At 65.8% G+C, this 114,183-nt stretch carries 108 protein-coding genes (2 of these 108 running past the window's edge); 54 read left to right on the top strand and 54 right to left on the bottom strand.

Annotated elements, in window-relative coordinates:
* Positions 1-326, bottom strand: the 5' portion of a protein-coding gene (locus tag QX070_RS12865; protein WP_315737417.1) for a carbon monoxide dehydrogenase subunit G. Its footprint begins 121 nt before the window's first position; only the first 326 of its 447 coding nucleotides appear in the window; its start codon is at positions 324-326; its stop codon lies off the left edge, out of view.
* Between the two features lie 231 nt (positions 327-557).
* Between QX070_RS12865 and pcaD the strand changes: the two genes are divergently transcribed.
* Positions 558-1,340, top strand: a complete 783-nt coding sequence (gene pcaD, locus QX070_RS12860; protein WP_315737416.1) for a 3-oxoadipate enol-lactonase — start codon at positions 558-560, stop codon at positions 1,338-1,340.
* A gap of 22 nt (positions 1,341-1,362) precedes the next feature.
* Here pcaD and QX070_RS12855 read toward each other — a convergent pair whose 3' ends face one another.
* Entirely contained in the window at positions 1,363-1,908 is a 546-nt protein-coding gene (locus QX070_RS12855) for a hypothetical protein (RefSeq protein WP_315737415.1), read from the bottom strand.
* A gap of 520 nt (positions 1,909-2,428) precedes the next feature.
* Between QX070_RS12855 and QX070_RS12850 the strand changes: the two genes are divergently transcribed.
* From QX070_RS12850 to QX070_RS12815, 8 genes are all read left to right on the top strand, one after another.
* The gene (locus tag QX070_RS12850) at positions 2,429-3,634 is read left to right on the top strand and encodes an HlyD family secretion protein (RefSeq protein ID WP_315737414.1); all 1,206 of its coding nucleotides are present in this window, start codon (positions 2,429-2,431) and stop codon (positions 3,632-3,634) included.
* On the top strand, positions 3,634-5,604 hold the full coding sequence (locus QX070_RS12845; RefSeq protein ID WP_315737413.1) for a glycosyltransferase: 1,971 nt from the start codon (positions 3,634-3,636) through the stop codon (positions 5,602-5,604). The genes QX070_RS12850 and QX070_RS12845 overlap by 1 nt, the downstream gene beginning before the upstream one ends.
* A gap of 43 nt (positions 5,605-5,647) precedes the next feature.
* The gene (locus QX070_RS12840) at positions 5,648-6,727 is read left to right on the top strand and encodes a hypothetical protein (protein ID WP_315737412.1); all 1,080 of its coding nucleotides are present in this window, start codon (positions 5,648-5,650) and stop codon (positions 6,725-6,727) included.
* A 602-nt stretch (positions 6,728-7,329) separates the two neighbouring features.
* Positions 7,330-8,247 carry an ABC transporter permease subunit gene (locus QX070_RS12835; protein WP_315737411.1) on the top strand — a complete coding sequence of 306 codons (918 nt, stop codon included), beginning with the start codon at positions 7,330-7,332 and terminating at the stop codon, positions 8,245-8,247.
* Positions 8,248-8,260: 13 nt separating this feature from the next.
* Positions 8,261-9,589, top strand: a complete 1,329-nt coding sequence (gene livM, locus QX070_RS12830; RefSeq protein ID WP_315737410.1) for a high-affinity branched-chain amino acid ABC transporter permease LivM — start codon at positions 8,261-8,263, stop codon at positions 9,587-9,589.
* Positions 9,586-10,419 (top strand): ABC transporter ATP-binding protein, encoded by an 834-nt coding sequence (locus QX070_RS12825; protein ID WP_315737409.1) that lies wholly within the window; start codon positions 9,586-9,588, stop codon positions 10,417-10,419. The genes livM and QX070_RS12825 overlap by 4 nt, the downstream gene beginning before the upstream one ends.
* Positions 10,416-11,147, top strand: coding sequence for an ABC transporter ATP-binding protein (locus tag QX070_RS12820; protein ID WP_315737408.1), 732 nt, complete (start codon positions 10,416-10,418; stop codon positions 11,145-11,147). Before QX070_RS12825 ends, QX070_RS12820 begins: the two co-directional genes overlap by 4 nt.
* A gap of 158 nt (positions 11,148-11,305) precedes the next feature.
* Entirely contained in the window at positions 11,306-12,424 is a 1,119-nt protein-coding gene (locus tag QX070_RS12815; protein WP_315737407.1) for a branched-chain amino acid ABC transporter substrate-binding protein, read from the top strand.
* A 138-nt stretch (positions 12,425-12,562) separates the two neighbouring features.
* Here the strand turns inward: QX070_RS12815 and QX070_RS12810 are convergent, their stop codons facing one another.
* The gene (locus QX070_RS12810; protein WP_315737406.1) at positions 12,563-12,964 is read right to left on the bottom strand and encodes a response regulator; all 402 of its coding nucleotides are present in this window, start codon (positions 12,962-12,964) and stop codon (positions 12,563-12,565) included.
* A gap of 236 nt (positions 12,965-13,200) precedes the next feature.
* Here QX070_RS12810 and QX070_RS12805 point away from each other — a divergent pair, with 236 nt between their 5' ends.
* Together QX070_RS12805 and QX070_RS12800 are read left to right on the top strand one after the other, a co-directional pair.
* Positions 13,201-15,975: a PAS domain S-box protein gene (locus QX070_RS12805; RefSeq protein ID WP_315737405.1), complete on the top strand. Its 2,775-nt coding sequence runs from the start codon at positions 13,201-13,203 to the stop codon at positions 15,973-15,975.
* A gap of 167 nt (positions 15,976-16,142) precedes the next feature.
* Positions 16,143-17,141 carry a P1 family peptidase gene (locus QX070_RS12800; protein WP_315737404.1) on the top strand — a complete coding sequence of 333 codons (999 nt, stop codon included), beginning with the start codon at positions 16,143-16,145 and terminating at the stop codon, positions 17,139-17,141.
* Positions 17,142-17,143: 2 nt separating this feature from the next.
* Here the strand turns inward: QX070_RS12800 and QX070_RS12795 are convergent, their stop codons facing one another.
* Complete coding sequence (locus QX070_RS12795) at positions 17,144-17,911, bottom strand: EF-hand domain-containing protein (RefSeq protein ID WP_315737403.1); 768 nt, start codon at positions 17,909-17,911, stop codon at positions 17,144-17,146.
* Between the two features lie 226 nt (positions 17,912-18,137).
* Here QX070_RS12795 and rpe point away from each other — a divergent pair, with 226 nt between their 5' ends.
* Genes rpe through QX070_RS12780 form a run of 3 tightly spaced genes read left to right on the top strand, consistent with a single transcriptional unit; the run spans position 18,138 to position 20,214 of the window.
* Positions 18,138-18,839 (top strand): ribulose-phosphate 3-epimerase, encoded by a 702-nt coding sequence (gene rpe / locus QX070_RS12790; protein ID WP_315737402.1) that lies wholly within the window; start codon positions 18,138-18,140, stop codon positions 18,837-18,839.
* A 15-nt stretch (positions 18,840-18,854) separates the two neighbouring features.
* On the top strand, positions 18,855-19,340 hold the full coding sequence (locus QX070_RS12785; protein WP_315737401.1) for an ureidoglycolate lyase: 486 nt from the start codon (positions 18,855-18,857) through the stop codon (positions 19,338-19,340).
* Positions 19,341-19,383: 43 nt separating this feature from the next.
* Positions 19,384-20,214 carry a bifunctional allantoicase/(S)-ureidoglycine aminohydrolase gene (locus QX070_RS12780; RefSeq protein WP_315737400.1) on the top strand — a complete coding sequence of 277 codons (831 nt, stop codon included), beginning with the start codon at positions 19,384-19,386 and terminating at the stop codon, positions 20,212-20,214.
* A 50-nt stretch (positions 20,215-20,264) separates the two neighbouring features.
* Here QX070_RS12780 and QX070_RS12775 read toward each other — a convergent pair whose 3' ends face one another.
* The 5 genes from QX070_RS12775 to QX070_RS12755 all read right to left on the bottom strand — a co-directional run bounded on the left by QX070_RS12775 (position 20,265) and on the right by QX070_RS12755 (position 24,809).
* Positions 20,265-21,722, bottom strand: a complete 1,458-nt coding sequence (locus QX070_RS12775; RefSeq protein ID WP_315737399.1) for a bifunctional serine/threonine-protein kinase/universal stress protein — start codon at positions 21,720-21,722, stop codon at positions 20,265-20,267.
* 3 nt (positions 21,723-21,725) lie between these two features.
* Positions 21,726-22,466: a metallophosphoesterase family protein gene (locus QX070_RS12770; RefSeq protein ID WP_315737398.1), complete on the bottom strand. Its 741-nt coding sequence runs from the start codon at positions 22,464-22,466 to the stop codon at positions 21,726-21,728.
* A gap of 290 nt (positions 22,467-22,756) precedes the next feature.
* Positions 22,757-23,365: a hypothetical protein gene (locus QX070_RS12765; RefSeq protein WP_315737397.1), complete on the bottom strand. Its 609-nt coding sequence runs from the start codon at positions 23,363-23,365 to the stop codon at positions 22,757-22,759.
* Complete coding sequence (locus tag QX070_RS12760) at positions 23,362-24,033, bottom strand: hypothetical protein (protein WP_315737396.1); 672 nt, start codon at positions 24,031-24,033, stop codon at positions 23,362-23,364. The genes QX070_RS12765 and QX070_RS12760 overlap by 4 nt, the downstream gene beginning before the upstream one ends.
* Positions 24,030-24,809 (bottom strand): MotA/TolQ/ExbB proton channel family protein, encoded by a 780-nt coding sequence (locus QX070_RS12755; RefSeq protein ID WP_315737395.1) that lies wholly within the window; start codon positions 24,807-24,809, stop codon positions 24,030-24,032. The genes QX070_RS12760 and QX070_RS12755 overlap by 4 nt, the downstream gene beginning before the upstream one ends.
* Positions 24,810-25,003: 194 nt before the next feature.
* Here QX070_RS12755 and QX070_RS12750 point away from each other — a divergent pair, with 194 nt between their 5' ends.
* Both QX070_RS12750 and QX070_RS12745 read left to right on the top strand, forming a co-directional pair.
* A complete protein-coding gene (locus QX070_RS12750) occupies positions 25,004-26,362 on the top strand; it encodes a histidine kinase (protein ID WP_315737394.1) in 1,359 nt (452 codons plus the stop codon).
* A gap of 10 nt (positions 26,363-26,372) precedes the next feature.
* Positions 26,373-27,020: a response regulator transcription factor gene (locus QX070_RS12745; protein WP_315737393.1), complete on the top strand. Its 648-nt coding sequence runs from the start codon at positions 26,373-26,375 to the stop codon at positions 27,018-27,020.
* 211 nt (positions 27,021-27,231) lie between these two features.
* Here QX070_RS12745 and QX070_RS12740 read toward each other — a convergent pair whose 3' ends face one another.
* Positions 27,232-27,819: a TetR family transcriptional regulator gene (locus tag QX070_RS12740; protein ID WP_315737392.1), complete on the bottom strand. Its 588-nt coding sequence runs from the start codon at positions 27,817-27,819 to the stop codon at positions 27,232-27,234.
* Positions 27,816-27,989, bottom strand: a complete 174-nt coding sequence (locus tag QX070_RS12735) for a hypothetical protein (protein WP_315737391.1) — start codon at positions 27,987-27,989, stop codon at positions 27,816-27,818. Before QX070_RS12735 ends, QX070_RS12740 begins: the two co-directional genes overlap by 4 nt.
* Before the next feature lie 280 nt (positions 27,990-28,269).
* Here QX070_RS12735 and purB point away from each other — a divergent pair, with 280 nt between their 5' ends.
* Complete coding sequence (gene purB, locus QX070_RS12730; protein ID WP_315737390.1) at positions 28,270-29,580, top strand: adenylosuccinate lyase; 1,311 nt, start codon at positions 28,270-28,272, stop codon at positions 29,578-29,580.
* A 12-nt stretch (positions 29,581-29,592) separates the two neighbouring features.
* Here the strand turns inward: purB and QX070_RS12725 are convergent, their stop codons facing one another.
* Complete coding sequence (locus QX070_RS12725; protein ID WP_315737389.1) at positions 29,593-32,028, bottom strand: DUF2235 domain-containing protein; 2,436 nt, start codon at positions 32,026-32,028, stop codon at positions 29,593-29,595.
* Between the two features lie 375 nt (positions 32,029-32,403).
* Here QX070_RS12725 and QX070_RS12720 point away from each other — a divergent pair, with 375 nt between their 5' ends.
* On the top strand, positions 32,404-32,937 hold the full coding sequence (locus tag QX070_RS12720) for a cytochrome b (RefSeq protein WP_315737388.1): 534 nt from the start codon (positions 32,404-32,406) through the stop codon (positions 32,935-32,937).
* Positions 32,938-33,194: 257 nt separating this feature from the next.
* Here the strand turns inward: QX070_RS12720 and ftsH are convergent, their stop codons facing one another.
* Both ftsH and QX070_RS12710 read right to left on the bottom strand, forming a co-directional pair.
* Positions 33,195-35,042, bottom strand: a complete 1,848-nt coding sequence (ftsH, locus tag QX070_RS12715; protein WP_315737387.1) for an ATP-dependent zinc metalloprotease FtsH — start codon at positions 35,040-35,042, stop codon at positions 33,195-33,197.
* A gap of 66 nt (positions 35,043-35,108) precedes the next feature.
* On the bottom strand, positions 35,109-36,062 hold the full coding sequence (locus QX070_RS12710; protein ID WP_315737386.1) for a lipid kinase: 954 nt from the start codon (positions 36,060-36,062) through the stop codon (positions 35,109-35,111).
* Positions 36,063-36,637: 575 nt separating this feature from the next.
* On the opposite strand from QX070_RS12710, the gene QX070_RS12705 reads away from it, so the two are divergent.
* The 6 genes from QX070_RS12705 (at position 36,638) to QX070_RS12680 (ending at position 43,464) form a co-directional block, all read left to right on the top strand.
* Entirely contained in the window at positions 36,638-37,615 is a 978-nt protein-coding gene (locus QX070_RS12705; protein WP_315737385.1) for a TerC family protein, read from the top strand.
* Between the two features lie 28 nt (positions 37,616-37,643).
* On the top strand, positions 37,644-38,597 hold the full coding sequence (locus QX070_RS12700) for an exopolysaccharide biosynthesis protein (protein WP_315737384.1): 954 nt from the start codon (positions 37,644-37,646) through the stop codon (positions 38,595-38,597).
* 242 nt (positions 38,598-38,839) lie between these two features.
* The gene (locus QX070_RS12695) at positions 38,840-40,585 is read left to right on the top strand and encodes a CHAD domain-containing protein (protein WP_315737383.1); all 1,746 of its coding nucleotides are present in this window, start codon (positions 38,840-38,842) and stop codon (positions 40,583-40,585) included.
* Positions 40,586-40,668: 83 nt separating this feature from the next.
* Positions 40,669-40,881: an MJ0042-type zinc finger domain-containing protein gene (locus QX070_RS12690; protein ID WP_315737382.1), complete on the top strand. Its 213-nt coding sequence runs from the start codon at positions 40,669-40,671 to the stop codon at positions 40,879-40,881.
* A 193-nt stretch (positions 40,882-41,074) separates the two neighbouring features.
* Entirely contained in the window at positions 41,075-42,247 is a 1,173-nt protein-coding gene (locus tag QX070_RS12685) for a M20 aminoacylase family protein (RefSeq protein WP_315737381.1), read from the top strand.
* 299 nt (positions 42,248-42,546) lie between these two features.
* Positions 42,547-43,464 carry a DMT family transporter gene (locus QX070_RS12680; RefSeq protein ID WP_315737380.1) on the top strand — a complete coding sequence of 306 codons (918 nt, stop codon included), beginning with the start codon at positions 42,547-42,549 and terminating at the stop codon, positions 43,462-43,464.
* Positions 43,465-43,611: 147 nt separating this feature from the next.
* On the opposite strand, the gene QX070_RS12675 is transcribed toward QX070_RS12680, so the two are convergent.
* Together QX070_RS12675 and QX070_RS12670 are read right to left on the bottom strand one after the other, a co-directional pair.
* Complete coding sequence (locus QX070_RS12675; protein WP_315737379.1) at positions 43,612-44,625, bottom strand: NAD(P)-dependent alcohol dehydrogenase; 1,014 nt, start codon at positions 44,623-44,625, stop codon at positions 43,612-43,614.
* Between the two features lie 191 nt (positions 44,626-44,816).
* Positions 44,817-45,671 carry an HWE histidine kinase domain-containing protein gene (locus QX070_RS12670; RefSeq protein WP_315737378.1) on the bottom strand — a complete coding sequence of 285 codons (855 nt, stop codon included), beginning with the start codon at positions 45,669-45,671 and terminating at the stop codon, positions 44,817-44,819.
* A 446-nt stretch (positions 45,672-46,117) separates the two neighbouring features.
* On the opposite strand from QX070_RS12670, the gene QX070_RS12665 reads away from it, so the two are divergent.
* The 4 genes from QX070_RS12665 (at position 46,118) to QX070_RS12650 (ending at position 48,782) form a co-directional block, all read left to right on the top strand.
* On the top strand, positions 46,118-46,531 hold the full coding sequence (locus tag QX070_RS12665; RefSeq protein WP_315737377.1) for a hypothetical protein: 414 nt from the start codon (positions 46,118-46,120) through the stop codon (positions 46,529-46,531).
* A 166-nt stretch (positions 46,532-46,697) separates the two neighbouring features.
* Positions 46,698-46,883 carry a hypothetical protein gene (locus QX070_RS12660; protein ID WP_315737722.1) on the top strand — a complete coding sequence of 62 codons (186 nt, stop codon included), beginning with the start codon at positions 46,698-46,700 and terminating at the stop codon, positions 46,881-46,883.
* 159 nt (positions 46,884-47,042) lie between these two features.
* Positions 47,043-47,567, top strand: coding sequence for a thermonuclease family protein (locus tag QX070_RS12655; protein WP_409999163.1), 525 nt, complete (start codon positions 47,043-47,045; stop codon positions 47,565-47,567).
* A gap of 117 nt (positions 47,568-47,684) precedes the next feature.
* Entirely contained in the window at positions 47,685-48,782 is a 1,098-nt protein-coding gene (locus tag QX070_RS12650; RefSeq protein ID WP_315737376.1) for a D-alanine--D-alanine ligase family protein, read from the top strand.
* Positions 48,783-48,824: 42 nt separating this feature from the next.
* On the opposite strand, the gene QX070_RS12645 is transcribed toward QX070_RS12650, so the two are convergent.
* From QX070_RS12645 to QX070_RS12600, 10 genes are all read right to left on the bottom strand, one after another.
* Positions 48,825-50,024: an efflux RND transporter periplasmic adaptor subunit gene (locus QX070_RS12645; RefSeq protein ID WP_409999167.1), complete on the bottom strand. Its 1,200-nt coding sequence runs from the start codon at positions 50,022-50,024 to the stop codon at positions 48,825-48,827.
* A gap of 2 nt (positions 50,025-50,026) precedes the next feature.
* Positions 50,027-52,393 (bottom strand): ABC transporter permease, encoded by a 2,367-nt coding sequence (locus QX070_RS12640; protein WP_315737720.1) that lies wholly within the window; start codon positions 52,391-52,393, stop codon positions 50,027-50,029.
* On the bottom strand, positions 52,387-53,148 hold the full coding sequence (locus tag QX070_RS12635) for an ABC transporter ATP-binding protein (RefSeq protein WP_315737374.1): 762 nt from the start codon (positions 53,146-53,148) through the stop codon (positions 52,387-52,389). The genes QX070_RS12640 and QX070_RS12635 overlap by 7 nt, the downstream gene beginning before the upstream one ends.
* Positions 53,149-53,315: 167 nt before the next feature.
* Entirely contained in the window at positions 53,316-53,588 is a 273-nt protein-coding gene (locus tag QX070_RS12630) for a hypothetical protein (protein WP_315737373.1), read from the bottom strand.
* Between the two features lie 303 nt (positions 53,589-53,891).
* Entirely contained in the window at positions 53,892-54,305 is a 414-nt protein-coding gene (locus tag QX070_RS12625; RefSeq protein ID WP_315737372.1) for a GFA family protein, read from the bottom strand.
* Positions 54,306-54,322: 17 nt separating this feature from the next.
* Positions 54,323-54,802 (bottom strand): SRPBCC domain-containing protein, encoded by a 480-nt coding sequence (locus tag QX070_RS12620; RefSeq protein ID WP_315737371.1) that lies wholly within the window; start codon positions 54,800-54,802, stop codon positions 54,323-54,325.
* A complete protein-coding gene (locus QX070_RS12615; RefSeq protein WP_315737370.1) occupies positions 54,799-55,128 on the bottom strand; it encodes a metalloregulator ArsR/SmtB family transcription factor in 330 nt (109 codons plus the stop codon). The genes QX070_RS12620 and QX070_RS12615 overlap by 4 nt, the downstream gene beginning before the upstream one ends.
* 142 nt (positions 55,129-55,270) lie before the next feature.
* A complete protein-coding gene (locus QX070_RS12610) occupies positions 55,271-55,453 on the bottom strand; it encodes a hypothetical protein (protein WP_315737369.1) in 183 nt (60 codons plus the stop codon).
* A 518-nt stretch (positions 55,454-55,971) separates the two neighbouring features.
* Positions 55,972-56,643: a transposase gene (locus QX070_RS12605; RefSeq protein WP_315737368.1), complete on the bottom strand. Its 672-nt coding sequence runs from the start codon at positions 56,641-56,643 to the stop codon at positions 55,972-55,974.
* A gap of 69 nt (positions 56,644-56,712) precedes the next feature.
* The gene (locus QX070_RS12600) at positions 56,713-57,126 is read right to left on the bottom strand and encodes a hypothetical protein (RefSeq protein WP_315737367.1); all 414 of its coding nucleotides are present in this window, start codon (positions 57,124-57,126) and stop codon (positions 56,713-56,715) included.
* A 140-nt stretch (positions 57,127-57,266) separates the two neighbouring features.
* Here QX070_RS12600 and QX070_RS12595 point away from each other — a divergent pair, with 140 nt between their 5' ends.
* The 7 genes from QX070_RS12595 (at position 57,267) to QX070_RS12565 (ending at position 63,866) form a co-directional block, all read left to right on the top strand.
* A complete protein-coding gene (locus tag QX070_RS12595) occupies positions 57,267-57,443 on the top strand; it encodes a helix-turn-helix domain-containing protein (protein ID WP_315737366.1) in 177 nt (58 codons plus the stop codon).
* Between the two features lie 995 nt (positions 57,444-58,438).
* Complete coding sequence (gene murI, locus QX070_RS12590) at positions 58,439-59,236, top strand: glutamate racemase (RefSeq protein WP_315737365.1); 798 nt, start codon at positions 58,439-58,441, stop codon at positions 59,234-59,236.
* A 13-nt stretch (positions 59,237-59,249) separates the two neighbouring features.
* A complete protein-coding gene (locus QX070_RS12585) occupies positions 59,250-60,023 on the top strand; it encodes an HpcH/HpaI aldolase family protein (RefSeq protein ID WP_315737364.1) in 774 nt (257 codons plus the stop codon).
* A gap of 293 nt (positions 60,024-60,316) precedes the next feature.
* A complete protein-coding gene (locus QX070_RS12580; RefSeq protein ID WP_315737363.1) occupies positions 60,317-61,141 on the top strand; it encodes an acyltransferase in 825 nt (274 codons plus the stop codon).
* A gap of 213 nt (positions 61,142-61,354) precedes the next feature.
* Positions 61,355-61,972, top strand: a complete 618-nt coding sequence (gene rpsD, locus QX070_RS12575; protein WP_011925811.1) for a 30S ribosomal protein S4 — start codon at positions 61,355-61,357, stop codon at positions 61,970-61,972.
* A gap of 420 nt (positions 61,973-62,392) precedes the next feature.
* Positions 62,393-62,725 carry a hypothetical protein gene (locus tag QX070_RS12570; protein WP_315737362.1) on the top strand — a complete coding sequence of 111 codons (333 nt, stop codon included), beginning with the start codon at positions 62,393-62,395 and terminating at the stop codon, positions 62,723-62,725.
* 73 nt (positions 62,726-62,798) lie between these two features.
* A complete protein-coding gene (locus QX070_RS12565) occupies positions 62,799-63,866 on the top strand; it encodes a threonine aldolase family protein (RefSeq protein WP_315737361.1) in 1,068 nt (355 codons plus the stop codon).
* Positions 63,867-63,869: 3 nt separating this feature from the next.
* Here the strand turns inward: QX070_RS12565 and QX070_RS12560 are convergent, their stop codons facing one another.
* Together QX070_RS12560 and grxD are read right to left on the bottom strand one after the other, a co-directional pair.
* Positions 63,870-65,090 (bottom strand): serine hydrolase domain-containing protein, encoded by a 1,221-nt coding sequence (locus tag QX070_RS12560; protein WP_315737719.1) that lies wholly within the window; start codon positions 65,088-65,090, stop codon positions 63,870-63,872.
* Between the two features lie 114 nt (positions 65,091-65,204).
* The gene (gene grxD, locus QX070_RS12555) at positions 65,205-65,543 is read right to left on the bottom strand and encodes a Grx4 family monothiol glutaredoxin (RefSeq protein WP_006609190.1); all 339 of its coding nucleotides are present in this window, start codon (positions 65,541-65,543) and stop codon (positions 65,205-65,207) included.
* A 306-nt stretch (positions 65,544-65,849) separates the two neighbouring features.
* Here grxD and egtB point away from each other — a divergent pair, with 306 nt between their 5' ends.
* Together egtB and egtD are read left to right on the top strand one after the other, a co-directional pair.
* A complete protein-coding gene (gene egtB, locus QX070_RS12550; RefSeq protein ID WP_315737360.1) occupies positions 65,850-67,100 on the top strand; it encodes an ergothioneine biosynthesis protein EgtB in 1,251 nt (416 codons plus the stop codon).
* A 54-nt stretch (positions 67,101-67,154) separates the two neighbouring features.
* Positions 67,155-68,126 carry an L-histidine N(alpha)-methyltransferase gene (gene egtD / locus QX070_RS12545; RefSeq protein ID WP_315737359.1) on the top strand — a complete coding sequence of 324 codons (972 nt, stop codon included), beginning with the start codon at positions 67,155-67,157 and terminating at the stop codon, positions 68,124-68,126.
* Here the strand turns inward: egtD and QX070_RS12540 are convergent.
* Both QX070_RS12540 and QX070_RS12535 read right to left on the bottom strand, forming a co-directional pair.
* The gene (locus tag QX070_RS12540; protein ID WP_315737358.1) at positions 68,102-69,304 is read right to left on the bottom strand and encodes a low temperature requirement protein A; all 1,203 of its coding nucleotides are present in this window, start codon (positions 69,302-69,304) and stop codon (positions 68,102-68,104) included. The two genes, egtD and QX070_RS12540, sit on opposite strands and share 25 nt — an antisense overlap.
* A 38-nt stretch (positions 69,305-69,342) precedes the next feature.
* Complete coding sequence (locus tag QX070_RS12535) at positions 69,343-69,582, bottom strand: BolA family transcriptional regulator (RefSeq protein WP_315737357.1); 240 nt, start codon at positions 69,580-69,582, stop codon at positions 69,343-69,345.
* 251 nt (positions 69,583-69,833) lie between these two features.
* Between QX070_RS12535 and QX070_RS12530 the strand changes: the two genes are divergently transcribed.
* Positions 69,834-70,199 (top strand): DUF427 domain-containing protein, encoded by a 366-nt coding sequence (locus QX070_RS12530; protein ID WP_315737356.1) that lies wholly within the window; start codon positions 69,834-69,836, stop codon positions 70,197-70,199.
* An 81-nt stretch (positions 70,200-70,280) separates the two neighbouring features.
* Here QX070_RS12530 and QX070_RS12525 read toward each other — a convergent pair whose 3' ends face one another.
* A complete protein-coding gene (locus QX070_RS12525; RefSeq protein WP_009031962.1) occupies positions 70,281-70,454 on the bottom strand; it encodes a DUF1328 domain-containing protein in 174 nt (57 codons plus the stop codon).
* 432 nt (positions 70,455-70,886) lie between these two features.
* On the opposite strand from QX070_RS12525, the gene QX070_RS12520 reads away from it, so the two are divergent.
* On the top strand, positions 70,887-72,083 hold the full coding sequence (locus tag QX070_RS12520) for an acyltransferase (protein WP_315737355.1): 1,197 nt from the start codon (positions 70,887-70,889) through the stop codon (positions 72,081-72,083).
* 303 nt (positions 72,084-72,386) lie between these two features.
* On the opposite strand, the gene purL is transcribed toward QX070_RS12520, so the two are convergent.
* Entirely contained in the window at positions 72,387-74,594 is a 2,208-nt protein-coding gene (gene purL, locus QX070_RS12515) for a phosphoribosylformylglycinamidine synthase subunit PurL (RefSeq protein WP_315737354.1), read from the bottom strand.
* Between the two features lie 196 nt (positions 74,595-74,790).
* Between purL and QX070_RS12510 the strand changes: the two genes are divergently transcribed.
* Positions 74,791-75,273, top strand: a complete 483-nt coding sequence (locus QX070_RS12510) for a PaaI family thioesterase (protein ID WP_315737353.1) — start codon at positions 74,791-74,793, stop codon at positions 75,271-75,273.
* A gap of 99 nt (positions 75,274-75,372) precedes the next feature.
* Here the strand turns inward: QX070_RS12510 and QX070_RS12505 are convergent, their stop codons facing one another.
* The 5 genes from QX070_RS12505 to purC all read right to left on the bottom strand — a co-directional run bounded on the left by QX070_RS12505 (position 75,373) and on the right by purC (position 79,716).
* Complete coding sequence (locus QX070_RS12505; protein WP_315737718.1) at positions 75,373-76,110, bottom strand: tetratricopeptide repeat protein; 738 nt, start codon at positions 76,108-76,110, stop codon at positions 75,373-75,375.
* Between the two features lie 237 nt (positions 76,111-76,347).
* Complete coding sequence (locus QX070_RS12500) at positions 76,348-77,604, bottom strand: DUF1236 domain-containing protein (RefSeq protein WP_315737717.1); 1,257 nt, start codon at positions 77,602-77,604, stop codon at positions 76,348-76,350.
* 198 nt (positions 77,605-77,802) lie between these two features.
* The gene (purQ, locus tag QX070_RS12495; RefSeq protein ID WP_315737352.1) at positions 77,803-78,504 is read right to left on the bottom strand and encodes a phosphoribosylformylglycinamidine synthase subunit PurQ; all 702 of its coding nucleotides are present in this window, start codon (positions 78,502-78,504) and stop codon (positions 77,803-77,805) included.
* Between the two features lie 188 nt (positions 78,505-78,692).
* Complete coding sequence (gene purS / locus QX070_RS12490; protein WP_315737351.1) at positions 78,693-78,935, bottom strand: phosphoribosylformylglycinamidine synthase subunit PurS; 243 nt, start codon at positions 78,933-78,935, stop codon at positions 78,693-78,695.
* Positions 78,936-78,948: 13 nt separating this feature from the next.
* Positions 78,949-79,716, bottom strand: a complete 768-nt coding sequence (purC, locus tag QX070_RS12485; RefSeq protein WP_208866972.1) for a phosphoribosylaminoimidazolesuccinocarboxamide synthase — start codon at positions 79,714-79,716, stop codon at positions 78,949-78,951.
* Positions 79,717-80,027: 311 nt separating this feature from the next.
* On the opposite strand from purC, the gene QX070_RS12480 reads away from it, so the two are divergent.
* Positions 80,028-80,351 carry a DUF1476 domain-containing protein gene (locus QX070_RS12480; RefSeq protein ID WP_315737350.1) on the top strand — a complete coding sequence of 108 codons (324 nt, stop codon included), beginning with the start codon at positions 80,028-80,030 and terminating at the stop codon, positions 80,349-80,351.
* A gap of 74 nt (positions 80,352-80,425) precedes the next feature.
* On the opposite strand, the gene cynS is transcribed toward QX070_RS12480, so the two are convergent.
* The 7 genes from cynS to QX070_RS12445 all read right to left on the bottom strand — a co-directional run bounded on the left by cynS (position 80,426) and on the right by QX070_RS12445 (position 87,193).
* Positions 80,426-80,914: a cyanase gene (cynS, locus tag QX070_RS12475; RefSeq protein ID WP_315737349.1), complete on the bottom strand. Its 489-nt coding sequence runs from the start codon at positions 80,912-80,914 to the stop codon at positions 80,426-80,428.
* Between the two features lie 50 nt (positions 80,915-80,964).
* Positions 80,965-81,867, bottom strand: coding sequence for an ABC transporter ATP-binding protein (locus QX070_RS12470; RefSeq protein WP_315737348.1), 903 nt, complete (start codon positions 81,865-81,867; stop codon positions 80,965-80,967).
* A 158-nt stretch (positions 81,868-82,025) separates the two neighbouring features.
* On the bottom strand, positions 82,026-82,865 hold the full coding sequence (gene ntrB, locus QX070_RS12465) for a nitrate ABC transporter permease (protein WP_315737347.1): 840 nt from the start codon (positions 82,863-82,865) through the stop codon (positions 82,026-82,028).
* Positions 82,866-83,076: 211 nt separating this feature from the next.
* Positions 83,077-84,462, bottom strand: a complete 1,386-nt coding sequence (locus tag QX070_RS12460) for a CmpA/NrtA family ABC transporter substrate-binding protein (RefSeq protein ID WP_315737346.1) — start codon at positions 84,460-84,462, stop codon at positions 83,077-83,079.
* 106 nt (positions 84,463-84,568) lie between these two features.
* Positions 84,569-85,444, bottom strand: coding sequence for a sulfurtransferase (locus tag QX070_RS12455; RefSeq protein WP_315737345.1), 876 nt, complete (start codon positions 85,442-85,444; stop codon positions 84,569-84,571).
* A 50-nt stretch (positions 85,445-85,494) separates the two neighbouring features.
* Entirely contained in the window at positions 85,495-86,616 is a 1,122-nt protein-coding gene (locus QX070_RS12450; RefSeq protein WP_315737344.1) for an acyl-CoA dehydrogenase family protein, read from the bottom strand.
* A 34-nt stretch (positions 86,617-86,650) separates the two neighbouring features.
* Complete coding sequence (locus tag QX070_RS12445) at positions 86,651-87,193, bottom strand: OsmC family protein (RefSeq protein WP_315737343.1); 543 nt, start codon at positions 87,191-87,193, stop codon at positions 86,651-86,653.
* A gap of 257 nt (positions 87,194-87,450) precedes the next feature.
* Between QX070_RS12445 and QX070_RS12440 the strand changes: the two genes are divergently transcribed.
* Complete coding sequence (locus QX070_RS12440) at positions 87,451-88,131, top strand: TetR/AcrR family transcriptional regulator (protein WP_315737342.1); 681 nt, start codon at positions 87,451-87,453, stop codon at positions 88,129-88,131.
* A 236-nt stretch (positions 88,132-88,367) separates the two neighbouring features.
* Here QX070_RS12440 and QX070_RS12435 read toward each other — a convergent pair whose 3' ends face one another.
* The 4 genes from QX070_RS12435 to QX070_RS12420 all read right to left on the bottom strand — a co-directional run bounded on the left by QX070_RS12435 (position 88,368) and on the right by QX070_RS12420 (position 92,232).
* The gene (locus QX070_RS12435; RefSeq protein ID WP_315737341.1) at positions 88,368-88,583 is read right to left on the bottom strand and encodes a hypothetical protein; all 216 of its coding nucleotides are present in this window, start codon (positions 88,581-88,583) and stop codon (positions 88,368-88,370) included.
* Between the two features lie 39 nt (positions 88,584-88,622).
* Positions 88,623-89,741, bottom strand: a complete 1,119-nt coding sequence (locus tag QX070_RS12430; RefSeq protein WP_315737340.1) for a DUF2336 domain-containing protein — start codon at positions 89,739-89,741, stop codon at positions 88,623-88,625.
* Between the two features lie 207 nt (positions 89,742-89,948).
* A complete protein-coding gene (locus tag QX070_RS12425; protein ID WP_315737339.1) occupies positions 89,949-90,731 on the bottom strand; it encodes a hypothetical protein in 783 nt (260 codons plus the stop codon).
* A gap of 301 nt (positions 90,732-91,032) precedes the next feature.
* Positions 91,033-92,232, bottom strand: a complete 1,200-nt coding sequence (locus QX070_RS12420; protein WP_315737338.1) for a TrmJ/YjtD family RNA methyltransferase — start codon at positions 92,230-92,232, stop codon at positions 91,033-91,035.
* Positions 92,233-92,532: 300 nt separating this feature from the next.
* Between QX070_RS12420 and QX070_RS12415 the strand changes: the two genes are divergently transcribed.
* Together QX070_RS12415 and QX070_RS12410 are read left to right on the top strand one after the other, a co-directional pair.
* Positions 92,533-93,747, top strand: coding sequence for an NADP-dependent isocitrate dehydrogenase (locus QX070_RS12415; protein WP_315737337.1), 1,215 nt, complete (start codon positions 92,533-92,535; stop codon positions 93,745-93,747).
* A 98-nt stretch (positions 93,748-93,845) separates the two neighbouring features.
* Positions 93,846-94,352: a DUF3455 domain-containing protein gene (locus QX070_RS12410; RefSeq protein ID WP_315737336.1), complete on the top strand. Its 507-nt coding sequence runs from the start codon at positions 93,846-93,848 to the stop codon at positions 94,350-94,352.
* A 6-nt stretch (positions 94,353-94,358) separates the two neighbouring features.
* Here the strand turns inward: QX070_RS12410 and QX070_RS12405 are convergent, their stop codons facing one another.
* Together QX070_RS12405 and QX070_RS12400 are read right to left on the bottom strand one after the other, a co-directional pair.
* On the bottom strand, positions 94,359-96,017 hold the full coding sequence (locus QX070_RS12405; protein ID WP_315737335.1) for a copper resistance D family protein: 1,659 nt from the start codon (positions 96,015-96,017) through the stop codon (positions 94,359-94,361).
* Between the two features lie 2 nt (positions 96,018-96,019).
* A complete protein-coding gene (locus QX070_RS12400; RefSeq protein WP_315737334.1) occupies positions 96,020-96,385 on the bottom strand; it encodes a copper resistance protein CopC in 366 nt (121 codons plus the stop codon).
* Between the two features lie 320 nt (positions 96,386-96,705).
* Here QX070_RS12400 and ilvD point away from each other — a divergent pair, with 320 nt between their 5' ends.
* Positions 96,706-98,547 carry a dihydroxy-acid dehydratase gene (gene ilvD, locus QX070_RS12395; RefSeq protein WP_315737333.1) on the top strand — a complete coding sequence of 614 codons (1,842 nt, stop codon included), beginning with the start codon at positions 96,706-96,708 and terminating at the stop codon, positions 98,545-98,547.
* A 216-nt stretch (positions 98,548-98,763) separates the two neighbouring features.
* Positions 98,764-99,729 carry an amidohydrolase family protein gene (locus tag QX070_RS12390; RefSeq protein ID WP_315737332.1) on the top strand — a complete coding sequence of 322 codons (966 nt, stop codon included), beginning with the start codon at positions 98,764-98,766 and terminating at the stop codon, positions 99,727-99,729.
* Positions 99,730-100,012: 283 nt separating this feature from the next.
* Here the strand turns inward: QX070_RS12390 and QX070_RS12385 are convergent, their stop codons facing one another.
* The gene (locus tag QX070_RS12385) at positions 100,013-101,137 is read right to left on the bottom strand and encodes a fatty acid desaturase (protein WP_315737331.1); all 1,125 of its coding nucleotides are present in this window, start codon (positions 101,135-101,137) and stop codon (positions 100,013-100,015) included.
* 301 nt (positions 101,138-101,438) lie between these two features.
* Positions 101,439-102,518 carry an AI-2E family transporter gene (locus QX070_RS12380; RefSeq protein ID WP_315737330.1) on the bottom strand — a complete coding sequence of 360 codons (1,080 nt, stop codon included), beginning with the start codon at positions 102,516-102,518 and terminating at the stop codon, positions 101,439-101,441.
* A 25-nt stretch (positions 102,519-102,543) separates the two neighbouring features.
* Here QX070_RS12380 and QX070_RS12375 point away from each other — a divergent pair, with 25 nt between their 5' ends.
* The 8 genes from QX070_RS12375 to QX070_RS12340 all read left to right on the top strand — a co-directional run bounded on the left by QX070_RS12375 (position 102,544) and on the right by QX070_RS12340 (position 110,845).
* Complete coding sequence (locus QX070_RS12375; protein ID WP_315737329.1) at positions 102,544-102,729, top strand: hypothetical protein; 186 nt, start codon at positions 102,544-102,546, stop codon at positions 102,727-102,729.
* 572 nt (positions 102,730-103,301) lie between these two features.
* Positions 103,302-104,477 carry a transporter substrate-binding domain-containing protein gene (locus QX070_RS12370; protein ID WP_315737328.1) on the top strand — a complete coding sequence of 392 codons (1,176 nt, stop codon included), beginning with the start codon at positions 103,302-103,304 and terminating at the stop codon, positions 104,475-104,477.
* A 14-nt stretch (positions 104,478-104,491) separates the two neighbouring features.
* Positions 104,492-105,115: an ANTAR domain-containing response regulator gene (locus QX070_RS12365; protein ID WP_315737327.1), complete on the top strand. Its 624-nt coding sequence runs from the start codon at positions 104,492-104,494 to the stop codon at positions 105,113-105,115.
* A 240-nt stretch (positions 105,116-105,355) separates the two neighbouring features.
* On the top strand, positions 105,356-106,231 hold the full coding sequence (locus QX070_RS12360; RefSeq protein WP_315737326.1) for a nitrilase family protein: 876 nt from the start codon (positions 105,356-105,358) through the stop codon (positions 106,229-106,231).
* 46 nt (positions 106,232-106,277) lie between these two features.
* Entirely contained in the window at positions 106,278-107,438 is a 1,161-nt protein-coding gene (locus tag QX070_RS12355; RefSeq protein WP_315737325.1) for a substrate-binding protein, read from the top strand.
* A gap of 62 nt (positions 107,439-107,500) precedes the next feature.
* Positions 107,501-108,337, top strand: coding sequence for a branched-chain amino acid ABC transporter permease (locus QX070_RS12350; protein ID WP_315737324.1), 837 nt, complete (start codon positions 107,501-107,503; stop codon positions 108,335-108,337).
* Positions 108,338-108,371: 34 nt separating this feature from the next.
* Positions 108,372-110,147 (top strand): ABC transporter permease subunit, encoded by a 1,776-nt coding sequence (locus tag QX070_RS12345; RefSeq protein ID WP_315737323.1) that lies wholly within the window; start codon positions 108,372-108,374, stop codon positions 110,145-110,147.
* Positions 110,144-110,845 (top strand): ABC transporter ATP-binding protein, encoded by a 702-nt coding sequence (locus tag QX070_RS12340; protein ID WP_315737322.1) that lies wholly within the window; start codon positions 110,144-110,146, stop codon positions 110,843-110,845. The genes QX070_RS12345 and QX070_RS12340 overlap by 4 nt, the downstream gene beginning before the upstream one ends.
* On the opposite strand, the gene QX070_RS12335 is transcribed toward QX070_RS12340, so the two are convergent.
* Positions 110,842-113,964, bottom strand: coding sequence for a CusA/CzcA family heavy metal efflux RND transporter (locus QX070_RS12335; protein WP_315737321.1), 3,123 nt, complete (start codon positions 113,962-113,964; stop codon positions 110,842-110,844). The two genes, QX070_RS12340 and QX070_RS12335, sit on opposite strands and share 4 nt — an antisense overlap.
* 42 nt (positions 113,965-114,006) lie before the next feature.
* Positions 114,007-114,183 carry the 3' portion of an efflux RND transporter periplasmic adaptor subunit gene (locus tag QX070_RS12330; protein WP_409998885.1) on the bottom strand. 1,062 nt of this gene lie beyond the right edge of the window, so 177 of the gene's 1,239 nt are visible here — the last part of the coding sequence; its start codon lies off the right edge, out of view — the gene reads right to left on this strand; it ends in the stop codon at positions 114,007-114,009.

Genomic DNA, 114,183 nt, shown 5'->3' with positions numbered 1-114,183 from the left:
TAGGTCAACAGCGTGCCGCCGTCCTTGTCCGCCAGCGCAACGATCGCACCGCCCTTGGCGAATCCTGCGACGCCGCCCTCACCTTCGCCGGAGATCTTGTAGCCGTTCGGCGGATCGAGATCACTCAAGGTGACCTTGCCCTTGAAGCGCGCGGAGACCGGTCCGACCTTCATCTTGGCGACGGCACGGAAGCCACCGTCCTCGGTCTTTTCCAGTTCCTCGCAGCCGGGAATGCAGGCCTTGAGCACCTCCGGATCGTTCAGCTTGGCCCAGACCTGCTCTCGCGGAGCGGCCAGCTGGACCTCGCCCGTCATCGTCATTGCCATGTGCATCTCCCCCGATTGGCGCGGTTAGAGGCATTCAAGTAAAGCACCGAACGTCCAAAAGGAAGGGCGAGCAGCGACCGGAAGCGTTGCAGAAAAGCCGGAGCACCGCAGCATTCCGGATCTCGCCGCCGTTGAGTTTTGATTGGCAGACGGCGGTGGGGGTGGTTAGTTCGCCATCGAATCTGCACGATTCCTCCGGCGGCGCGGCCGCCTGCGACAAGGATTCCGCCCATGCCGATGATCGATGCCGACGGCTGTCTGTTGAATGTCACCGTCGAGGGCCGCGACGGCGGACCGACCCTGATGCTCTCGAACTCGCTCGGCTCGACGCTGCAGATGTGGGAGCCGCAGATGCGCGCCTTCACGCAGGTGTTCCGCGTGATCCGCTATGACCGGCGCGGTCATGGCAAGTCGCAAGTGCCGTCCGGGCCCTACTCGATCGAGCGATTCGGCCGCGATGCGCTGGCGATTCTCGATGACCTCAACATCGAGAAGATGCACTGGTGCGGCGTGTCGATGGGCGGCATGGTCGGGCAGTGGCTCGCGGCCCACGCTCCTGAACGTGTAGGCAAGCTCGTGCTCGCCAACACCACCTGCTACTACCCCGATCCGGCAATCTGGGACGCCCGCATCAAGGCGGTCGAGGACAGCGGACTCGCTGGAATCGCCGACACGGTCATCGCCGGCTGGCTGACTCAGGAGTTTCGTGATCACAATCCCGACGTTGCCGACCGGATGAAGGCAATGCTCGTGGCCACCCCGGTCGAGGGCTATCTCGCTTGCTGCAAAGCACTGCGGGCGCTGGACCTGCGCGAGGACCTGCCGGCCATCAAAAGCCCAACCCTCGTCGTGGCCGGCCGCTACGACAAGTCGACGCCAATCGCGATGGCGGAAGCGATCCGCAGCCGGATCCCCGGCGCCAGCATGACCATCGTCGATGCCGCGCACATCTCGAATGTCGAAGCGGCGGGCCAGTTCAACGATGCCGTGCTGGGCTTTCTGACCCAGCGCTGACGCACCGCGATGGATCAGGGCGTTACGCCTGCTGCGGCGCCGGCGTCGCCGTGGGCCCCATCTTCGGCGGAGCGGATGCGGAGGACGGCGAGGCTTGCGTCGACGGCTTCTCCACCAGCATGACGATGGCCGTGCCGAGCAGCATCAGGAGTTCCGTGGCATGCAGACGCAGTGCCTGGGGCTCCCCGAATTTGGCGGCCATGATCATGCTGAAGAAGGCGAGCATGCTGCCGAAAGCGAGCCCGATCGACAGCGCCTCGACATAGCCGGCCACCTTTCGCACCCGCGGAACCAGGATCAGGACCAGAAACATCGCGAAGAAGCCTGCGACCGTCAGTCGCGCCAGCGCAAGCAGCCAGGCGGCGCGGACCGTCTCGATGCCCGACAACTGCAGGTAGTCGCTGATGAACAAGGCCACCGCAATATTGGGCCGCGCGAACAGCCCCTGGATCGGCGACACCATGATCTGAAACGCGATGATGGTCCAGGCGGGCACGAAGTAGAGCGCCAGCAGCACACCGTTGACGCAACTGAGCCGCCAATTCCTGATCACGCAATCCTTGATCATGTCACGCCCACCTTTCCATCCCACAAACCGCCCGTCCGGCCGACTTCCAGACGAGCTAACGCGCGGCAAACGCGCCCGGCAATTTAAACCATTCGTTTACCTTAACAGGGTGGCGACGGGCGCGAGAGCCATCAACGGTCACCGTCCAAGAGACCCTGCCGGTGACCTCGCCGATCAGGCCTCGACTTCCCGCGTGACAACGGCCTTCCCGGCCATCAACGCCTCCTCGAACATCTGCATCGCATCCGACATTGCGCGCCCGCTTCGTCTTCAGCACCGCGATGCGGCTGCTCCGCTGAATGATCGCCGTAACCGACGCCTGCATCGGGGTCACGATCGATGCGCCGGCAGTCCGATCGCGTCGATGGCCGCTGCACCGCAATTATGTGCGCCGCGCCATCATTGCTTTTGACTAGCGTCAAAGTAGCTAGACAATGTGATACTATCTTAAGATGAGTGCTGCTGCGTTTCGCACAGCTCGATCGTGATGCGGCAAGCAGCCGCCGAGCGGGAGTACTGCATGAGACTGGCTCGGATCTTCATCGGCATCCTCCTGCTGGCCGGCGGCCTCTACATCCTGGTCGGCGAGCATTTCGCCGGAACTTCAGGCGACGCGACCGTCAATGCCCGGCTTTACGTCGTGCGCGCGCCGATCGAAGGCCGCGTGACGCTGGGGGTGAGCCATATCGGCGTCAGGGTCAACGCCGGGGAACTCATGGCCGAGATCGTCGACGACCGGTTCGACACCACGCGCCTGCTCAATCTCGAGCGCGACCGTGACGAGCAGAAGATCGCGCTCAAGCGGGTTCCGGCGCAGCGTTCGGCGCTCGAGCAAGCGCGGGCCGCCTTCGCGGCCCAGTCGGCCAACTACAAGACCGGCCGCGTCCGCCAGATCGCGGCACGCATCGCCGAGGCCAAGGCGGCGGAGGATGCCGCGGCCGCCCGGCTGAAGCTCGCGGATCTCACCTTCACGCGGGCCAACGAGCTGAAGGAACGCGGGGTCCAGACGGTCGCCGGCCTCGACCAGGCCAGCGCCTCGCTCGATATCGCCAAGCAGGATTTGGAAAGCGCGAAACAGCGCACCAACTATGTCGAGACCGAGCTCGGCTCCGCGCAATCGGGGGTCTTCATCGGCGACTCCTACAACGACGTGCCGTTCTCGATGCAGCGCATTCACGAGCTCGACCTGCGCCTCGCCGAACTTGCCGTGGACGAGCAGCAGATCCAATCCCGCCTGGTCCAATACGAGCAGCAGATCAACGCCGAACGCGTCCGGATCAACCGACTGACCTCGGCGACGCTGAGGGCCCGCGTCCCGGGCATGGCCTGGGATTTCCTCGTCGACGACGGCGAATATGCCCGTCGCGGTCAGGATCTCGCCAAGCTGGTGGACTGCAACAGTCTCGTGGTGACCGCGAGCGTTCCCGAAAGTCTCTACGCCAGCCTGTCGATCGGCGCCCCGGTGCAGTTCCGTCTGTTCGGAGACGACCGGATATTCGATGGGACGGTGACACGTCTCGGCGGCTCGGGCGCCTCGCAACTCTACGCCAATCTCGCCGTCGGCCCGACGCCGCAGCACTTGCAGCGCTTCGACGTCACCGTTGCGGTGCCAGATCTCGCCAAGCAGCCGGATCTGTCCTGCGCCATCGGGCGCACCGGCCGGGTGATCTTCACCAGCGGACCGATCGCGGCATTGCGCGGCTTCGTCGCCCGGTACGGCTACTGATGCCGACGCTGTCACCATTCCTGTCCGCGTTCGCAGTCGTTGCGATCATCGTAGGGCTGCGCGTCCTGGTGTTGCCCCTCCTGGACCCGAAGATATGGTACTGGCGGACCCTGCTCCTCAGCGGCTCGATCCTGCTGGCCTGGCGCTATGTCGCCTGGCGCTTCACCGAGACCCTTGCTCCGCCCGGCCTCACGCCGGATGGGATCCTCAGCTGGGGCTTCGCCATTCTCGAAGCGCTCACCGTTGTTTCGTCGTCCTTCGCCTTCCTGATCCTGACCAGGACCAAGGAGCGGACGACGGAGGCTGATCGCCATGCTGGCTGGTGGCTTCCGAGGCCGCCGCCTCGGGTCGACATCTTCATCACCACCTACAACGAGCAGCTCGAGGTCCTGGAGCGAACCATTGTCGGCGCCAAGGCGATCACCTATGCGGCATTGCGCGTCTTCGTCCTCGACGACGGCAGCCGGGCCTGGCTCCGGGATTACTGCACCGAGCACGGCATCGGCTATGTCGCCCGTACCGACAAGTCGCACGCCAAGGCCGGCAACATCAACAATGCCTTGCGGCTGCGCGCGGCGGATGCGGACCGGCCGGATTTCGTCGCCGTTCTCGACGCCGACTTCGTGCCTCATCTCGACTTCGTCGAGCGGACGCTCGCGTTGTTCCACGATCCGGCTGTCGGCCTCGTACAGACGCCCCAGCACTTCTTCAACCCGGACCCGATCCAGCACAATCTCGGCATCGGCGCGTCCTATCCCGACGAGCAGCGCCACTTCTTCGACAACGTCGAGCCGGCGCGCGACGCCTGGGGCATCGCAATGTGCTGCGGCACCTCCTCGATATTCCGCGTCTACGCCGTAGAGATGATCGGCGGCGTGCCGACCGAGAGCGTCACCGAGGATTTCCTGCTCACGCTGCGCCTGTCCGCGCACGGCTACCAGACCGTCTACCTGAACGAGGCGTTGTCGGAGGGATTGGCGCCGGAAGGCCTTGCGGAATACGTCACGCAGCGCGGCCGCTGGTGCCTCGGCCTCATGCAGATCGTGCGCAACGTCTACAATCCATTCGGCTCCCATGGTCTCGACTTCTTCCACCGGCTCAGCGTGCTCGACTCGCTGCTTTACTGGACGTCGACCTATCCGTTCCGCCTCGCCGCGCTGATCTGTCCACTGCTTTACTGGTGGGGCGGGGTGACCGTGGTGAACGCCTCGATCGCCGACATCATCCGGTATTACGGCCCCTATTATCTCTCGATCATGTACACGCTGAACTGGCTGTCCAAGGGACTGTTCATTCCGATCGTCAACGATGTCTCGCAGATCGTCGCCGCCTGGCCCGTGCTCCGCGCCGCCGCTCTCGGCCTGCTCTCCCCCGGTCCGCACAAATTCTCGGTGACCGCCAAGGGCGGCGATCGCGCCAAGATCATCGTCCAATGGCCGCTGATGCGGCCCTTCCTGATCCTGATGGCGCTGACGATCGGTGGCATGATCGTGTCGCTGACGTCCGATTTTGTCTTCAATACCACGGGGACCGCGGGAGACGGCGTCATCGTCGTGATGTTCTGGACGATCTACAACGTTCTGGTGCTGTCGGTGGCGATCGCCGTGTGCATCGACCGTCCACGCTACAACCGGCCGCAACGCCAGATCGTCGAGCCGATAACCCTGACGGTCGACGGCGAGCCGCAACGCGGCTGGATCGTCAATCTCGGCCCCGGCGGCGCACGCGTCAGCGGTCCGGTCGGCCTTGCGACCGGCGCCATCGGCACGCTCACTTTGCCCCTGATCGGCGATATCCCGACCAAGGTCGCGGCTCCGACGAACGACGGCTACCGGCTCATATTTACGGTGACACCGCAGCAGCGCGCCCAGATCATCGAGCGGCTGCACACCGCGAGCGGAGTGCCCGGCGCCGACAGCGGCGATCTCGGCCGCATGCTGAAAGAACTCGCGCGAGCCGTGGCCGATTGAGGAGAAGACGATGACGAGGCGACGGTGGAGCTTACAGACAGCGGTGTTCCTCGGCGGCACGACACTGATCGTCGTGACGGCGCTGGCCGTTGCCATCCTCTATTCGGCGTCGCTGCAGCGGCGCGGCGAGGAGCTCGCGATCGAGCAGCTGAGGACGCGCGGTGAGCTCAGCGCAAACCTGCTGGCGCGACAGATGTACGGCACGTGGATCGACGTGTCGCGGCTCGCCGCGATCATCGACCCCGCCGACGTCGCCGAGGCGCGCCGACAGATCCAGTTCGTGAGCCAGTTCCAGCCGCGCTATGCCTGGCTCGGCATCGCCGACCCCGGCGGCAAGGTCATCGCGAGCAAGGACCGGATGCTGGAAGGACAAAGCGTCGCCGACCTGCGCTGGTTCCGGCATGGACTCGGGGTGCCGACGGCGGTCGATGATCGCGAACCAGAGACCCTGGGCCGGATGTTGCAGGCCGCTTCGGGACCGGACCGCTTGATCGCCATGTCGGCTCCGCTGATGCACGACGGCGCCCCCGCCGGTGTCATCGGGGCCCAAATCGATTGGAAATGGGTGATCGAATCCGTCGCGGCGCTGGCGTCGCGCGACATCGATCTGGTGTTGCTGTCGCGCGAGAGCATCGTGCTGTTCGGCCCGCCGGATCTCGTCGGCAAGCAACTGACGATCGGCTCGGCGCAGGCCGCAAGCCGCGGGGCCCCGGTCGCGCTCATCGAGCGATGGCCCGACGGCAAGGACTATTTCACCGTCACGTTCCCCACCGTGAAGTACGCCGATCTGCCGAGCTTCGGCTGGTCCCTTCTGATCCGGCAGGACGCCGTTGCCGCGATGCTGCCGACCCGCCAGCTTGTGCGCTCGTTTTGGTTCAACGTTGCCGGTGGCGTGTTCTCGATCCTGGTGCTGCTCAATTTCGCCGCGAAATGGGTGGCGACGCCGATGCGCCGTCTTGCCCAGGCCGCCGAGACCATGGTGAAAGATCCGTTTTCCGGCATGGTGGCTCGGGAAACCCGGTACGATGAGGCGACGCGGCTGCGCGACGCCTTGGTCAGGCTCCAGTCGAAGCTGATGGCAAAAGTGCCTGGTTCGACGGAAGACAGCGGTAGCGGCATATGAGCGGCGCCAGCGACAAGATCAGCTCGATGCGCTCGACGTCCAAGGTCGCGGCCCTCGTCGCTCGCGCCTCCTTCGCCATCATTGGCCTCAGCGGCTAGCCCGAGCGGCGGCGAGAGAATCCGAGCTGAAAGCGAATCCTCCAGTGTCCACGCCAACGAGCGGTCCTGCAGACGCGGGTCCTGGTATTGCTGGCCGGGACGCGGGCTGCCCCTCCGTGTCCCTCATCTTGCCGGTTCGGTCTCCCGGCCGGACTTTGGTGCCCCTGGTTCTCGTCCGCCAGCCTGCTCATGGGGTTCTCGCTTCGCTACCGCGCGCAACCAGTGCGAGAGCACCTCCTTCGGCGGTAGGTGCTGCGTTCCGCGGTGGTCATTTGATGGCGATGGCCGGACCCGAGAAAGGCACGGGAACCGCGCCGTCAAAGGAGGCGGGATAAGCCCGCAATTGTGGCACTGCACGCTGTTGCGGCACCCGGTTCCTAGCTGTTAGTACTGGCCCACGCGTCGCCTTGGGCGCGGGTGCGATCTCCAGGCATACCAGCACCTGCTCTGCAAGGCCCCCGCCGCGTTGCGAACCGATATCGGCAGTCTCACTCACGGCAGTTCATGGATTATTTCGCGCAACAGCTCATCAATGGCCTCGTCCTTGGCTCGATCTACGGCCTGATCGCCATCGGCTACACCATGGTCTATGGCATCGTCGGCATGATCAATTTCGCCCATGGCGACATCTTCATGATCGGCGGCTTCATCGCGCTGATCTCGTTCCTGGTCCTGGTGTCGCTGGGCCTGACTGCGGTTCCGGTAATTCTGCTGATCGTGCTGCTGGTCTCGATGGCCATCACGGCGCTCTATGGCTGGACCGTCGAACGCATCGCCTACCGCCCGCTGCGGCACTCGTTCCGCCTGGCGCCGATGCTGTCCGCCATCGGCATGTCGTTCGTGCTCACCAACTATTCGCAGGTGTCGCAGGGCGCGCGCGTCAAGCCGGTGCCGCCGATCATCACCGGCGGCTATACCCTGCACGAGGGTGCGGGCGGCTTCGTCGTCCAGCTCTCCAACATCCAGATCGTGGTGGTCATCACCACCATCGTTCTGCTCGCGCTGTTCACCTGGCTGGTATCCCGCACCCGGCTCGGGCGCGACATGCGCGCCTGCGAGCAGGACCAGACCATGGCGGCACTGCTCGGCGTCGACGTCGACCGCACCATCTCGATGACCTTCGTGATCGGCGCGGCGCTCGCTGCCGTCGCCGGCATGATGTACCTGCTGTATTACGGTCTGGTCGATTTCTTCATGGGCTTCGTCGCCGGCATCAAGGCGTTCACGGCGGCGGTACTCGGCGGCATCGGCTCGCTGCCGGGCGCGATGCTCGGCGGCCTCGCGATCGGACTGATCGAGACGTTCTGGTCGGCCTATTTTTCCGTGGAGTACAAGGACGTCGCGGCATTCTCGATCCTCATCGTGGTGCTGATTTTCCTGCCGACCGGCCTGCTCGGCCGGCCCGAAGTCGAAAAAGTCTGAAGATGGAGTCCGCGTGAGCGCGTCCCTTCCCGCCTCGTCGAAAGGCTCCGAACCGGTCGGAGCCGCCTTCATCCTCAAGAAGGCCTTTCTCAGTGCGCTGGTCGCTCTCGGTCTGTTCTCCCTGATGGTCGGCGTCCGCACCGAAGCGGGCCAGAGCGGCCAGCTCGTATACTGGACCCGCTTTGGCGACCTCGCCAGCCTGGTTGTGGCGGTGTTCGTCGGCTCGATCGCGGTCGAGCTGCTGCGGCTGTGGCTCGGACCGCGCGGCGGCCTCGGCAGCTTCGTGCCGCCGTCCGTGCAGAGCGGCATGTCGGTAGCCGGCCGCTATCTCGCGCCGGCGCTGCTGATCTTCACCTTCCTGGTGCCGGTGATCTTCTACAATCAGCGCTATATTCTCGACCTCGGCATCCTGGTCCTCACCTACGTCATGCTGGGTTGGGGCCTCAACGTCGTGGTCGGTCTCGCCGGCCTGCTCGACCTCGGCTACGTCGCGTTCTACGCGGTCGGCGCCTATTCCTACGGCCTGCTCTCGACCACCTTCGGCCTGTCGTTCTGGATCTGCCTGCCGCTCGCCGGTATTCTCGCCGCATTCTGGGGCGTGCTGCTTGGCTTTCCGGTGCTGCGGCTACGCGGTGACTACCTCGCCATCGTCACCCTGGCCTTTGGCGAGATCATCCGCCTCGTCCTCATCAACTGGCAGGACGTGACCGGCGGTCCCAACGGCGTCTCCGGGATTCCGCGACCGACGTTGTTCGGCATTCCGCTCACACCGGGCGAAGGCGGCCTTGCATCGATGCTCGGCATCCCGTTCTCGCCGACGCATCGCATCGTGTTTCTGTTCTATCTGATCCTGGCGCTGGCACTCTTGACCAACTGGGTCACCATCCGGCTGCGCCGGCTGCCGATCGGCCGGGCCTGGGAAGCGCTGCGCGAGGACGAGGTCGCCTGCCGCGCGCTCGGCATCAACATCACCACCACCAAGCTGACCGCATTTGCGACCGGCGCGATGTTCGGCGGTTTCGCCGGCGCCTTCTTCGCCACGCGCCAGGGCTTCATCAGCCCGGAATCCTTCACCTTCCAGGAATCGGCGCTGGTACTCGCCATCGTCGTGCTCGGCGGCATGGGGTCGCAGCTCGGCGTGGCGCTGGCGGCGCTCGCCATGATCGGCGGCTTCGAGCTGTTCAGAAGCCTCGAGGGCTACCGCATGCTGGTGTTCGGTCTCGCCATGGTGCTCGTGATGATCTGGCGGCCGCGCGGCATTGTCGGCCATCGCGCGCCAACCGTATTCCTGGAAAAATCCAAGAGCATCTCTTCGGACCTCGTCAAGGAAGGCCACGGATGAGCTCCGCTCCCATTCTCGCACTTGAAAACCTCACCATGCGCTTCGGCGGCATCGTCGCCGTCAATGCGCTGTCGTTCACCGCGCAACGCACGCAGATCACGGCCCTGATCGGCCCCAACGGCGCCGGCAAGACCACCGTGTTCAACTGCATCACCGGCTTCTACAAGCCGACCTCCGGCGTCATCCGCCTGACCCATGATGACGGCGCGCAGTTCGAGATGCAGAAGCTGAAGGACTTCAACATCTCCAAGCAGGCCAAGGTGGCGCGGACGTTCCAGAACATCCGGCTGTTTCCGGGCATGACGGCGCTCGAGAACCTGATGGTCGCGCAGCACAACGCGCTGATGCGCGCGTCCGGCATGACGGTGCTCGGGCTGCTCGGCGTGCCCTCGTGGCGCGCGGCCGAGCGGAACGCGATCGATGCGGCCGTGTTCTGGCTGAAGCGCGTCGGGCTGATCGACCGCGCCGACGACGCGGCCGGCAATCTCGCCTATGGCGACCAGCGCCGGCTGGAGATCGCGCGCGCGATGTGCACCTCGCCGGCCCTGCTCTGCCTCGACGAACCGGCCGCCGGCCTCAACGCGCGCGAGAGTGCGGCCCTCAGCGAGCTGCTGCTGTCGATCCGAGCCGATCACGCCACGTCGATCCTGCTGATCGAGCACGACATGAGCGTCGTGATGGAAATCTCCGACCGGATCGTCGTGATGGACTACGGCGTCAAGATCGCGGAAGGCACGCCGCGCGAGATCAGGGATGATCCCAAGGTCATCGCGGCCTATCTCGGCACCGACGAGGAAGAGGCCGCAGCCGTGATGGAGGCCGAGGCGTGAGCGCGTCCCTCCTCGCAATCCGCAGCCTGCGTGCCTCCTACGGCAAGATCGAAGCGCTCAAGGGCGTCGATCTCGACATCAAGCCCGGCGAGATCGTCGCGCTGATCGGCGCCAACGGCGCCGGCAAGTCGACCCTGATGATGTCGATCTTCGGGCGGCCGCGCGCGAGCTCCGGCAACATCGTCTACGACGGCAACGACATCACACAGGTGCCGACGCATCAGATCGCGCAGCTGCGCATCGCGCAGTCGCCGGAGGGACGCCGCATCTTTCCGCGCATGAGCGTCGCGGAAAACCTGCAGATGGGCGCCGACGCCGGCGAGACGACCGACGCGGAGCGGGCCAGCATGCTGGAGCGGGTATTCGCGCTGTTCCCGCGCCTGAAGGAGCGCATCGACCAGCGCGGCGGCACGCTGTCCGGCGGCGAGCAGCAGATGCTGGCGATCGGGCGCGCGCTGATGAGCCGGCCGCGGCTGCTGCTGCTGGACGAGCCCTCGCTCGGCTTGGCGCCGCTGATCGCTCGCCAGATTTTCGACGCCATTCGGACACTCAACCGCCAAGACGGTCTGACCGTGCTGATCGTTGAGCAGAACGCCAATCACGCGCTGAAGCTCGCCCATCGCGGCTACGTGCTGGTCAACGGCCTGATTACGCTGTCGGGCACCGGCACCGAGCTGCTGCAGCGGCCGGAGATCCGCGCTGCCTATCTGGAGGGCGGCCGCCACTGAGGCGGAGCCCTCAAAATCCGGCCGAAATGACATTAGTCCTTCGTAGGTGTCGTCGAAAATTGCCGGTGACTTCGCCGTAAAATCAGCCACAATGCGCGCGGTCTGCGGCCCGCCGTTCGGGCCGTTCCGTGTCGACCTACCCCCCGCGAGGATTTCTCATGAAACCACTCAAACTCATCGGCTTGGCTCTGGGCGCATCGCTGGCGCTCTCGACCGCTGCTTTCGCCGAAGACATCAACATCGCCGTGGCCGGCCCCATGACCGGCAGTGAATCGGCCTTCGGCCGCCAAATGCAGAACGGCGCCGAGATGGCGGTAGCCGACCTCAATGCTGCCGGCGGCGTGCTCGGCAAAAAGCTCGCACTGCAGGTGGGTGACGATGCCTGCGATCCGAAGCAGGCGCGTTCGGTTGCCGAAAAGCTCGCCGGCTCCGGCATTCCGTTCGTCGCCGGCCATTTCTGCTCGTCGTCGTCGATCCCGGCCTCCGAGGCCTATGCCGACAGCAACGTCCTGCAGATCACGCCCGCGTCGACCAACCCGCTGTTCACCGAGCGCAAGCTGTGGAACGTGGCGCGCGTCTGCGGCCGCGACGACCAGCAGGGTCTCGTCGCCGCCAACTACATCGCGAAGAACTTCAAGGGCAAGAACATCGCGATCCTCAACGACAAGACCACCTACGGCAAGGGTCTCGCCGACGAGACCAAGAAGGCGCTCAACAAGGCCGGCGTCACCGAGAAGATGTTCGAGTCCTACAACAAGGGCGACAAGGACTTCAACGCGATCGTCTCCCGCCTGAAGCGTGACAACATCGATCTCGTCTATGTCGGCGGCTATCATCAGGAAGCCGGCCTCATCCTGCGCCAGATGCGCGACCAGGGTCTCAAGACCATCCTGATGGCGGGCGACGCGATGAACGATAAGGAGTTCGCCTCGATCACCGGCCCGGCCGCGGAAGGCACGCTGTTCACCTTCGGCCCCGAGCCGCGCAACAAGCCGACCGCGAAGGCGATCGTGGACAAGTTCAAGGCCAAGAACATCGATCCCGAGGGCTACACGCTCTACACCTACGCCGCGATCCAGGTCTGGTCGCAGGCGGTGAAGAAGGCCAACACCACTGACGCCAAGAAGGTGATGGACACCATCAAGGCCGGCGAGTGGGACACCGTTCTCGGCAAGCTCGGCTTCGACGCCAAGGGCGACATCAAGCAGATCGACTACGTCGTCTACAAGTGGGACGCCAAGGGCGGCTACGCCGAGCTCGGCGGCAAGGGCTCCTGATAGAACTCCTGATCCGCTTCGATCATCATCAGCAAAATGCAAACGCCCCGGTCCTGGACCGGGGCGTTCTGCTGAGAGCTTGGTTCGTCGTTGAAGCGCCTGCAGGACAGTCGTACGGAGAGTAAGTAACAGGCCGGCTCAGCCGGCACAGGCCGAAAGCGATGGGGCTCCCTTCGCCGCCACTGCCGCACGGGCCGTTTCGACGGCACGCATCAGTTCGGTCGGGCGGAACGGTTTCTGCAGGTAAACGACACGGGTCAGCTCGTCCGACATCGACGCGCCATCGAAGGCGGTCATGCCGGAGACTGCGACCACCGGCACGTCGGGAACCAGCGCGCGCATACTGCTGACCAGATCGAGCCCGTTGGAATCATCGAGATAGATGTCGACGATGACGGCATCGAACGCCTGGTCGCGGAACAACTGCAGTCCGGACGCAGCAGTTCCCGCTTCGACCACGTCGAACTGATTGACGCGCAGCACCATACAGATCATGGCGCGCACATCCTTCTGATCGTCGACCACCAGAATCCGTGGCATCAACTTCTCCAGAATTTTCCGTTGGACAACCTACAACCTAGAAGGAAATCGAACACAACTACCGGTATATTTATCCCATTGGGGTAAAGGTGCAGTTACTTTAACTATCGACTCATTCTACAGAACGTCGCGATCTGGTACCATACAACCTTTATTAGAAAATAGAAACTTTTCGCGCGCCAGTCACCGACTCCTTGTTTTTGCATGTTGGCTCCCGTTGCGCAGGATTCCCGGAGATGCAGAGCATCGAGGATCACCGCGAAGTCCTGCTGTCGACGTCCACCGCGACGCGCCGAGACCAGATCGCAGCACTCGCTGCGGTTGCGATCTCGACCTTGCTGTTTGCCGCCGCCGCTCCCTTTGCCAAGGTGGAGTTGCCGGCGGTGCCTGCGTTCGTCGCGAGCTACCAGTCGGCGCTGGCGCTGAACGATCTCATCACCGCGTTCCTGCTGTTCTCGCAGTTCGTGCTGCTGCGTTCGCGACCGCTGCTGTGGTTGGCCTCGGGTTACCTGTTCACCGCGCCGGCCTCGCTACTGCACACGCTGGTGTTCCCAGGCCTGTATTCTCAGACCGGCCTGCTCGATGCAGGTCCGCAGACCGCAGTCTGGATCTACATGATCTGGCACGGCGCGTTCCCCCTGTTCGTTCTGGCCTATGCGCTGCACGACCGTCGCCGTCCGACGCCCGTTGGGTCGGTTGCGCTGTCGCTCTCGGTCGCCGTGCTCGGCGTGGCGATTGCACTTGCGGCGCTCACCTGGGCGGTGATCGCCCATGATACGGCGCTGCCCGCGCTCGTCCGCGATGACGCTGCCACGCCGGCTTTGAAGGTCGTGGTCGGCGCCATCTGGTGCGTGACATCGGCTGCCCTGCTCGTCCTGGCGCTGCGCAGGCCGCACAGCATTCTCGACCTCTGGGTCATGGTGGTGCTGTGCGCCTGGCTGTTCGACCTCTCGCTCTCCTCGTTGCTCAACGCCGCCCGGTTCGACCTCGGCTACTACACGGGCCGCATCTATGGCTTGCTGGCCGCGAGCTTCGTACTCGGCGTCCTGCTCGCCGACAATGTCAGCCTGCAGGCGAGGCTCACGCGGCTGTTGCAGCAGCAGCGCCGGCAGAGCGAAAGCGAGCGGACACGCTTCATCGCGCGCGAGCGGCTGTTCAGCGCCGTCGTGGAATCCTCCAACGACGCCATCATCACGCTGACCCTGCAAGGCAAGATCACGTCCTGGAATCGCGCCGCCGAACACCTGTTCGGATACGGCGCAGACGAGGCGCTTGGCAACGACATCGGCCTGATCGTGCCCGCCGAACGGCGCAGCGAGGTCGATCGCATCCTGAGCCGGATCGGCGGCGGCGAGAAGATCGAGCATCACGAGACGATCCGCCGCCACAAGGACGGCCGCGAGATCGAAGTATCGCTCGGCGTGTCGCCGATCCTCGACGCGCATGGTTTGGTCATCGGCGCCTCGAAGGTGGCGCGCGACATCACCGAGAGCAAGCGCACCCGAACCGCCCTGACCCGTGAGACCGAGGAGCGCCGCCGCATCTTCGAGACCTCGCAGGACCTGATCCTGGTTGCCAACTCCTACGGACAATTGATGCAGGTCAGCCCGAGCGCGGTGGACGTGCTCGGCTACCGGCCGGAGGAGATGGTCGGCCGCAATGCCAGCGACTTCGTCTATCCGCCCGAGTTCGAGGCGGTCCGTAGCCAGATGCGCGCCTGCCGCCGCGGCCGCGACGTCCACAATTTCGAGGCGCAGCTGTTGCACAAGGAAGGCCGCGGCGTCGTCCTGAACTGGATGGCGAGCTGGTCGGACCCGGTGCAGCGCCACTTCTTCGTCGGCCGCGACCTCACCGAGAAGCGCGCCGCCGAGGCGCAATTCCGCCAGGCGCAGAAGATGGAGGCGGTCGGGCAGCTCACCGGCGGCGTCGCCCACGACTTCAACAACATCCTCACCGTCATCACCGGCAGCATCGGCATTCTTGCCGACGCCGTGTCCGACCGGCCGGAGCTCGCCTCCGTCGCCAAGCTGATCGACGACTCCGCCGACCGCGGCGCGCAGCTCACGCGGCAGTTGCTAGCCTTCGCCCGCAAGCAGCCGCTGCAGCCGACCGATCTCGACATCAATGCGCTGTTGAACGAGACCGCAGCCTTGCTGCGGCCGACGCTCGGCGCGCAGATCGAGATCGAGCGCATCCTCGGCGCCGATCCCTGCACCGCGCTCGCCGATCCGAACCAGCTCGCCACCGCGGTCATCAATCTCGCGCTCAATGCGCGTGATGCAATGCCGCAAGGCGGCAAGCTCATGCTGGAGACCGCGAACGTCACGCTCGACCAAGACTATGCCGACGCCCATAGCGAGGTCATCGTCGGTGACTACGTGATGATCGCCGTCAGCGACACCGGCTGTGGCATTCCGCCGGCCTATCTCGAGAAGGTGTTCGATCCGTTCTTCTCGACCAAGGGCACCGGCAAGGGCACGGGGCTCGGCCTCAGCATGGTATTCGGCTTCGTCAAGCAGTCGGGCGGCCACATCCAGATCTACAGCGAGGTCGGCCACGGCACCTCGATCAAGCTGTATCTGCCGCGCTCGGCGTCCGCTCCGGCGACCAGCGCGGGCTTGCAGGCGCCGGACGCGCGCGGCGGCAATGAGACGATCCTGATCGTGGAGGATGATCTGCTGGTACGCCAGCACGTGATCGCCCAGGTCGGCAGCCTCGGCTACACTACGCTGGCCGCCGCCAATGCCGCCGAGGCGCTCGACGTGCTGGAGCGCCATCCGGAGATCGACCTGCTGTTCACCGACGTCATCATGCCCGGCGCCATGAACGGCCGCCAGCTCGCCGACGCCGCACGGGTGCGGCGGCCGGCGCTGCGGACGTTGTTCACCTCGGGCTACACCGAGAACGCGATCGTTCACCACGGCCGACTCGACGCCGGCGTGCTGCTGCTGCCCAAGCCTTACCGCAAGCCGGAACTGGCCCGCATGATCCGCATTGCGCTGGAGGCGTGAGGCCGTAGCCCGGATGAGCGCAGCGATATCCGGGTTTCACCGAGACAGCGCGTGAGAGCCCGGATATCGCTGCGCTCATCCGGCTACGAGGACGCGCGGGTGTTGCATTGAGCCCTCGCGCCAGCCGCGCTATCCATCCAGCATCATCACCTGCCGCGAGGGCGACCGTGCAAAACCTCCTCACCGACATCGCGGGCGTACGCGTGGGCCATGCCCAGGACGCAGCGCTCGCGTCCGGCGTGACCGCGATCCTGTTCGATCAGCCGGCGGTGGCCGCGATCGACATCCGGGGCGGCGGACCCGGCGTGCGCGAGGATGCGCTGCTCGATCCTGCGAATACGGTGGAGCGGGTTGACGGCATCGCCCTGTCCGGCGGCTCGGCGTTCGGGCTGGAGGCCGCGAGCGGCGTCCAGGCCTGGCTGGCGGAACAGGGCCGCGGCTTTGCCGTGCGCGACGCGCTGATCCCGATCGTCCCCGGCGCGATCGTGTTCGACCTCTTGAACGGTGGCAACAAGGCCTGGGGCCGCTACGCGCCCTATCGCGAGCTCGGCTATGCGGCCGCAGCGGCCGCCGATACCAGCTTCGCGCTCGGCAGCGTCGGTGCCGGGCTCGGGGCCACCACGGCCAACCTGCAGGGCGGGCTCGGCTCGGCGGCGGCGACGACGACAGGTGGGATCAAGGTCGCTGCCATCGCGGTGGTCAATGCCGTCGGCAGCGTCACGGTCGGCGACGGCCCGTGGTTCTGGGCGGCGCCGTACGAGGTCGACGGCGAATTCGGCGGCCGCGGCCTGCCGGCCGCGTTCACGCCGGATATGCTGGCGATGCGCATCAAGGGCGGCCCGGCGGCGTCAGCCTCCGAGAACACGACCATCAGCCTCGTCGTGACCGACGCCGTCTTGACCAAGGCGCAGGCCAAGCGGCTCGCGATGATGGCGCAGACCGGCATGGCGCGCGCGATCTATCCGGTGCATCTGCCGCTCGACGGCGACATCGTGTTCGCGGCGGCGACTTGCGCCAAGCCGATCGAGCCGCTGGTCGAGCTGAGCGAGCTCGGCATGGTCGCGGCCAATGTGCTGGCCCGCGCGATCGCACGCGGCGTCTATCACGCGCGACCGCTGCCGTTCGCCGGCGCGATGCCGTCCTGGCAAGGCCGCTTCGGCGGCTGAGCCTAGGCGCTCACCGCGGTCGTGGAGGACGTCGAGGCCGACAGCATCTTCGACTGCCGCTGGATCAGCTTCTCGATCAGATTGTAGGACGACGTGGCGGCGTTCGAGGCGGTGGTGGCCGCCGGCGTCGTCAGCGTCACCTTGGAGCCGTCAGCATAGGTGATGGTGGTCGTCGTCGAGCCGTCGCTGTTGGTCGACGAGGAGCTCGACGCGCCCGACATTGCCTGCATCAGCGCGTCCGCCCCTGCGCCTGACGAATTGCCGGAGCTGCCAGCCTCCCCGGCTCCAGCACGATGATGATGACCACGGCGGCCGCGCGCGCCCTGCAGCGCCGATGTCAGTTCGTCCATGCTGACATTGCCGTCGCTGTTGCTGTCGAGCTTGCCGAACACCTTGTCGGCATTGGCGAGGTTGGTGCCGCCGGCGCCGAGCGCGGTCTCGAATTCGGACTTTGTGATCTTGCCGTCACCGTCGCCGTCGATCTGCGAGAACAGGTCCTGCAGCGGGCTGGTCGAGGCGTTCGCACCCGATGTGCCGGACTGGCTCTGCGCTGCGAGCAGCGCGTTCATCGTCTCCGGCGCGATCTGCCCCGAACTGATGCTGCCGGAGCTCGACCACGGGCTGAAATTGCCGGAGCTGCTCGAGCTGCCGCCGTTCAGACTGAACACGCCGCCGCCGGCATTGCCCGATTTTCCGGAACCGGACTTCGTCGACCCAAGCGACTGCAGGGCTTCCAGGGCCGATGAGGCGGCCCCCAATGCAAACCACATGGCGAAACTCCGAGGTGGCCGCAATGCGCGGCGAAACAACGTCGGATCTCTCCGTCGCAATCCCCGTGCCAGCGCCAAACCGCTGATATGTCCGGATATTTCGAGATGTTGCGGATGCCCAAACCCGGCAGTTCATGCCGCGCTCGGCAGATTTTTCCCGCTCGCGTTGCCGCAACCGCGCCCGCATGATACGGCGACAATCCCGATCGCACTGGAACAGCCGCCCATGACACAGTCCTTCACGCCGCGCCCGCTCGTCATTGCGCCGTCGATCCTGGCGTCGGATTTCTCCAAGCTCGGCGAGGAGGTGCGCGCCGTCGATGCCGCCGGCGCCGACTGGATCCATCTCGACGTCATGGACGGTCACTTCGTGCCGAACATCTCCTACGGGCCCGACGTCATCAAGGCGCTGCGCCCCCACACGACCAAGATCTTCGACGCGCATCTGATGATCACGCCGTGCGATCCCTATCTCGAAGCCTTCGCCAAGGCCGGCTGCGACCACATCACGGTGCATGCGGAGGCCGGTCCGCACTTGCATCGCTCACTGCAGGCGATCCGTGCGCTCGGCAAGAAGGCCGGCGTCTCGCTCAATCCCTCGACCCCGCTCAGCGTGATCGAATACGTGCTCGACCTCGTCGACCTCGTGCTGATCATGTCGGTCAATCCCGGCTTCGGCGGCCAGGCCTTCATTCCCTCGGCGATCGGCAAGATCCAGGATCTGCGCGCGATGACCGCGGGCCGGCCGATCGATATCGAGGTCGATGGCGGCGTCGGCCGCGACAATGCCGGCGCGCTGGCCGCGGCCGGCGCCAACGCCTTCGTCGCAGGATCTGCGGTGTTCAAGGGCGGCACGACGGAGGCCTACCGCAGCAACATCTCCGCGATCCGCAGCGCCGCCGCGTCGGCGCGCGGCGAAGCGATCTGAGGCACGCGGGGCGGGATGCACACGCTCACGCCGCGGCCGCTGACCAAGGCGGCCTTTGCTGATTTCGGCGACGTCGTCGAGACCGACGGCGGCCAACCCATCGAGATCAACCAGGGCTTCGCCCGCCGCTGCAACGGCCTCGCCGCGATCGACGTGACGTCGGGCGGCGCAGACGTGAACATCAGCCTGTTCGAGGCCAAGCCGCGGCCGCAACCGATCGAGATCAAGCTGATGGAGCGGCATCCGCTCGGCAGCCAGCTGTTCATGCCGCTGCAGGACCGGCCCTGGCTGGTGCTGGTCTGCGACGACCCGCGTGATCCCGCGAGCTACCATGCCTTCACGGCCAGCGGACGCCAGGGCGTCAATTACGCCCGCAACGTCTGGCACCATCCGCTGCTGGTGTTCGATGAGGCCTCGCGCTTCATGGTGGTCGACCGCATCAGCCCCGACAATCTCGAGGAGCTGTGGCTCGAGCAGCCGCTGTTTCTAAGCATCCCCTGAATGGTGGCGCGCGCAGGCTGATCCGTGCGCAGGAGAGACGACGATGGACAAGCCGAACTACTTCGTGCCGCAGGGCGGCCACCCGCCGCAGACCGACCTGCTCACCGGGCGCGCCGTGTTCACTGAAGCTTACGTGGTCATCCCCAAGGGCGTGATGCGCGACATCGTCACCTCGGCGCTGCCGTTCTGGGACAAGACGCGGACCTGGGTGATCGCGCGCCCCCTGTCGGGCTTCTCGGAGACGTTCTCGCAATACATCGTCGAGGTCTCGCCCGGCGGCGGCAGCGCCCAGCCCGAGCCGGATCCGGAGGCCGAGGGCGTGCTGTTCGTGGTCGGCGGCGAGATCCTGCTCACCATCGCCGGCAAAGAGCATCGCCTGGGCAATGGCGGCTACGCCTTCCTGCCGCCGTCCTGCAAATGGACGCTGCACAACGACAGCCGGGCGCCCGCGACCTTCCACTGGATCCGCAAGGCCTATGAGGCCGTCCCCGGCATCCCCGTGCCCGAGGCTTTCGTCACCAACGAGGCGACGATCGCCCCTGCCGCGATGCCGGAGACGCAGGGCCGCTGGGCCACCACGCGCTTCGTCGATCCGCTCGACGTCCGCCACGACATGCACGTCAACATCGTCACCTTCGAGCCCGGCGCCGTGATCCCGTTCCTGGAGACGCATGTGATGGAGCACGGGCTCTATGTGCTCGAGGGCAAGGCGGTCTACAAGCTCAACCGCGACTGGGTCGAGGTCGAGGCCGGCGACTTCATGTGGCTGCGCGCCTTCTGCCCGCAGGCCTGCTACGCCGGCGGCCCCGGCCGCTTCCGCTATCTGCTCTACAAGGACGCCAACCGGCACATGAAGCTGCGACCGTTCAGGTGAGAGGCGCGGTCGCGCAATCGGACCCGGACTTCGATCTCAACTCTAACGTCTCACGTCCCCGACACGACCTTCGCCGGCGCGTCGTCATCCTCCTCATCCACCTCGCGCACCACGTGGCGTGTGCGCACCACCGTGACGGTGCAGCCCGCCTCCGCGGCGACCTTCGCCGAGACGCTGCCGAGCAGTGAGCGCAGTACGGAATCGCGGCGGGCGCCGATGATGATGTGGTCGACCTGGTTGGCCTCGGCGAACTCGATGATGGCGGCGGCCGGATCGACGGCCTCCAGCACGTGCACCGTCAGCCGGCTCGTGTCGAGCTTGAGCGGCGTCGCCCAGTGCTTCAGCGCGACCATGCGGTCGATGTGCTTGTTGTTGCCCTCCTCGTCCAGGGTGCGGTCGATGGTGAGGCGCCCGAGCTTCAGCACGTTGACGCAGGCGAGGCGCGCCGCGGGCAAAGTGGCGAGGATGCGCTGCGCGGTCAGCCGCAGCGCGCCGTTGAGCTCCTCGCCGCCTTCCACGGTGTCGATCGCGACCGCCACGATCGGGCTGGAGGCGATCTGCACCGCGACGTCGGATGATTTCTGTTCCGGCTGCACCAGGCCGCGGTTGAAGCGGCGGCGCCACACCGTGGTGATCGGATCGCGCGTCACCTTCGCCGAACGCGTCGTGAGCTTGACCTGGTCGGGATGGCCGAGATCGAAGGCGAGTTGCGCCGCGGTCGGGTAGCGCCACACCGGCTCGATCTCGAGACAGCGCAGCACGATCTCCTGCAGCCAGGGCGGATAGTCCGGCTTCAATTGCCGCGGCGGATAGGGATCGCGCCAGAGACGCCGGCGCATGCCGCGCAGGGTCTCGCTCTCGCCGAACGGCCGCACGCCGGTGGTGAAGAAATAGAGCAGCACGCCGAGCGAAAAAATGTCGCTGCGCGGATCGCTGCGCGTCCCCATCATGCGCTCGGGCGCCATGTAGGGCGCGGTGCCGTAAGGCAGGCGGAATTCCTCCTGCAACAGATCCGGCAGGTGCCTATGGCAGGACAGGCCGTAGTCGATCAGCACCGCCTCCCCTGACGGCCGGAACATGATGCTCGATGGCTTGATGTCGTGATGGATCACGTGCTGCCGGTGAATGTCGGCGAGCGCCGTCGCGATCTTCGCGACCAGTACCCGCGTCTCCTCGTAAGCCAGTGGCAGCTCGGGCAGTCGCTTGTACAGCGTCTCGCCCGGAATCTGCTCGATCACCACATAGGCCTGGGTGGCGAAATCGCCGGTGCCGAAACAGGCCGGCACGTGCGGTCCCGACAGTTTTGGCAGGATCATCTGCTCCATCTCGAAGCTGACAATCGCGGCGGGGTCCTCGCCCTCGGAGACGCGCGGCACCTTCATCAGGATCGGCCGGTCGATATCCGGACGGGTGACGCTCCACAACGTCGCCATGCCGCCGGAATGCACGCATTCGCCGACCGTGAAGCCGTCGATCACGACGCCCGGCTGAAGCTTTGACCTCGGCATGTTCTATCGCCCCATCGAGAGCCGCTGCGCCAGCCAGGGCGGCAGGCCGTTGTCGCGAATGCGCTGTGCCGCCGCCTCGACGTCATAGGGCACGCGACAATAGGTCAGCTCGCGGGTCTTGGTGTCGAAGGTCACGAACGACGCGGCAGGATCACCGTCGCGCGGCTGGCCGACCGAGCCGACCACGGCCAGCCATTGCCGGCCGCGCAACAGCTGAATGGGCATGTTGGCGGTCGGGGTGAAGCTCGTCATCTTCGCGGTGGCGGACATCGAGTACAGCGCCGGACGGTGGATGTGGCCGCAGAACGTCACCTGCGCCTCGGTCGCGATCATGCTGCGCGCGGCGTCGGCGGACGACTGCACATAGCGCCAGCGCGGCGGGCTCGAGGCCTCCGCATGCACGAACAACCGGTCGTCGTCACCGATGCTCATCGGCAGTTCGGCGAGAAAGCGGCGCTGCTCGGCGCTGAGCCGGCCGCGCGTCCACTCCATCGCCGCCTGCGCCTCGGCATTCATGGTCTCACTCGCGACCGAGACGGCATTGTCATGATTGCCGCGCACCGCCAGCCCGCCACCGGCGACGATCTCCATGACGGTGTCGACCGACCATTCCGGATCGGCGCCATAGCCGACGATGTCGCCGAGACAGATGAGGCGGTCCGCGCCACGCGCACGCGCCGCCTCGAGGCAGGCTGCAAAGGCCTGCCGATTGGCATGGATGTCGGTCAAAATCGCCAGCAGCACCCGTTTCCTCCGGTTCTCAAGCTAGCGGCCGTGGTCGCACGAGACTTGAGGAACATCAAACAAGATAGGCGGAGAGATGCGGAATGTCAGCGTTGCAGGTCCCCTGCGATGCGCCGGTGCGGCTTTCCTTCCCTGGGTAAAGCTGAAGCCCAGGACGTTGCGGTGGTTCGGTCTGGCGACCGCACTCTTGGCCTTGTTGACCTTGAGCTCGAGGCGCCGTGCCAGGAACGTCCCAATGCTCGCCATCACCCGCGCGCTCGCTTCACGCGGGAGGATACGGCTGCAGCCGCCTACTGCTCGTCCTTCGGCGGCATGCGTGGCGGCAGCAGCGGCGTGAACGAGACACCGTCGCCGGCGGTCTTGGCGGCCTTGAACTCGCCGGTGGAGGGATCGCCGCCGGCGGTCTCGATGATCGTCTTCGGAAGAATGTATTCGCGCGCGGCGTCGATGACGCCACCGTCGCCGGTGCCGAAATCGGCGGCGCGGCCGCCCTGCGGATGGCCGGCCGCGATCTGGTCGGCGGCGTGCTGGGCCTTGTCGGCAAGTGTGTCGCTGTAGGGGATACGATAGGCGCGGGGCACGCCGCTCGGACGGTTGTCGTCGTCGAGCGCCTCGACCCACAGATAGACCGTGCCGGGATCGCCCTCGACGGAGTGCGGATCGACGATCCGCACCTGCAGCACCTTGAAGCTCCTCGGCAGCCGGTCGACGCTGGCCCAGCCGAGCAGGCCGCGGGCGCCGACGAAGCTGCCGACATAGAACGCGCTGGTGATGACCACGGCGACCGCCTTGGCCTGCCACGGCAGCCGGGCATAGACCAGCACCAGCAGCAGCAGCGCGCCGATCAGCGCGTAGCACACGGACAGGGTGACGATGACGGTCTGCAGATTGCTCGTCATGGCCTGAGCATCCTGACGCCGGTCTTGGGATCGATATCGGCGCCGTTGCGCCAATTGCTGCGGAACGTCTCCAAGAGCGATTTCGGCCGGCGCTGCACGTCGATCACCTTGCCCTCGGCATTGAGCTTGAAGCGCAGCGCCGTCTTCTCGTCGCCGGAATGGTCGAGCACGACCTTGTCGTCGAAGATCACCTGCGCAGTCGGGTTGAGCTTCTGCACCTTCACGGTGGCCTCGACCGGCGCACCGCTAACGTTCTGGAAATGCGAGATGTTGACGGTGTATTCGCCGGCGACGATGCCTCTGACGGTGACGATCTCCTCGCGGATCGGCGACGGGATCTTCAGACCGTTGACCAGGATGAAATCGTTGGCGCCGCCGCGGTCGTCGCGGTCGAGCGTGAGGAAGCCGGCCTCGCGATGCCGGTACCAGGCGATGTTGCCGACGGGGTCCTGCACGAACAGGTCGAGATCATCCGGGTGATTGTCCGGCCAATCCATCGTGATCAGGAACTCGGCTTTCGAGTCGACCTTACCGTCCTTGGCGTCCGGCGAGATCGCGAGCACCGCGATGAAGAAGAAGAACGCGACGATCTGCAGCGCCTTGAACAGCATCACGCTGAACGGGTCGAACTGCTCCTCGCGCGGATAGAGTCCGAAATCGTCCATCATGCGACCTGCTCCGGCGCGCGATCCATCGCGCGCTCGAGCCGCGGCGTCACCCGCGTCTCCGTCAGCATGACGGCGTCCGAGAACATCCGTCCCGTCGCCGCATCGAGCATGTAGTACTGGATGCGCACCAGAATCGAGCCGACGAGCCCGGCGAGCGTCGTGTACATGGCAATCGCCATGCCGTCGCTCATCAGCCCCATCGACGATTTCATCGCGAGCTTATCGTTGACGTCGAGGCCGGCGATCGGCGCCAGCATGATGATGAAGCCGATGATGGTGCCGAGCAGGCCGAGCTTCATCAGCGTGTCCGAGGCGAAGCCGCCGAAGCCGTTGGAGCCGCGCAAGCGGTCGGCGAGCGTCCGCAGCAGCAGCGTCTGGTCGAGGCGCCCTGCCCCTTGCGTTTGCGCCTTGGTGACGAGGCTGCGGATGTGGTTGGTGACGAGCCCTTTGGGAAGCAACTGCGCATCAGGTTCGAGCGCGCGCGCCGCATCGGGCCCGATCAGCACGGCGCGGCAGCGCCGCGCCGCATCCGCCTCGCGCGCGATCGCTCTGGTGCGCCAGAAGCAATGGCAGCACGTGGCGACGTAGAGCACGGCGATAACGCTGGAGATGTATGTGCGGTCGGAGGCGACCATCAGGTGGAAATAGCCGTAGCGGGCGAGCACCACGGCGGCGAATATCGTGAGGCCGGTGAAGATCATCCAGAGCAGCAGCGGCCCGCGCTCGGCTGCGTCGCGCGCAGGTTCCACTCGTTCGGCACTGCTGACCACGCTCATGCATGAACTCCCGATGCGCGCCGTTTCGTTCGGCGCTTCGCAGAGGAGTTAAGCAGAGCGGCGGAACAGCGTCCAAAGACATCTGCCTCGAGGCTCTCGGGAAAATTTCCCAACCTGCCGCTTGCTGCAGTGCATTTGCTTGGCGGAGCACCATCCCATTGTTACGCTGCGGCAAAAGCCGTGGAGAGGATCGCATGCGTCTCGTGCTCCAGCTCATTGCGCGCCTCGCGCTGATCGTGCTGCTGTGTCTGGCCGCCGCGGCCGTATGGGTCACGGTCGACGCCTATCGCAGCGTCGACCGCGCCACCGCGGCATCGGCCGACCGGGTCTCCCAGGCGTTGGAGGCGCTGTATTGGCGCGAGCTGCTGCTGCGCAGCAACCGGTCGCGGGAGCGGCTGCTGCCGCTGCCCGACTGGCGCACGACCGAGACCATGAAGCTGATCGCGCCCGGCATCTGCGTCCAGCTCAAGCCCGAGGCAGCGTTCGAGAAGCCGCTGTGCGGCCAGAGCAAGGGCCTCGGCGCTGCGCCGCCGCTCTGGTTCTCAGGCGCCGTGGAAGCCATCCTCGGCGATCACGCCGCGGTCGCGCAGCCGATCAGCGCGCGCGCCACCACGGCAGGAACCGTCTCGGCGATCGCCGATCCCGATGCGGCGATCCAGCTCGCCTGGCTGCGCATCCAGGACAGCTTTGGTGTGGCGCTGGCGATGGCGATCGCGATCGGCGTGCTGGCCTCGCTGGCGATCGCGCATGCGCTGGCGCCGGCGCGCAGCATCGTCCAGGCGCTGCAGCGGATGGCCGAGGGCGACCACCGCCCCGCGCTGCCGCGCTTCCGCTCGATGGAGCTCGCGATGATCGGCCGCGCCGTCGGCGAGCTCGGCGACCGGCTGTCCCAGTCCAACGAGCAGCGCGCCGCGCTGACCGAGCGGCTGCTCGACATCCGCGACGAGGAGCGGCGCGCGCTGGCGCGCGAGCTGCACGACGAGTTCGGGCAGAACCTCACGGCGATCCTCGCCTTTGCCTCGACGATCGAGAGCGCCGGCAGCGGCCGCAACGATCAGGTCGCCCAGGATGCACGGATGATTACGCAGTCCGTCAGCCATCTGATGGCGTGCCTGCGCGGCACGCTGAGCCGGCTGCGCCGTCCGCTCACCGAGGAGCTCGGCCTCGCCGCAGGCCTGATCGCGCTGACCGAGAACTATCAGCATGCCGCGCGGCCCGCGATCCGGCTCGACCTCCACGGCGACCTCGCCGACATCCAGGGCCCGGTCGCGGTCACCGCCTATCGGATGGCGCAGGAATGCCTGACCAACGCCCTGCGCCACACCAGTGCGAGCGAGGTGTCGTTGCGGGTCGAGCGCCGTCAGGGTCCAGACAGTGCGCTCGTGATCTCGGTCGAGGACGACGGCGGCGGCGATGCGACCCTGCTGGCGCAATCGAGCGGCTTCGGCCTGACCGGAATCCGCGAGCGCATCGCCGCGGTCGGCGGCTCGCTGTCGATCGGGCCGGCCGCGCGCGGGCTCAGCGTCTCCGCGACAATTCCACTGGCCGCCTGAGACAACCGGGATGCCCGAGCGCATAGGCATTTCGATCCTGCTGGTCGACGACCACCCGGTGGTCCGGCAAGGCTATCGCCGCGTGCTGGAGAGCCAGGACGGGTTTCGAGTCATCGCAGAGGCCGACAGCGCCGCGGCGGCCTATGGCGCGTTCAAGACGCATGCACCCGACGTGGTCGTGCTCGACATCTCGATGAAGGGTGCCAGCGGGCTGGAGGCGATCCGCAACATCCGCGCCCGCGACAACCGCGCCTGCATCCTCGTGTTCTCGATGCATGGCGAGGCGCCGCTGGTGAAGGCGGCGTTCGCCGCTGGCGCGAGCGGCTTCGTCACCAAGAGCAGCGAGCCGTCGGCGCTGGTCCGCGCGATCCGCATGGTCATCAACGGCGAGCGCGCGCTCAGCGACGACGTCGCCCACGTGCTGGCCGCTGACAGTCTCGATCCGCAGCAGACCGTGCTCGACCGGCTCGGCGAGCGTGAGATCGAAATCCTGCGCCAGTTCGCGTCAGGCCTGACCACCGAGCAGATCGCCGCCAACCTGCACCTCAGCGTCAAGACGGTGCAGAACTATCATTATCTGGTGAAGGCCAAGACGGGATTGCAGACGGATGCGCAGCTCGTCCGGCTGGCGGTGACCAGCGGGCTGACGAATCTGTAGGCTGCCGTGGGGTGGGCAACGGCGCTGCCGTGCTGTCGCCGCATGCGAGCCAGCAATGGCGCCGTGCCCACCATCAAACTGATGAGTTCGCTGATCGACGGAGGGCACGGCGCGCGATCTCGGCCCAAGGCGATGTCGTGCAACGCGCCTTTGCCCACCCTACGAGCTGTGTGAACCCGCATGTCGCTGCGCTCATGCGGGCTACGCGCGCCTAGCGCGCCTGAAGTCCACGGAGCAGCAGGGTCAGCACGGCATCGACCCGGGCCTGACAGGTGCACTCGCCCCACTCGTCGGCATGAGCGGGATGGTGAAAACTTCTCGTCGCGTCGAAGATCGCCGCGGCCGCGGTCTTGGGATCAGTGACGTGGAACGTTCCCTGCGCGACCCCCTCCGCGATCATGCCCTCGACCTGGGCGATCAGGTGCTGCTTGTGCGCCTTGACCACCGAGCACGCCTCGCGCGCCAGGGTGAGATAGGTCGCGAACATCTCCGGATCTTCACAGACCCGCTTCTGCTTGGCGCCGAACAGCTCGCGCAGCCAGCGCTCCAGCTTCGCCGGCGCGGGTCCCGGCTCGGCCGCGATCTGCGCCAGCGGCGCGCTGACCCGCTCGAGCCAGCGCCGCGCCACCGCCTCGCGCAGCGACGCCTTGCTGGGAAAGTGACGATAAACGGAGCCGTGGCTGACATCGAGCGCTCTCGCGACGTCGACGACCGTCGCTTTGGCGAGCCCGTAACGGCGCAACACGTCCTCGGTGACTTCGAGGATGCGCTCGGATGTCAGAACCACGGCCTCATTCATGCGTGCACCATATCGGTGTCGGACGTATGCGCCTTGATCTGGATCGTCTCGGCCCGATCGGCGGACGACGGCGCGCGGAATTTGGCGGCCTGGGTCTCCAGGTGACGCGCGACCTGGTGATTCAGCCAGTCCTGAAATTGTGAGTGCAACAATCGCTTTTCAATCTTCATCGAAGCGGTCCTTCGCAGTTGAAACCGCTGAACCCATGGTCAGACAGTGCAAGTTGATCTTCAGCATGACAGCGGCAGAGACATACACCATCGCGCTGACAGATTTCAATATCTGTCAGCGCGATTTTTTCGAGCGGTATCATAATCCACCTCGATCGCACCGGCCGAGCGGAAAGACCGCCGTTTGTGTCGATCCGGCCGCTCTGGTAAAGCGCGGCGTAAAATGCTGGCGCGGACGCCCGGTCCCGCCCACCTTCCCTCCCGCCTCGGAGCGCCGTCGATGATCCCCCGCTATACCCGTCCCGAAATGGCCTCGATCTGGGAGCCGCAGACCCGGTTCAAGATCTGGTTCGAGATCGAGGCGCATGCGGCGGACGCGCTGGCGCAGCTCGGCGTGATCCCGAAGGACGCGGCCAAGACGATCTGGGCCAAGGCCAAGGACGCCACCTTCGACGTCGCCCGCATCGACGAGATCGAGCGCGAGACCAAGCACGACGTCATCGCCTTCCTGACCCATCTCGCCGAGATCGTCGGCCCCGAGGCGCGCTTCGTGCACCAGGGCATGACGTCATCGGACGTGCTCGACACCTGCCTCAACGTCCAGCTCACCCGCGCCGCCGACCTGCTGCTCGCCGATCTCGACCGCGTGCTGGCGGCGCTGAAGACGCGCGCCTTCGAGCACAAGATGACGCCGACCATCGGCCGCTCGCACGGCATCCATGCCGAGCCGGTGACGTTCGGCCTCAAGCTCGCTTATGCCTATGCGGAATTCTCCCGCGCGCGTGAGCGCCTGGTCGCCGCTCGGAAGGAGGTCGCGACCTGCGCGATTTCCGGCGCTGTCGGCACCTTCGCCCAGATCGATCCGCGGGTGGAGGAGCACGTCGCCAAGGCGATGGGCCTGTCGCCCGAGCCGATCTCCACCCAGGTGATTCCGCGTGACCGCCACGCGATGTTCTTTGCCACCCTCGGCGTGATCGCCTCCTCGGTCGAACGCTTTGCGACCGAAGTCCGCCACCTGCAGCGCACCGAGGTGCTGGAAGTCGAGGAATTCTTCTCGGAGGGACAGAAGGGCTCCTCCGCAATGCCGCACAAGCGCAACCCGGTGCTGTCGGAAAACCTCACCGGCCTCGCCCGCATGGTGCGCGCCTATGTGACGCCGGCGATGGAGAACGTCGTGCTCTGGCACGAGCGCGACATCTCGCACTCCTCGGTCGAGCGCATGATCGGTCCCGACGCCACCGTGACGCTCGACTTCGCGCTGGTGCGCCTCGCCGGCCTGGTCGAGAAGCTGCTGGTCTATCCCGCCAACATGGAAAAGAACCTCGACCGCCTCGGCGGCCTCGTGCACTCGCAGCGCGTGCTGATCGCGCTGACCCAGAAGGGGGCGAGCCGCGAGGACTCCTACAAGCTGGTCCAGCGCAACGCGATGCCGGTATGGCGCGGCGAAGGCGACTTCCGCACCCTGCTCAAGGCGGACGCCGAGGTGAAGAAGTATCTCACCGACGCCGAGATCGACGAGCAATTCGACCTCGGCTACCACCTCAAGCACGTCGACACGATCTTCCGGCGCGTGTTCGGCAGCGCCGAGTGACGGCGCGCGCCGTTACAGCTTCTTCAGCGAGACGGCCGCATTGCCCTTGTTGTTGAAATAGAATCGATACAACAACCAAGGAAACAGGATGGAGGTGTCGTTGACGTAGACGAACACCTCCCCATCGCTGCGTGCGGTGAACTCGGCCGTCCAGCGGCTACTGCCGGGTGCTTCGGGTCGGAAGGTGGGGAGATGCTCCTCCAATCCCGTGCTGCCCACCCGTACGATGGGCGCGAACCAGTTCGACCAGATCAGCCGCTTGAACGGCAGGCCCGGTAGCTGCGTCCAGGTCCCGTAACCAAAGCCGGCCGGGGATGCAGGGATGCTGCCGTCGCTCCATCCCTCTCCGACATCGAGCGTGATCTGATACGTCTCGTCCTGCGCCACGCTAAGCGCTGTCGGATAGCAATGGTGGCGCGTCTCGAACAACGGCCGGATACTTCCATTATGCCATGCCCCGATCTCTGTCTCGTTGACCTCGGTCGGCCTCAGTGTTGCCTTGCAGAACAGACCGGCCGTGTTGGCCGCGCCGAACGCCAGCCACCAGAACAGCCAGAACATGATGGCGGTCGGGAAGATCCACGATTTCAGGACGTAGAAACCGGCGATGTACCAGCCCTGGCGTCGCAGCGAATAAACCGTCGCGCGCCAGCCGGTCACCGGCTTGTGCCGGGATGGATCGTTCCAGGCGATGCGTGCGGCGTCGCGGATCGTTCGCTGCAGTGAGGTGCCCCACGCCGTCAAGCCGAGCGCCACGGCTGCCCCGATCAGCAGGAAGCCGGGCGAATCCCGGAACGCTACGAACCAGGGATCGAGAAATCTTGGCAGGAACGCAGCCGCCGCGTTGACCAGGGGATCGCCCACCACACGCAGGGGGTCATAGAGGAAGCGCGGCCGATAGATGACGGCGTACGGGATCGCTGCGACGAACAGCAGCGCGAACATGGTGGCGAAATAGACCACGCGGCGCAGCCAGACCCAGTTCCAGACATCGTCCTGCACCCGCGTCCGCGCGTGCCCGCGATCGAGCGGATGCGGCGCATCGACCGGCGTATCGGTCTCATCCGTGACGCGGTAAGCGGCGGGTACGACCACCGGTGCATAGTGATCGGGACCCGACCCAATGCGTTCGAACACGGTGCGGTGGATGGTCGGCTTCACCGGCGGCAGAGGTGGCTGCGGCAGGCTCGGGTGCAGATCGTCAGCAAGAAGCCCGGTCTGGGCCTTGAACGGCGAATGAAGCAGCCACTTGATGCGACTGACATCGTACCGGAGCGATAGCTTGTAGGGCGGCGCGTCATAGATCTCGCGCAGATTGCGCGGCTTGTAGCGATAATAGGCAGCCAGCCCCTTGCGAGAGTCGTTCAGCGTATCGAGCGGATCGATCTCGGGATCGTAGAGCAGCCTGCGCCGCCCGTCGAGATAGACGAGACCATAGGCCTGGGCGCGGTCGAGCATCCAATCGAGCGTCACATAGGAAAGGCCATCCTGCGGATAGCCGCCGCCGATGTCGGAATGCACGCCGGTAAACCACACCTGGCTGATGCGCTCGCGGTCACGTGGCGGCAGGTCGGTGCGCAGATGCGGCGGCGGGTCGGCGAGTTTCGCAGCTTCGCTGCGCGGATCGTGATCGATGCCGAACAGCCAGTCCTTCTTGTCACTGCGGCCCGGGACGGCATCGTCCCGTCCCCACACATAGCGCTCGTCCCAGATCACCGGGCGGAAGGCGTCACGCTCCTCCTCGATCGCGAGGGCGTGGCAGGCGCGATGGATCTTGGAATTCATGAACTGGTCCGGCATCGACAGCGGCCAGATCCAATAGTCGATGGCGCGCGTCATCTCCTCGATCGGCCCGCCGTAGGCGTCAACGGTGTCCCAAATGCCGACGAAATGCACGCTCTCGACCTCGACTGCTGGCGGAGCCTCGGGCGCAACGCCCTGCAGCCTGCGCAGCAGCTTGATCCCCCCATCGCGCCATTTACGGAGGTCCAGGCCGATCTTGCCGAGATATCTGAGAAGTCCGGTGTTGTAGCGGCGACGATAGCGGCGATAGGCGTCCGCAGCGAAGCGCGCGAGGTCGGCCTCATTGTTGTTGTAAGCGACGAGGCCCTGCCCCGCGATCATCGCCGCCACGATGCGGATCGTGAACGCGCCGCGGCTGAAGCCGAAGCAGTAAATGCGGTCGCCCGGCTTGTAGTTGCGACAGCAGAAGCTGTAGATCGCAATCGCATTCCGCTTCAGGCCGAAGCCGAAGATGCCGCCGAGGGCTGCGAACAGCTTGAAGGAGGACGTGCCGACGCCATCGTCATAGAAGGCGACCTGCCGGCGCGGATCGCGCAGGTCCAGCAGCTGGAACAGGCGCCAGACATTGGTCTTGAACACGGCCTTGGCGCTGTTGCCGGTCCCGTCCGACAACAGCACGATGTTCTTTGCAACAGGATTGGACACGAGGCCCCCCGACCAGAATGCCGGCAGGGAGATTGGTCCGCAATTGCAAGAAAATCAAGGCGCAATCCCTGCGCGAGCCTGCAGGACACCCGCTCAGTTCTCAGCACCGCCCGTCATCCGCAAGGCAACATCGTCGCTTGATCCGATGCAGACATCGAACGGGGGACGGCGTATCGCCCCCCACAGGCCGGTTCGGCGCTTGAGGATCACCGGAGGCGCGACTGACAGAGCGGCACGCATGGAATCACTCAAAAATGATCAGCAGATACCTTTGTGCGGTTGTCCGACATCTCGTCGTCGACCTCTGATCCTTCGACACCGACCAGACGAGCGCCTATGCAGGTCGTCCTGCTCCCCCACCGACGAGACACCCACATGCCGGCGACCTATGATCCTCTGCTGCGACGGATCCATTGGGCAACGGCGCTGCTGTTCATTGCAGCCATGCTGATCGGACTCTATTGCGGCCTGCAGCCGGCTGGGACATCACCGCGGCGCGAGCTGCTGGAAATCCACAAGTCGCTCGGCGTCACGCTGTTTCTGCTCGCCATTCTCCGTCTGATCGTGCGGGCTCGCACGACGGCCCCGGCAGCTCCGGCCGCCTTCGGCCCGATCGTCCGCGCGCTGTCGCAGCTCAATCATTGGACGCTCTATGCGCTGCTTCTGGTCATGCCCGTCACCGGCTACATGTTCTCGTCGGCCGGCGGCTACTCGCTGCGCTACTTCTGGACGTTCAGCTGGCCGCGCCTGTTCGCCGGCGACAAGACGATCGCGCAGGCCGGCGAGATCACGCACGACGCGCTGGCCTATGTGGTCTATCTCGTCGTCGGCCTGCACATCGCCGCCACGCTCTGGCATGAGTTCGTCAAGAAGGACGAGACATTGGCCCGGATGTGGCCGCGACGGTGACCTCGTAGCCCATGAGCGCAGCGACATCCGGGTTCATCGCAGGCAGCGTTGGAGACCCCGGATATCGCTCCGCTCATCCGGGCTACGAGGTCAATGCGCTGCGCCTTCGTAGGGCGGGCAAAGCAGTCGCCGTCAGGCGGCAGCGTGCCCACCGTCGTGCGGCAGAGCAAGCGATCAGATGGTGGGCACGGCGCCTTCACGATCTCGCTCGTAGAATGAGCACGGCTGCGCCTTTGCCCACCCCTACACAGCACCAACTACATCGGCTTCGCCGCCGCAACCAGATCGCCGGCGCGCTGGTCCTGTTTCATCAGCGAGGCCAGCTCGGTCTCGTCGAGCGTCTCCTTGACCAGCAGGCGGCGCGCGGCGCGCTCCAGCACGTCGCGCTTGTCCTGCAGCAGCTTGCGGGTGCGCTCCAACGCTGATGTCACGATCGCCCGCACCTCGGCGTCGATCGCATCCCCTGCGGCCCCGCCATACTCGGCGCTGCGTGAGACGCCGGGCGCCAGGAACGACTGGTTGTCGCGCTCGTAGGCGACCGAGCCCAACTGCTCCGACATGCCGTAGCGCGTCACCATCGAGCGCGCGATGTCGGTAACGCGGCGCAGGTCGTCCGCGGCCCCGGTCGACAGATGGCCGTAGACCACCAGCTCCGCGGCGCGGCCGCCGAGCAGCACCGCCATCTTGTTCTCCAGCTCCTCGCGCGTCATCAGGAAGCGATCTTCGGTCGGACGCTGGATGGTATAGCCGAGCGCGCCGACGCCGCGCGGAATGATCGAGACCTTGTGCACGGGATCGGTGCCCGGCAGACTCATCGCAACGATCGCATGCCCCATCTCGTGATAGGCGACGATCTCGCGCTCCTTCGGGTTGAGCAGCCGGTTGCGCTTCTCCAGGCCGGCGACGATGCGCTCGATGGCGTTGTTGAAGTCGTCGAGCCTGACCTCGTCGCCGCCGCGCCGCGTTGCCAGCAAGGTCGCCTCGTTGACGAGGTTGGCGAGATCGGCGCCGGTGAAGCCGGGCGTCAGCGCGGCCACCTTCTCCGGATCAACGTCGACAGCGAGCTTGGCCTTCTTCAGATGCACCTGCAGGATCTGGATGCGGCCCGGCTTGTCCGGACGATCGACCAGCACCTGGCGGTCGAAGCGGCCGGCGCGCAGCAGCGCCGGATCGAGAATCTCGGGCCGGTTGGTCGCCGCCAGCAGCACCAGACCCGTCGAGGAATCGAAGCCGTCGAGCTCGACCAGCAGCTGGTTGAGCGTCTGCTCCTTCTCGTCATGGCCGCCGGCGAACGGGCCCATGCCGCGGGCGCGGCCGAGCGCATCGAGCTCGTCGATGAAGATGATGGCGGGCGCCTTGGCGCGGGCCTGCTCGAACAGGTCGCGTACGCGCGCCGCACCGACGCCGACGAACATTTCGACGAACTCCGAGCCGGAGATCGAGAAGAACGGCACGCCGGCCTCGCCGGCCACCGCCTTGGCGAGCAGCGTCTTGCCGGTGCCGGGCGGGCCGACCAGCAGCACGCCCTTCGGCATGCGGCCGCCGAGACGGCCATAGGATTTCGGATCCTTCAGGAACGAGACGATCTCGCGCAGCTCGTCCTTGGCCTCGTCGACGCCGGCGACGTCGTCGAAGCGGACGCCGGTGTTGGATTCGACGTAGACCTTGGCCTTGCTCTTGCCGATCTGCATCAGGCCGCCGCCGAGCCCGCCGGCGCCGCCCATCATCCGGCGCGACAGCCAGTACCAGACGCCGAAGAACAGTGCGATCGGCATCACCAGCGAGAGAATGTCGCCGAGGATGTTGCTCTCGACGCGGCCGGTGAACGTCACGTTGGCCTTGCTGAGCTCCTTGGCGAACTCCTGGTCGACGCGCGTCGTCGCGAAGCGCGACTGGCCGCTGGGCAGCGGCTCCTTCAGCGTGCCTTCCAGATAGTTCTCGGAGACGCCGACCTCCTTCACCTTGCCGGCGGACAGGAGATCCTGGAATTGACTGTAGGGAATGACGGCGACCTGGCGATAGCTCGTCCACGCATTGTGGATCATCATCGCGACGAAGATCGCGACGATGGCGTACCAGAGATTGAAGCGGGTCTGCTTGGTCATGGGTCTCTCAATCGGGTGATCAGTCGAAAACGAGCGGCCGCAAGCGGCGGATCAAGCGCCATCGCGTCAGGCGCGATCCTGCCCTCCGGCCTTGGGGACGAATACGGAGACGGCGCGCGGCAGCACGCCGAAGCGCGCCGGCGTGAAGGTGACGAGCTCTCCATCGGCATTGATCGGGCGCGGACGCCGCGTGCGGATCTCGAAGGATGTGTCGCGCGTGGCCCGCACCTCCTGCCACAGCCCGTGGCGGCCCTTGCGGAAGTCATAGGCCATCGCCAACAGCTTCCAGACGCGGCCGATCTCCAGCGAATAGAGATCCAGATGGGAATCGTCGATCTCCGCGCTGTCCTGGACGGCCATGCCGCCACCGTAATAGCGGCCGTTGCCGACCGCGATCTGCAAGGTCTTGACGCGCGCCGCGCCGTCGGACGACACGATCATGGCCCGGAACGGCCGCGCATTGGTCAGCACCTTGAGCGCCGTGATCGCGTAGCCGAGCCGGCCGAACCTCCGCTTGGTCTCCTTGGTCAGTTGCCGCGCGAGCTCGGCGCTCAAGCCGAGGCTTGCGACGTTGAAGAATGGATGACCATTGACCTCGCCGAGATCGATCTGGCGGCGGTGGCCGGCGGCGATCACGTCGACCGCGGCCTCCATGTCATCAGGCAGGCCGAGCGTGCGGGCAAGGTCATTGGCGGTGCCGGCTGGAATAATGCCGAGCGGCAGGCCGGTCCTGACCAGTGCGGGCGCAGCCGCGTTCAGGCTGCCGTCCCCCCCGGCGACGACGACCGCCTCCGCATCGTCGGCATGGGCTTCGATCCACGGCGCCACCTCGCGCGGACTATGCGGCGCCGAGATCACGAGATCATAGCCGGCCGCACTCAGCCGCGACACGGCAGTGCCCGCGGCCTCGCCGCCGGAGCGGCTGCCGCGGTTGATGATCATCAAGAGACGGCGCGTTGCGACGGCCGAGCGCGACGGCGGCGCCTTCGCGATCGATACCTGGTCACCCCCCGTGGTCACGATTGTCTCCCGTATACGAGATGCCCGTGCGCATCAGCGCACCGGTTCCATACCAAGCGACGAGCAGGCGCTCCGGTTCCATCACGATCAGGGCCGCCATCCGAGGGACTCCGGGAGGTTTGAGCGGGGGAGTGATTGTTGGGCTGGTGATGTCTGGGGCGAGAGCCGCAAGGGCTGATAGCAACAAGCGACGCGTGTGGCCGCATCTGGTCAAACTCCTCAGGAGCGCTCCGAAGCGCGCAATACCGCCAGCGGGATCACTGCCAGCGGCATCGGTCATGAAAGAGAGTCCGACATCATAGTCGCATGGACTATCAGAGGGGCCCGGATCTCCGGCCCTCTGGAATTAGTTTGCAGCCGCACGCCCGCAAGACGGCTGCCGCGGCAGCAGACACTCTGTCGCACCTCCACGTTCATCTTGCTGAACGTGGACGCAAGGGGCTGGCTCTTGAAAACCGATCGGGACACACATACGTCCGTTCCCTACCCCTGGTCCGGGCCCCTCTGGTGAAGCTGCCGGTGCGCTCACGATGTCGGACCTGACATCAATTTCACCGGCCTGAAGAGGACCCGTCGTGGAATTCCTGCTCATCGCGTTTGCCGGCAAGCCCGTCTGGATGTGGCTCGCCTTCCTTGCAATCGTGCTCGCCCTCCTCGTCTTCGATCTCGGCGTCCTCCATCGCAAGACGCGCGAGATCTCGGTGCGCGAGAGCCTCGTCATGAGCGCCATCTACATCATGCTCGCCCTGGCCTTCGGCGGCTGGGTATGGTGGCAGCTCGGCGGCGAGGCCGGCACCGCCTATCTCACCGCGTTCACGATCGAGAAGGCGCTGGCGATGGACAACGTCTTCGTCATCGCCATGATCTTCAGCTACTTCTCGATCCCGCGCGCCTATCAGCACCGCGTGCTGTTCTGGGGCATCGTCGGCGTCATCGTGCTGCGCGCGATCATGATCGGCCTTGGCGCCGTGATCGTCGCTCAGGCGAGTTGGGTGCTCTATCTGTTCGCGCTGTTCCTGGTCGCGACCGGCATCAAGATGCTGGTGTTCAAGGACAAGCCGCACGACATCGGCTCCAATCCGGCACTGGCCTGGGTGCGCCGTCGCTTCGACGTCACCGACCGCCTGCACGAGGAGCGTTTCTTCGTTCGCCAGCCGGATGCAAGCGGCAGGCCGACCTGGTTCATGACGCCGCTGTTCCTGGCGCTGATCCTGATCGAGTTCGCCGACGTCGTCTTCGCCGTCGACTCCGTGCCCGCGATCTTCGCGATCTCGACCGACCCGTTCGTGGTCTACACCTCGAACATCTTCGCGATCCTCGGCCTGCGCGCGCTCTATTTCGCGCTTGCCGCGATGGTCGATTGCTTCCAGTATTTGAAGCTGGCGCTGGCGGCAGTGCTGATCTTCATCGGCTCGAAGATCTTCCTTGCCGACCTGCTCGGGCTCGAGAAGTTTCCGCCCGCCCTCTCGCTCGGCATCACCTTCGGTCTGCTCGGCGCGGGTATCGCCTATTCGCTGTGGAAGACGCGGCCTGCCGTCGAGCAGATGAAGTGACGCAGGCCAGAGGACATGAGGTTGCCGCGTGGTGATGAATGATGTCGCATCCAACGATGAGGACTCGTCGGCGCCGCGCCGTCACAACGGGCCAATCAGCCGCCGGCTGCTCGCGATCGCCCGCACGGTGCGGTCCGAGGAGCCGTCCATCGGCGAATTGTTCGACCGGCTGGAGTCGGAAGGTCTCGGCCTGACGTTGCTGCTGCTGACCTTGCCGGCGTTGATCCCATTGCCCGGCCCGTTCGGCATGGTGTTCGGCACCTTGGTGGCTCTCGTCGCACTGCAGATCCTGCTCGGCGCCGAGCGGCTATGGCTGCCCGAGCTGCTGCGCCGCCGGCCGGTGCCGCAGCGGCTGCTGCGCAAGGTGATCCGTGCCGGACTCGATTGGGCGGGCTTTGCCGAGCGCGGCCTGCGTGAGGACCGGCTGGTCTGGCTGACCGGCCGGCCGGCGCGGATGCTGCTCGCGCTGCCCCTGCTGCTGATGGCCGTCACCATCATCCTTCCGATCCCCATGGGCAACGTGATGCCGGCGTTGGCGCTGATCGCCGCCTCGATCGGCTTCATGGCCGGCGACGGGCTCGCAGTCCTGCTGTCGATCCTGATTGCGATGGCCGCGGTCGTGTGGACGGCGGTTCTGCTCTATACGGGTGCCGCGGCCGCCGATTATGCCGCAACTCTCCTGGCACGCTTCGCGGTGCATCTGCGGGCCATGCTGGAGAGCGTCGGTGTCGATCTCGGCTTTGCCGCCGGCGTGACGACCGTGTTTGCGGTCGCAACGGGCATCGCCGCGCTTGCCTTCTGGGTGCAGGCGGTGCGCCACCGGCGCAGCCGGCGCATACCCATCGATCCGACGCAGGATCCGCGCGAATGCTCCCGCGCGCTGGCGCGACGCGGCCGCGGTCTCGTGGCCGCCGCGAGCATTGCGACCACCGCAGCCGCCGTCTTCATCGCCACGCGTTTCATGCTGACCGGCTCGATCTGAGTTCCCGCTGTGGCAGCGCGGCCGCGCCACGGTGCATTGCGCGGCTACGAGGGACATATCTTCGTGAGCGCCCGCCGGCCGCAAGCGCGAGCACTTGTCATTGAAGTAGCAACAAAAAATGCGACCGATAAGCGCAGGCGCGTCGAGCATCGTCAGCCGCCTGCGAGAAATGCCACTGTCCCTTTGTGCCGGCTGCAGCTATACGAGAGATGACTGTCACTAAACGGTTACAGAATCGACACATGCCCGATTCGAACGCAACGGCGTCGATCCACGGCAGTGGCCATGCGGTCGGCCTGCGGGATAGTGGTGACTCGGCGAGCAGCGATCCCGGTGGCGCCGCCGATAGCTTGACTGCACAGCACCTTGCCGATCACGCGGTCACACGGGGGAATGCCGTGGCGCCGGGCGTGGAGGTCGTGACGCCGTCCTTGCCGGATCCCGCGGCCGGCGCCGGCCATGAGATCGAGCTGAAGCTCCTCGTCGCGCCCGATCAACTCGCCGGCTTCAACAACGCACCGGTCGTTACCGCGCATGCGCGCAACAAGGGTTCGCGCAAGCATCTGACATCGGTCTACTACGACACGCCGAAGCGCATGCTGTGGAAGAACGGCTTCACCTTGCGGGTGCGCCAGAGCGGCTCGCGCTTCGTGCAGACCGTGAAAGAGCAGCACAGCGACGACCCGCTCAAGCGCGGAGAGTGGGAGGCCAGCGTCAGCTCGCTGGCGCCCGATCCGGTGCTGGCGGCCGCGCTGCTGCCGGAGGAGCTTCGCTCCGCGCTGGCCGATGCAACGCTCGAGGCGGTGTTCACGGCCGACGTGCATCGTCACGCGCGCATGCTCGACGTGCCCGGCGCGACCATCGAGATCGCGTTCGACAGCGGTGTCATCAAGGCCGGCGAGCACCGTGAGATCGTGAGCGAGATCGAGCTGGAGCTCAAAAGCGGCAACCCCGCCGCCATCTACGAGATCGCGCAGCGCATCGCCGATCACGGACCGATCAGACCTTCGATCCGCAGCAAATCCGCGCGCGGTTTCGACCTCGCAGCCGGAGCAGCGCCGGGGGCCGAAAAGCCGCGCAAGCTGCGCCTCGATCCGGCGGTGTCTCTCGACGAGAGCTTCGCCGTCGTCCTGCGCGGCAGCCTGCGTCATCTGCTGCAGGCAATGCCTGCAGCAGACGACGGACGCGATACGGAAGGCGTGCATCAGTTGCGGGTAGCGCTGCGCCGCCTGCGCGCCGCGTTGCACCTGATGCGGCCGCTCGGGACCTCGGCGACGCTCGACGGTCTCGAGGCGGATGCGCGCTGGCTGGCACAGAGCCTCTCGGCGGCGCGCGACCTCGACGTGTTCCTGAACGATACGCTGCCCGAGATCGCCGAGGCGTGCCCCACGGTTGCAGGCTTCGACTCGCTCCGGTCGCTCGCCGAGCGGCGGCGCGAACTCGCCTATCGCACGCTGCGCATCGCGCTTGCCGAGCGCCGCTGCGCCGCTTTCGTGCTCGGCCTCGGCGAATGGATCGAGACCCGCGGCTGGCGCAACGACGTCTCCCCCGACGATCTCCGACGCCTCGCGGCGCCCGCGATCGATTTCGCCGGGCCCGTCCTGTCGGAGCGCCACCAGAAGGTGCTCAAGCGCGGCCGCCGCTTCAAGAAGCTGCCGGCCGAGCGGCGCCACCGGCTGCGTCTCGCGCTGAAGAAGCTGCGCTACAGCATCGACTTCCTGCTGCCGCTCTACGGCGCGAGCAAATCGGCGAAGAAATATGCCAGGACGCTCGCCGGTTTCCAGGAACAGCTTGGCCACTACAACGACATGGCGGTCACCGCCGGCGTGATCGAGACCCTCGGCACCACCTCCACCGACGCGGCGATCGCGGCCGCCGCGATCACCGGCTGGCAGACGCATGCCATGGCCGGCGTGGAGCAGCCGTTGCGCGAGGCGTGGCGCGCCTTCACCAAGGCGCCGACGCCGTGGCAGGCCGAGGAGGCGTGACGATCGGACGCGATGACGTCGGTTCATGGAGCGCATTGATCCGGTTCAAGGTGTCTGGTCGAGATGTGTGGGAGCGTGATCTCATGAAGATATCCAGCGTGACGTGTCCGCATTGCCGTGCCGCCTACGAGATCGCGGAATCGACATCCGCCGTTGGCGCTGCCGGGCGGTTCGACTGCGGCGTCTGCGGCACGCCGTTGGCAGCGTGGGACGAGCCGAAGCTGCGGGCCTTCCGCCTGGAGGTGCCGCCCGAGCGCAAATACCCCCGCGTGCCCGCCCCCGCCCCGCTCGCCTGAATCCCGTTCCGTAATCCGGAACGCCCGGCATCGTCCGTAGAGGTGACCGCGCATCCGCGCATGGCGCCATGGCCGGCCGCAACTTGCCTCGCTTTTTTGACCGGGTCATAGTCGGTCGTTGCGCGGTGCTGTCGGCTGGCCTGGCCGCATCACTGCAGCGTTCCGATTCACTTCAGCGAGTCATCCGGTCCTCATGCCCATCCTCAACAGCATCGCCGCGCTCTCCGACGAAATGGCCGCCTGGCGCCACGATTTCCACGAACATCCCGAGCTGCTGTACGAAGTCCATCGCACCGCCGGCATCGTCGCCGACCGCTTGCGCGAATTCGGCTGCGACGAGGTCGTGACCGGCATCGGCCGCACCGGCGTGGTCGGCGTGATCCGCGGCCGCAAGTCCGGCTCCGGCAGGACCATCGGCCTGCGCGCCGACATGGATGCGTTGCCGATCGAGGAAACCTCCGGCGTTCCCTATGCCTCGAAGACGCCGGGCCTGATGCATGCCTGCGGCCATGACGGCCACACCGCGATGCTGCTGGGCGCTGCGAAATATCTCGCCGAGACCCGCAATTTCGACGGCACCGCTGTCGTCATCTTCCAGCCGGCCGAGGAAGGCGGCGCCGGCGGCAAGGCAATGGTCGACGACGGCCTGATGACGCGCTGGGGCATCCAGGAGGTCTATGGCATGCACAACATGCCGGGCGTCCCCGAAGGCCATTTCGAAATCTCGCCGGGCGCGATGCTGGCTTCGGCCGATGCGATCCACATCAAGGTCACCGGCAAGGGCGGCCATGGCGGCGCCGGCCCGCACCGGGCCGTCGACAGCATCCTGATCGCCTCGCAGATCGTCAACGCACTGCAGTCGATCGTGGCCCGCAACGTCGATCCGTTGAAGTCCGCGGTGATCTCGATCTGCTCGATCCATGGCGGCACCACCTTCAACGTGATCCCCGAGACCGTCGAGATGCTCGGCACCGTCCGCACGCTCGATCCGGAGATCCGCGACCTCGTCGAGAAGCGCATCGTCGAGGTCACCGAGGCCACCGCCCGTGCCTATGGCGGCTCGGCCGAGGCGATCTACGAGCGCAAATATCCGGTGACGATGAACCACCCGGCCCAGGCCGCCTTCGCCGCCGACGTCGCCCGCGACGTCGCCGGTGACGAGCGCGTCAACGACCGCGCCATTCCCCTGATGGGCGGCGAGGACTTCGCCTTCATGCTGGAGGCCCGCCCCGGCGCGTTCGTGTTCCTCGGCATGGGCCCCGGCAACGAGTGCCACCACCCGGCCTATCGCTTCAACGACAATATCCTCAGCGCCGGCGCATCGTACTGGGTGAAGCTGGTCGAGAAGAGCATGCCGGCGAACTGATCGGAGCGACCGCGCAAGCTCGCAACGGCGTCATTGCGAGGAGCCGTAGGCGACGAAGCAATCCAGGATCTTCATCGGATCGCCAGTCTGGATTGCTTCGCTCCGCTCGCAATGACGGGTGTGGCTGACATCGCCGGCCTCACAGACTCCGTCATCGCGAGCGCCAGCGAAGCGATCCAGGGACGCAATCCACCGATTGGAATGGCTTCGGCTTCCTTCCACGAACAGTTCGCCCCGTATCGAAACATCACGCGCCGCCGCCCGGCTAGGAGAAGCCACTCTCCCGCCCGCGAGGCACCATGCAGAGCCGCTCCGATCTCACGACAGAATTCGCCCTCCTGCTCGTTCTCTCCACCTTGTGGGGCGCCTCCTACACCTTCATCAAGATCGGCGTCGAGACCATCCCGCCGCTGACCCTGATCGCGGCACGCACGCTGATCGCGGGCTTGCTGCTGGCCGCGATCATCCGCAGCAGCGGCCTCGCTTGGCCGCGTGACCGGACGATATGGCGTCGCTTCATGATCCAGGCCGGCCTCAACAGCGTCGTGCCGTTCACGCTGATCGCCTGGGCCGAGCGCACCGTCGAGGCGGGCCTTGCGACGATCCTCAACGCCACCTCGCCGATCTTCACCTTCCTGCTGACCGCGCTGGTGACGCACCACGAGCCCGTCACCCTGCGCAAGCTGGTCGGCGTCGCCGCCGGACTCGCCGGCACCTGCCTCATCGTCGGCACCGAGGCGCTGGGCGGGCTTGGCCGCGAGTTGTGGGCGCAGATTGCGATCGTCGCCGCCACCATCTGCTATGCTGGCGCCGCGATCATGGGAAAGAGCTTCAAGGGGCTCAACCCTATGCTGCCGGCGGCGGGATCGCTGCTGTCTGGCGCCTTGGTCCTGATCCCGCTTGCGCTGGTCGTCGACCATCCGTGGACGCTGGCACCGTCGCTGCGCTCGGTGTTGGCGCTGGCCGCGCTCGCGACCGTCTCGACCGCGGCCGCGATGGTGATCTATTTCCGCCTGGTGCAGACGCTCGGCTCGATCGGCGCCACCGCGCAATCCTATCTGCGCGTGCCGATCGGCGTTGCAATTGCCGTTGCCGGCCTCGGCGAGCGCCTCGCGCCGAGCGCCTGGATCGGGCTCGCCTGCGTCGTCCTTGGTGTGATCGCGATGACGCTGCCCTCGCGCAAGGGGGTGATGGATGGCAGAGAGACGGTCCGCTGACCGCATATCCCGGCAGGGCTCAAAACAAGCGCAACTCACGCCGTCATTGCGAGCGCAGCGAAGCAATCCAGGGCGGCGAGCAAACAAGTCTGGATTGCTTCGTCGCCTTCGGCTCCTCGCAATGACGAGAAAATTGATGCAGCGCCCTTACCCGATCGCGATCGCTACCTTTCCGACATGCGCGCCACTCGCCATGTAATGGAACGCCTCGCGCGCCTCGCCGAACGCAAACACGCGATCGACCACCGGCTTCACCTGATGCAGCGTCAGCGCGTTCGCCAGCGCCTGGAGATCGTCGACCGAGCCGACCGTGACGCCCTGCAGCCGCTGCTGCTGCATCACCATCAACGGCAGCCGCAGCTCCGAGGCCGGCGCTCCGGCGAGCACGCCAATGAAGGCGATGGTGCCACCGATCCGGGTGGCGCGGATCGACTCGTTCAAGGTACCGACGCCGCCGACCTCGACCACGAGATCGACGCCCTGCCCGGTGATCTCGCGCGCCTTCTTGCCCCAGTCCGGCACCTGCTTGTAGTTCAGCGTGACATCGGCGCCGAGCGCCTTCAGCCGCGCGATCTTGGCCTCGCTCGACGACGTCGCGATCACCCGCGCGCCCGCGATTTTCGCGATCAGCAGCGCAAAGATCGAGACGCCGCCGGTGCCTTGCGTCAGCACGGTGTGGCCCGGCCTGATGCCGCCGAGCTTGATCACGGCACTCCAGGCGGTGACGCCGGCGCAGGGCAAGGTCGCGGCCTCGACATCGCTGAGATGCGCGGGCGTCCTGATCAGCGCCTGCACCGGAAAGACACGATACTCGGTCAACGTGCCGTCGACGCCGCCGCCGAGCGCCCCACGCATCTTCGCTTCGCTCGGCTCGCCGCCCGTCCAGCTCTCGAAGAAGCTGCCGACGACACGATCGCCGGCTGCGAACGCCGACACGCCATCGCCGACCGCCTCGACCACGCCTGCGCCGTCGGACAGCGGCACCAGCGGAAATTTCTGCCGTGAGCCGTAGCCGCCCCTCACGGTCAGGAGATCGCGGTAGTTGATGCTCGCTGCCGTCAGCCGCACCAGCACCTCGCCCCTGCCGGGCTGCGGCACGGGCTTGTCGACCAGCGCCAGCGCATCGATTCCGCCGGGCCCCTGCAGCTCGTAGCATTGCATCCGATGTCTCCCGCCCATGCGGCGCTGTCGCTTCGTTCTTCCGCCGGGAATGGTGAAGCGTTTCGTGCCGGCGATCAAGCCGACCGTCGTTCCATGCGACGGACAAACAACGCAAACACGCGCATGCTCCGCGCTGGAGTCCGGAGATCACCGCGACCGCGCGTACCGACCGCCGACACGCCGTCACGCCGTCACATCGCCGCTTCGAACCTGATCCGACAGACCAGACCCTCGTCGCGAAAATCCTGCTCGATGCTGCCGCCGATCGCTGCGAGGCTCGCTCGGATCATGCGCGCGCCAAATCCCTCGCTCCCAGGCGGCTCGATCGCGTGCGGACAGAGCTCGCGCCAGGCCACGGTGCCGCGACCGCCTTCCTGCGCGATCTGGACCTCGAGCCGTCCGCCCTGACCGCGCAGCGCGCCGTATTTGACGGCGTTGGTCGCGAGTTCGTGGAACACCAGCGCGAGATTGCGCACCGCTTCCGGCCCCAACGGCATGTCCGGCCCGTCTACCGTCACGGCGCCGGAGGCGCGATACGGCTGCAGCTCGACGTCGAGCAGCATGCGCAAGGTCATCAGGCGGTGGTCCGACCAGGCGAGACTGTTGGCGCGCGCGACGGCGTCGAGCCGCAGCGCGATCGCCTCCCCTTTGGCGCGATCCTCGCCCGACAGGCTCGATCTGACGATCGCCTGAAACAACGCGAGCTGATTGTTCACGCGATGCCTCAGCTCGCCGAGCAGCAATTCGCGCGCATGCTCGCTGCGCTTCAGCTCCACGAGCGCGCCGCGACAGAGATGCCCGAGCCAGATGATCAGCGCCGCGGTGCTCAGGAATCCAACGAGGTTGATCGCCTCGGCATGATCAGGACGATCGGTGAAGCCGACGAGCACCACGGTGGCGGACAGCCAGGCGGCAAAAATGGCCGCGGGAATGCCGCCGAGCAGCGCTGCGAACACCACCGCCGGGTAGAAGGTCGCGTAGGGCAGCGTCGCGCCGGCATAATCCAGCCCGATCCGGCCCGCGGTCGAAATCGCGACGGCGAGCATGGTGAGCAGAAACGTGGTCGCCGACCATCGTCTGCTCCGAACGATCCAATCTGAGAAACTCCGACCCGCGCGCACGATTGACCCCGAAGGCAAGGTCTATCGCCGGATGCCGACTGGAACAAGCGGAAGGAACTGCCGCCGGGGCGCAAATATTTTAGGAACCTTTGCCGCGCCGTTGCGTTTGGCTACCCCTGTTGCGCCAGACGGAACGCATCATGCCGCGCGGTGGGAGAAGCCGCTCCGCCGCCACGGGCACGCACTCCGCGTCGCGTCTGCGCCAGCACGAATGCCGGACGTTGCACGATGAGCTCGTCGCAGGCTCGCCGACGAACTGAAAAGACAACGGTATCGGAACGCTGCACGCGAAAGAGCTTGTATCCGGCGCTTCTCGCTGCGCTAACCCTAGCGGCTTGCCGCTGAGCGCCGCAGCGTCGATCATCGCGGCCATGACGACGAAATCGCGCGAGAGACTCTACGGTGCCGGCATCCGCATCGCGCAGGAGCAGGCCGCGCGTGCGCGTAAGGAAGCGGATCGTCTGGCCTGCGACGCCTGGAATAAGCGCATGCTCGGCTACAAGGGGCCGGCGCAGCCGTCACCGCTGCTCGGCGATGCGCTCAACGCCGGCTATTACTATCTGGAAGTGCACTGCCTCGGCTGCGACACCAATCAGACCGTCGCGCTCGACATCATCAGGCGCGCCAAGACGACGCCAATCCATGAGCTCGAGCGCTACATGCGCTGCCAGGATTGCTCGCGGCTTCGCGGTCATCCCTACAAGCGCAGCGCGCTGGTGGCGTTGCGCGAAACCAAGATCTCGGCCGCGCATCCGGCCTCGACATGGTGGCCCGGTGAGCGATAGGCGGTCGAATACCCAGCGTCGCGTCCCCTCGGATTCGTGCAGAGGTACTCCGATCAGGCACTGACTGCACCCGCTCGAAAAATACGTGGATACTCGGAACAATCATGACGATCCGTTGTTTCGAAAACTTGCCGGCGCGGCAGGGAAGCGGAACATGTCAGAGTTGATGACTCAGCCGGACAAGCTGCGGGCCGACGCGGCGGAATGCGCCCTCATTCGTGATCTCGCCACCGACCGCGACAAGCGCGAGCTGTTCGCGCGTCTGGCCGAGCATCTGAGCATGCTCGCCGCCGAGGTCGAGCGCGCGGCCCGCGCGCAGGATGGGCGCACAGAGAAAGCGAGCCTTCGCTGAACCGCGAAGCTCCCTGGACGAGCTGCGCGGATTCACGCTCCCCTGCTGTCGCTGCGCTCGCCACACAATCGCGCAACTCCACTTCGCTATAGATCGGGATGATCCGCGATCGATTCGCCCCGCGAGCGATCACGCCCCTCTCAGCGTCAGGTGCCGATCTTGCGACGTTTCCTTCCCTGCCTCGTTCTGCCGCTTCTCCTCGCTTTCCCCGCCGCAGCGGCTGAGCTCGTTGGCCGCGTCAGCATCGTGGATGGCGACACGCTGGACATTCACGGCGAGCGGATTCGCCTGTGGGGCATCGACGCGCCCGAAAGCGCACAGCTCTGCCGCGGCCGCGACCGCAGGCCGTATCGCTGCGGCGCGCTGGCCGCCAACACGCTGGACGCCTTCACGCGCGGCAAGGTTCTGCGCTGCATGCCGGTCGACGGCGATCGCTACGGCCGCATCGTCGCGCGTTGCGCCGCCGGCGCGACGGATGTCGGCCAGTTCATGGTGTCGCGCGGGCTCGCGGTCGAGGAGCCGCAATATTCGCGCGGCGTTTACACCGCCGATCAGCGCGCCGCCCGCCGCGCCGGCCGCGGCATCTGGTCCGGCCGCTTCATCGAGCCGCCGCTCTATCGCGGCTGCATGCATGCCGGCGGGACGACGTCGGTGTGCTCGGACGGAGGGATCGGCTGGCGGTGAGCGCGGCCGCGTGACGGCGTCGCCTTGTCCACCACACCGGCCACAACACCTCAATTGCCACGCGTCGCCCTCTGGCTGTACGGTCGCGCACCGCAAAGACCAGGCTGGATGAGGACGATGACAGAGACAAAGACGCGCGTGGCGATCCTGTTCGGCGGGCGCTCGGCGGAGCACGACGTCTCGCGGGCCTCGGCGGCCAACATCTTCCGCTCCCTCGATGCCGGCCGCTACGCCGTCACGCTGATCGGCATCACCACCGACGGACGCTGGGTGCTCGCCGACGCTGCGAATGACGGCACAGGCGCGGCGCTGACCGTACCGACCGACGGCCCACAGATCGTGCTGCTGCCGGCCGGCCGGGGCCGCGCGCTGGTCATCGGCGACGGCGCCCCGCGCGAGCTTGCCTTCGACGTCGTGTTTCCGGTGCTGCACGGTCCGAACGGCGAGGACGGCACCGTGCAGGGCGCGCTGGAGCTCGCCGATGTCGCCTATGTCGGCGGCCGCGTGATGGGATCGGCGGCGGCGATGGACAAGGACGTCGCCAAGCGCCTGCTCCGCGATGCCGGCCTGCCGATCGTGCCGTTCGTCACCATGACGGAAGCCTCCCCGGTGACCTATGAGGCGGCGGTCGATGCCGTCGGCTCGTCCGAGCTGTTCGTCAAGCCGGCCAATCTCGGCTCCTCCGTCGGCATCTCCAAGGCGCGCAGTGCCGAGGAGTTCGACGCCGCCTGCCGCCTGGCGCTGCGCTTCGACCGCAAGATCCTGATCGAGCGCTGCATCAGCCCGGTGCGCGAGATCGAATGCGCGGTGCTGGAGCATCCCGACGGCAAGGTCGCCGCGTCCGAGCTCGGCGAGATCGTGCCGGCCGACAGCCACGGCTTCTATTCCTACGAGGCCAAATACACCGACGCATCGGGTGCCTCGCTGCACGTCCCGGCACAGGTCGAGCCGGGTCTCGCCGCGCGCATCCGCAAAATGGCGACCGAGGTGTTCGGCGTGCTCTGCTGCGAGAGTCTCGCGCGCGTCGATTTCTTCGTCCGCGGCGAGGAGGTCTACGTCAACGAGGTGAACACCCTGCCGGGCTTCACCAACATCAGCATGTACCCGAAGATGTGGGAGGCCACCGGCCTGCCCCAGCCGGCGCTGATGGACAGTCTGATCGCGCATGCGCTGGCGCGTCATGCGCGGCTCAGGGAGTTGGCGTCGCAGCGCTGACGACGATCGCCGGCCGCTTCTCGGGCCCGACGGCGCCGCAGGTCAGCGCGGCGCGACCTTGACGCCGTCGGCCACCCGGTCGCTAGGATAGATGATCACGACATCGCCGCTGGCGACGCCGTCGGCCACGGCGGCGAACCGGCCTGAGCGCCGAATGAGCCGGACGGTGCGCAACTCGGCGCGCCCATCCTTCAGCGCGAACACCGACCAGTCGTCACCGCGCTTGAACAGCGCGCCGGTCGGAACGATGGTCGCATCCTCCTGCGTGAAGACGACGATCTGCGCATCGAGCTGATAGGCATCGCCGAGCCGCTGCCATTGCTCGGCCGGCGAGACGATGTCGATCAGCACGTTGACCCTCTGCTCCTCGATTCCGAGCGTCGATATCTTGGTGAACGCCGCCGGCTCGACCCGGCGAACCCGCCCAGAGAGTCGGCCGGCGCCGCCCCAGCGATCGATCGTGACATCAGCGCCGGGACGGATCTCGACCGCATCGGTGCTGAGCACGTCGACGACCACTTCGAGATCGTGGGGATCGCCGAGGTCGAGCAATGCCGCACCCGGCTGCACCGTCGTTTCGCTTTCCTGGGTCACCTTCAGCACCAGCCCGCCGACCGGCGCGGTCACGCTCCAACTATCCGCCGGCGCATCGGCATCGGTCTTGCTCCCGTAGCGCACCAGCATCGCCCTGAGCTGGCTGAGCTCGTGCTCGGCGGCATGGTCGACATATTCGGCTGCGCGCAGGTCACGCTCGGCGATCCGCATCGCGAGCTCGGCACGCTCCCGCGCCTGCGCGGTCGCCGCTCCGCTGGCGGCCAGGGCCGTGGTACGCGCCAGATCGGCGCTTGCCTGCGCGCTCTGCGCCTGCGCTCGGGCCACGACCGCCTTGGCCCGCTCGACGTTGGCCTCTGCCGCGCCGAGCAGCTCCTCGGTCTCGCGGCGGGCGCGCGGATCGAGCAGCGGCGCTGGCCCCGGCGTGATGGTGGCAACCACATCGTCCGCCTTGACCTGGTCGCCGGCCTTGAAGCGGATGCGCCCCAGCCTGCCGGCGAGCGGCGCGGCCACGACGTAGCGCTGGCGCACCCGCGTCTTGCCGTCGTCATCGACGGTGGCAACGAACCGCCCCTTGGTCACCATGGCCGTCTCCACCGGAACTGCGCCCGGCATCGCCATCCAGGCGATGACGGCGGCGGCCGCCAGGAACGCTGACACGATGCCGAGGCGGCGCAACACGGGACGCATGCTCATTCCCTGGTCTTGAGGGCCGCGACCAGATCGAGCCGATCGACCCTCCTGCGGACGATGATGGCGCTGATCGCGGCGCTGGCCAAGACCACCGCGGTGGCGATCAGGTAGGTCTGCAGCGCGATCACGCCAGGAATCTGGAAGCTTTCGCTGGAATGCAGGTGCGCGATCAGCGCAATGACGCCGCGCGACAGCAACAGGCCGAGCGGAATCCCGACCGCGATGTCCAGCGCAAACTCGCCGAACAGGATGCCCGCGACCTCGCTGCGGGTGAAGCCGAGCACCCGCAGGCTGGCGAGCTCCCAGGCCCGCTCCTGCAGGCTGATGCGTGCGCTGTTGTAGACCACGCCCACGGTGATGATCGCGGCGAAGCCGGTCAGGATGCCGGCGACGACGAACACGAGGCCCGCGATCTTCTCCATGAACGATGCGATGACATAGGCCTTCATGGTCACCGATTCGATCGCCGGCATGGTCTTGAAGCTCGCACCGAGCGCAGCCAGCGCCGCCGGCTCGACATGGAGGCTCGCCGCCGAGACCGCCGCGCCTTCGCCGGTGAAGCGATTGAGCGTGTCGATATCCATGTAGGACGCCATGCCGACCGCCTCGTCGACGATGGCGCTGACCGGAACGTCGCGCCGCCGGCGACGGCCTTCCATCGCCTCCACCGTGACGATCTGCCCTGCGCTCAGCGCCAGACGCTCCGCAAGGCGCCGGGTCAGCGTGATGCCATCAGGCGCCGCCACGATCGGACGGCGCGCGGAATCGTGCGGCCGGCGCAGTTGGTCCGTCGCGGCCAGCCCGATCACCGAGGTCAGGTAGCTCTGATGCCCGGCGCGCAGGCGCACCGGAACGATGCGCTGACCTTCGACCGCGAGCACGCCGGGCTGGCGCGCCAGATCGCGCAGGACCGCACGGTCGACCGGGTGGACAAAGGTGATCATGGCGTTGCCGCGCTCGACCAGGTTGAACTGCAGCTCGATCATGTCGCCGATCGCATCGCGCCAGAAGATCCCGAGCACCATCATCGGCACCGCGAAGGCGATGCCGATGATGGTGAACAGCGAGCGGAACGGCCGCCCCGCGACGTTGCGCAGCATCATCATCCGCCGCGCGCCGAACGCCCTGCCCGGCACGATGCGCTCGATCCAGGAGCGGCGGAATCCCAGCGGCATCGCGGGCCGCATGGCTTCCGCCGGCGCAAGGCCGACGACCTCCTGAAGCGCCGTGATGACCCCGAACGCGCCGGCCGCGATGCTGATCGCGACGCCGGCCACCGCCGCCCATGGCGCCAGCCGGAATGGCAGCTCGGGCAGACGGAAGAACCCCTGATAGCTCGCAATCATGGCATGGCCAAAGCCGAAGCCGCCGGCGATGCCGAGCGCCGATCCGATCAGCACGATGACCAGCATCAGCTTGAGATAGTGCAAGGTCAGCAGCAGCGTCGGAAAGCCGAGCGCCTTCAGTGCCGCGATCTGCTCGCGCTGCGCGGCGACCAGCCGCCCGAGCGCGCCGTTGAGCAGGAACGTGGCGACGCCGAAGAAGATGATGGGAATGGTGATCGACATCACCTTCTGCTGGTTCAGCTCGTCCTCGAGAAAGCGGTTCGACGGCTGGTCCCGCCGCGCGATCGCGCCGATCGACCCATAGGGCTCGAGCAGCCGGTCGAGCTCCTCGATGACGGGCTTGGGATCGACGCCCGGGGCGAGCGCGATCACGGCGTCGTTGAATGCGCCCTTCATGTCGAAGGCAGCCTCGGCCGCGCTCCGGTCGACCCACAGAATGGCATAGAGGCGGTCGTCGGGAATCGGCAATCCAGGCTTCACCGCGTAGACATATTCCGGCGACAGGGCGATGCCGGAGATCCGGAAGCCCTGCACCCGGCCATTGAGCAGCACGCGGATCTCGCCGCCCGGCCTGACGCCGTTGGCGTCGGCAAACGCCTCGTTGACCGCGGCGCTGCGCGCGGCGCCCGGCTCGGGCGCCGTGCCGCGGCGCAGATGCAACCGCGCCAGGGGCTCGTCGCCGGCATGGGTCAGCGACACCAGGCGGGCCGAGACCGGTTGCGAGACGGCAGGCCAATCGACGATGACCTCGCGCACGATGCGCGGCTCGACCGCGACCACGCCAGGAATGGAATTGAGCCGCGGCACCAGCGCGAGCGGCGCCCGCTTCAGCGTGACGAAGATCTGCGGAAACCGGCCGTCGGCATAGAACTGCTCGCAGCCGCCGCGCAGGGACAAATAGGTCGAGACCGAGCCGACGAACACGGCGACACCAGCCGCCACCAGCAGCGCGATCGTGACCACCTGTCCGCGCATCGCGCCGATGTCGCGCCACAGCTTGCGGTCCAGCAGGCTCACCAGCGCACCTCATCGGCCGAGAGGCGCCGCGCATTGCGCGTCTCGCCGACGATGCGCCCGCCGCCGAGCCGCAGCACGCGATCGGCCATGCCGGCGATCGCCGCATTGTGCGTGATGATGATCGTGGTCGTCCCGAGCTGCGCGTTGGCGCGGGCGATCGCGGCGAGCACGACCTTCCCCGTCTCATAATCCAGCGCGCCGGTCGGCTCGTCGCACAACAGCACGTCGGGCGCCTTGACCATGGCGCGGGCCACCGCGACGCGCTGCTGCTCGCCGCCGGACAGCTGCGAGGGAAAGTGGTCGATCCGCCGCTCGAGGCCGACGAGCTTGAGCACCTCGAGCGGATCGAGCGGCTTGTCGGCGATCTCGGTGACCAGCGCGACGTTCTCGAGGACCGTGAGGCTCGGGATCAGGTTGTAGAACTGAAACACGAAGCCGACATGCTCGCGCCGGTAGCGCGTCAGCTCGGCATCGCCGGCGCCGACCAGTTGATGATCGCGCCACTGCGCCTCGCCCGAGGTCGGGCTGTCCAGCCCGCCGAGAATGTTGAGCAAGGTCGACTTGCCCGATCCCGACGGCCCGAGCAGCACCACGAGCTCGCCTTCGTAGATGTCGAGGTCGACGTCGCGCAGCGCGTGCACCTCGACCTCGCCCATCCGATAGGTCTTCGAGAGCTTGCGGGCGCGGAACACCGGGGTGGCGCCGGACCGATCAGGAGGCGCGGCGGGGCCCCCGTCGTTGGTGACGGCCGAACTCATCGGGCTGCGGCTCCTGCACCAAAGGCCCGCATCGAACGTGCGAGACGTCTCACGCCTGAATCTTCCACATCGGATGACATCCCACCGACCATCGGTCGGTAGCCATCGTCATCCGTTGATGCATGTCAAGCGGGCACATCATCACGTGGCCAACGCGCTGATGTCCACTAAACCGCGGTCGCGATCACATACGCCAGCACGGCTGCGCCGAGGCAGCGCCGCCAGGGATTGACGCCGCGCAGGAGTTCGTCGAACGCCCAGACGAAGAGACCGGCTTTGACGAGACAATCCAGATTGGCGCCTGCCTGACCCGGCGGATGCCAAACCCAGCCCACGAGGCTGCCCACCAGCACGATCCACAGAGCGGGGTTCGGCATCTGGGCGATCGTGATCTCGCCGGTCGCGCGATTTCGGAAGAACCAATTCAGAAATCGCAACATCGTACCGCCAGTGGGGGATGATCTTGCGATCCTAGAGCTCAACTGCAGCCGAGTACAACCCGGTGGCACGGCTCAGGTTCTGGTGAATCGACGACCGATTTTCTAGATCGGCGGCGGGTGCTGGGTCGAGATATCACGATCTCCACGGCTGTCATGCTCCGCGAAAGCGGAGCATCCAGTACTCCGCAGCAGAAGATATTGGACCGAGACGTCACCGCGCACTGGATCGTCGGCCTTCGCGGACGAAGACACGGGCGGTCTACAATGTCGATCGTCAACCCTCCTACGCCCCAACGACCGAACTCACCTGGGCGGCATCTTCTCGAATTTCGGCAGCGCCGGATCGAGGTGATCCCAGGCCTGTCCCGCCGCAGTCCACGACACCAGTTGCGGCTTGTAGCGGCTGGGATCGTCGAGGCTCGCCGGCGGAACGATGAACACATCGGGCATCGCGGGAAATGTCAGGTGAACGTGCGAGCCGCAGGTCGGGCAGAACGCGCGCCGCTTTACGGTGCCGCCGTCGCCGACGCTCTGCCAATGCGACACCTCGCCGTCGACTTTCACCTCCGCCGCGACGAAGGTCAAATGCGATTGATGCCCGGTGCCGCTGTCGCGCTGACATTGCCGGCACTGGCAGTCCAGCATCACGGCCGGCTCGCCCGTGATCTCATAGCGTACCGCGCCGCAGGCGCAGCCGCCGGCATAGGACTGGGTCATACCGTTCTCCTTTGGCATCAGTGCAGCTGTTTCGACGGCGCCTCTTCGCCGGCGATCCGGTCGAGATTGGCGACGACCTTCTTCCAGCCTTCGCTCATCTTGCGATAGGCGGTGTCGTTGGTTGGAATTACGAAGCCGGAATGCACCAGGCGAAGGCGCGTGCCCGTGTCCGCCTTGGAAAGACTGAAGGTGACCACCGTCTCCAGCTTCGCGCCGTAGCCGACATTGCCGGCGTGGCCGCCCTTCCACGCGTAGGACAGCCGCTCGTTCGGCACGACCTCCAGCACCTCGCAATGAATGGTGCCATCCCATTCGCCCGCCGGTGTGGTCTGAAAGGTGAAACGAGTGCCGACGACGGCCTCAAATCCCTTCGGCGCCATCAGCCAGCGGCCGATCAGTTCGCCGCTGGTCAGGGCTCTCCAGATGACCTCGGGCGCATGAGGGAAGGTGTCCTCGACCACAATGGCCTGCGTGTCCGCATTCACGGCTTGGTTCATGGATCGATGTCCTTCAGCAGGTTTCTCAGATTGGCAAAGCGGTCGCGCCAGAACGCGCCGTAATGGCTCATCCAGTCGGCCAGCGGCTCCAGGCCGCGTGGCTCGGCGCGGTAATAGACCTTGCGGCCCTCGGGGCGCTCGCAGACCAGGCCGGCCTGTTTCAAGGATTTCAGATGCTGGGAGATCGCGCCCTGCGTGACGGTGCTGCCGCGGGTGAGTTCGACGACGGTGATCTCGTCGGAATTGACGATGCGCTCGAACACCGCGCGCCGGGTGGGGTCGGCCAAGGCGCGCATGACGGCCGTAACGGTTTCAGCTTCGGTCATGCAGAAACAATAGCAAGCACTAATTCATTAGTCAATACTAATGTTATCGGTTACGTTGATCCCGACGTAGCTGCCCGCCCCCCGCGTTCTGAACAGCGATTCCGGTCTTCAGTGCTGTCACCGAAATTGGGTTTGTGAAGTCTCAGAGGAGGCCGAAAGTGATCGCGATTAAGAAAAACACGAACAGCCCGATGCCGACCAGCTTGAAGATGTAAGCAGCCTCGACATCGCGCCCAAACCACTCGAAGTCTGTCCCCCATAGGACGGTTGCGACGAACCCCAGAACGAGGGTCGTGATCAGTAGCATCACGTAGACGGTGTCCATTGATTGATCATAAAGGCGTTTGTCATTTGAACGTAGGCATTATAGCCCGCGGTAATGCCGTGAGGCACATCTAGAGCGCCCCTCAAATCGCGAACAAAATTTTCGGCCCAGTCTTCCGCAAAGGTTCCCATCGTCAATTTCCTTTGATCGTTCTTTGACCAGCTACTACTGCCGCAGCCATTTCGTGGCCACCGCATAGGACGCAGCCGTCATTATGATCACGAACAGAAGGGCTCCGAATATAGCGAAGTAGTACATTCCGGGACGAGCCGATCGGTTAAATATAGCGCCATTCATCGACCACGTTCCGGATCGAACGGCGCTTATAATTAAGCGTCCAAAATACCAGTCCGTCCAACAAGTCATTCCGAATATGAAGATAGTCAAAGCTACATCAACCATACGCGTGCCCTTTGTTAGCTTGGCGGACCATCTGACACAAACGGATATCGATCATCCACTTTCGGTTACGTTGACAGTGCACAAAACTGCGCAAGCCTCGTTTCAACGTCCCCCGCTCAATCCTCCGCTGCCGGCTTCGGCCCACGTTTGGCCGGCTTGAGCACGCGCCCGGTCATTTTCTCGATGCGGGTGAGGAAGCGGTCGCTGCCGATCGGCCGGCCGATGCTCTCGGCGGCGCGCAGACGCGCGAACAGAGCCTCCTCGTCCTCCGGCGCGCGGGTCAGGAGTTCGGCGATGTCCGGGAACATCGCCTTCACGGGCTCGCGCTCGGTCAGGCCATCGTCGCGCCCGCGCAGATGCGCGCGCGTGCTCGACCAGACCCAGTCCTGGGCGCGCGCCACCAGCCGCGCCCGCACCGGATTGAGACTGACATAGCGCAGCGCCGCCGCCAGATGCGCCTCGTCCATCGCCACCGCGCCGAACCGCCCCTGCCAGAAATGCCCGCTGCGCTTGCGGCGCGCCTGGATGACGCCGGCATAGATGCGATGCACCCGCGACAGCGCCCGGCGCAGGCCGTCGGCATCCGACGGCACCAGGATCAGATGCACGTGGTTCGGCATCAGGCACCACGCCCACACCGCGACGTCAGCCGCCCGGCAATGGGTCGCGAGCAGATCGCGGTACAGCGCGTAGTCGTCGTCGCCGAAGAATGTTCGCGCCCGGCCATTGCCGCGCTGGGTGACGTGGTGCGGCAGACCAGGGACGACGACACGGGCAAGGCGAGCCATGCGCCACCTTGCACGCTCGGACGGCGCATGTCAAATTAAGTGTACTGTCACCGTAACTTGTCACTGAAATTATCGCGTCTCACTTGAGGGGTGCAGTCCAGCACTGTCACCGTAATTCACCAGTCTCACCCGCTTCGCCTCATCGTTGTGAGTCAAGGCGACACACCAGCTTATCTCGTCATCGAAGATGCAGACGTCAAAATCTTGCCAAGGCTCCCGAGCTTTCAGAAACTGAAGCACAGCCGGCGCGGTGGTACGAATCATGGTTTCGTAATTCTCCACATAGACGATCACAGCTTGAACTCCAGAGAACCAACTTTCTTGAAGTTCATCAGCACGCTCCGTTGACTCAATTCTGCAAGCGATCGGAATTGCATCCGAGCGGTCCGAAACGAAATAGCCCTCAGGACGCGCTAGAAGACGCGCACGTATTTGCTTCGCTTCCGTGTCGGGCACTAAAGGCCCCAGATTACTGAAGTCCATGCTAGAAGCCCCCGTTGACAGAATCGAAGTAGATATGCCCTTCGGCACCGGCTCCCTTGGTTATTACGGTGACAGTGCTGGACTGCACCCCTCAAGTGAGACACGATAATCTCAAGTGACAGGCATTCCGAGGATGACCTGTGGCAGCAAGAGGAAAGAACCGTCAATTTCCGACGGCCTACAAACTGAAGGCGATCAAGCGTGTCGAGCGAGGCGAAGGCGTTCTGCCGGTTGCGCGCGAGCTTGGGATATCGCGCAAGATCCTGCATGACTGGATCAAGGCTTGGAAGGCGCAGGGGCCCGACGGATTTCGGTGAGGCCCTTGCAACGCGCCAATGATCCGCGCCAGCGCGCGGCGTCCGGCACGGGCCCAGCCGAGCCCGCGCCGCGACGACCCAGATCATCAACCTCCCGATCATCCAGCCAGGGAACCATGCTCCGCCCGGGGACAGCAAGACGGGATTGCCGGCAGCAAAAATCAGGTTTGCCAAATCGTTACAAGGGGATCACGGTTTCGGCCGGCGGCCTCGAAGATTTTTCTTCTGTTTTTCGGAATCATATGCTATCCTTCGCGCCGTCCCGCCTCACTTGAGGGGCGTTTCGCGATCGTCACGAGCGTTGGGTGCGGGATGCGGTGGGCGTGTCGGGTTGCAGCGTGAGCGATCATGCCGACGAACGATCCGATGCGCACGGCGAAATCGTGTGGTCCTGGCATCCCGGTGCTGATGCCAAGTCCGGTGCGCAAGTTCGACGAGCGCGCGGGCGACGGGGGCAATAAAGCCGATCCCCGGGGAGATCACGTATAAGCCGTAACGCCATCGCGCGGGGAAGGCCGGATGATCCGGCCCGTACCTGTGGTTCCTGCCGCCTGCATTTTTTTCGCAGGCGGGCCATGGGTGCGACCGGCACCCGGCCTTTCCCGCGCCCTCATTCTCGAGAGGGTGATCAGACGAGCAACACTCGGACGCGAAGGCGGGCGCGAGGATGAGATGCTGTGCCTACAAACTCCACTGTCGTCCCGGGCAAGCTGCGGCAACGCGTCAGCGTTGGCGCGGCGCCGACCCGGGACCCATACTCCGCAGCGGTTGTGTGACGCACGCTGGAGCGTCCAGCTCGCACGCCCAACCCCGCCGGTGGTTATGGATCCCGGCGTTCGCCGGGATGACACTGAGATTTTGACAGCCACCGTGGCCCCAATGCGCAGCTTTGAACCTTCGCCACCGCCGCCGGAACACACCCAGACGCCTCATTCCTGCCAAACCCCGCAGAAAAACCGACTGAATCACCCCTCCCATTCCGGTAGACTCGCCACGTGACCCACCGCCCGACGATTCTCGTCTTCGACTCAGGCCTCGGCGGCCTGTCCGTGCTGCGCGAGGTGGTGCGCGCCCGGCCGGACGCGCATTACGTCTATGTCGCCGATGACGCCTTCTTCCCCTACGGCCATCACAGCGAGCAGGCCCTGATCGCCCGCGTGGTGCCGCTGATGGGCGAACTGATCGCCGCGCACCGGCCCGACCTGATCGTGATCGCCTGCAACACCGCCTCGGTGCAGACGCTGGCGCCGCTGCGGGCCGCCTATGCCGTGCCTTTCGTCGGCACCGTGCCGGCAATCAAGCCGGCCTGCGCGCAGTCGCAGACCAGGCGCGTCTCGGTGCTCGGCACCAAGGCCACGGTGGCGCGCGAATACACCCACGCGCTGATCCGCGACTTCGCGCAAGGCTGCACCGTCACATTGGTCGGCTCGCCGGATCTCGCGTCGCTGGCAGAGGCCGCGCTCAGCGGCGCCCAGGTCAGCGATGCGGCCATCGCCGCCGAGATCGCGCCCTGCTTCACCGGCGAGGCCGCCGATCCGGCAGGCCGGACCGACACGGTCGTGCTGGCCTGCACGCATTATCCGCTGCTGCTCGACCGGCTCGAACGCCTCGCGCCCTGGCCGGTCTCCTGGATTGATCCGGCGCCGGCCATCGCGCGCCGCGTCGTGGAGCTGCTGGGCCCAGCATCCGGCCATGCCGACGACGGCGACTCCGCGATGATCTTCACCTCGAACAAGCCACATCAGCTCGGCCGCGCGCTCACGCCCTATTTCGGCGGCCGCGTCCCGGCCTGACGGAGACCGTCCGATGTCCACAGCGCCCCGACCGCTCAACCGCCTCAAGCAGGCCTGGCGCGACAAGCAGCCGACGTTCGGCGCCATCGCCACCATCCCGAGCATCCAGACCGTGCGCATCATGGCGCAGCAGCTCGACTGGATCATCGTCGATCTCGAGCATGGCCCGATCGATCTCTCCACCGCGCATGCGATGATCACCGCCACAGCAGGCACGCCCTGCGTGCCGCTGGTGCGCATTGCCGCCAACGAGCCGCATCTGGCGAAAGCGCCGATGGACCTCGGCGCGCTCGGCATCAACTTCCCGATGATCTCGAGCCGCACTGAGGCCGAGAAGGCAGTGCGCAGCGTGCGCTATCCGCCCCGCGGCGACCGTCTGTGGGGTCCGTTCCACGCCCCCTTTCGCTGGAACGTGTCGATGGCCGAGTACATGGCGACCGCCGACGACGACATGATCTGCATGGTGACGATCGAGCATGTCGAGGCGGTCGAGCGGATCGACGAGATCATGGCAGCGCCCGGCATCGACATCGCGGTCATCGGCCCCGGCGACCTGGCGACCTCGATCAACAAGCGCGGTCAGCTCGATGATCCCGAAGTCAAATCCCTGATCGCGCGCGCCGAGGCCGGCATCCTCAGATCGGGCGTGCCGATCGGCGGCGCCGCGCGCTCGGCCGATCAGGCCAATGCGATGATCGCGCGCGGCTACCTGGCGCTGGCGCTCGGCTTCGACTGGTCCTTGTTCCAGCGCGGCATTGCCGCGAGCTTCGAGGGGATCAAGCGCTAGAGTCGGCGGCCGGCTTGGGCCGGTCCTTCACGTTCCAAACAAAGAACAAGAGTTGGGGGGAACACCATGATGAAAAAGACGATTCTCGGCCTGTCGCCGGCCCTGCCCGGGCTCGGGGTGGTCGACAAGACCAAGCCGCTCGCCTCGCCGGCGCCCTGACGCCCAAACGAGGCGTTTGCTGCACGGCGCCCCGGTGCTAACAGAGGCCCGCCACCGGCCCAGGCCGGGAGCCACCAAGCAACGGCCACGCGAGACGGCCAAGACAGAAACCAGCGGGAGCGATCGATCTCACGATGCGCGGAACAACCAAGCCGATCTCGCTGCACCGCCGTCTGATCATCGATCTGATGCATGCCTCGCGTGACGTGCCGTTCGTGTCGCTGGCGCGTACGATCCATATCGGCCCGCTGCTCGAGGCCCGCGCCGCGGCCGTCCGTCCGCCCGGTTTCGCCGCGATCTTCGTCAAGGCGTTCGCCCTGGTCGCCCGCGACGAGCCGGTGCTGCGCACGCTCTACGTCAAATGGCCCTGGCCCTGCTTCTACGAGCTGCCGCGCAGCGTCGCCACCGTCACCATCGCCCGGGTCGAACATGGTGAGGATTGCGTGCTGCCGCAGCGCATCTCCGGGCCGGAGACCATGACCCTGGCCGAGATCGATGCCGTGATCCGGCAGGGCAAGGAGGCGCCGGTCGAGGACGTCGCCATGTTCCGCAAGATCATGCGGGCGACCCGGCTGCCGTTGCCGCTGCGCCGGTTCGCCTGGTGGGTCGGGCTCGGCTTCGGCCGGCAGCGGGCCAACTGGTTCGGCAATTTCTCCGTGACCAGCGTCGCCGCCTGCGGTGGCGGCCAGCTGCTGGCCCTGAGCCCGGGACCGTTCATCGTCAATTACGACGTCATCCAGCCCGACCATACCCTGGCCATCCTGATCCGCTGGGACCACCGGGTCACCGACGGCGCCATGATGGCCAGGACCGCAATCCGGCTCGAGCAGGTGCTGAACGGGGAGATCGCGGCCGAGCTGAAGGCCGGACCCCCGTGCGGCCGTGGGCCGGCGGAGGCCGTACCCGGATTCCCGGCTGCGCGGCAGAAAATTACCGTTGCGGGAGAGCCGCAGCGGTGATTCGCCGGCAAAAGCGCCGGTTGCGGTTTGACAAGTCGGCAGGTTCTCCCGTAGAACCCGCCTGCTCGCGGGCCGGTTTCGGCCCGCGTTGCGTTTCGCGACCCGTGGCCTTCATCCCTTCATGCTTTGGGGATGGGCCTGTCGGTGGACCGGGCTTCCGGACACACAGGAGGGCGCGTTTCCTCAAACCCTAACTTGATCGAAGAGGACGCGATGACTAAGCGCAGTGAGGCGAAGTACAAGATCGATCGCCGCATGGGCCAGAACATCTGGGGCCGCCCGAAGAGCCCCGTCAACCGCCGCGAATACGGCCCCGGCCAGCACGGCCAGCGCCGCAAGGGCAAGCTCTCGGACTTCGGCGTGCAGCTGCGCGCCAAGCAGAAGCTGAAGGGCTATTACGCCAACATCTCCGAGCGCCAGTTCCACGGCATCTATGTCGAGGCCGGCCGTCTCAAGGGTGACACCGGCGAGAACCTGATCGGCATTCTGGAGCGCCGTCTCGACACCGTCGTTTTCCGCGCCAAGTTCGTCTCGACCATGTTCGCGGCGCGCCAGTTCATCAACCACGGCCACATCAAGGTGAACGGCCGCAAGGTCAACATTGCGAGCTACCAGGTCAAGCCGGGCGACGTGATCGAGGTCAAGGAAGCCTCGAAGCAGCTCGCCGTGGTGCTGGAAGCGACCCAGCTCGCCGAGCGTGACGTGCCCGACTACATCGAGGCCGATCACTCCAAGATGACCGCGAAGTTCATCCGCATCCCCGCGCTGTCGGACGTGCCGTTCGCGGTGCAGATGGAGCCGCATCTGATCGTTGAGTTCTACTCGCGCTGATCTTGACCGGACCGCGGTCCATCTGATAATCCGAAGGCCCTGGCACGCGCCGGGGCCTTTCTTTTTTGGGCTTCTTTTCGGATGGGACGAACCGATTCCCGAATGCCACACCTGCCACGAAATCGCCCCAAGCTGGGCTGACAGCGAATCCGTCCCGTGATTCACTGTCTGCAGTTGTAAAGTAGCGGGGCGTTCGCCATGGAGTTCAACAGGCGCAATATCATCTTCGGTGCGTTGCCGACCGATGCGGTCGGTGCTCCGCCTCTGCCGCCGTTGCGGGCGCCGCCCCTCAGCGCTTCACCGTTACGCGCACGGCCCTCGGGGATCCGTTACCGATTCAATGACGGCCTCTACCCTTCGACGGTCTTCGACATTCTCGAACGCTCCTGCTGGCACGTCCAGTCTGATGCGACAGCCCATGTGATCCGCCATCTCGGCACCGGGCTCACCTTCGCCGACGCGCAGCTTCGCCACGATCCCTACGCGCTCGAGCTCCTGCACTGTTTCGACGATTCCCGCGAACTCGCCGACGAATGGCACACCATGCTGGTCGGCTGGGCCGCGGTGAACATGGGCTGGAACATCCGGCGGCAGCGGCCGGGCGCCGCGCTGCTGCTTTCACCGTCACGGCAGAGCCCGCTCGACTCCTGGGTGTTCGATTGCACCGAGGCGCCGCCGCTGGTGGCCGAGCCGATCGAGACCCGGCCGTTGCGGCGGCCGGACATCTGGCTCAACCCGCCGCGCGCGGCGTAATCGAGGAGGCGTTTTGCGGGGGCGATGCGAGTTGGGTAAGGTCGGGTCGTGATGAGCCGAACGAGGACTGCCGATGTATTACACCCCGCCCCCGCGCGATCCCAAGGCGCCGCCCGTGCGCGTCAATCTGTTGTCGGACACGCAGACCCGCCCGACAGCCGCGATGCGCGAGGCCATCGCGCGCGCCGAGGTCGGCGACGAGCAGATCGGCGACGATCCGACCGTGCATGAATTGTGCGGCCGCGTCGCCGCGCTGCTCGGCAAGGAGGCCGCGGTGCTGATGCCGTCGGGCACGATGTGCAACGTCGCGGCGACCCTGGTGCATTGCCGGCCGGGCGACGAGATCCTCGCGCATGAGACTGCGCACATCATCTCGCGCGAGGGCGGCGCGCATGCGGCGCTCGGCGGTTTCCAGGTGACACAGTTGAAGGGGCCCGACGGCCAGTTCACGCCGGAGACATTCCGCGCCGCGCTGCATCCGCGCTCGCGCTACCAGCCGCCGCAGACCGTCGTCAGCGTCGAGCAGACCGCCAATATCGGCGGCGGCACGATCTGGAAGAAGGCTGATCTCGACGAGATCGTCGAGATCGCCAAGGCGAACGGCATGGCGACGCACATGGACGGCGCGCGGCTGCTCAACGCGACGGTTGCCACCGGCATTCCGGCCGCCGAGATGACCGCGGGCTGGGATTCGGCCTGGATCGATTTCTCCAAGGGGCTGGGCGCGCCGATCGGCGGCGTGCTCGCCGGCAGCGCCGCCTTCATCGACGAGGTGTGGCGCTGGAAGCAGCGGCTCGGCGGGTCGATGCGGCAGGCCGGAATCGTCGCGGCAGCCTGCATCTACGCGCTCGATCACCATGTCGACCGGCTCGCCGAGGACCACGCCAATGCACGGGCGCTGGCGCGCGGGCTGTCGCAGATCCAGGGCGTCGAGGTCCAGGAGCCAGAGACCAATCTCGTGTTCTTCAAGCCCGACGGCTCCAGTGTGCCCGGCGACAAGATGGTGACCGAGCTGCGCAAGCGCGGCGTGCTGCTCGCGATGATGGACGGCCGCATCCGCGCCTGCACCCATCTCGACGTGACCGCAGCCATGATCGAGGAGACCATCGGCCATGTCCGGGAGATCGTGCGCGGAGCATGAGGATCATGGTGCGAGCGCCGCATAGACCAGCCGCCGCACATCGCTCGCGATGCGGCCGCGCTGCGAGGGCGCCTGCATCATGACGATGACGAACAGGTCGTCGGCGGGATCGATGAAGAAGAACGTCCCGCCGACGCCGTCCCAGCCATATTCGCCTGATGGCACCGGAGGCTTCTCCGTGATGCGCACGGAGAAACCCAAGCCGAAGCCGCTGTCGGCGCCGGGAAAATAGAGGTCGTCACGACGAATTCCCGCCCCAACGACATGATCCCGCGTCATGACCGCGACGGTCTCAGGCTTGAGATAATAGCGGCCGTCAAGCTCACCGCCGTTCAGCAGCATCTGAGCGAACCGCGCGTAGTCGGAGATGGTGCTGATCATCCCCGCCCCGCCCGACTCCCAGCGTCTGGGCCGAATGGGATCGTCGATGCCGGCGATCGGACGATCGAACCAGTCGCGCGGCGACGGTTCGGCGACGCGGCTACGCTGGCTCGGGTCGGCGAGGAAGAACGCCGTCTCGCGCATGCCGAGCGGCCCGAGCAGCCGCTCCTGCTCGAACTCATAGAGCGAGCGGCCGGAGACGATTTCGATCACCCGCCCGAGCACGTCGGTCGAGTGGCCGTAGTCCCACACCGTGCCAGGCTGCTCGGCCAGCGGCAGCCTGGCGAGGCGCTCGACGAAGGTGGCGTTGTCGATGTCGCCGTCAAACAGAGGCGCCTTCGCATAGAGCCGGCGCACGGCCGTCTCGCCATAAAAGCCGTAGGTGATGCCGGAGGTATGGCGCAGCAGATCGCGGATGGTGATCGGGCGCGCCACCGGAGCAGCGCCGACCCTCACGTCAGCGAAGGCGGGAATGTAGCTCGCCAGCGCATCATCGAGCTTCAGCCTGCCGTCATCGACCAGCATCATCGCCGCCACCGACGTGACCGGTTTCGACATCGAGTAGATGCGGAAGATCGCATCCTCCGTCATCGGCGCGCGCGTCGCGGGATCGCGAACACCGAAACTCTGCAGCAGGACAGGGCTGTCGTGCTGCTGAATCAGCACGACCGCGCCCGGAATGTTGCCGGCGGAGACTTCGTCGCGGAAATAGGTCGGGACCGCCTCGAGGCGCCGCCGGTCGAGATCGCGCGGCGACTGTGCGCCTGCGCGGGCCAGGCACGGCAGCATGGGCGCCGCGAAGAGTGCGCCGAGCAACGCGCGTCGCGAGACGAGGCCGTCCATGACGCCAGCCCCGCCCGTCAGTCTTGCTCTCGACATCGCACGCTGCCGCGCCGTGCCATCAACGCGGCGCCGACAATCCCGTCAGCGCTGCGTTGGGGGATGTCCGCGGATAGCTCAGGCCGAGGCCGCCGTGCCGACCGGGATGCCCTTGTCGGTGAACAGCTGCTGCAGCTCGCCGCTCTGGAACATCTCGCGGACGATATCGCAGCCACCGACGAACTCGCCCTTCACATAGAGCTGCGGAATCGTCGGCCAGTTCGAGAACGTCTTGATGCCGTTGCGCAGCTCGGCAGATTCGAGAACGTTGAGGCCCTTATAGCCGACGCCGACGTGGTCCAGGATCTGCACGACCTGGCCGGAAAATCCGCACTGCGGAAACTGCGGTGTCCCCTTCATGAACAGGACGACGTCGTTCGACTTCACTTCGTTGTCAATGAATTGCTCAATGCTCATCTTCGCTTCCTCTAGGGCGCCTCAAGGAACGCCTGGGGCTCGGTGCCGCGCGGGTCGCCGCCGGACAGATTTCGTCCAGAGCCGACCGTCACTGTCTTATATGTAGCGCAAACCGTTGTTCAGCCAAAGTAAAATGCCGAGGATCATTCCGCAACACAGTCACCCGGCCGGACCATAGGCTGATGGCAGCAATATTATAGCCGCCACGAGGGTTTCATCCCGTAACCAAGCCCCTATCTAGGACGAACCGCCCAAAAGGAACTTGTTCCGTCGAACATCGTTTTCTCCCGGCAAACGGAGACCCTCGTGACCAGTTCAGCGTCCGCCACGGCCCCGCATCAGATCACCGCTGCGCAACCCCCTGGGCCGGGTCGCCTGGCCGGCAGTCTGATCGAGGCGTATCTCGCGGTCCGGAACGAGACCGAAGCCCGGGCGGCCCCGCTGACCCCGGAAGACCAGGTCATCCAATCGATGCCGGACGCCAGTCCGGCCAAATGGCATCGCGCCCATACCACTTGGTTCTTCGAGCAATTTGTGCTCGGCGCGCACTGCCGAGGATATGCCCCTTTTCACCCCGACTATGCCTTCCTGTTCAACTCCTATTACGTCAGTGCGGGCCCGCGCCACACGCGGGGCGAGCGGGGCCTGATCACCCGCCCGGGGGTGGCCGAGATCACGGCGTACCGCCGGCATGTCGACGCGGCCATGGTCGACTTCCTGGACCAAGCCGATGCCGCGACCTTGGCAGCCGTGGCGCCGCTCGTGGAGGTCGGCCTCAATCACGAGCAGCAGCACCAGGAGCTGATGCTGACCGACATCCTGCATGCGTTCGCGCAGAATCCGACGGCGCCGGCCTACGATCCATCGTGGACATTTCCGTCCCCAACGGACCGGGGCAAGGATTGGGTCCACCTCCCCGAAGGCATCCACACCGTCGGGCACGCCGGCGATGGTTACCATTTCGACAATGAGGGGCCGGCGCATCGGGCGCTCGTCGGGCCGGTCGGGATCGCGCGCAATCTCGTCACCAATGCCGAGTGGCTCGCCTTCATGGATGACGGCGGCTACCGGACCGCCACGCTCTGGCTCATGGACGGCTTCGCTGCCGCCAGCCGCGAGGGCTGGCAGGCTCCCGGTCATTGGTACAAGGTCGAGGGCGAGTGGCGCATCATGACGCTGGGCGGATTGACGACCGTCGATCCTGACGCAGCCGTCTGCCACGTCAGCTACTACGAGGCTGATGCGTTCGCGCGCTGGCGCGGCAAGCACCTACCGACCGAGATGGAATGGGAGGTCGCCGCGCGTGGCAACCAGCTCAACGATGCCTTCGGCACCGTGTGGCAATGGACCCGCAGCGCCTACAGCCCCTATCCCGGCTATCGTGCCATCGAAGGCGCGCTCGGCGAGTACAACGGCAAATTCATGGTCAATCAGCTGGTGCTGCGCGGCTCATCGCTCGCGACGCCGGCAGGCCACAGCCGCGTCACCTATCGCAACTTCTTCTATCCGCATCATCGCTGGCAATTCACCGGGCTCCGGCTCGCCGACTACGCCTGATCAACCCACATTCGCTTCCCGACAGTCGCGCCCGTGCGCGTCCAGGAGAGTATCATGAACGTGCACGTCAACACGTTGTCCAACGCTCACCTTCCCGACGCCGAGACGTCGGCATTCGCGCGCGATGCCGTCGCAGGCCTCGCGCAGCAGCCCAAGCAGCTGTCGCCGAAGTATTTCTATGACGCGGCGGGATCGGATCTGTTCGAGCAGATCACGCGGCTGCCGGAGTACTATCCGACCCGCACCGAGCTCGGCATTCTCAGGGATCGCGGCGCCGAGATCGCTGCGATCATTCCCGATGAGGCGGCCTTGGTCGAGTTCGGCGCCGGCGCCACCACCAAGGTGCGGCTGCTGCTGGAAAGCTGCCGCTTCGCGGCCTACGTGCCGGTCGATATCTCCGGCGAGTTCCTGACCGCACAGGCCGACAGCCTGCGCCGCGACTTCCCGCAGCTCGCCGTGCACCCGGTCGTCGCCGACTTCACGACGGCGTTCAAACTACCTGACGCCATCGAAGGCAAGCCGAAGGTCGGCTTCTTTCCGGGATCGACGATCGGCAATTTCGAGCCGCACGAGGCCTGCCGCTTCCTGCGCTCGGCGCGCGAGATCCTAGGGACCGGCGCGCTGATGATCGTCGGTGTCGACCTGGAGAAGGACGAGCGCGTCCTGCATGCCGCCTACAACGACGCGGCCGGCGTGACCGCGCGCTTCAATCTCAATCTGCTGTTGCGGATGAACCGGGAGCTCGGCGGCAATTTCGACCTGTCCGCCTTCGTCCACCGGGCGATCTACAATCGCGAGCAGCACCGCATCGAGATGCATCTGGTCGCGCGGAAGCCGCAGACTGTACGGCTGCTCGGCACCACCCTCTCGTTCCGCGCCGGTGAGAGCATCCACACCGAGAACAGCTACAAATACAGCATCGAGCGCTTCGGCGCGCTGGCCCGCGGATCCGGCTGGAAAGTCCGGACCGTGTGGACGGATGCGGAGAAGATGTTCTCGGTTCAGGCGCTCGTCGCCGAGGCGTGAGGCTCTGGCTTCGATCGCAGCGACAGCGTCTCCCACAAGGCGACGATCGCCAGCAACGCGCTCGTCAGCGCCGAGAGCACGAGAGGCGACAGTTCGGTCGCGAACCAGCCGAGCCCGATCAGCGCCAGCAGTCCAGCGCCGTGCGACAACTGCAGGAAACCGCGGATGTTGAACTTGAAGAGGATGGTCCCGAGCAGAAACACGAACGGACCGCCGATCGTTGTCGCCGCCGTATTCAGGTCGGCATGCCCGAGCGGGTGCTTCAGGACGATCTCGTCCGACACGGCCGACACGATGATGCCGGCGACGATCGGCATGTGCAAGTAGGTGTAAGCCGAGCGCGCCATCAGCCCGGATTGCGCCGACTGCGAAATCACCTCCGATCCCGCCTCGGCGCCGCGGTTGAAATACACCGCCCACATCGCCACCGTGCCGATGAAGGCGCTGGCGAAGGCGGCAATGTTGGCTCCGGTCCAGTCGAGCTCGGCAAAGGTCGCGCCGGTGACGACGATGGATTCGCCGAGCGCGATGATGATGAACAGCGCACAGCGCTCCGCCATGTGGCCGCCTTCGACCATCCAGTCCTCCACGGTGGATGCACCCAGCCCGGGGACCCAGAAGCGGACGGCCGGCGAAACATATTCCAGGGTGAGCGCCGCCCCCCACAGCCCCATCCGCGCCGGGCCCTCGGCAAGGCCGCCGAGCAGCCAGAGCACGGCGGAGGCACTGAGCCAGGAGAGGATGCGGGCGGCGTTGCGGCGGACGGCAGATCGCTGCGGCGGCGTCGCGGTCAACCAGAACGCGGTCCGGCCGACCTGCATGGCGGCGTAGGCCATCGCGAACCACAGGCCGCGATCGTCGAACGCCCGCGGGATCGACATCGACAGCACGAGGCCCGCCAGCATCAGCGCGAACAAGAGACCTCGGACCAGCGCCTTCTCGGGATCGAGCCAGTTGGTGACCCAGGCGGTGTAGACCCACACCCACCAGACCGCGAGAAACAGGACGGCTGTCTGGGCGGCGCCGAGCGGCGAGAAATGGCCGGTCAGATAGTGCGAGATCTGCGTCACCGCGTAGACGAAGACGAGATCGAAGAACAGCTCGACGAACGTGACCCGGCTGTGCCGGTTCGGCTCAATGACGCGAAACAGCGCACCACGCGGATCGTCCACCGCCATCTCCCCCGGATGCGTGCTGCGCGATCTGCAATGAACGGTCAGCGCTGCTCAGGCACGCCGGTCTGCAGCGCCAGAGCGTGCAGCACGTCACCCATCTGGCCGCGCAGCGATTGATAGACGAGCTGATGCTGCTGCACGCGGGATTTGCCGCGGAACGATTCCGAGATCACCGTCGCGGCGTAATGGTCGCCGTCGCCGGCGAGATCGCGAATCGTCACCTGGGCGTCAGGGATGGCAGACTTGATCATCTGCTCGATATCGTGGGCATCCATGGGCATCCCGGTGCATCTCCTTATGTCAGGCAGGCGCCGCATCCCGTGGACGATGTAGCCCGCAGGGCCCGCGGCTTGGCTGCACTCCCATCAGTGGCCCGCCGAGCACGGCGAATCAAGGCGTTCTCGCGGGACCGTGATGGTGAAATCTAGCGCGAACCGCTTTCGAGGTCACGCGCGGAACCACTATATACCGGGATCAAACGAGATACGTCGGACCGGGTGACGCACCCAAAAGGCTGAATCGTGAGGGCGACATGAAGCTTCCAGGACCGGATCACCCGATCACCATCACCCCCAATCCGAAACGTGTGCGGGTGATCGCCGACGGCGCCGTGATTGCCGACACCACCCGCGCGTTGACGCTGAAGGAAGCGAGCTACCCCGCGGTTCAATACGTGCCGCGGGCCGACGTCGACATGGCGGCCCTGCAGAAGACCGATCGTGTCACCCATTGTCCGTACAAGGGGGATGCGAGCTATTTCAGCGTCGTCGCCAACGGCAAGACATTGGACAATGCGATCTGGAGCTACGAGGCGCCCTTCCCGGCGATGACCGAGATCTCGGGCCACCTGGCGTTCTATCCGGACAAGGTGCGGATCGAGGAGATCGCAGTTGATTGAACTGCGGTGACAGCCCGCCGCGCGGCCGGCGCGAGGCCATACCGGCGCGGCGGTCGTTTCGGTCACTGACCTGATGGCGTGCTACACTCTGAAAATCGTAAGCCCCAGAATCAGGAGCACGAGGAAGATCACCAGGAAGATGTAGAACAGGATCCGCGCAATGTCGGCGGAAGCTGCCGAAATGCCGGTGAAGCCGAGAATACCGGCCACCACCGAGATCACGAAGAACAGCAACGCCCATTTGAGAAGTGTCACGGTATGGTCCTCCGGTTCTGCGCCGTGCCGGCGCGGCGCCTCACTAACGATGCCGCGGGGAACCGGTTCCTTCGGCCATCGATCCCGTCGCCGAGAAGTGCGCAACCCACGGCAGTCCCGCCCGTAACTTCGTAGGTCGTCGGTTCGTAAGGATATCGGGAGCGGAAATCGGCAGAGGGTGTGAGAAACCGGCTTGCGGACCGCGGCACTTGCTGATTTGCAGCACCAACGACAACATCTGGTGGTCCGGCGCCGTCATTCGCTCGCTTGCGGGCGTCTCCAGCGAATGACGGTGCCAGACAGTCACACGATCTCATTGAATCATTCCGGCTCGCGCAGCCTTGGACGGCGTTTGCGTGACGCCCCGCGGCGAAGGGGATGCGAACGTCACATCCGCTGCACGGGCCGGGCAGCAGCGACGCTGGGGGGCATATGGTCATATCGGTTACACAATCGGCGGCGGCCGCAAAGGTCGAGCTTCAGGCCCGCCCGCGCGCCCGGGCGCGCAACGCCGCGCTCGATCACGCCCGGACATTCCTGACGCTGGTGGTGCTGCTCCACCATGCCGTGATTCCCTATACCTATTTCGGGCACACCGATCCGACGTCCTTCCTCGGCTTCGATGCCATCGTGCTGGCCACCGACAGCTTCTTCATGGCCATGTTCTTCTTCCTGTCGGGCCTGTTCGTGTGGTCGGGCCTTGCTCACAAGTCGACGCTGCAATTCCTGCGCGACCGGCTGTTGCGTCTTGGCCTGCCCTTCGCCATCGCGGCCCTGACCGTCATTCCGTTTGCCTATTACGCGATCGAGCTGCGCGCCAATCCCGAAGCCAGCTTCGCTGCCTTCTGGTGGAAGACGGTCACGGTCGGTCCATGGCCGAGCGGGCCGATCTGGTTCATCTGGGTGCTGCTGGCGTTCGACACCTCGGCGGCCCTGCTGTACCGCGTCTCGCCGCGCCTGCTGGATCCGATCAACCGGCTGTCGCAGCGCGCCTTCGAGAATCCGGGCGACTTCTTCTTCGTCTTCCTGCTGATCACTGGCGTGCTCTACATCCCGTCCCGGCTCTATTTCGGCCCGACCTTCTGGTTCGAGGCCGGACCGCTCTCGGTGCAGGCCAGCCGCGTCTTGCTCTACGCCGCCTATTTCTACGTCGGGGCTGGCATCGGCTCGGCCAATTTCGAACGCGGCCTGCTGGCCGCAGAAGGGCAGATGTCGCAGCGCGGACTCGGGGCCTGGATCGTGGTCACGCTCGTGCCCTATGCGCTGCTCTGGGTGCTGATCACGATCAAGCGCCAGGTGCTGGGCAATCCGCCCGTGTTGCCGCAGTGGTACGAGGCGGCCTACGGCTTCTTGTTCGTCATCTTCAGCGCCGCGATCCTGTTCGCGATCCTGTCCTACTTCCTCAACAACCGCCGCTCGGAATTCTCCGTGCTCGATCGCATGCAGGCCGATGCCTATGGCATGTTCCTGGTGCACTATCCGATCGTGCTGTGGATCCAGTACTGGCTGTTCGACCTCAATCTGCCGGCCATTGCCAAGGCGGCGATCGCCTTCGTCGCCACCGTGCTCCTGAGCTGGGGTGCGACGTGGGTGCTGCGGCAGATTCCGGGCGCGAAGAACGTGTTGTAAGGACGATCCTGTCTCCTCCGTCATTGCGAGCAGCGAAGCGACGAAGCAATCCAGACTGCATCCGCCGATGGAATCCTGGATTGCTTCGCTTCGCTCGCAATGACGCCGGGCAAGGCTGCGGCGCTCACGGCAAACTCCCCTGTCGTCCCTGCGAAAGCAGGGACCCATAACCACAGGGCGTCGTTGTTGAAAGAGCTCAACGACCAGCGTGCGTGACAACCGCGGCCGCGGAGTCTGGGTCCCGGATCGGCGCCGCGACGGCGCCTTGCGCCGTCGTGGCTTGTCCGGGACGACAGGGGTGAGTTAGGCGGCCCCGCCCATGTAGCCGGGCAGCCAGCTCTCGAAGCGGGTCTTGAGCGCAGTGACCTCGACCGACGCCTCGCCAGCGATGGCAAGCGCTGTGCCGCCTGTCGTGCCGATGCGCGTGCACGACACGCCGGCGCCGCGCATCTTGGCAAGCACGCGGCCAGCCTCGGTCTCCGGCACCGTCACGAGATAGCGCGCCTGGTCCTCGCCGAACCAATACGCATGCGGCACGATCGACGCAGGCGCGGCCAGCAGCCGCGCGCCGATCCCGGAGGCCATCGCCATCTCGGCGAGCCCCACCAGCAGGCCGCCGTCGGAGAGATCGTGTGCGGCCGTCGCCGTGCCCGCATGGATCATGCCGCGGACGACATCGCCGATGCGCTTCTCGGCGGCGAGATCGACCGGCGGCGGGGCGCCCTCCTCGCGGCCGCAGATGTCGCGCAGGTAGACCGACTGGCCGAGCCAGCCATGGGTCTCGCCGATCAACAGGATCGCCTCGCCCTCGGCCTTGAACGCGATGCTCGCCGATTTGGTGAAATCATCGAGCAGGCCGACGCCTCCGATCGACGGCGTGGGCAGGATCGCGCGGCCATTGGTCTCGTTGTAGAGCGAGACGTTTCCGGAGACGACGGGGAAGTCGAGCGCGCGGCAGGCTTCCGAAATGCCTTTCAGACAGCCGACGAACTGCCCCATGATCTCGGGCCGCTCCGGGTTGCCGAAATTGAGATTGTCGGTGATGGCGAGCGGCCGGCCGCCGACCGCGGTGATGTTGCGCCAGGCCTCCGCGACGGCCTGCTTGCCACCCTCGAACGGGTCGGCCTCGCAATAGCGCGGCGTGACGTCTACGGTGAGCGCAAGCCCCTTCGGGCCATCCTGCACGCGCACCACGGCGGCATCGCCGCCGGGGCGCTGCACGGTGTTGCCGAGGATCACATGGTCGTACTGCTCCCAGATCCAGCGCTTGGAGCACAGATCGGGCGTTGCGACGAGCTTCTCCAACGCCGGGATGATGTCCATCGGCGACTTGACCTCGCGGGCGTGGATCACCGGCAGCGCCGATGAGGCCACATGCGGACGGTCGTACAGCGGCGCCTCGTCACCGAGCTCCTTGATCGGCAGGTCGGCCATGACGTCGCCGCCATGCTTCACCACGAACCGCTTGCTCGGCGTGGTGTAGCCGACCACCGCGAAATCGAGCCCCCATTTGCGGAAGATCGCTTCCGCCTCCTTCTCCTTCTCCGGCTTCAGCACCATGAGCATGCGCTCCTGGCTTTCGGAGAGCATCATCTCGTAGGCGCTCATGCCGATCTCACGGGTCGGCACGGCATCGAGATCGAGATCGACGCCGAGGTCGCCCTTGGCGCCCATCTCGACCGCCGAGCAGGTCAGGCCGGCCGCACCCATGTCCTGGATCGCAATCACGCAGTCCGCGGCCATGATCTCTAGGCACGCCTCCAGCAGCAGCTTCTCGGCGAAGGGGTCGCCGACCTGCACCGTCGGGCGCTTCTCCTCCGAGGAATCGTCGAACTCGGCCGAGGCCATCGAGGCGCCATGAATGCCGTCGCGGCCGGTCTTGGAGCCGAGATAGACGATCGGCATGTTCACGCCGGAGGCCGCCGCATAGAAGATCTTGTCGGCGTCGGCGAGGCCGACCGCCATGGCGTTCACCAGGATGTTGCCGTCATAGCGGGTGTGGAAGCGGGTCTGGCCGCCGACCGTCGGAACGCCGAACGAGTTGCCATAGCCGCCGATACCGGCCACCACCCCGGACACCAGATGCCGGGTCTTGGGATGCTCCGGCGCGCCGAACGACAGCGCGTTCAGGCAGGCGATCGGACGTGCGCCCATGGTGAACACGTCGCGCAGGATGCCGCCGACGCCGGTGGTCGCACCCTGGTACGGCTCGATGTAACTCGGGTGGTTGTGGCTCTCCATCTTGAATACGACGGCCTGGCCGTCGCCGATGTCGATCACGCCGGCATTCTCGCCGGGGCCCTGGATCACCCAGGGCGCCTTGGTCGGCAGTCCCCGCAGATGGATGCGGGACGACTTGTACGAGCAGTGCTCGTTCCACATCGCCGAGAAGATGCCGAGCTCGGTAAAGGTCGGCACCCGCCCGATCAGCTTCAGGATGCGCTCATATTCATCGGGCTTCAGCCCGTGGGCGGCGACGAGCTCGGGGGTGATCTGCGGTTCATTGCGCATGGAGAAATGCCTTTGCCCGTGGGCCGCTGGTCCCTTGAAGCCTGCTTCATAGAAAGATCGCCAGGGCGGGAAAAGGCCTTTTACGGCCCTATTCCGCCCTGTCCAGAGCTTTGGCCCGGACCGCCAGAAGGGATATTTGCAGATTGGCGACCAATCGGATTTAAGACGGTAAATCAACAGTTAAAGGCCCTGACACGTGCACGACCTGTCCCGTTCCGCCTTCGAGAACCGTCCTGGCATCCACATCGCGACCGAAGGCGAGTTCGCCGGTTGGCGGACCTGGATGCGCGACAGCTACGAATCCCACACCGGGCCATTCTGGCACCGGATGGAGGACGATGGCTCGATCCGCTGCGCCTTCCGGGTCGAGAAGAAGCACCTCAATGGCGGCGGCAACGTCCATGGCGGCTGCCTGATGACCTTCGCCGACTACTGCCTGTTCGCCTTCGCCGCGCCGATCATGCAGGGCCCGGGTGTCACGGTCTCGTTCTCGAGCGAATTCCTCGACGCGGCGCGCGAGGGTGAGTTGATCGAGGCCACCGGCGAGGTCACCCGCGCCGGCGCCTCGCTGATCTTCCTGCGCGGCATGCTGCATTCCGGCCCGAGGCCGCTGTTCTCGTTCTCTGGGACCATCAAGCGGGTCAAGCGGCGGACGCCGGAGGCGGCGAACTCGCCGTAGCGGATGATGTCGTAGCCCGGATGAGCGAAGCGATATCCGGGGTCTCACGCGCGCTGTCCGTGAACCCGGATATCGCTTCGCTCACCCGGGCTTCCGGCGTCACCCCGCGAGCTGCTTCTCGGCGAGGGCGATCCACTCGGCCTGCGCCTTGCGCACATGTCGTGGCGCGCGCTTCATCTGGATCAGCAGCTCGGTGAACACGACCTTGGCCTCATCGATCCGGCCGACCAGCTTGAGCAGCGTGCCGTAGCGGACCTTCGCCTCGCTGCCCGGTGCATAGTCCAGCAGCGCCTGGTACTCCTCGATTGCCTCGTCGGTGCGGCCGGCTTCCTGCAAAGCCCGCGCATAGAGCAGATGCGCCTCGGCCGAATTGTAGTCCGGCCAGGCCTTCTGCAGCTCGTCGAGCGTCGCCAGCGCATCCGCGGGGCGGCGGCGCGCGAACTGCGCCTTGGCCTTGCCGAGCGCGAACAGCGGCTCGTGGCCCATCGGCAGGCTCAGGATGTGATCGTAATGCTGCTCGGCCTCGTCATAGCGTCCGACGGCGACGCATTCCTCGGCCAGCGCCGCGCGGTTGGCGATCGTGTCCGTGATCGCGACACGATCGGACAACTCGCGGTAGTACTTCTCCGGGTCGAGCTTGTTGGCGACGCGCTTGCGCGCCTTCTGGACGTCGTGGCTGCCCAGCCATTCCGGCACCAGCTCGACCACGATGTAGGCGAGCGCGCCGATCAAGGGGACCAGCAAAATGATGAACGCCCAGGGCTGCATCCGCCCGGTACGCGAGGCGTGGTAGATCAGCGAGATCTGAAGAAGTATAATGACGAGTGCAACCGGCACGACGGTCCCCACGGCCAATCCCTACACGCCGACGTTGATAGCGTGGCCGAGCGCGGCCGACAATCCCGCATCCGCCGGCTCAATTGACGATGCCGGTTGGACGCATCGGGACAACGGCCGGTTCAAACAGCAGAGCAAGGCTTGTTCAATGGCCGTACGGAAGGCGATCCTGTCGCGCAAAAAGGGCGGAAGCGCGTCGCGCTCCCGCCCTCGAGCCGCCGTCGTATCGCCGCGCCGTTATTGCTGCTGGTCGATGACCTGCACCACCTTCTGATCCCGCGGGTCGACCAGCACGACCTGCTCGCCGATCGCCAGATACTGGTAGTTGGCGAGCTCCGGATTGCTGCGCGCGAGCTCATCGGGCACGCGGCGCAGGCTCAGGCAGCTCGGTCCGGACGAGGTCGATGGCGATGTCGTCGAGCCCACCGTGCCCGTCTCGGTGGCGGCGCGGCGCAGGATCTGGCGCTGATCGTCCGACAGCACGATGCGGGTCGAGCTTACGCCGTAGCCACCGCGGTCATAGCCGCGATCGGCGCGCATGCCGTTTTGCGGGATCACGTCGACGATCTCGCGGCTGCGCGGATCGATGATGGCGATCTCGTCATGCACGACCGTGTACTCGTAGCCGCGATATTGCGGAACGATGGTGACGATCTCCGACGGCAGCGGACGCGGCCGCACGCGCTCCGGCAGGCGCTCGCCGATGTTGATCCGGATGTCGATGTCGGTGCGGGCACGGTCGAAGTCGTGATCACGCTTGAGCTGGTCGACCACGCGGGTCTTCTGCTGCTCGTTGACCGAAACCTGCGTGCTCGAGCGGGTGCTGTTGGTCTGGGTCTGGTTGCTGGCCTGCCCGGTCGCATCCGGCTTGCCCGCGGTGGCGCCGGCCGGACCGGTCTGCTGGTTCTGCTGCGCGGTCGTGCTCTTGCTGTCCGTTGCGCCCGGCTGATTGGCCTGCCTGCTGCGGTCGGTCTGCTTGTCGGCCGCCTGGTCCGACGTGCCGGCCTTGCGCTCGTCCTGGCTCTGCCGGCTCTTGTCGATGCCGCTGCGATCGGCCTCGCGGTCGGACTTGCGGTCGGTTGCACCCGACTTGCTCTCGGCCGCGCGATCCTCGCCCTTGCGCGGTTCGTCGGCGCGTCCCTGCTGTTGCTTCGACTCGGCCTTGCCCTTGCTGTCAGACTGCTTGCTGTCAGCCTGGGACCTGGTCTCGGCGCTGTCCTTGGCATCGTGGTCGCGCTGCGCCGAGGCCGGCCCGCGCTCAGCCTTGCTGTCAGCGCCCTGCTTGGTCTCATGCGCCGAGCGCTCCGAGGCTCGCTCCTGCGCCTGCTCGCGCCCGGTCGAGGACGAAGGTTCGCTGCGGCGCAGATCCTGCGCGCTCTGCTTCGCATCGGACCCGGCGCGTTCCGCCGCGGCAGCGCCGCCGCCCTTCGACTCCGCGCCCGGACGGGCCGCCTCGCGCGGCGAGGCCGCCGCCGGGCCACCCTCGTGCTTCATTTCCGATTGCGCTGACGCGGCATTCGCACCCGCGCCGATCGCGAGAATGATGGCGGCAGTTCCCAGCCAATGTTTCGTCGTCATATAAGAACCTCCTTGGTTCATGCCCCATGGAATCGGGCGGACAACGCAAACAGCCGCCCGGTGTTGCCGGGCGGCGCGAGAAAAAAGCTACGGAACGATTTCGATGAACGGCCTTCAGGCCGCGCGATCGAGATGGGCGACGAGACCGGCAAACAGGCCACGACCGTCGGTGCAGCCCATGATGTCCTCGACGTGATTCTCGGGATGCGGCATCATGCCGAGCACATTCCCGTTCTCGTTGACGATGCCGGCGATGGAATGCGCAGCACCGTTGATGTTGCTGATGTCGCCGACCTCGCCATCGGCCGAGCAGTAGCGATAGAGCACGCGGCCATCGCCATTGAGGCGCTTCAGGGTCTCCTCGTCGGCCGCATAGTTGCCCTCGCCATGGGCGACCGGCACGCGGATCACCTGGCCGGCATTGTAGCCGCGCGTGAACGGCGAGTCGGAGCGCTCGACCCGCAGATGCACGTCCTTGCAGATGAACTTCAGCTTGTCGTTGCGCATCAGCACGCCCGGCAGCAGGCCGGATTCGCACAGGATCTGGAAGCCGTTGCAGACGCCGAGCACAAGACCGCCTTTGGCGGCGTGGTCGCGCACCGCGTCCATGACAGGTGCCCTGGCCGCGATCGCGCCACAGCGCAGATAGTCGCCATAGGAGAAGCCGCCGGGAACGACGACGAGATCGGTGCCCTTCGGCAGCGCCGTCTCGGCGTGCCATACCATCGCCGGCTCATGGCCGGAGATCATGCGCAGCGCGCGCGCCATGTCGCGCTCGCGGTTGATGCCGGGGAAGACGAGAACGGCGGATTTCATGATCTTACGTGCTTGCTCGAGGATCGCTCCCTCGCGGCCACGCGAGAGTGTTTGAGTCTGACGAGAGCTCCAAATTCAACGCTCGCACACCGGCAAGGAGCTCATCGACCGAATGTTCGACAAGGACCAGATCACGCGAGATCTCCAGCAGTCGCTCGTAGATCTCGCGCTCGGTCACGGCCATTGCCCTATCCCAGCAGCTCCACCCGGTAATTCTCGATCACCGTGTTGGCGAGCAGCTTGTCGGCGGCCGCCCTCAGGGCGGCCTCCGCCTTGGCCTTGTCGGCGCCTTCGAGCTCGATGTCGAACACCTTGCCCTGGCGCACGCTCGCGACGCCGTCGACGCCGAGCGATTTGAGGGCGCCCTCGATCGCCTTGCCCTGCGGATCGAGGATGCCGGATTTCAGCGTCACCGTGACACGCGCTTTCACGTCTTGTTCCCTTTTAGCTCTTGACGAGAACCGGACCGGAGCCCACCGGACGCTCGTTCTCCATCAGGATGCCGAGCCGCTTGGCGACCTCGGTATAGGCCTCCAGAAGGCCGCCAAGATCGCGGCGGAAGCGGTCCTTGTCGAGCTTCTCGTTCGACTTGATGTCCCACAGCCGGCAGGAATCGGGGGAAATCTCGTCGGCGACGATGATCCGCATCATCTCGTTCTCGAACAGCCGGCCGCACTCCATCTTGAAGTCGACGAGGCGGATGCCGATGCCGAGGAAGAGCCCGGTCAGGAAGTCGTTGACGCGGATGGCGAGCGCCATGATGTCGTCGATCTCCTGGGGGGTCGCCCAGCCGAACGCGGTGATGTGCTCCTCCGACACCATGGGGTCGTTGAGCTGGTCGTTCTTGTAATAGAATTCGATGATCGAACGCGGCAGCTGGGTGCCTTCCTCGATGCCGAGGCGCTGCGACAGCGAGCCCGCCGCCACATTTCGAACGACGACCTCGAGCGGCACGATCTCGACCTCGCGAATCAACTGCTCGCGCATGTTGAGCCGGCGGATGAAGTGAGTCGGTACCCCGATGTCGTTGAGGTGCTGAAACAGGTACTCCGAGATGCGGTTGTTGAGGACGCCCTTGCCTTCGATCACCTGATGCTTCTTGGCATTGAAGGCGGTGGCGTCGTCCTTGAAGTGCTGGATCAGGGTGCCCGGCTCGGGGCCTTCGTACAGGACCTTGGCCTTGCCTTCATAAATGCGACGCCGACGGCTCATTGGGATGTACCGTGTTTTGTTGAAATCCATGAAATGGTGGGCTCCGGATGACTTTGGACAGGACCACGACGGAGCTGCCGCGAGGGCCCGGATGTTAAGGAAACAGAACGAGAACCGGGCCTGTGGGAAACCTATCTCATTGGTGTCCCGAGCACAATCGATCCGGGCCTCGGGAGCGGAGTTTTACCGCCCTTCCCTGCGGCCTCGTACCCGTTGTATTGGCAAGATGTTCCAATTATTTAGGCGTGCGGCCACCGCCCCGCAACCGCCTGCGCGGTTAACCCTCTTCGGCAACACTGGAAGTTCCGACCATGACCACGTTCGACAAGCGCGAGGACGCCTTCGAGAAGCAATTCGCCCATGACGAGGAATTGAAGTTCAAGGCAGAAGCCCGCCGCAACAAGCTGCTCGGCCTGTGGGCAGCCGAAAAGCTCGGCAAGTCCGGCGCTGACGCCGACGCCTACGCAAAGGAGGTCGTCGCGGCCGATTTCGAGGAAGCGGGCGATGCCGACGTGCTGCGCAAGGTGCTGGGCGACCTCGCCGCCAAGGGCGCGGCCGTCACCGAGGCGGACGTGCGCGCGAAGATGAGCGAGCTGCTGTCGACCGCCGTCGCCCAGGTCAAGGCGGGACAGTAAGAGGCGAATAGCGAATAGGGAGTGGCGAATAGGGATCTCCTGCCCCTATTCGCTACTCGCAATTCGCTACTCGCTTACTCCTCTTTGAATCCATATTCCGGCACGTTGCCGCTGGCGCCGTAATATTTGTACGGCAGGAACTTGCCCGACATCGTGATCTTGACGCGGTCGCCCTTGGCATTGGGCAGGCGCTCCATCACCATGTCGAAATCGATCGCCGACATGATGCCGTCGCCGAATTCCTCCTGGATCAGCTCCTTCCAGGCCGGGCCGTTGATCATCACGAGCTCGTAGAAGCGATAGATCAGCGGATCGGTCGGCGGCATCTGCACGCCCTCGCCGCGCATCGGCGTCTCGTTCAGCATCGCGATCTCGGACTTCGACAGGCCGAACAGCTCGCCCGCATTGGCGGCCTGCGGCTTGGTCAGCTTCATCTGGCCGAGGACGGCGCCGACGATCAGCACCTCGGAATAGCCGCCGATCGTCTCGCAGATGTACTTCCAGCTCCATCCCTTCTCGCGCTTGATGTCGAGCAGCTTCTCGGTGAGGTCGGATCGCTTCATGCTTGGTCTCCCTTGAGAGTCTTCGTTGATGGGTTTCTTCCGGCGGGGCGTCAGCGGGCGATCGCCTGCGGCGCGTCGTTCTCGACCGGGTTGGACGCGACGATCGTCGGCTCGCTGCGCCCGATCTTCACCACCGGCACCTTGCGCGGGTCGTAATCGGGCGTCTCGGCGGTGAAGGTCTTGCTGCGGCTGACCAGGAAGTCGATGATGTGGTTGCGCAGCGCGTAGTACAGCGGATGGCGGTGCAGGTCGCCGCGCAGCCGGTCCTTCGGCAGCGGGTTCTCGACGATCTCCGCCAGCACCGCGCCCGGCCCGTTGGTCATCAGCACGATCTTGTCGGCGAGATAGATCGCCTCATCGACATCGTGGGTGATCATGAACACGGTCTGGCCGGTCTCGACGCAGATGCGCCGCACCTCGTCCTGCAGCGTGCCGCGCGTCAGCGCATCGAGCGCTGAGAACGGCTCGTCCATCAGCATGATCTTCGGCGTGATCGACAGCGCGCGGGCAATGCCGACGCGCTGCTTCATGCCGCCGGACAGCTCCGACGGCCGCTTGTGCTCCGAGCCGGCGAGGCCGACGAGCTCGATATATTTCAGCGCATGCGCCTTGACCTTGGCGCGGTCCCATTTGCGCCACTTCGACGAGACTGCATAGGCGACATTGCCGAGCACCGTCCGCCATGGCAGCAGCGCGTGGCTCTGGAAGATGACGGCGCGGTCGAGGCTCGGCCCCTCGATCGCCTGGCCGTCGACGATGACGGCGCCCTCGCTCGGCACGTCGAGGCCGGCAAGAACATTCAGCACCGTGGTCTTGCCGCAGCCGGAATGGCCGATCACGCAGACGAACTCGCCGCGCGCCATCGCGAGCCAGAGATTCTCGAAGATCGTCGTGCTGCGCGCCCCATCATAGCGCTTGGCGATCCCTTCGATGGAGATGAATTTGTCGGTCATAGGAAGGTCTTTCCGTTCCCTCCCCCCTTGTGGGGGAGGGTCAGGGAGGGGGGTCCCCCACGAAGACTCGCGCGTGGGGCACCCCCACCCCTAACCCCTCCCCGCAAGGGGGAGGGGAACGGAGTTGCGCACCTTGCAGCAGTTCGCCTGATCATGCCCTACTCCGGAAACGTCACGAGCCGCGACACGCGGGCCAGGATCTGATCCAGCACCATACCGACGAGACCGATCAGCAGGATCGCGATGATCACGTTGGTGATCGACAGGTTGTTCCATTCGTTCCAGACGAAGTAGCCGATGCCGGTGCCGCCGACGAGCATCTCGGCGGCGACGATCACGAGCCAGGCGATGCCGATCGAGATCCGCATGCCCGTCAGGATGGTCGGCGCCGCCGCTGGCAGGATGACGGTGAAGGCGCGGCGGAAATTCCCGACCTCGAGGGTGCGGGCGACGTTGATCCACTCCTTGCGCACGCTCGCGACGCCGAAGGCGGTGTTGATCAGCATCGGCCAAACCGAGCAGATGAAGATCACGAAGATCGCCGACAGGCTGGAATCCTTGATGGTGTAGAGCGCGAGCGGCATCCAGGCGAGCGGCGAGATCGGCTTGAGGATCTGGATGAACGGATCGAGCGCCTTGCTCATCAAGGGCGACATGCCGATCAGGAAGCCGAGCGGGATCGCGACCGCGACCGCGATCAGGTAGCCGAGCATGACCCGCCCGAGCGAGAAGGCGAGCTGGATGCCGAGCCCCTTGTCGTTCGGACCGTTGTCGTAGAACGGCCGCCGCAGATGCTCCCACAGCTTGGCGCCGACATCGAGCGGCCCGGGCATCGCCGACTTGCCTTGCGTCGCTGTCATGCCCATCAGCTTGGCGTATTCGGGGCTCATGTTGGCAGCCGTGCCCGTGCTGCGGGTGGCGATATGCCAGGCGCCGAGGAAGACGGCGAGCAGAAAGATCGAGACGACGGCGGCGCGCAGGCGGAGTGAGGCGGTCATGACGTCGCTCCACCCACGCTGTCGTCCCTGCGAACGCAGGGACCCATAACCACCGTCGGCAGTTGGTGGAAACGATTGTCGCTACCGCCCCTGCCCCAAGACAGGTCACGGCGTATGGGTCCCCGCGTTCGCGGGGACGATACCGGTGGTGTGGTTGGCGGCGTGTTCATCACCATGGGTGGGGTCGGCAGCGTCGCCCTCGTCGCCCCCATCACGACGCCTTCTTGATCTTGAAGCTGGCGACGTAGTCGTCCGGCTTGGTCGGGTCGAACGGCTTGCCCATCACCGAGAACGATTTGTAGGAGTCCTTTGGCGGCGAGAGCCCCATCTCGGTCATGACCTTACGGGTGTCGGTGGCGAGATAGATCTGCTCGGCGACCGCCTTGTAGTCGACATCGCCCTTGATCTGGCCCCAGCGCTTCATCTGGGTCAGCATCCACACCGCGAAGGACTGCCACGGGAACGGATCGAAATCGACGCGCTTCGGATCGGTCTTCACCCCGCCGAGGCCGTCGGCATAGGTGCCGGTCAGCACCTGCTCCAGCACCGTCACCGGCGCATTGATGTAGTTGGCCGGCGCGATCGCCTCGGCGATCTGCTTGCGGTTCTCGGCCTTCGACGCATAGGCGGTGGCATCGACGATGGCGCGGGTCAGCGCGGCGAAGCTGTTCGGCGCGGCCGTGATGAACTCGCGGCTCGCCGCGAAGCTGCAGCAGGGGTGACCGTCCCAGATCTCCTTCGAGAGAATATGCAGGAAGCCGACGCCGTCAAAGATCGCACGCTGGCAGATGTTGTCCGGCGCGAGGAAGCCGTCGATGTTGTCGGCGCGCAGGTTCGCGACCATCTCCGGCGGCGGCACCGAGCGCAGTTGCACGTCGGTGTCGGGATCGAGGCCGTGCTCGGCGAGATAATAGCGCAAGAGATAATTGTGCATCGAATAGTCGAACGGAATGGCGAACTTCATGCCCTTCCAGTCCTTCGGGTCGCGCTTGTCCTTGTGCTTCATCGCAAGCACGATGCCCTGCCCGTTGATGTTCTCGATCGCGGGCACGGTAAACGGGATCGGCTGCGCGCCGAGTCCGAGCGAGATCGCGATCGGCATCGGTGCCAGCATATGCGAGGCGTCGTATTCCTTGTTGATGGTCTTGTCACGGATGACGGCCCAGCCCGCCGTCTTCACGACCTCGACGTTCAGGCCGGCCTTGGAATAAAAGCCGAGCGGCGCGGCCATGATGATCGGCGTCGCGCAGGTGATCGGGATGAAGCCGACCTTGAGATCCTTCTTCTCGGGCGCGCCCGCTTCGGCAAAGGCTTCGGTCGCCGTCTTCAGCGGAAAGAATTGTGAGACCGCGGCGAGCGCGGTGGCGGCGCCCACCGACTTCAGGAACGCGCGACGGGTGGCTGCTTCCGGAAACACCGCACGCAGCACGGCTGACGCGACCACGTTCTCGTAACGCTTCTCGGTGGAGTCCGCCACGGGCTCACAGCGCAGCGTCCGCACGGCGTGCTCGTGTTCGGCCGGACTGCGATGCTGGCCGCAGATACAACCGGCATTCACGCTGGCCTCGGCATCGAACGGATCATCGAAAATCGACATGTGCTGCGCCCCTTTGTCACACCTGCGCTGACTGCGCCTTCGAACTGCTCATCCGGCCGCATTTTTCAGCGGCCGGACGTGCCCTTGCGAATTTTCTATGCAGCTTTTATGCCGCCTTGCTGGTCATCGCCGGCATCGGCAGACCTTCCTCGATCGGCAGCGACGGGTCGCGCGACCACTCGTTCCACGAGCCGAAATACATCCGCACATCCTTCACGCCGGCGTTCTTCAGAGCGAGGAAGGTGTTCGACGCACGCGCGCCCTTGAAGCAGTAGAGATAGACCGGCGTGTCGACCGTGATGCCGACAGTGGCGCATTCGGCGAGGATCTCGTCCTTCGACTTGAAGCGCGGACCTTCGGCGGTCGGCTTCATCATGCGGTACCATTCGAGCCAGACGGCGCCGGGGATGCGGCCCTTGCGCGGGCAGAAATCCTTGCCGTAGGGCGAGGAGGAATCGCCGATCCACTCGTCGACATCGCGGACATCGAGAATGGCGATGGCGGGATTGCCGACCGCCGCGAGCATGGCCTTGGCGTCGATCAGGATGCTGCCCGCCTCCGGCACGATGCTGAACGAGGCCTTGGTCGGCGACGGCGCATCGGTGGTCACGGCCATGCCTGCGGCAACCCAGGCATCGTAGCCGCCATGCAGCACCTTGATCTTGGGATAGCCCAGCATCGTCAGCAGGAAGTAGCCGCGGCAGGACTGGCCGAAGCCGGAGTTCATCGACTGCTCGTAGACGACGGCGGTCTCGGCACCCGACAGGCCGGCGGCGCCGAACGCGTCGGCGAATTTCGTCTTCAGCTCCTCGATGCCTTCCGGCGTCGACGTCGCGAGATAGGTGAAGATCTCATGGACGTTGACCGCGCCGGGAAGATGTCCCGCGCCATAGGCATCCGGATTGCGGGTGTCGATGACGACACACGGTTCTTTCTTGATGAAATCAGCGAGTTCGCCGGCAGTAATCAGAACGTCCGTCATGGCAGGCCTCTCCTGGTCTAAACTTTGTTGGTTTGCCGTTCTCGCCGGCGTCAGCCGTCGGCGAGCATCTTGCGGAGCTGCTTGGTCGCGGGGGTGACGATCGCGACGAAATAGGCCTCGCGCAGGCGACGTTCGGCGCGATTGCCCTTGATGTAGCCGCGCGCTCCGCAATGGAGCATCGCGGCGTGAGCCGCAGCCACGCTGGCCTCCCCGGCCCGGAGGCGCAGCGCGACGACCTTGCGCCAGGTGGTCTCGTCCGTGTTGAACGGATCGCTGGCGAGGATCATGGTCTCCCGTGCGAGCTCATCGGCGAGCGCGCTGAAGTCGACCGGCTGCTGCGGCAGATAGCGGTTGACGTGGCCGAGCGGCGCCTCGACCTCCTGCATGATCTTGATGCAGTCCCTGATCAGGCCGAGCGCCATGCCGGCCTGCAGAAGAATGAAGCCGGCGCGGATCTTCTTCACGAAGGGGCCAGCGGGATCTGCCAGAATCAGTTCGTCCGGCACGAACAGGTCGCGGAGCTGGATGCCGTAGGTGCCGGTGCCGTCCATTGCGAGAAACTGCTGGCACGGCTGCAGCGTCACCGCCGGGTCCGAACAGTCGACGATGAACATCACGATCTCGCCGGGCGCATCCTCGCGCTCGAAGATCGTGCCGAACATGTGGTCCGGCCCGAGGTTCGAGACCCAGGGCAGCACGCCGCGCACGACGTAGCCGCCCTCCACCTTCCGGCCCTTCAGCTTGAGCTTCTCGATGCCGAAGAAGCTCTTCATCGGGTTGGAAAGGCCGGTGCCGCCGAGCAGCCTGCCGCTCGCGGCATCGTCGAGCAGACGCTTCTTGAGCGCCTTGTTGTCCGAATTGGCGATGTACCAGACCAGCGTGTTCTGGCACCACGCCATGAAGGCGGAAGCGCCGCAGACCTCGCCGATCGCCGAGATCGAATCGATGGCGCAGTTGAGATCGGCCTTGCCGCTCTCAGGCACGTGGCTGCTCCACGCACCGACCTCGCCGAAGCGGCGGAGAACGTCAGCCGGATACACCGTTCCGGCGTCGATTCCGCTGGCCAGCGGCGCAAGCTCGTTGCGCGCGATCGCCGCGACCTGCTCCACGGTCGACGGCACGGGCATCACGCCCGCACTGTCGATCGCCAGATGCTGTCCGAGTGAACCCATGACGTCCTCCGCTCCACATGGCCTCGAGCCAGGCTCAGACGCCGACCTCGAGATTGACAGGCCGCGTGAAGGTGTTGGCGACGGGCGACCACTTCTTCACGTGGTCGACCAGGGCCTGGACCTCCTCCTTGGAAATGCCTTCGCACTCCATGTCGACCTTGACGCGCACGTCGGTGAAGCCGACCGGCTTCTCGCTGACGTCGCCTGTGCCCCAGACGGCGGTGATGTTGAGGTCGCCCTCGAGCTCCAGCTCGAGCTTGTTGACGGTCCAGCCGCGATGCACGGCATTGGCGTGCAAACCCACCGCAAGGCAGGAGCCGAGCGCGGCCAGCGAGGCCTCCGACGGATTGGGCGCGGTGTCGTCACCGAGCAGGCCCGGCGGCTCGTCGACGATGTAGGGCGCGAGGTTGCGGATGTAGTTGGCGTGGCGGAACTTGCCTTCCGCCACGGTCTTGCACTTCAGGGTCTTGATGACCTTGGGGTTGGCCTTGCCGTTGACGATGAGCTGTTCGAGCCCGTTCTTGTCGATGGGTGCGAGGCAGCCCGTCAGCGCCGTCTTCTGAACCACAGCGGTCATCTCATTTCTCTCCCTGGGATGAGGATACCGAACGGTCTGTATCCTGCACGAAGCGTGCCAGAGAGGCCGAAAATCAAAAGCCGGAATGATCCTCGCGGCTTACGCGATCAGGGTGGCGAGCAGCGCCCCGCCACGACCCAGCCGCTGCCCAAGCGCGATGCAGAATGCCGCCTCCAGCGATCAAATTGAGCGCAACGCTGCCTCGACCGCATCAGCAGCCTTGCTGACTCACGCGCACAGCGATTAAGCTCGTACACATGGGCAAGTCAGCTGCGGGCAAACAAACCGGCAAGAAGCAGGCGATCGCAAGGACGATCGCGGCCAGCGACGACGAATCCGCGCGCGGCCGTCTGCTCGGCGCCGCCACGCGGCTGTTCTGCAAGAACGGCATCAATGCCACCGGCATCGATGCGATCATCAGTGAGGCGGGCACCGCGAAGACCACGCTCTACAAGCTGTTCGGATCAAAGACCGCGCTCGTCACCGCCGTGCTCGAAAGCGAAGGCAAGCAGTGGCGTGAATGGTTCATCGCGGAAATGGAGAGCGGCGGCGGTGACGCCGAGACCAAGCTGGCACGCATCTTTCCGGCGCTGAAGAGCTGGTTCGGCGAGGAGCGCTTCTACGGCTGTCCCTTCATCAATGCAGTCGGCGAGCACGACAAGGACCAGAAGCAGTTTCGCACCATTGCAATGCGCCACAAGAAAGTGGTGCTGGCGCATATCGAGAAGCTCGCCCGTGAGATGGGCGCTGCCGAGCCGGAGAGCTTCTCGCATCAGCTCGCACTGCTGATCGACGGCGCGATCGTGGCGGCGATGGTGTCACGCAATCCCGAGGTCGCGGACACGGCCGGGCTGGCCGCGAAGGCGCTGATCGAGCCGGCGAAGCACAAGACGGGAAAGCGCCTCGGCAAGCCGGACACGCAGCTCGCCGCTGTGTGAAGCGGCCTGCTCGCCCTGAGTCCCACCCACCGTCATTCCGGGGCAAGGCCGCAGGCCTTGAACCTGGAAGCTCTATCTTGTCTTGCGTCCATTCCTCACAATCTCGAGATTCCGGATTCAATCGCCAACGCGCAAGCGCGTTGGCGATTGCCCCGGAATGACGGCGGAATGGACGGGGAGGACGGAGCTGTCAACTCGTGACGCCGCGGAGCGCCCGTGCAAAGCCATCAATCGAACTAACGGAAGTAGTCTGTCACAAGCTTCACGTCGGCCTGATCCGCGACTGCGCCGTTCAGGCTCGAATCGATCACGCGGCGGCAGGCGGCGACCGCAGCCTCGTCGCCGAGCTCGTTGGCCGCTTCGAGCACATGCCAGGCCGCATCGACTGCCGCGCCGTCCGCAGGCGCCTCGCGATGGCCGAGCCGTTGCTCTCCGCGAAGAGGAAATCCCATGCCGCTCATCCGCGATCACCTCCGTCCGTCGCTGCAGGTTCAATACGCCGCGGCGCGCGGCGCGGACGCCTTGCCGCCTTTGCCTGGATTCTTGCGGGACTGATAGAATTCGAGCACGCTGCGCGACGTCTGCGACTGGAGCTTGGCATAGTCGCGCTCCAGCTCCTGCAGCTCGCCGGCCGTGATGCGATGTTCGCGGGCGCCGAGGAAGGCGAGCGCCATCATCGTATCCCAGGTAAAGCCAAGCGCCTTGGCGAGCATCAGCAGCATCTCACGGTTACGGTCGAACAAGGCGCGCTCGACGACGTCGACCGGCAGTCCCGACAGCAGCGCGAGGCCGATCGTCACCTCCTCGACCTTGTGTGCCGTCGCATAGCTGGCAATGGTGCTCTCGTGCAGATTGCCGAGGCGATGCTGGATCGTCACGGTGCGCTTGGCGACGAAGTAGTTGCGCGAGCCGGGGCCGAACTTCGACTGCAGGTCGCCGGCGATGTTGGCGACCGAGCTACTGATCTCGCCAAGCAGCTCCGGCCGCTCCCCGGCCAGCCGCTTGCCGACATCGTCCGAGGCCTTGGCGATCAGTTGCTGGAACAGGTGGCGCGGGATGTCGAGCCGCCGGCCGAGATGCTCGGCGAGGATCGAGTCGTTCTCTGCTCGCTGGACCATGTGCAGGAAACCGGCACCGGAGAACTGGGCGCCCTGATTGCGCGCCACCGCCGTGGCGACGTCACGGTTGCCGCGCGTGGCCAGCACGTCGGTCACCGCCGGGCTCAGCGTTCGGCGTTCGGCGATCGCGAGCAGATGGTCCTGGCTCTTGGTGCTGGCGTTCTCGACCAGCGTGGCGTCATCGAGCCGCTCGGACTCGCGCAGCACTGGACCGGCGACCCAGATCTCGTCGTCGAAGGCCAGCTTGCGGATGACGCTGGCCGGCGAATATTCGATCCTGGCGAGGCGATCCGCAAGCTTGGCGCGCGCTTCGATCTCGATCTCGTCGGCGAGCCGGCCGATCACCTCGCCGAAGGTGGCGATCTCCTCCTCGCAGTAGCGCCCCGCGATCAGCAGGTCGGTCGCATGCCACAGCGCGCGCTCGCGGCTGTCGGCGGTTCCCCGCGCAATCGCATCCTCGAGGTCCCGCAACACCGATCTGGTTTCGTTCATGATGAAAGGCCGCACAGTTGCAACGATGAAAGGGCAATGCGCAGATCATAGCGTTCGAACCCGAGCGTTCCGTAACCCGCGCCGTGCGGATTTGACCGGGCATTTTCACTCAAATGCGCGCGTGCGCGTTAAGCATGCGGCCGGGGATCCGGTCGCGGCGCGATCGCCGCGCCGATCCGTTCTTCCCGCGCGAGCGACGCAGGAGGCCTACGGCATGACGCGGAGCGCGCGCGCCTCAGCCTCGGCGACCGAGCGTTCGCGCGATGTCCACGGGCACTCGGCGAGAGCGCGGTCGATCAATTGCATGGCATCACGCTCACGACTCTGGTCGAGCATCAGCTCGCCGGCGAAGAAGCTCGCCTCGCAACGCCGTGCCCTGCGCGTGGCGGGAGCACCACGGTCGGCCGCCGCAAGCACAGCCTCTGTCGTCTCCTGCCCGAGGAAGAGACGGACGATCGGGGCCGGCCATTTGCCCATGTCGAGCCGCTTCGCGTGGTCGGCGAGCTCGCTCGGCAGGCCGGCGCGGCGGCGGGCCAGATCCAGCCACAGGGCCGCATCGGCATTGTGGGGATCGATCTCGCTGAGCCATCTGAAATCGTCGTGCGACTGCTCCAGAAGACCCGCCTGGAAGCTTGCGATCCCCAGCGCGCGATAGGCTTGCGCCCGGTAGCCGTTGCGCCCGAACGCCCGCCCGAAACCCGACCCCGGCTGCGGCTCGCTCTCGCGCAGATCAGGAGCGGCGCGATCGAATGCGGCAAGAAGACCGGCCGAGGACTGCTCGATGACGATCTTGTAGTCGTCGATCGCATGCTCGACGTCTCCCTTGCGGAAATAGGCTCCGGCGCGCGCGAAACGGGCCTCGATCACCAGCGGCGTCGCCGGCTTGCCGTGCTCGATCACCATGGTGCAACCGGCAATGCGCTCTTCGGCGCCGAGATCGGCCGCGGTCGTGCACCGCTTCGCGCCGGCTGCGTGGGCACTTGCCGACAAGCCGAAGATCGAACCGATGATCAACGCACAACACAGAAACGAGCGCCATCGTCGCGTAGTCATGAATGCCCCCTTGGTCTTGCTCTTTGTGCTGCGATCTAACCAAAACCGATCGGGCAAACCACAATCTGGAATTGCGATCGCAAATCATCCTTCAGCCGGTGTAAACGGGATCGCAGACTCGGCCTGCCCTGGATGTTTGGATCAACTGCTACGGCGGTGTGAGCCACGCGACGGCGCAATCGGCGATTGCGCTCACGCGTGGCAGGCGGCGCCGTGCAGCCGGCAATGCGACCGTCAGCTACTTCGCTTCGGCGATGAGCGCCTGCAGCCGCACCAGCTCGGCCTCGAGATTCCCTTCGACATCCGCCGCCTTCACTTCGGTGACGCGGTAGTCGCGGCTTTCCAGCCACGCCCGTCGCGCGCTGCGGTCGGCGACGACGCCCTCGCTCTCGCCGGGGCCCACCAGCTCAATGGCGAGGCGGTGGATGAAAGAGACGAAGTCGGGGATGTGGCGGCCGACCGGGGTCTGGCGCTTGAACTGGCCGGCGAAGCGGCGGTCGCGCGACAGCGCGTGCCACAGCGCGCGCTCGGCGTCGGTCGGGTTGCGGCGGAGCAGCCGCGCCAGCCCGCGCAGCGAGCCGCGCGAATCCGGCAGGTTCGCCACCGTGCCCTGCTCGGCGATCAGGGCGCGCAGACGCGTGGCCTGCTCGCTGTCGAGCACGCCGCCCTTGGCCGGCCCCTTGCGCCCCTCGGCGATCGCCATGACCACGCCGTGCAGGGTGTGGATGTCCTGCCGCGACGGCTCCATGCGGAAGAAGATGTTGCGCAGGTTGACCAGCATGGTCTCGCGCTTCTCGGCCGGCCGCAGGAATTCGACCCGGTCGAGCTCGCGCACCAGGTTCTCGAAGAACGCTTCCATCTGATCCTGGGAGGCGCGCTCGGAGCGCTCTGGCATCGCGAACGGCAGCGAGCCTGACGTGACCAGCTTGAACCATTCATAGCCCATCAGCAGCACCGCCTGGGCGAGGTTCAGCGAGGCAAAGCCTGGATTGACCGGATAGGTGACGATGCGGTTGGCGCGGGCGACCTCCTCGTTGGTCAGGCCCGCGCGCTCGCGGCCGAACAGGATGCCAGCCCGGCCGCCAGCGGCGATCTGGCCCTGCATCTCGCGGGCGGCCGCCTCCGGTCCCATCACCGGCTTGGCCTGGTCGTGGGCGCGGGCGGTGGTCGCGAAGACGAGGTCGAGGTCGGCGATCGCCTCCGGCAGGGTGTCGAACAGCCGGACATGATCGATGATGTGGTCGGCCCCGGCGGCAGCCCGCTGGGCGGCGATGTTCGGCCAGCCGTCGCGCGGATTGACCAGGCGCAGCTCGGACAGCGCGAAATTGCCCATGGCGCGCGCGGCCATGCCGATGTTCTCGCCGAGCTGCGGCTCGACCAGGATCACCACCGGGCCTGCAATCTCCAATCCCACCTTGGTCTTGTCGGTGCCCGACACGCTCAATCCTCGCCCTCTGAATCCGGTTGAAGCGCCCGCGGCGCGCCCTGCCCGCTCCGTTGACCTGACCGGAGAGAATTCTCAAGCAAAATAATCGGCTTAGCCAAGAATTTTAGGGTTTGCTCGAACCTGCAGACCGGCCGGCAGCCGCCGTTGCCCACCGCATGAGCGGGCTGCGAAAATCAGCACCGGGCGCATACCGGGTGCGCTTCCGCCCGCGGTGCAGCAGTGCTATGACGCGCTTGATTTCACAAGCGCTTTCCACTCCTGGCGCGCTGTTCCCAAGAGGCCCCATCGATCATGGCAAAAATCAAGGTGACCAACCCGGTCGTCGAGCTCGACGGCGACGAGATGACCCGGATCATCTGGCAGTACATCAAGGACAAGCTGATCAACCCCTTCCTTGATATCGACCTGATGTATTTCGACCTGGGGATGGAGAACCGCGACAAGACCAACGATCAGATCACGATCGATGCCGCCAACGCGATCAAGAAGGTCGGCGTCGGCGTCAAGTGCGCCACCATCACCCCGGACGAGGCGCGCGTGAAGGAGTTCGGCCTCAAGGAGATGTGGAAGTCGCCGAACGGCACCATCCGCAACATCCTGGGCGGCGTCGTGTTCCGCGAGCCGATCATCTGCAAGAACGTGCCGCGCCTCGTCCCCGGCTGGACCAAGCCGATCATCATCGGCCGCCACGCCTATGGCGACCAGTACCGCGCCACCGACTTCAAATTCCCCGGCAAGGGCGTGCTGACGATGAAGTTCGTCGGCGACGACGGCACCGTGATCGAGAAGGAAGTCTTCAGGGCGCCGGGCGCCGGCGTCGCGATGGAGATGTACAACCTCGACGAGTCGATCTACGACTTCGCCCGCGCCTCGCTCAACATGGGCCTCGCCAAGAACTACTCGGTCTACCTCTCGACCAAGAACACCATCCTCAAGGTCTATGACGGCCGCTTCAAGGACATCTTCCAGGAGGTGTACGAGAAGGAGTTCAAGGACAAGTTCGAGGCCAAGAAGATCACCTATGAGCACCGCCTGATCGACGACATGGTCGCCGCGGCGCTGAAGTGGTCGGGCGGCTATGTCTGGGCCTGCAAGAACTATGACGGCGACGTGCAGTCCGACACCGTGGCCCAGGGTTACGGCTCGCTCGGCCTGATGACCTCGGTGCTGATGACCCCGGATGGCCAGACCGTCGAGGCCGAGGCCGCCCACGGCACGGTGACCCGCCATTTCCGCGAGCACCAGAAGGGCAAGGAGACCTCGACCAACTCGATCGCCTCGATCTTCGCCTGGACCCGCGGCCTGTCGCACCGCGCCAAGCTCGACAACAATGCCGAGCTGGCGAAGTTCGCCGCCACGCTGGAGAAGGTCTGCGTCGACACCGTCGAGTCCGGCTACATGACCAAGGACCTTGCACTCCTGGTCGGCGCCGACCAGCGCTGGCTGTCGACCACCGGCTTCCTCGACAAGATCGCGGAAAACCTCACCAAGGCGATGGCGGCGTAAGTTTCCCCACTTTCGCCTTCTGGTTTCGTCACCTATCAACGGGCCGCGCCACCAGCGTGGCCCGTTTCCGTTTTCCCCTGCCGTCGAGGAACCTGATCATGCGCTTGACCTCATCGCTCGCCCTGCTGTTGCTCGGGGCCCAGATCGGCTCCTCCCACGCCGCAGAGACCACGATTCCCGATGCGCTGGTCGCCGCCGGCGAAAAGGCCGTGCTGACGCTGCATGCCGAGGGCGCGCAGGTCTACGACTGCAAGACCGACAAGGACGGCAAGCTCGCCTGGACCTTCCGTGAGCCGATCGCCACCCTGTTCGCGGACGGCAAGACCGTCGGCCGGCACTATGCCGGGCCGAGCTGGGAGCACCAGGACGGCTCGATCGTCGGCGGCCGGGTGCAAGGCACCGCCATCGGCGCCACCGACAACGACATCCCCTGGCTGAAGCTCGCCGTCATTTCTCACCGCGGCGCTCAGGGCGTGCTCTCCGACGTCACCACGGTGCAGCGGATCAACACCGCCGGCGGCAAGCTGGAAGGCACCTGCGACACCGCCGGGCAATTCCGCAGCGTCGCCTATTCCGCAGATTACGTGTTCCTGCGGAAGGAGTGAGGCTCGTTACGCCTCGCGATAATCCAGCAGGATCAGCCCGACCAGCACGAAGGCCACCGGCCAGACCCAGGCGGCGGCGCGGCTGATGCGGCCGTCCAGGCGCAGCTCGAGCCAGCGCGCCCAGCCGGCGGTGATGCCGCACAGCGCCAGCGGCGTGTGGCTCATCTCGATCAGCAGCTGGTCCTTGATGTTGGCGATGGCGTGCGAATGCGTCAGCAGCAGCGCGCCGCCGGCGGCGACCGTCAGCGGAAACACCAGCGCCGCCCGGCCCGCCGCCTGCCCGCGCAGCCGCACCCGCCATTCGAACAGGCCGAACAGAATGATCAGCACCACGAACAGCCGGTGCTGCGCCACTTCGGGATCGCGCAACGAGGCGAAGAAGCCGATCGGGCCGAGCGGCCAGGCCATCTCGTCGGCGCGCAGGAATAGGAACGCCGCCATCCCCAGGAACAACAGCGGCCAGTGCCGGGCCCAGCGGCCCCAGGAGAAGCGCTCGATCAGCGCGAGCACGCCGATCAGCACGACGAAGATGCCCGCCCAATGGTGGTTGTATTCCGACCAGGCGATGTCGGCGGCGCTGCGCGGCAGGATCACGCCCTCGCCGGGGACATAGGCCTGCGGCGCGGTCACGCGCTGCGCGTCGGCGGCATCGATCCTGGCCTGCAGCTGCGAGATCGTGAGCTGGTCGACCGAGGGGCTCGTCAGCCGCGGCCATTGCGGCGCGGCGCGCGCGACGATCTCCTGCCAGCTCAGCCGGTCCTGGCTGAGATCGATGCCCGGCGGCAGCGAGGTCAGCGAGCCCGCGGTGAGCAGCACCGTCAGCCCGATGCCGAGCTCGACCTCGACGAAGCGCCTCATGCGCAGCAGCGGCGCCGCGGGATCGCGGCGGCGCAAGCGCGCGACGGCGAAGAAGTTGGCTGCACCGAGCGCGAGCAGCATCAGCAGCATCGCGACCTTGGCCGAGGTCATGACGCCGTAAGCGGTGCCGTAGATCGCCGCGAACGCGCCGAGATAGGCGATCGCCATCACAATGCCGCCGATCACGATGGCTGCCACCGAGACCATCGACATCAGCGAGTAGCGCCGGCCGATCAGGCGCTGATCGTCATCCGCCTTGCAGCCGTTCAGCGCCATCAGGAAATACGGCAGGCCGCCGATCCAGACGCCGGCGCCGAGCATGTGCAGGAAGTCGGCGGCAAGCAGCGGCCAGCGCACCTCGAGCCGGCTCGCCGCGTGCGTCAGGTTGAGCTGCAGCAGCAGCGCTGAGATGGTCAGCACAGTCAGCGTCACGACGCGCCAGGCGGCCCAACTGCCGGTCCGGGCGAGCGCCGCGATGCCGAGCGCGCAGGCGGCAACGGCCATGCCGGAGCGGGCGAAATCCGCGCTCGCCGCCGCGCCGAGCGACAGGTCGAGCGTCCCGATCAGCGCCGCCATGTTGACCGCGAGCGAGGCCAGCACGACCGCGAACCAGCCGAATGCGCTTCGGCGCAGGAAACGCTGGCCGCGCTTGCCGACCACGATCGCGTCAGCGGACAGCCTTTGCTGTAGCGGGCGCAGCAGCAACAGCAGAAATGCCAAGCCGCCGATGGTGAAGGACTGTGCCAGCAGGGTCAGGCCGCGCAGCACCACCGAGAGATAGCCGAAGATGTCGAGCAACAGCGACACGGCTAGCGCACGTTGAAAGGAATGTCGCCACGGGTGATGTGGCCATCGACGCTGAGCACCTGCCATTGCAGATGCCAGGCGCCGGGGCTGAGCGCCTTGGCCTCGGCGTCGATCTCGTCGGCAGGCGCGTCGGCTGCCGGAGTAAGCGCCTGCTCGGCTCCGTCGGGCGCGCGCAGCTTCAGCCGCGAGCGGGCGTGATCGATGCGGCTGTTGAAGCGCAGCCGGATCAGTGTCGGCTGCGTCTCGATGGTCCCGCCCGCCGCGGGCTGCGACGAGACGATGATGGCATGGGCCGAGGCGGCGCCGGGAACGCCCAGAAGCAGCGCGGCAAGGGTCGGCAGGTGGCGGAAGCGGATGACGGACGGCATGGGACGCGCGGGCGGCGGAGGCTGCGGCAGGAACGTTCGGGCTGGATCGGGGCGAACAAAACTCGATCGTTCTAATCTAAGCGACCTTCCTGTTCCCGACGTAGCCACAAACGCGTGACCGGGGCCGGCCAGAACCTGCGGGAGCGGCACGAGGCCCCGGCCCTGCCCGGAGGGCATCCCGGAACAGCGAAATTTAGGGTCGAATCATCAAGCACTTCGCTGTATGCCTCGCCGCATCATTGCCGTCCGTCGGTTGTCGGGATCCTTTCCGCCCGCGGACCAACATTGCCTGATCCCGAGGAACGCCTAAGGAAACCGTCATGCCCGCCTATCGCTCCCGCACATCAACCCATGGCCGCAACATGGCCGGCGCCCGCGGCCTGTGGCGCGCCACCGGCATGACCAACGAGGATTTCGGCAAGCCGATCATCGCGGTCGTCAACTCCTTCACCCAGTTCGTGCCCGGCCATGTGCATCTGAAGGATCTCGGCCAGCTGGTGGCGCGGGAGATCGAGAAGGCCGGCGGCGTCGCCAAGGAGTTCGACACCATCGCGGTCGACGACGGCATCGCGATGGGCCATGACGGCATGCTCTACAGCCTGCCCTCGCGCGAGCTGATCGCCGACAGCGTCGAATACATGGTCAACGCGCATTGCGCCGACGCCATGGTGTGCATCTCCAACTGCGACAAGATCACCCCTGGCATGCTGATGGCCGCGATGCGGCTCAACATCCCGGCCGTGTTCGTCTCGGGCGGCCCGATGGAGGCCGGCAAGGTCAACATCGCGGGAAAGCTGCGCAAGGTCGATCTGATCGACGCCATGGTGACCGCCGCCGACGACAAGGTGTCGGACGCGGATGTCGAGGTGATGGAGCGCTCGGCCTGCCCGACCTGCGGCTCCTGCTCCGGCATGTTCACGGCGAACTCGATGAACTGCCTGACCGAGGCGCTCGGCCTGTCCCTGCCCGGCAACGGCTCGGTGCTGGCGACCCATGCCGACCGCAAGGGCCTGTTCGTCGAGGCCGGCCATCTCGTCGTCGACCTCGCCCGCCGCTATTACGAGCAGGACGACGCATCCGTGCTCCCGCGCAACATCGCCAACTTCAAGGCGTTCGAGAACGCGATGAGCCTGGACATCGCGATGGGCGGCTCGACCAACACCGTGCTGCATCTGCTCGCGGCCGCGCATGAGGGGGAAATCCCCTTCACCATGACGGATATCGATCGCCTCTCGCGCAAGGTCCCTTGCCTGTGCAAGGTCGCGCCCGCTGTGGCCGACGTGCACATGGAGGACGTGCATCGCGCCGGCGGCGTGATGGGCATCCTCGGCGAGCTCGCCCGCGCCGGCCTGCTGCACACGGAATTGCCGAGCGTGCATTCGACTTCGCTGGCGGCTGCGCTGGAGCGTTGGGACATCCGCCGGACCGCGAGCGAGAGCGTGAAGAACTTCTATCAAGCCGCGCCCGGCGGCGTGCCGACGCAGGTCGCCTTCAGCCAGGACCGCCGCTACGAGGAGCTCGATCTCGACCGCGAGAAAGGCTGCATCCGCGACATCGAGCACGCCTATTCCAAGGACGGCGGCTTGGCCGTGCTGACCGGCAACATCGCGCGCGACGGCTGCATCGTGAAGACCGCGGGCGTCGATGCCTCGATCCTGAAGTTCTCCGGCCCTGCGCGCGTCATGGAGAGCCAGGACGCCGCGGTCGAAGCCATCCTGACCAACAAGATCAAGGCAGGCGACGTCGTCGTCATCATCTATGAGGGCCCGCGCGGCGGCCCGGGCATGCAGGAGATGCTGTATCCGACCAGCTATCTGAAGTCGAAGGGCCTCGGCAAAGCTTGTGCGCTGATCACCGACGGCCGCTTCTCCGGCGGCACCTCGGGGCTCTCGATCGGCCACGTCTCGCCGGAAGCTGCCGAGGGCGGCCTGATCGGCCTCGTCCAGGACGGCGACCGCATCGAGATCGACATCCCCAACCGCACCATCCATCTCGCAGTGTCGGATGAGGAGCTCGCCAACCGGCGCGCAGCGATGGCGGCGAAGGGCGATCAAGCCTGGAAGCCGAAGACCCGCGCCCGCAAGGTCTCGACCGCGCTGAAAGCCTATGCGGCGTTCGCGTCGAGCGCCGCCAAGGGCGCGGTGCGCATCGTCAAGGAGTAAGACCGATCTGTTCGGTCGGCAGCACCGGTCCTTTCCGACCGGTTGCTGCGGCCGGCGGCCGCGGCCTCACCATAGACTTCCTCGTCTCGCTCTCGTCCTGCGAACAGCCATGCCGCACTTCGTTCTTGCCCACTGACGACAGCGGGTTCAGGCTCCCTTCATCGACAATGAGCGCGTCAGCCACAATGCACGCGCCAAGCCCTGGGAAGGATCGCCATGCTGAACCGCCGCAGCCTGCTGCTCGCCTCGCTTGCCGCCGGAGTGACGATGACCACGACAGCCGCGCGCGCCAAGCCGGCGCAACCTTCGACCCCGGTCGATTTCGACGTGCCGCCACAGGCCTGCGACTGCCACACCCACATCCACGGCGACCCCGAAAAATTTCCGTTTGCGGCGAGCCGGGTCTACACGCCGGAGCCGGCCCTGCCCGACGAGATGGCGGCGCTGCACAAGGCTCTACATATCCAGCGCGTGGTGATCGTGACGCCGAGCGTCTACGGCACCGACAACTCTGCGACGCTGTACGGCATGAAGGCGCGCGGCAATGACGCGCGCGGCGTCGCGGTCATCGACGACAAGACCACCGAGGCGCAATTGGATGCCATGCATGCCGAGGGCTTCCGCGGCATCCGCCTCAATCTCGCGACCGGTGGCATCAACGACCCCAATGTCGGCCGCGCCCGCTTCCATGTCGCGGTCGAGCGGATGAAGGCGCGCGGCTGGCATGTCCAGCTCTACACCAACACGGCGATGATCGCGGCCATCAAGGACCTCGTGATGCAATCGCCCGTGACGGCCGTGTTCGATCATTTCGGCGGCGCGCAGGCTGATCTCGGCCTCGGGCAGCCGGGCTTTGCCGATCTGGTCGAGCTCGTCCGCAGCGGCAAGGCCTATGTAAAGATCTCCGGCGCCTATCGCGCCTCGACCCGCGGCCCCGACTACGCGGACGTGATCCCGCTCGCGAAGGCCCTGATCGAAGCCAACCCCGATCGCATCGTCTGGGGCACCGACTGGCCCCACCCGGATTCGTCGCCGCATCCCGAATTGAAGGTCACGGATATCAGGCCGTTCTATCCGATCGACGACGGCCGCCTGATGAACCAGCTCCCGGTGTGGGCTCCAGACGCCGCGATCCGCAAGAAGATCCTGGTCGACAATCCGGCGCGGCTGTATGGGTTTTGATGGCGTTGTTAGTCCGTAGGGCGGGTTAGCGGAGCGTAACCCGCCGCACGATGCTACGCCGCCCGTTGGCGGATTACGCTCCGCTAATCCGCCCTACATACTTTGATTGCGAGCGCAGCGGCGCAGCGAAGCAATCGTAGGGTGGGCAAAGGCGCGCTCCACCGCGATCTCGGCTTGCACCGCAGTATCGCGCGCCGTGCCCACCGCCGTCACGCACCGGCGCCGTTGGTGGGCACGCGCCGCCTGACGGCGTCGCTTTGCCCACCCTACGATTCCCGGGGCTTTAGCGCCTCGCCATCCTGGCTTCGCGGAACGACACCAGCCGGCGCTGCGACTCGTCCCACAGCACCAGCCGGACGCAGCGCAGGCTCTCCGGCAGCGTGATGCGGCCGATCTCGCGCAGCTCGGGATGATCGCGCAGCACGACCGGCAGCCGGTAATAGGGAATCCGGCTCGAGAGATGGTGGACGTGGTGGATGCCGATATTGGCGGTCAGCCAGTGCAGCCATCCCGGCAGGTCATAATGTGAGCTGCCGTAGAGCGCGGCCTGCTGCATCGTCCAGCGCTCGTCCCGCTCCCAGACAGTGTGCTCGAACTGATGCTGGACATAGAACAGCCACACGCCGGCCATGGCGGCGAGCAGCATGATCGGGAGATGCACGACCAGGAACGCCTGGATGCCGATGAGCCACATCAGCCCGGCAACCACCAGGGCAATGCCGAAATTGGTGGCCATCGTGCTGATCCAGGGCGACCAGCCGGCCCGCATGAGACCGAACGGCAGACGGTGCTGCAGGAAGAACAAATACGCAGGCCCTGCCACGAACATGACCAGCGGGTGGCGGTACAGCCGGTAGCGCAGCCGCGCCCAGGCCGACCGCGCCTGATATTCCCGCACGGTCAACGTATCGATGTCGCCGATTCCGCGCCGATCGAGGTTGCCGCTGGTGGCGTGGTGGATCGCATGGGTGCGCCGCCACCAGTCGTAGGGCGTCAGGGTCAGCACACCGAGGACACGACCGACCCAGTCGTTCGCCTGACGCCCGGCGAAGAAGGTGCCATGGCCGCAATCGTGCTGGATCATGAACAGACGCACCAGGAAACCGCCGGCGGGGATCGCGATGAGCAACGAAGCCCAGGCATGGCCGAGCGAGAACGCGAACCAGGCGGCCGTCCACAGGGCCACCAGCGGCACGGCGGTGATCACCAGCTCGGTCACGCTGCGCAGGCGGTTTGGCGTGCGGTAGCTGCTGAGAATCTGCATCCAGTAGCGGGCATCGGCCGCGGCGCGGCCCTCGTTATCGCCGGCGCGCAGCGTGGCGCGGTCCTTGGGCGGCACAATCGCCATCGCGACTGGCTGATCGAACTGCAATGTCGTCTCCACCTTGTGTTCTTGGCGATCGCGCATGGCGAGACCGCGGCCAAATGGACCCCTGCGGACCGCCGAACAGGCTGCAGGAGTTCGAAATCACGAGCTATCGTCGGTTTAACCGCCGTCGAAGCCAAATGGTTCATCGTGCGCCTGACAACGAACCGCTCTGGAAGAGAAAGTCTGGGACGTGGACGCCCGTCAGGAGACGGGTAAAGAGCGCATGCGGCGGATCAATGAACTTAACCCGTCGAACGCCTCATGGCTAGGAGAGGACGGGTTACGATCCGTTAATCCGCCCGATGAAATGCGCGCTCCTACATTGTGCACCGCGTTCCCCTCATCCCGTCCCGCGCGTGGCATCCGGCGCCAAGGCCCTCTCACAGCGCGAGGTCGAGAAGATGTCCCAGATCGCGATGAACATTGCCGCGATCACCGGCCCGATGACGAACCCGTTGAGGCCGAATGCCTCGATCCCGCCCAATGTCGAAATCAGCACCACATAGTCGGGCATCTTGGTGTCCTGTCCGACCAGGATCGGACGCAGGACATTGTCGACGAGACCGATGACGAGGGCGCCATAGGCGATCAGGACCACACCCTGCCAGATCGATCCGATGGCAAGAAGATAGAGCGCGACCGGAAACCAGACGAGGCCCGCTCCCACTGCCGGAAGCAAGGACAGGAAGGCCATCACGACTGCCCACAGCAGGGGCGCGTTGATGCCGAGGAACCAGAACATCAGGCCGCCCAGCGCGCCTTGCGCCAGAGCGACGAGCAGACTGCCCTTCACCGTCGCGCGGATGACCACGGTGAACTTCCGCAGCAGCGCATCGCGTTGCTCCGGGCGCAGCGGAATGGCGCTCTTGATGCGCTCCGATAGCGTCTCTTCGTCACGCAGCAGGAAGAACAGCAGATAGACCATGATGAACAGATTGACGAAGACTTCGAACGTACCCTGTCCGATCACGAGCGCCTGGCTCGCAATGACCTCGCTGCCCTTCAGCAGGACGGCCGACAGCTTGCCCTTCATTCCGGCGAGGCTGCCGAGTCCGAAGCGATTGAGCAGATCGACCACCCATGTCGGAAGCGCGGCCAGCATCTTCTGGAAGTACTGTCCAATGTCGAGCTGACCGGACTGCATCTGTTTGTAGACTCCGGAGGCCTCCTGCGCCAGCGACGCCCCGATCAGCGACAGCGGAAGGATGACGATCACGACGAAGATCAACACCACGACGGCCGCCGCCAGGCCGTGTCGGCCGTGCATCGACCGCGCCAACCAACGGTGCAGCGGAACGAAGACGATGACGCCGATGACGCCCCACAGAACCGCGCCGTAGAACGGCAGCAGGATCCACCCGAACATCAGCGATATCGCGACGAGCAAGAGAAGCAGGGCTCGGTCTTCGAGGCTACGCATCTGGCTTTCCTAGCGGACCGGGACCATGAGTTGGACCGTTCCTTCCTCCACGGCGGACGGTTTGCCGCTTGGTCGCGAAATGGTCAACGTTCGAATTCGACTTTGGCCCCTGCCACGACGCGACATTGCCGGCGAAAACATGCTCCAGAACGCCGAATTTGTCTGCCGTTCCAGCAACAACGCCGATTTCAAGAGCCTGCTCGAAAAATAGATCGCTTCTGAAAATCCGCAAATCAGGCGTATAAGGTCCGCGTTCCGGTCCGGATGAGGGGCGTACGCGTCGTCACGAGACGTTGGACCGGCAATGCGGTGGACGCGAGGGCATCGGCGCGCATCATGTGTGCGGACGAACGATGGCCTTGCGGACGTGAAATCGCGTGGTCCTGGCCTCCCGGTGCTGAGGCTGGAGGTTGCGGAGTCCCGATGAGCTCTGCGATCGACGGGGTCAATCAAGCCGGTCCCCGGGGAGATCGCGTATAAGCGTTAAAACCTCCGCGCAGGGAATGCCGGGATGTCTCGGCTGACCTGTGGTGACTGCCGCCTGCTTTTTTTCTGCAGGCGGGCCATGGGTGCGGCCAGCGCCCGGCATTCCCTGCGCCCTCATCATTGTCGAGGGCCCGCCTGATGCATGATCCGGACGCCCTGGCGTCGCGGCGATGCTGCGGCTTGCCTGATCGGGATCCCCGCCTGCGGCCCCGCCCCCGGTTGCCAACCGCACGGCGAGCCGCAATAGTCCGCGCTTCCGAGCCGGCCCGACCGGCCCGTTGACCTGGAGGCATGATGATGACGACGAGACCGGCCGCAAAATCATCCGACAAGGATGTCTGGCGCGTCGGCGTGCTGTTCTCGCGCAGCGGCCTGATGGAGGTCACGGAGTCCGAGCACTTCTTCGGCACCGCGCTGGCGATCCAGGAGATCAACCGGGACGGCGGCGTGCTCGGCCGCGAGATCGAGGTCATCGCCTATGATCCGGGCTCGCAGCCGGAAACGTTCCGCAAGCTCGCCGACCGCCTGCTCACCGAGGACGGCGCCTCCGTCATCTTCGGCTGCTCGACCTCGGCCGAGCGCAAGGCGGTGCTGCCGGCGATCGAGCGTCGCAACGGCCTGCTCTGGTACCCCTCGCTCTACGAGGGTTTTGAATATTCGCCGAACGTGATCTACACGGGACCGGCGCCGAACCAGAACGCGTTCCAGCTCGCCGAATACATCGTGCGCAAGCACGGCCCGCGCGTCTATATGATCGGATCGGACTACATCTACCCGCGCGAATCCAACCGCATCATGCGCGACCTCGTCGAGTCCTATGCCGGCCGCGTCGTCGGCGAGCAATATGTGACGATGGAGGCTGGAGACACCGAACTCGCACGCGGGCTCGACTCCATCAGGAACGCCGCGCCCGACGTGGTGTTCTCGACCATCGTCGGCCGTACCGCGCAGCGCTTCTACCGGATGTATGCACAGGCGGGCTTCGATCCGAAGCGGCTGCCCATCGCCAGTCTCACAATGGCTGAAGGCGAGGTCCGCGCCATCGGCGCCGAATACTGCGCGGGTCACCTCACCGCGGCGAGCTATTTCGGTACGCTCGCGCGCGACAGCAACGACCGCTTCAAGGCGGCGTTCGCCGCCGCCTTCGGCCCCGACAAGCCGGTCAGCATGTGGAGCGCCTCGGCCTATGCGCAGATCAAGCTGTTCGCGCTGGCGCTGGCGCAGGCGGGCAGCCTCGACACCCAGAAGCTGGTGGAAGCTGCGCTCGGCCTCAGCCTCGATGCGCCGGAGGGACCGATCCGGATCGATCCCGACAACAACCATGTCTGGGTGACGCCGCGGATCGGGCGCGTGCGCGCCGACGGCCAGTTCGACATCGTCTGGGAGAGCAAGAGCCCGATCAAGCCCGATCCCTATCTTTCGGTGTCGCCGATCGGCGGCCGCTGGCTGAGCGAAGAGGCGCTGTCGGCATGAGGCCGGATGACCGCATGAAGCCCGGCGTGCGCCGCCTCATCGAGGAGCTGCGCGGCGCGCGCGTGCTGGTGATCCATCCACGCGACGCCGAGGGGGACGCGCTGATCGACCAGCTCAAGCGCATCGGCTGCAACGTGCGCGGCGTATGGCCGCCGCCGGCCGCGATCCCGCACGACATCGACACGGTGTTCCAGCTGATCGAGACCTCGGAGGAGATGATCTTTCCGGAAGGCACCAGCGATCATCCCCTCACCTTCATCGCCATCGTCGACTACGAGAACCCGACCATCCTGAAGCGACTGCTCGACAGCAATGCACATGGCGTCGTCAACAAGCCGATCCGCTCGTTCGGCATTTTGTCGTCGCTGGTGCTGGCGCGCTCGCTGCGCGGCTACACGCGCCGCCTCGAAGGCAAGGTACAGAAGCTCGAGGAGACCTTGAAGGCGCGGCGCGACGTCGACAAGGCGGTCAAGATCCTGATGGGGCTGAAGCAGGTCGGCGAGGTCGAGGCTTACGAGCTGATCCGCGCGCAGGCGACGCAGAAGCGCGTCGCCATGGCCGACATCGCAATCTCCATCATCAATGCACAGGAGACGCTCGGAGGACTGGGGGTGCTGGATGCGCCGGCCTCGCGCTGAGCGGGTGTTTCCGCGCTCATGCGTTGGGCAGCCGCGGCCCGAAATTTTTGCAGCCGATGGCGTTGACTTCGTATCAAGCATGGGAATTACTTGAGGCCATCGCGGACATCGGATGTCCGCCAATGGCCGGTCGGCCATTTCACATCAGGCTATGCAGCCCTCGCATTGCGCCGCAAGGCGCAGTCGGGGGCTTTTTGTTTGGCGCGCGCGGACCTCGCTAACGCAACGGAGACTCGTGCCTTGACGACGGATGACGACAGCAAAGTGCGGATCGCCTGCATCCAGATGCAGCCGATGGTCGGCGAGTTGGCAGCCAACCTCGCCCACAGCCTCGATCTGATCCAACAGGCGGTGGCGCAAGGCGCCAAGCTCGTGGTGCTCCCCGAGCTTGCCTCCTCAGGCTACGTGTTCAATTCGCGCGAAGAGGCCTTCGCCGCCTCCGAGACTATCCCTGGCGGTCCCGCCGTGACGGCCTGGAGCGAGATCGCGGCCGAGCACGGCCTGCATCTCGTGGCCGGGATCTGCGAGCGCGACGGCGCAAAGCTCTACAACAGCGCGGTGCTGATCGGGCCGAAGGGCTATATCGGCACGTTCCGCAAGGTGCATCTGTGGAACGAGGAGAACCTGTATTTCGAGCCCGGCAATCTCGGCTTCCCCGTCTACCACACCGAGATCGGCCGCATCGGCATGGCGATCTGCTACGATGGCTGGTTCCCGGAGAGCTATCGCCTCAACGCGCTGCAGGGCGCCGATATCGTCTGCGTGCCGACCAACTGGGTTCCGATCCCCGGCCAGGTGCCGGGCCGCGAGGCCATGGCCAACATTCTGGCGATGGCGGCGGCGCATTCCAACTCGATCTTCATCGCCTGCGCTGACCGCGTCGGTGTCGAGCGCGGCCAGCCGTTCGAGGGCCAGAGCCTGATCGTCAGCTACACCGGCTGGCCCGTCGCCGGCCCCGCGAGCCGCGATAAGGAGGAGATCGTGATTGCCGACGTCGCGCTCGGCGAGGCCCGCCGCGCCCGCAACTGGAACGCCTTCAACCAGGTCCTGCGCGACCGCCGCTCCGACGTCTATGACGAGATGCTCGGCAGCGAGGTCAAACGGGGTTGGTACTGACTGCTCCACGACCATTTTCAATTCGACCATTCACGGAGGACAATCGATGACGTCGCGTTTGATCACCACCTCGCTGGCGCTCGCCCTTGCGGCAACAGCCCTCTCGCCTGCTCTGGCTGCCGATCCGATCAAGATCGGCGTCCCCGTCGGCCTGTCCGGCGCCAACTCCGTCGTCGCTCCCTCGGTGGTGCAGTCGGCCGAGCTCGCAGTTGAGGAGATCAACGCCAAGGGCGGCGTGCTCGGCCGCAAGCTCGCGCTCGAGGTCGCCGATGACGCCTCGGGCGCCGCCGGCGCGCAGAAGGCATTCGACGCCCTGATCTTCCAGAAGAAGGTCAACGTGCTGATCTCGATGGAGACCAGCGCGGCCCGCAATGCCGGCCTGCCGATCGTCGCCCGCGGCAAGACGCCCTACATCTACACCTCGTTCTACGAGGGCAAGTCCTGCAGCCCCTATCTGTATGTCAACGCCTGGGTGCCGGACCAGCAGGTGCCGCCGATCGTCGACTACTTCAACAAGGAGAAGAAGGCGAAGAACTATTTCCTGATCGGCTCCGACTACGCCTTCGGCCGCGGCATGCTCGGCTTCACCAAGAGCTACATCGAGAAGACCGGCGGCAAGGTGGTCGGCGAGGAATATCTGCCGATGGATGGCTCCGACTGGACGTCGATCATCTCCAAGCTCAAGGCATCGGGTGCGGACGCGCTGATCACCTCGACCGCGGGCGGCGCGCCAAACGTGACACTGACCAAGCAGCTGCGCGCCGCCGGCGTGAATCTGCCTTACGGCAACCTCGCCGTCGACGAGGGCACCGCCAAGGGCATGGGCGCTGATGCCGCCGGCATCTTCCTCTCCGCCTCCTACGTGACCGGCATCGACACGCCCGCCAACAAGACGTTCCTGGCGGCGATGGCCAAGAAGTTCGGCGCCGAGCTCAAGACGCCGAACGATCTCTCGGTCCCGGAATATGAGGCGGTCTACGCCTACAAGGCGGCGGTCGAGAAGGCCGGCAGCACCGACCACGACAAGGTCCTGAAGGCGTTGGCCGAGGTCTCGGTCGACGGCCCGCGCGGCACGATCAAGATGGACAAGCAGCGCCATGCGCCGCTGACGATGTATCTCGGCCAGGTCCAGGCCGACGGCAGCGTGAAGGTGATCCAGAGCTTCCAGAACGTCGATCCCGGCGCGCAGTGCCCGGGCAAGTCCTGATCGCGTATGATGACGGTGAGGCGGACCGTAGTCCGCCTCGCACCTCTCGACTGGAAATGACCATGCTGACCGTCGCCCTTGATGCCGTCACGACGGCCGCCATGCTCTTCATCATCGCCGCCGGTCTCCTGATCGTGTTCGGCGTCATGAAGATCATCAATTTCGCCCATGCCGCCTTTCTGACCGTCGGCGCCTATGCCGCGCTGGTCGGCACGCAGTTGAACCTGCGCTGGTTCCTGATCCTGCCGCTTGCCTTTGCTGCCGGCGCCGTCTGCGGCGGGGTCACCGAGGTCGTGATCGTGCGGCGTCTCTACAAGCGCCCGCTCGATGCGATCCTCGCCACCTGGGGACTCGGAATCGTTCTCGGACAGCTCATTACGTTGATGTTCGGCCGCGAGGTCCAGTTCGTGCAGGCGCCAATCTCAGGCACGATCCGTCTGTTCGGGGCGGACTATTCGGCCTACCGGCTGGTGATGATCGTCGCGGCCATCATTGTCGGCCTGCTGTTCACCGCCCTGCTCAACGGGACGCGGCTCGGCCTGTCGACCAAGGCCGTGATCATGAACGAAATGCTGGCGCAGGGCCTCGGCGTCGATTCCTCGCGCGTCAGGCTCATCACCTTCGCGCTCGGCAGCGGGCTCGCTGCGCTCTCCGGCGCGCTGATCACGCCGCTGTCGAGCGTCGATCCGAACATGGGCGTGCCCTGGCTGATCGGCGCGTTCATGCTGGTCATGGTGTCCGGCGGCTCGCTGCTGGCACTGGCCGGCTCCTGCGCCGTGCTCGGGACGTTGCAAGTCTTGGTCTCCACCTTCGTCAATCCGATCCTCGGCGGCCTCACCATTGCGATCTGCGCCGCCATCGTGCTGCGGATCCGGCCGGAGGGTTTTGCCCGTGCCTGATGCGCGTCCCCTCGCCTCGCCCGAGACGCCCGCAATGACCCGTGCGATGCCGCGCATGATCGTCCCGGTGGTGCTCGTGGCCATCGCGGCCAGCGTGATCGTCGTCGCGCCGCTGCTGCTCGATACCTACCTCGTGAACATCCTGGTGCGTGCCTGCTTTGTCGCGATCGCCGCCATCACGGTCGACATCATGTGGGGCTATTGCGGCACGCTCACCTTCGGGCAATCCGCATTCTTCGGCATCGGCGCCTACGCGCTCGCCATCATGTTCACCGAGTACGGCTTCAGCACCTGGCAGGTGCTCGCGGCGATCGCCGCCGCGGTTGCCGTCGCTGCTGCGGTCGCAGCCTTCACCGGCTGGCTGTCGTTCTATCCCGGCTCCACGCCGCTCTACGCCTCGGTGATCTCTCTGGTGGTGCCGATCGTGCTGGTGCAGATCCTCTATTCCGGCGGCACCTTCACCGGCTCGTCCAGCGGCCTCGTCGGCTTCGAGAGCTTCGATCTGGAGATCGAGACCTGGCTGCGCCTCGCTGGCTTCGGATTGCTGGCGACCGCGGTGCTCGCGCTCGTCGTGATGCGCAGTGACACCGGACGCCTGCTTGCGGCGCTGCGCGACAACGACGCACGCTGCACCTATCTCGGCATCGACACCTCGCGGCTGCGTATCATCGTGCTGGTATTGTCCGCGATCGTCTCCGCGCTGGCCGGCTTCTTCTATGCCGGATTCGGCGGCGTCGCCGCGCCCGAGAACGCGAGCTTCGCTTTCGGAACCAACCTCGTGATCATGGTCGCGCTCGGCGGCCGCGGCACCGTGATCGGTCCGGTGATCGGCGCGCTTTGCATCGAGGTGGCGAGCGCCTACCTTGCCAATAGCCTCCCCTATGTGTGGGAGCTGATCGTCGGGCTTGCGCTGATCATCGTGATCCTTGTCTTCCCCGACGGCCTGCTCGGCGCTGTGATGCGCCTGGTCAAGCGCGGTGGTTCGGGACGGAGCACTGCGACGACGCTGCGCCCGGCCGCCGCCGCCACGGCGGTCAGCAATCCGGACGCCGTTGCAATCGAAGTTCGCGCGCTCGGCAAGCATTATGGCAGTCTCGCGGTGCTGGACGGCGTGCAGTTCACGGCATATCGCGGCGAATTGCTGAGCCTCGTCGGTCCTAACGGGGCCGGCAAGACCACCTTGATCCGTTGCCTCTCCGACGGCCGCGAGCGCTCGACCGGCGACGTCGCGATCGCCGGCCATGACATCGTACGGCTGCCGCCGGATCGCGTCGTCCGTTTTGGTCTCGGGCGCAAGTTCCAGACGGCTTCGGTGTTCGAGACGCTGACCGTCGCCGAGTGCCTGCGCGTCGCGCGGACACATGCTGATCCTCCTGCGCTGACGTCGCGCGCGGTGACGCTGGTGCTGCCGCCTGCCGCCATGTCGGTCGTCGAACGCTCCGGGCTCAGCGAGCGCCTCGACGAGGAGGCCCGCAATCTCAGCCATGGCCTGAAGCAGGCGCTCGAGCTCGCGATGGTGCTGTCGCTCGAGCCCGACGTGCTGCTGCTGGATGAGCCAACCGCCGGACTGACGCGCGCAGAGCGCCAGAGCTTCGCCGATATCCTCACCGCCCTCGCCCGTCGCGACCGCCTCTGCATCCTCCTGGTCGAGCACGATCTCGATTTCGTCCGCGAGATCTCCTCGCGCATCATCGTACTGCACCAGGGCCGGCTCGCGCTCGACGGCTCGGTCGACGAGGTCGTGAACAGCGAGCTGGTACGCGAGATATATACCGGCCAGCACGCGCCGCATGCGGAGGCCACGGCATGAGCGCGACGCTGGAAGTCACCGAGCTGGCGAGCGGCTATGGCTCGTCGGAGGTCATCAGCAATGTCGGCTTTGCGCTGGCAAAGGCCGAGACGCTTGCCATCGTCGGCAAGAACGGCATGGGCAAGACCTCGCTGCTCAAGGCCATCGTCGGCTTCCTGCCGGCCTGGCGCGGCCGAGTGAAACTTGCAGGCAAGGACGTGACGCGGGTGGCGCCGCATCTGAAGCGGAAGATGGGGCTGGTCTATGTTCCCCAGGAACATGCGCTGTTCCAGGACCTGTCGGTGCGCGACAATCTCAGACTTGGGGTGCTCACGGACGATGACATGACCGCGCGTTTCGAGCAGGTCGGCGGCTGGTTTCCGGTGCTGACCAAGCGGCTGAGCCAGCGGGCCGGCACGCTGTCCGGCGGCGAGCAGAAGATGCTGATCGTGGCGCGCGCGCTGATGGCGAAGCCCGACGTGCTGCTGCTCGACGAGGTCACGGAAGGTCTGCAGCCGTCCGTCGTCGATCGGCTGTCCGAGGTGCTGGTGCGGGTCCGGCGCGAGATCGGCACCTCGATGATCGTGGTCGAGCAGCATCTGCCGTTCGCGCTTTCGATCAGCGACAGATACCTCGTGTTCAAGCGCGGCGAGATCGTCGATGCCGCCGCGGTCGATCGTGACTCCGCCGCGCGCATCGACGAGCACATGCGCATCTAGCGGACCCGTCGCCGCGAGAACAGCGAGATCAGGACCGGCAGCGTGATGAGGATGACCACCGGCGCCAGCATCATGCCGGTGACCACGACGATCGCAAGCGGCTTCTGCACCTGCGAGCCGATGCCGGTCGACACCGCGGCCGGCATCAGGCCGATGCCGGCGACAACGCAGGTCATCAGCACCGGACGAAGCTGCAATTCGCCGGTGCGGATGACCGCCTCGATGCGGTCGACGCCCTCGTCGATCAGCTGGTTGAACTGCGACAGGATGATGATGCCGTCCATCACGGCGATGCCGAACAATGCGATGAAGCCGATCGCGGCCGACACGCTGAACGGAATGCCCGACAATACGAGGCCGACGACGCCGCCGAAGATCGCCATCGGGATCACGCTCATCGCCAGCAGCGTGTCGACCATCGAGCCGAAATTGAACCACAAGAGCACGCCGATCAGAGCGAGGCTGATCGGCACCACGATCGACAACCGTTTGATCGCATCCTGCAGATTGCCGAACTCGCCGACCCACTCGACGCGTGAGCCCGGCGGCAACTGCACCTGCTCGGCGACCTTCTGCTGCGCCTCCTGGATCGCACTGCCGAGATCGCGCTCGCGGACCGAGAACTTGATCGGCAGATAGCGCTCCTGCTGCTCGCGATAGATATAGGCCGCGCCCGAGACCAGCTTGATGGTCGCGACCTCGCTCAGCGGAATCTGGGTGATGCCGTTCGGCCCCTGCGCGCCGATGCGCAAATTCTCGATCGCCTCCGCACTCTTGCGATATTCCGGCGCCAGACGGACGATGATCGGGAAATGCCGGTCGCTGCCCGGCTCGTAGAGATCTCCCGCAGTGTCACCGCCGATCGCGACCTTGATGGTGGCGTTGATGTCGCCGGGCGCCAGCCCATAGCGTGCAGCCTTGGCGCGGTCGATGTCGATCTGGACCGTCGGCTGTCCGAGCGAGGTGAACACCGCAAGGTCGGTGACGCCCTGCACGGTGGACAGGACCTGCTTGATCTTGTTGGCGGTGTCCGTCAGCGCCTGCAGATCATTGCCGTAGAGCTTGATCGAGTTCTCGCCCTTCACGCCGGACACGGCTTCCGAAACGTTGTCCTGCAGATATTGCGAAAAGTTGAACTCGACACCGGGAAAGCGGTCGTCGAGCTGCTTCAGCAGCTCCGCAGTGAGCTGGTCCTTGTCCTTGGTGCCGGGCCAGTCCTTGACCGGCTTCAGCGGCGCGAAGAACTCGGCATTGAAGAAGCCCGCGGCATCGGTGCCGTCGTCGGGACGGCCGTGCTGCGAGACCACCGCATCGACCTCGGGCCGCGCGCGGATGATCTTGCGCATCTCGTTGACGTAGGCGTTGCCTTCCTGCAGCGAGATCGTCGGCGGCAGGGTCGCACGGATCCAGAGATTGCCCTCCTCCAGCTTGGGCAGGAATTCCAAGCCCAGCAGTCGGCCAACCACCACCGTCAGCAATACGAGGCCGATCGCGCCGGTCATCACCAGGTTGCGATTGCCGACAGCCCAGCGCAGCACCGGCGAATAGATCGCGTGCAGCAGTCGCATCAGGCGCGTCTCGGTCTCCTCGACATGCGCCGGAAGGATGATCGCACTGAGCGCGGGCGTGACCGTGAAGGTCGCGAGCAGACCGCCGGCGAGCGCATAGGCGTAGGTGCGCGCCATCGGCCCGAAGATGTTGCCCTCGACGCCGCTGAGCGTGAACAGCGGCAGAAACGCGGCGATGATGATGGCTGCGGCAAAGAAGATCGAGCGCGACACGTCCGCCGCGGCTGACAGGATCGCGTGGCTCTTCATGCCCATCATCGTTTCCGGTGAGATGTGGCTCTCCTCGGCTGCCGATAGCGGCGTGGTCTGCGTCAGCCGGCGGAAGATCGCCTCGACCATGATCACGGTGGCATCGACGATCAGGCCGAAATCGATTGCACCGACCGACAGCAGGTTGGCGGACTCGCCGCGCAGCACCAGGATGATGACGGCAAAGAACAGCGCGAACGGAATGGTGGCGCCGACGATCAGCGCGCTGCGCAGATTGCCCAGGAAAATCCACTGCAGCAGCACGATCAGGCCGATGCCGACCACCATGTTGTGCAGCACGGTGTGGGTCGTGGTGTCGATCAGGTCCTTGCGGTCGTAGATGCGCTCGATACGCACGCCCGGCGGCAGGATCGTCGAATTGTTGATCTGATCGACCAGTTGCTCGACGCGGGCGATCGTCGGCGAGCTCTGCTCGCCGCGCCGCATCAGCACGATGCCCTGGACGATGTCGTCATTGTTGTTCAGGCCGGCGATGCCGAGCCGCGGCTTCTCCGCCACCGTGACGTTGGCGACGTCCTTCACCAGCACCGGGTTGCCGCCGCTCTGCGACACCATGGTGTTGGCGAGGTCGTCCATCGAGCGGATCAGGCCGACACCGCGCACGACCGCCGACTGCGTGCCGATCTCGACCGTGTTGCCGCCGACGTTGATGTTGGAGTTGCCGACCGCCTGCAAGAGCTGCGGCAGGGTCAGGCCGTTCGCGACGAGCTTGTTGAAGTCGACCTGGATCTCATAGGTCTTGGTCTTGCCGCCCCAGCCGGTGACGTCGATGACGCCAGGCACCGCGCGGAAGCGGCGCTGTAGCACCCAGTCCTGCAAGGTCTTGAGGTCGAGCACGCTGTAGCCCGGCGGACCGCGCAAGCGATAGCGATAGATTTCGCCGACCGCGCTGAGCGGTGAGATCTGCGGCGTGACGTTGCCCGGCAGCGGCGACAGTTGCGACAGGCGATTCAGCACCTGCTGCAAGGCTTCATCGTAGGTGTAGTCGAACGAGAACTGCAGCTTGACGTCGGACAGGCCATACAGCGAGATCGTGCGGATGTTGCGCAGGTTCTTGATGCCCGCGACCTGGGTCTCGATCGGGATCGTGATGTAGCGCTCGATCTCCTCGGCCGAGAGGCCTGGGCTCTGCGTCACGATGTCGACCATCGGCGGGGTCGGATCTGGATAGGCCTCGATGTTGAGCTGGCGGAATGCGATCAGACCTCCGATCAGGACGGCGACGAACATTCCGACCATCAGGAAGCGCCGCTGAACGGCGATGGCGACGAGACGGTCCATTCAGATCGGCACTTTCAGGAAGACAGGCAGGAGAAGCGCATGTCAGCTGCCCGAGGCTGCGCGATCGATGAACAGGCTGCCCTTGGTGACGATCTGCTCGCCGGCGCTCAGATTGCTTTCGACCGCGACCTGATCGCCATTGATCAAACCGGTCTTGATCTTGCGCAGCTCGATCGACTTGTCGGGGCGGGCGACCCAGACGCGGACTTGGTTGCCTTC

The organism is Bradyrhizobium sp. SZCCHNR1093 (assembly GCF_032381175.1).
In the GTDB taxonomy this organism is placed as follows: Bacteria; Pseudomonadota; Alphaproteobacteria; order Rhizobiales; family Xanthobacteraceae; genus Bradyrhizobium.
Note: the sequence above shows the minus strand (reverse complement) of the source record. Positions and strands in the feature narration are given on the sequence as shown.

What these genes read in the sequence shown, in the direction of transcription:
- pcaD (WP_315737416.1), top strand. Translation starts at nt 558, where the DNA reads ATGCCGATGATCGATGCCGACGGCTGTCTGTTGAATGTCACCGTCGAG.
- QX070_RS12855 (WP_315737415.1), bottom strand. Translation starts at nt 1,908, where the DNA reads ATGATCAAGGATTGCGTGATCAGGAATTGGCGGCTCAGTTGCGTCAAC.
- QX070_RS12850 (WP_315737414.1), top strand. Translation starts at nt 2,429, where the DNA reads ATGAGACTGGCTCGGATCTTCATCGGCATCCTCCTGCTGGCCGGCGGC.
- QX070_RS12845 (WP_315737413.1), top strand. Translation starts at nt 3,634, where the DNA reads ATGCCGACGCTGTCACCATTCCTGTCCGCGTTCGCAGTCGTTGCGATC.
- QX070_RS12835 (WP_315737411.1), top strand. Translation starts at nt 7,330, where the DNA reads ATGGATTATTTCGCGCAACAGCTCATCAATGGCCTCGTCCTTGGCTCG.
- QX070_RS12825 (WP_315737409.1), top strand. Translation starts at nt 9,586, where the DNA reads ATGAGCTCCGCTCCCATTCTCGCACTTGAAAACCTCACCATGCGCTTC.
- QX070_RS12815 (WP_315737407.1), top strand. Translation starts at nt 11,306, where the DNA reads ATGAAACCACTCAAACTCATCGGCTTGGCTCTGGGCGCATCGCTGGCG.
- QX070_RS12810 (WP_315737406.1), bottom strand. Translation starts at nt 12,964, where the DNA reads ATGCCACGGATTCTGGTGGTCGACGATCAGAAGGATGTGCGCGCCATG.
- QX070_RS12805 (WP_315737405.1), top strand. Translation starts at nt 13,201, where the DNA reads ATGCAGAGCATCGAGGATCACCGCGAAGTCCTGCTGTCGACGTCCACC.
- QX070_RS12795 (WP_315737403.1), bottom strand. Translation starts at nt 17,911, where the DNA reads ATGTGGTTTGCATTGGGGGCCGCCTCATCGGCCCTGGAAGCCCTGCAG.
- rpe (WP_315737402.1), top strand. Translation starts at nt 18,138, where the DNA reads ATGACACAGTCCTTCACGCCGCGCCCGCTCGTCATTGCGCCGTCGATC.
- QX070_RS12785 (WP_315737401.1), top strand. Translation starts at nt 18,855, where the DNA reads ATGCACACGCTCACGCCGCGGCCGCTGACCAAGGCGGCCTTTGCTGAT.
- QX070_RS12780 (WP_315737400.1), top strand. Translation starts at nt 19,384, where the DNA reads ATGGACAAGCCGAACTACTTCGTGCCGCAGGGCGGCCACCCGCCGCAG.
- QX070_RS12775 (WP_315737399.1), bottom strand. Translation starts at nt 21,722, where the DNA reads ATGCCGAGGTCAAAGCTTCAGCCGGGCGTCGTGATCGACGGCTTCACG.
- QX070_RS12765 (WP_315737397.1), bottom strand. Translation starts at nt 23,365, where the DNA reads ATGACGAGCAATCTGCAGACCGTCATCGTCACCCTGTCCGTGTGCTAC.
- QX070_RS12760 (WP_315737396.1), bottom strand. Translation starts at nt 24,033, where the DNA reads ATGATGGACGATTTCGGACTCTATCCGCGCGAGGAGCAGTTCGACCCG.
- QX070_RS12755 (WP_315737395.1), bottom strand. Translation starts at nt 24,809, where the DNA reads ATGAGCGTGGTCAGCAGTGCCGAACGAGTGGAACCTGCGCGCGACGCA.
- QX070_RS12750 (WP_315737394.1), top strand. Translation starts at nt 25,004, where the DNA reads ATGCGTCTCGTGCTCCAGCTCATTGCGCGCCTCGCGCTGATCGTGCTG.
- QX070_RS12745 (WP_315737393.1), top strand. Translation starts at nt 26,373, where the DNA reads ATGCCCGAGCGCATAGGCATTTCGATCCTGCTGGTCGACGACCACCCG.
- QX070_RS12740 (WP_315737392.1), bottom strand. Translation starts at nt 27,819, where the DNA reads ATGAATGAGGCCGTGGTTCTGACATCCGAGCGCATCCTCGAAGTCACC.
- QX070_RS12735 (WP_315737391.1), bottom strand. Translation starts at nt 27,989, where the DNA reads ATGAAGATTGAAAAGCGATTGTTGCACTCACAATTTCAGGACTGGCTG.
- purB (WP_315737390.1), top strand. Translation starts at nt 28,270, where the DNA reads ATGATCCCCCGCTATACCCGTCCCGAAATGGCCTCGATCTGGGAGCCG.
- QX070_RS12720 (WP_315737388.1), top strand. Translation starts at nt 32,404, where the DNA reads ATGCCGGCGACCTATGATCCTCTGCTGCGACGGATCCATTGGGCAACG.
- ftsH (WP_315737387.1), bottom strand. Translation starts at nt 35,042, where the DNA reads ATGACCAAGCAGACCCGCTTCAATCTCTGGTACGCCATCGTCGCGATC.
- QX070_RS12695 (WP_315737383.1), top strand. Translation starts at nt 38,840, where the DNA reads ATGCCCGATTCGAACGCAACGGCGTCGATCCACGGCAGTGGCCATGCG.
- QX070_RS12690 (WP_315737382.1), top strand. Translation starts at nt 40,669, where the DNA reads ATGAAGATATCCAGCGTGACGTGTCCGCATTGCCGTGCCGCCTACGAG.
- QX070_RS12685 (WP_315737381.1), top strand. Translation starts at nt 41,075, where the DNA reads ATGCCCATCCTCAACAGCATCGCCGCGCTCTCCGACGAAATGGCCGCC.
- QX070_RS12680 (WP_315737380.1), top strand. Translation starts at nt 42,547, where the DNA reads ATGCAGAGCCGCTCCGATCTCACGACAGAATTCGCCCTCCTGCTCGTT.
- QX070_RS12675 (WP_315737379.1), bottom strand. Translation starts at nt 44,625, where the DNA reads ATGCAATGCTACGAGCTGCAGGGGCCCGGCGGAATCGATGCGCTGGCG.
- QX070_RS12670 (WP_315737378.1), bottom strand. Translation starts at nt 45,671, where the DNA reads ATGCTCGCCGTCGCGATTTCGACCGCGGGCCGGATCGGGCTGGATTAT.
- QX070_RS12665 (WP_315737377.1), top strand. Translation starts at nt 46,118, where the DNA reads ATGACGACGAAATCGCGCGAGAGACTCTACGGTGCCGGCATCCGCATC.
- QX070_RS12660 (WP_315737722.1), top strand. Translation starts at nt 46,698, where the DNA reads ATGACTCAGCCGGACAAGCTGCGGGCCGACGCGGCGGAATGCGCCCTC.
- QX070_RS12650 (WP_315737376.1), top strand. Translation starts at nt 47,685, where the DNA reads ATGACAGAGACAAAGACGCGCGTGGCGATCCTGTTCGGCGGGCGCTCG.
- QX070_RS12645 (WP_409999167.1), bottom strand. Translation starts at nt 50,024, where the DNA reads ATGCGTCCCGTGTTGCGCCGCCTCGGCATCGTGTCAGCGTTCCTGGCG.
- QX070_RS12635 (WP_315737374.1), bottom strand. Translation starts at nt 53,148, where the DNA reads ATGAGTTCGGCCGTCACCAACGACGGGGGCCCCGCCGCGCCTCCTGAT.
- QX070_RS12630 (WP_315737373.1), bottom strand. Translation starts at nt 53,588, where the DNA reads ATGTTGCGATTTCTGAATTGGTTCTTCCGAAATCGCGCGACCGGCGAG.
- QX070_RS12625 (WP_315737372.1), bottom strand. Translation starts at nt 54,305, where the DNA reads ATGACCCAGTCCTATGCCGGCGGCTGCGCCTGCGGCGCGGTACGCTAT.
- QX070_RS12620 (WP_315737371.1), bottom strand. Translation starts at nt 54,802, where the DNA reads ATGAACCAAGCCGTGAATGCGGACACGCAGGCCATTGTGGTCGAGGAC.
- QX070_RS12615 (WP_315737370.1), bottom strand. Translation starts at nt 55,128, where the DNA reads ATGACCGAAGCTGAAACCGTTACGGCCGTCATGCGCGCCTTGGCCGAC.
- QX070_RS12610 (WP_315737369.1), bottom strand. Translation starts at nt 55,453, where the DNA reads ATGGACACCGTCTACGTGATGCTACTGATCACGACCCTCGTTCTGGGG.
- QX070_RS12605 (WP_315737368.1), bottom strand. Translation starts at nt 56,643, where the DNA reads ATGGCTCGCCTTGCCCGTGTCGTCGTCCCTGGTCTGCCGCACCACGTC.
- QX070_RS12600 (WP_315737367.1), bottom strand. Translation starts at nt 57,126, where the DNA reads ATGGACTTCAGTAATCTGGGGCCTTTAGTGCCCGACACGGAAGCGAAG.
- QX070_RS12585 (WP_315737364.1), top strand. Translation starts at nt 59,250, where the DNA reads ATGTCCACAGCGCCCCGACCGCTCAACCGCCTCAAGCAGGCCTGGCGC.
- QX070_RS12580 (WP_315737363.1), top strand. Translation starts at nt 60,317, where the DNA reads ATGCGCGGAACAACCAAGCCGATCTCGCTGCACCGCCGTCTGATCATC.
- rpsD (WP_011925811.1), top strand. Translation starts at nt 61,355, where the DNA reads ATGACTAAGCGCAGTGAGGCGAAGTACAAGATCGATCGCCGCATGGGC.
- QX070_RS12565 (WP_315737361.1), top strand. Translation starts at nt 62,799, where the DNA reads ATGTATTACACCCCGCCCCCGCGCGATCCCAAGGCGCCGCCCGTGCGC.
- QX070_RS12560 (WP_315737719.1), bottom strand. Translation starts at nt 65,090, where the DNA reads ATGGACGGCCTCGTCTCGCGACGCGCGTTGCTCGGCGCACTCTTCGCG.
- grxD (WP_006609190.1), bottom strand. Translation starts at nt 65,543, where the DNA reads ATGAGCATTGAGCAATTCATTGACAACGAAGTGAAGTCGAACGACGTC.
- egtD (WP_315737359.1), top strand. Translation starts at nt 67,155, where the DNA reads ATGAACGTGCACGTCAACACGTTGTCCAACGCTCACCTTCCCGACGCC.
- QX070_RS12540 (WP_315737358.1), bottom strand. Translation starts at nt 69,304, where the DNA reads ATGGCGGTGGACGATCCGCGTGGTGCGCTGTTTCGCGTCATTGAGCCG.
- QX070_RS12535 (WP_315737357.1), bottom strand. Translation starts at nt 69,582, where the DNA reads ATGCCCATGGATGCCCACGATATCGAGCAGATGATCAAGTCTGCCATC.
- QX070_RS12530 (WP_315737356.1), top strand. Translation starts at nt 69,834, where the DNA reads ATGAAGCTTCCAGGACCGGATCACCCGATCACCATCACCCCCAATCCG.
- QX070_RS12520 (WP_315737355.1), top strand. Translation starts at nt 70,887, where the DNA reads ATGGTCATATCGGTTACACAATCGGCGGCGGCCGCAAAGGTCGAGCTT.
- purL (WP_315737354.1), bottom strand. Translation starts at nt 74,594, where the DNA reads ATGCGCAATGAACCGCAGATCACCCCCGAGCTCGTCGCCGCCCACGGG.
- QX070_RS12500 (WP_315737717.1), bottom strand. Translation starts at nt 77,604, where the DNA reads ATGAAGCACGAGGGTGGCCCGGCGGCGGCCTCGCCGCGCGAGGCGGCC.
- purQ (WP_315737352.1), bottom strand. Translation starts at nt 78,504, where the DNA reads ATGAAATCCGCCGTTCTCGTCTTCCCCGGCATCAACCGCGAGCGCGAC.
- purC (WP_208866972.1), bottom strand. Translation starts at nt 79,716, where the DNA reads ATGAGCCGTCGGCGTCGCATTTATGAAGGCAAGGCCAAGGTCCTGTAC.
- QX070_RS12480 (WP_315737350.1), top strand. Translation starts at nt 80,028, where the DNA reads ATGACCACGTTCGACAAGCGCGAGGACGCCTTCGAGAAGCAATTCGCC.
- cynS (WP_315737349.1), bottom strand. Translation starts at nt 80,914, where the DNA reads ATGAAGCGATCCGACCTCACCGAGAAGCTGCTCGACATCAAGCGCGAG.
- QX070_RS12470 (WP_315737348.1), bottom strand. Translation starts at nt 81,867, where the DNA reads ATGACCGACAAATTCATCTCCATCGAAGGGATCGCCAAGCGCTATGAT.
- ntrB (WP_315737347.1), bottom strand. Translation starts at nt 82,865, where the DNA reads ATGACCGCCTCACTCCGCCTGCGCGCCGCCGTCGTCTCGATCTTTCTG.
- QX070_RS12460 (WP_315737346.1), bottom strand. Translation starts at nt 84,462, where the DNA reads ATGTCGATTTTCGATGATCCGTTCGATGCCGAGGCCAGCGTGAATGCC.
- QX070_RS12455 (WP_315737345.1), bottom strand. Translation starts at nt 85,444, where the DNA reads ATGACGGACGTTCTGATTACTGCCGGCGAACTCGCTGATTTCATCAAG.
- QX070_RS12450 (WP_315737344.1), bottom strand. Translation starts at nt 86,616, where the DNA reads ATGGGTTCACTCGGACAGCATCTGGCGATCGACAGTGCGGGCGTGATG.
- QX070_RS12445 (WP_315737343.1), bottom strand. Translation starts at nt 87,193, where the DNA reads ATGACCGCTGTGGTTCAGAAGACGGCGCTGACGGGCTGCCTCGCACCC.
- QX070_RS12440 (WP_315737342.1), top strand. Translation starts at nt 87,451, where the DNA reads ATGGGCAAGTCAGCTGCGGGCAAACAAACCGGCAAGAAGCAGGCGATC.
- QX070_RS12435 (WP_315737341.1), bottom strand. Translation starts at nt 88,583, where the DNA reads ATGGGATTTCCTCTTCGCGGAGAGCAACGGCTCGGCCATCGCGAGGCG.
- QX070_RS12430 (WP_315737340.1), bottom strand. Translation starts at nt 89,741, where the DNA reads ATGAACGAAACCAGATCGGTGTTGCGGGACCTCGAGGATGCGATTGCG.
- QX070_RS12415 (WP_315737337.1), top strand. Translation starts at nt 92,533, where the DNA reads ATGGCAAAAATCAAGGTGACCAACCCGGTCGTCGAGCTCGACGGCGAC.
- QX070_RS12410 (WP_315737336.1), top strand. Translation starts at nt 93,846, where the DNA reads ATGCGCTTGACCTCATCGCTCGCCCTGCTGTTGCTCGGGGCCCAGATC.
- QX070_RS12400 (WP_315737334.1), bottom strand. Translation starts at nt 96,385, where the DNA reads ATGCCGTCCGTCATCCGCTTCCGCCACCTGCCGACCCTTGCCGCGCTG.
- ilvD (WP_315737333.1), top strand. Translation starts at nt 96,706, where the DNA reads ATGCCCGCCTATCGCTCCCGCACATCAACCCATGGCCGCAACATGGCC.
- QX070_RS12390 (WP_315737332.1), top strand. Translation starts at nt 98,764, where the DNA reads ATGCTGAACCGCCGCAGCCTGCTGCTCGCCTCGCTTGCCGCCGGAGTG.
- QX070_RS12385 (WP_315737331.1), bottom strand. Translation starts at nt 101,137, where the DNA reads ATGCGCGATCGCCAAGAACACAAGGTGGAGACGACATTGCAGTTCGAT.
- QX070_RS12380 (WP_315737330.1), bottom strand. Translation starts at nt 102,518, where the DNA reads ATGCGTAGCCTCGAAGACCGAGCCCTGCTTCTCTTGCTCGTCGCGATA.
- QX070_RS12375 (WP_315737329.1), top strand. Translation starts at nt 102,544, where the DNA reads ATGAGTTGGACCGTTCCTTCCTCCACGGCGGACGGTTTGCCGCTTGGT.
- QX070_RS12370 (WP_315737328.1), top strand. Translation starts at nt 103,302, where the DNA reads ATGACGACGAGACCGGCCGCAAAATCATCCGACAAGGATGTCTGGCGC.
- QX070_RS12365 (WP_315737327.1), top strand. Translation starts at nt 104,492, where the DNA reads ATGAAGCCCGGCGTGCGCCGCCTCATCGAGGAGCTGCGCGGCGCGCGC.
- QX070_RS12355 (WP_315737325.1), top strand. Translation starts at nt 106,278, where the DNA reads ATGACGTCGCGTTTGATCACCACCTCGCTGGCGCTCGCCCTTGCGGCA.
- QX070_RS12350 (WP_315737324.1), top strand. Translation starts at nt 107,501, where the DNA reads ATGCTGACCGTCGCCCTTGATGCCGTCACGACGGCCGCCATGCTCTTC.
- QX070_RS12345 (WP_315737323.1), top strand. Translation starts at nt 108,372, where the DNA reads ATGACCCGTGCGATGCCGCGCATGATCGTCCCGGTGGTGCTCGTGGCC.
- QX070_RS12340 (WP_315737322.1), top strand. Translation starts at nt 110,144, where the DNA reads ATGAGCGCGACGCTGGAAGTCACCGAGCTGGCGAGCGGCTATGGCTCG.
- QX070_RS12335 (WP_315737321.1), bottom strand. Translation starts at nt 113,964, where the DNA reads ATGGACCGTCTCGTCGCCATCGCCGTTCAGCGGCGCTTCCTGATGGTC.